This is a genomic window from Paraburkholderia sp. JPY419, assembly GCF_050435705.1.
GTDB lineage: Bacteria > Pseudomonadota > Gammaproteobacteria > Burkholderiales > Burkholderiaceae > Paraburkholderia > Paraburkholderia youngii.
In genome coordinates this window covers 2298156-2412287 of the sequence record NZ_JBNDKV010000004.1, presented here as the reverse complement: position 1 = coordinate 2412287, position 114132 = coordinate 2298156, and the positions used below count along the sequence as shown (strand labels likewise).

Here is a 114132-nt window from a genome sequence, read left to right as displayed (position 1 = left end):
GCGCGCGGACGGCTTGCTCATTTGTGTCGATCACGAATGCGCGTAGATGGAACCGAGGCCGACGACCTTGGAGCCGTCATATACGCGATCCGCCGCCGCATGCTTCATCGGCACCTGCGAGCCCGAAGCCGAACTGCCGTTCGCGACGCCGCCGTAGGCGGAAGCGTCATGGCCCGCACTGATGCGCGCCTCGGCCGCCTCGATATTCTGCGGATATTGCGTGTTGTCGCTGGCGGGGTTGTAGCCGGCCTTTTGCAATTGAACCAGCTCCGCGCGAACTTCAGCACGAGTGAGCGCGTGTTGCGATTGCGATTGCGCAAACGAAACAACGGGAACAGCAAGGAGTGCGGTGACGAGCAGCGATTGGACGAGTTTCATGAGTCTTCTCCGGTATCAGAACATTCAGCGATCAACGAATCAGGAGTGCGCGTAGATCGAGCCAAGGCCGACAACGTTCGAGCCGTCGTTGGCTCCATGCGCAGCCGCATGCTTCATCGGCAGATGCGAGCTGGAAGCCGAGCTTCCATTCTCGACACCGCCGTAAGCGGTAGCGTCCTTGCTGGCGCTGACCCGCGCTTCTGCTGCCTCGATGTTCAGCGGGTATTGCGCGTTGTCACTAGCCGGGCTATAGCCGGCCTTCTGCAACTGGACCACCTGCGCGCGAACTTCAGCGCGAGTGAGCGCGTGTTGCGGTTGCGATTGCGCGAACGAAACAACAGGAGCGGCGACGAGTGCGGCGACGAGCAGCGATTGAACGAGTTTCATGAGTCTTCTCCGGGTATCAAACCATCAGGGATAAGGATTGAGCGGAACACAGAGCCATCAATGCAGATACACTGTCATGCCCCGCCTGATTCACACGCAACGTTGTGAATCAACCTTGCGTGAAGACATTAGAACGCTCCAACGTATCTGCAATGTTTTCGTCACCCCCCATTTCTGCAAGCGTGTTTGTCTGCGTACGCCGTTGATACGTTGCGATACAAAACCCGCTTCCGAACATGCGGTGCAGCGCCGGCGTGGCATGTGTGTCGTGCGGGTTACAGGTGTTGCGCAAATGGGCCCACCCATGAAGAAACCCCAGCAGCCGTGCGTTCGACTGCTGGGGTTCCGTTCAGAAGAGAGAAGCCGGCGAGCGCCGGCTCGATCAAAGGCGCGTGACGTCGAGAATCGCATCCGCAAAAGCTTTCGGCGCTTCCTGCGGCAGGTTGTGGCCGATGCCGCCGCTGACGTTGCGGTGCTGATACTTGCCGGTAAACTTCTTCGCGTATGCAGCGGGCTCGGGATGCGCGGCGCCGTTCGCATCCCCTTCGAGCGTGATGGTCGGCACCGCGATCGTCGGTCCGGTGGCGAGGCGCTTTTCGAGTGCGTCGTATTGCGGCTCGCCCTGCGCGAGTCCAAGACGCCAGCGGTAGTTGTGAATCACCACGGCAACATGGTCCGGGTTATTGAACGATTCGGCGGAGCGCTCGAACGTGGCATCGTCGAAATTCCATTTCGGTGAGGCCGTATGCCAGATCAGCTTGTTAAAGTCATGACGGTTCGCTTCATAACCCGCGCGGCCACGCTCGGTGGCGAAATAGAACTGATACCACCACGCGAGCTCGGCCTTCGGCGGCAACGGCGCGCGGTTAGCCTCCTGGCTGCCGATCAGATATCCACTCACCGACACCATCGCCTTCACGCGTTGCGGCCACAGCGCGGCGACGATGTTCACCGTGCGCGCGCCCCAGTCGAAGCCGCCGAGCACGGCCTTGTCGATTTTCAGCGCGTCCATCAGGTTGATGATGTCGACCGCGACCACTGCCTGTTGGCCGTTGCGCGGCGTATCCGCCGACAGAAAACGCGTGCCGCCGTAGCCGCGCAGGTAAGGCACGATCACGCGGTAACCGGCCGCCGTCAGCAACGGCGTTACTTCGGCGAAGCTGTAGATGTCGTAAGGCCAGCCGTGCAGCAGAATGACCACCGGTCCGTTCTGCGGACCTGCTTCCGCATAGCTGATGCTCAAGGTGCCTGCATTTATCGAGCGAATGTTCTCGAACGACGCCACGCGCGCGCCTGCTTTCGCATTGCCGGCCGTGTCGGCCGATTGCGCATGCGCGAGCCCGCTCAGCCCCAATTCGAGCACGCTGATACCCGCAACCGCCGTTCCGAGAAAGCGGCGGCGACGGCTATTGATCTGATCCGACATGGTTGTTCTCCTTTGAGCCAAGCTTTGATACGGAATTTGGAATAAACGAATCGAATACCGCTTGAAACGAATGGTGACAGCGCAGGCTGTCATCAGGAAGAGCAACTAAGGCACGCATCGTTGCTTTGTAGGCAACGCTTGGCCCTGGTCGACTAACCAAATGCGCGAGGCCAACCAACAGCGCCTTCGCTATTTCAATGAGGTGCTCACGCCGGGACCGCTCGGCAGCCACCGCAGCGCATCGACTCGTCAGCCAGTTTGTGTCGCAATGTATCTACGCCGTGCGCGGACACACAACATTGCAACCGCGCCTGATCGCCGACACAAACCAGATACGCGTGGGCGTTCCAATACGGTCATCCCAGCCAACGGAACGCCCATCATGCACAGTACCCTCGAAACTCCGCTCGCCCTGCTCGCCGGCTTGCTGACGATTGCCTCTCCCTGCGTACTGCCGGTGATGCCGATCCTGCTCGGCACTTCCGTCGAACAACCGAGCCGGACGCGGCCGCTCTTCATCGTTGCCGGCTTCATTCTGACCTTTGCGTCTTTCGCGCTGCTATTGGGCGCTGTGTCGAGCACCGTGCACGTCGCGCAACAGGTACTGCGCAATACCGGCATCGCGTTGCTCGCACTGTCCGGACTTCTGCGTATCTGGCCGCGCCCCTACGACTGGCTCGTCGCGCAACTGCAAGGACCGCTCGACCGGATCGGCGCGGCCATCGCGCCGGGCACGCAACCGGGCAGCGGCAACGCGGGTGGCTTCGTGCTCGGCATGTCGCTCGGCGCGGTATGGACACCCTGCGCCGGACCCGTGCTCGCGTCGATTCTCGTGCTCGTCGTTAAGGCTCAGGACCTCGGCTGGTCGGCACTGCTGCTCCACGCTGTATGCGATCGGCGCAGCGATTCCAATGCTCGCGATCATCTATGGCGGACATTACGTGACGCGTCATGTACGTGTCGTCTCGCGTCACGCAGAGCGTCTGCAACAGGTATTCGGCGTACTGGTGATGCTGACCGCACTCGCCATCTATTTGCAGTACGACGTGCTGCTGTACGCGCGGCTCGCCGGCCTTTTCCCCTCACTCAAAGGACTTTGACATGACTACCCGATTGAAAAGCTTCGCACTGTCCGCCGCGTTTGCCGCCTGCGCGTTGATCGCGGCGAGTACGGCCGCGATCGCCGCGCCGCAGGAAAGCGGGCCGCCGGCACCCGAGCTCACAGGCATCACGCAATGGCTCAATAGCGAGCCGCTCAAATTGCAGCAGTTGCGCGGCAAAGTAGTACTCGTCGACTTCTGGACCTATAGCTGCATCAATTGCGCCAACACGCTGCCTTACGTGAAAAGCTGGAACCAGAAGTACAAGGATCAGGGGCTCACGGTGATCGGTGTGCATACGCCCGAATACCCGTTCGAACGCGACACCGGCAATGTGAAGACCGCGCTCAAGCGGCTCGGCATCACCTATCCGGTTGCGCAGGACAACCAGTACGCGACCTGGAATGCGTATAACAACCAGTACTGGCCCGCGTTCTATCTGATCGACAAGCAAGGTCATATCGTCTACTCGCACTTTGGAGAAGGCGACTATGCGCAGACCGAAGCGAAGATTCAGGCGCTGCTCGCGCAGAAGAACTGACGAAGCGCTCCGTCGCGGTGACCCTGGTCGCGACGATCAGACTACATCGAGCTTTGATCGCACAAGCCCGCCTGAACCGAATCGTCGGGCCAGGCGGGCTTCTCTTCGCCCACCAAACCCTGCTCCAGATTCGCTGCCGGCGACGCTTTCAAGGTGTAAAACGGACCTTTCGCGCCCGGGCTGGACGAGCGTATTCGTCAAGACTTTTCCGATGGTACTATCGGCTGTCATTGCCGTTATTGTCCTTCTGGCCTTCGATCTCCGCATGACCTCTTCTCAGGAGAACCAACCCATGTCAGTACCGTCGCGGCTGTACAAAGCGGTTATTGGTAGCTTGCTCGTGCTGGAAACAATGTGCGCTCACGCGGCCATCAACCTTGGATTCCTGAGCGATACGCCGATCAGTCTGATGCGGCAAGCGGACATCGCGTCGATCCAGTCCGCAGTGAATCAGGCGCTCGATACCAAGCAGGATGGCGAATCACTCGACTGGACGAACGACGCTACGCGCAACAGGCCTCGTGTCCACGCGACCATCACACCCTCACACACGGTCAAGGAAGAGGCGCGAACATGCCGGGTCGCGGCAATCGACCTCAGTGCAAGAGGACAAACGATGCATCTCACTCCGCGATTCTGCCGGTCCGGTTCGGACAATTGGGAATTTCAGCGCCGCCACTGAATACTCGAAGATTCGGCGTTCATCGATCCGGCGGGCTGGCCCTCGCTATGCCCGCTCGTCGCATCGCTATCTTGGTTCGACCGATCATTTCCGCACTCCGCTCACGCATTTGCCATCCTCGTTCGCAGCAGATACTCTGTGCTGGCTTGACTCTCACGTCGTCAATTGTGAACTGTAGTCAGACGGCGGCTTTCGATGCACCGTGGTCCACGTCATGGGGTGAGCTATGCCTTCAGGAAAGTATCTTGGCAATAAAATAGTCAGTCCATCTTCTTCATGTCTTTGCGACAAGTCACAAGTGCAATATGCAAACCGCCGTATTAGTGCCGACCTGTCGCGCCGCGGTTTTGTCACTGGTCTCGCCGCCTCGATGCTGAGTCTCGTAATGCCCGGGCTCAGCAATGCCCAAACCACCGTGCCGCCAGCACCGCCCGCGAAGCCGGTGCTGTTCACGAACTTCCGTTTGTTCGATGGCAAATCGTCGACGTTGCGTGACGGCCTCTATATGGTCGTCGAGGGTGACAGCATCAGCCAGGTGGGTCGAGGGCAACCGGCTTCGAGCGACGGCAAAACGCTGGTCGATTGCGGTGGCAAGGTGATGATGCCCGGCATGATCGACATGCACTGGCATGCGCTGCTCGCGGCGGTGCCGGTTCAGGTCATCCTTCAATCGGACATTTCACTCGTCCATATCGCGGCAAGCGCTGAAGCGGAACGCACGCTACTGCGCGGCTTCACGACGATCCGCGACGCGGGCGGCCCGTCGTTCGCGCTGAAGCAGGCAATCGATAGCGGCATGATTTCCGGACCGCGCATCTATCCGTCTGGCGCGATGATCACGACCACTGGCGGTCACGGCGATTTCCGCGCACTGACCGAGTTGCCGCGCACCAGCAGCCAGGTCACCCAATTGGAGCGGGACGGTGGCTTCGCAATCGCCGACACCGAGGACGAAGTCCGCTTGCGCGTGCGCGAGCAGTTCATCCAGGGCGCGACGCAGATCAAGCTGGTCGGCTCCGGTGGCGTATCGACGCCGCGCAGTCCGCTCGACATGCTCACCTTTACCGAAAAGCAGTTGCGCGCGGCCGTCGAAACAGCGGCCGACTGGGGCACCTATGTCCTCACGCATGCGTACATGCCAGAAGCGGTTCAGCGCTCCGTTGCGGCGGGCGTGCAGTGCGTCGAGCACGGTCATCTGATGGACGACAAGACTGCGGCGTTGATGGCGAAGAACGGCACGTGGTTGAGCACGCAGCCGTTCGTCAACGAAGACGACGTGGGCCCGCTCGCCCCACAGAGCCGCGAGAAATTTTTCGAAGTGATTGCGGGCACCGATCGCGCTTTCAAACTCGCGCGCAAGCATGGCATCAAGGTCGCATTCGGCACGGACCTGATCTTTTCGCAGACCGTGGCCGCAGGGCAAGGCAGGATGCTCACGCATATGAAGCGGTGGTACAACGGAGCCGAGGCATTGACCATGGCAACGGGCACCAATGGACAACTACTCGCGCTGTCCGGGCACCGCAATCCGTATCCGCGCAAGCTCGGCGTACTCGAAGAAGGTGCATACGCCGATCTGCTTCTCGTCGATGGCAACCCGCTCGAGAATCTCGACCTGATGGCTAACCCGGAGCAGAACCTGCGGGTCGTGATGAAGGATGGAAAGTTCTACAAGAACACGCTGAAAGCGTGATCGGCAATACAAGCGGGCGCGCAACTTCGCGCGCCCGCGATCGCTACGACGTCACACTATTTAGCCGTGCCCCTGCAGACGGATGTCGCGCGACGATGCGCCGACGTACACCGTGCTGCCCGGCACATAGCGCCAACGGTTGTTCGTGGTATCCCACACGCTCTGCATGCGCTGCGTCACGACCACGTGCACGCGACGCGATTCGCCCGGGTTCAGACCAACCTTGTCCCAGCCGACGAGACGCCGCGGCGGCTCACCCTGATACGGTACGCCGAGATACACCTGCGGCACTTCGGCACCGGCGACGCGCCCATCGTTACGCACGTTGAACGACACATCGATCAGACCGTCGGGCAGATGCTGAACCGATAGACCCGAGTACGCGAAGTGCGTGTACGACAGGCCGTAGCCGAACTCGAACATCGGCGTGATGTTCTGCGAGTCGTACCAGCGATAGCCCATATCGAGCTTCTCGGAGTACACCGGGTTCGCCGCAAACGCGCCATTCGTGCCCCACGTCGGCGTGTCCTGGTCGCGTACCGGGAACGTGACGGGCAGCTTGCCGGAAGGATTGACCTTGCCGAACAGCACGTTCGCAATCGCGTTGCCGCCGCCTTCGCCCGGATACCATGCTTCGACGATCGCCGACACGCTGTCCTTCCACGGCATCAGCACCGGGTTGCCGCTTTCGACGACGACGATCGTATGCGGATTGGCCGCCGCAACCGCTTCGACGAGTGCATCCTGGTTGGTCGGATTCGCGAGGCCCAGGCTCGGCAGATCGCCGATATCCTCGCCGGCCGGCTGCGCGACCACGACGATCGCGACGTCGGAGTTCGCGGCCAGCGTTGCTGCCTGGGTGATCTGCTGCTGCGTATAGGCGGCAAACGGCGACTGCTGATCGCTGTTGCCGGCGAAGGTCACCGTGGCCTGCGGCGCGAGCGCCTTGATCGCCGACACGATCGGCGTGTTCAGCTTCAGCCACGGGTTGGTCCACCAGCTGCAGCCCGTCTCGGTGCCGAACGTCAAGCCGCCGCAACCGGCGAACGCGCCCGTCACCGGATCGCGGGTGTTGCCCGAACCGCCGCCCGTCAACACCGCCGCGTCAGCGTGCCCGCCGATCACCGCGATACGCGAGAGCGAACCGGCGGACAGCGGCAACTGATTGCCCGCATTCTTCAGCAGTACCATCGACTGCTCTTCGACCGACTGCGTGAAGGCTCTCGCGGCCGAGAAGTCGATGGTCGCGCCACCCTTCGGCGGATCGTCCATCACGCCCGTGCGGATCATCACGTACAGCTTGCGCTCGACCATGTCGTCGAGGCGCGCGGTCGACACCGAGCCGTTCGCGATTGCCTGCTTGACCAGCGTGGGCGTCAGATAGACGGTCGAACCGACGTCTTCTTCTTCATCGAGACCGGCATTGATCGCGGCGGCGGTGCTATGCGTCGCGCCCCAATCCGACTGCACCTGACCTTCGAAGTGCCAGTCGTTCTTCAGTACGTCGTTGAGAATGTGCGAGTTCTCGCAGGCATAGGTGCCGTTGACCTCGTTGTAGCTGCACATCACGCTGCCCGGCTGCGCGCGGCGCGCGGCGATTTCGAACGGCAGCAGATAGAGCTCGCGCATCGTGCGCTCGTCGATCTGGCTGTTGCCGCCGCCGCGGTTGTGTTCCTGCTCGTTGCCCATGTAGTGCTTGATCGTCGCGATGACCTTCTGGCTTTGCGTGCCGTCGGTGCGTTCGGCGAGCATCTCACCGGCGAGCACCGGATCTTCGCCGAGATACTCGAAGAGCCGGCCACCGCGCGGCTCACGCGCGAGGTTGGTGCCACCGCCGAGGCCCATGCCGAAGCCCTGCTGACGCAACTGGATCGCGATCTGCTTGCCGAAGTTCCACGACAGCGCGCGGTCCCAGCTCGCCGCCACCGCGAGCGTCGCCGGGAAGGTCGTCGATGGCTGGTTGGTGCTGCCCGAACCGGTGGCTGAGTCGACCATGTTCAGGTCGGGAATGCCGAGACGCGGCACGCCCTGAATGTAGCCAGCGCCGCCGCCCGGCACGGCGGACATCGCGTACTCCGAATGAATGAACTGCAGTTTTTCGTCGATTGTCATCTTGTTGACGAGCGTTTCCGCGCGCCGATGCGCGGCCGCCGACGCGAACGCGTTCAGCACCGTCGACATGGGTGCGAAGTCGAGACCAGGAGTGGGCATTTCCGCGTGCGCAGCAGCGCTCACGACCGCCGCTATCGCGACGGCCGGCCATAGTTTCTTCTGCATAGGTGTCTCTCCGAAATTGTGCTCTTCTTGGGACAACGGAGCGCGTCGAGTGGGTGGAAAGCGGACGCGAAAACAGGCATGCAGCGATGACTGCAAACGTTTGCCTGTTGGAAGAAGAATCGGCTCAGCTGGATGGGCTGTAGCGGCTCTCCGTGGTGATTAATGTAAGAATGTAGTCTGACTACAGCATCGGTAGTTCTACTAATGCGGGCAATTTTATGCGTAATGGGGCGTAAGGCCTTTTCTTACATAATTCAATTGAAAGTTAATGAATTAAGTTGAATAGCGCGCCAGCAATTTCTTTCCGGTCTTTTATTGAAAATTCGGCCGGAGAAAATATTCCTGATGTTGGCCGGCCAATTTCGCTGAGCGAAATCCGTATCCTTGCAATGCCTCGGCCTCGAATTGCTCGAGCGGACTCGCATCGATTACATAACGACGCACCACGTAATCATTGAAATCCCGTTGAGAAGTCACCCCAAAAAAAAGACGGGCAGGATGTTCGCACATCCCGCCCTGTTCCGCTTCTTTCGTTAGTCTATCCGTGTGCCGTTCTCCAGTTTAGAAGACGAAACCGGCGCCGGCGCCGACGGCGAACGAACCCGCGGTGGTGGTCGAGCCCGAAGCCTTGATGATCCATTTGCCGTTACGCGTGAACGTCGACAAACCGACGGCAACTGCGGATTGGCCTGCATACGTTCCGCCTGCGACGGCTACGATGCTCTTGCCCGCGGCAGGAGCCTGGGGCAGATTGGCCGTGGCGATCGCCGCTGCCGAGCCGGAATATGATTTCTTCGCGATACTGTCGATCGTGCTGTTCAGGTCGTTGAACCGCATGTCGGTGTAGTTGTTGGCCTGCTGCACGCCCTGCGCAACCGAGCTGTTCATCTGACCGACATTGACCGCATCCGTGTCCGCCGTACCTGCTGCAACGTTGGTGATCTGACGCTGCTGCGTGGCCGAACCCACCGACACCGAGTTGTCCCGATCCGTCACCGAACCCTGACCCAATGCCACCGAGTTCGCATTGGCAGCCTGCGAGCCCGTGCCGATCGCCGTCGAGCTGGCGCCGGTTGCAGCCGCGTTGGCACCGACTGCCACCGCGTTGTCCGCTGCTGCGTTGGCGCTCGCGCCAATCACCGTGGCGTAGTTGCCCGACGCTGCCGCGCCTGCTCCGGCCGTCGTGCTGCCCGCACCGGTACCCGGCGTAGCGACATTGACCACCACGTCGTTACCGGCACCCGAAGATGAAGCGTCTTCTGCCTCGGAGACCGAGTTGCCCGGCTGAAGGTTCGACATCTGGCTGCCGAGATTCCACACCTGGCCGTTGAGGTCCGTTACCTGGTTCTGCAACGCGGACAACTGACCGTAGTTCACAGCGTCATACTGGCTGGTGCCGTTGGCCACGTTGGTCAGAATCACCGGACCCGTGCTCTGGCCTCCACCCAGCGTCACGGCACCGAGGTTCACCGAGCCGTCAGCGCGACGGTCGTACTGCACCGCGGCCGACAGTTGCGTGCCGACATCGCCCACCTGAGTCTGCAGCTTCGTGATGTCCTCCGTGTTCTGCGTCGTGCGACCGTCGAGGTTCGTGACGGCATCGCCTACGCTGTGCACCGTCGTGCCGCCTACGCTGTAGCTCGGTGCACTGAGCGTACCGTCTGCGTTCACGGTCGAACCGCCGCCCAGTGCCTCGGCCGTGCTCGATGCCGCGCCGTACAGCTGGCCGCCATTGATCGCATCCACGCTCGATGCGTTCACTGCGCCATTCGCCACGCCCGTCACCGTGCGGTTACCCGCCGCGCCCGCCACGTTCACCACCGTGCCGTCCATGTCCTTCGCCACCGTGATGTCGCGCGTGTTCGCGTCCTGCTGCACCAGACCCACCGTACCTTCGGACAACTGATTCTGCACGCTCGCGATGTTGGTCGCGTTCTGCGCAATGTCGCCCGTGTTCTGCGTCGTGCGACCGTCGAGGTTCGTCACGGCTTCGGCCACGCTGTACACCGTCGTGCCACCCACGCTGAACTTCGGCGCGCTGATCGAGCCATCCGCAAGCACGATCGAACCACCACCCAGCGCCCGGGCCGTGCTCGACGCCGTGCCGTACAACTGGCCACCGTTGACCGCGTCCACGCTCGATACCCGCACTGCGCCCGCAGCCACACCGGTCACCGTACGATTGCCCGCCGTGCCTGCCACGTTGATCACCGAACCGTCAGCGTCTTTTGCCACGGTGATGTCACGACTGGTTGCGTCCTGCTGGACCAGACCCACCGTGCCTTCGGACAACTGGTTCTGCACGTTCGTGATGCTGGACGCGTTCTGCGCGATGTTGCTCGTGTTCTTTGCGATGTCAGTTGCATTCAGCGCAATGTCGCCCGCGTTCTGCGCAATGTCGCCCGTGTTCTGCATCGTGCGACCGTCGAGGTTCGTCACGGCTTCGGCCACGCTGTACACCGTCGTGCCACCCACGCTGAACTTCGGCGCGCTGATCGAGCCATCCGCAAGCACGATCGAACCACCGCCCAGCGCCCGGGCCGTGCTCGACGCCGTGCCGTACAACTGGCCACCGTTGACCGCATCCACGCTCGATGCCCGCACTGCGCCCGCAGCCACACCCGTCACCGTACGGTTGCCCGCCGTGCCCGCCACGTTGATCACCGAACCGTCAGCGTCTTTTGCCACCGTGATGTCACGACTGGTTGCGTCCTGCTGGACCAGACCCACCGTGCCTTCGGACAACTGGTTCTGCACGCTCATGATGCTGGACGCGTTCTGCTCGATGTTGCTCGCGTTCTTTGCGATGTCAGTTGCATTCAGCGCAATGTCGCCCGTGTTCTGCGTCGTGCGACCGTCGAGGTTCGTCACGGCTTCGGCCACGCTGTACACCGTCGTGCCACCCACGCTGAACTTCGGCGCGCTGATCGAGCCATCCGCAAGCACGATCGAACCACCACCCAGCGCCCGGGCCGTGCTCGACGCCGTGCCGTACAACTGGCCACCGTTGACCGCGTCCACGCTCGATACCCGCACTGCGCCCGCAGCCACACCGGTCACCGTACGGTTGCCCGCGGTGCCTGCCACGTTGATCGCCGAACCGTCAGCGTCTTTTGCCACCGTGATGTCACGACTGGTTGCGTCCTGCTGGACCAGACCGATCGTGCCTTCGGACAACTGGTTCTGCACGCTCGTGATGCTGGACGCGTTCTGCGCGATGTTGCTCGTGTTCTTTGCGATGTCAGTTGCATTCAGCGCGATCTCGCCCGCGTTCAGCGCAATGTCGCCCGTGTTCTGCGTCGTGCGACCGTCGAGGTTCGTCACGGCTTCGGCCACGCTGTACACCGTCGTGCCGCCCACGCTGAACTTCGGCGCGCTGATCGAGCCATCCGCAAGCACGATCGAACCACCACCCAGCGCCCGGGCCGTGCTCGACGCCGTGCCGTACAACTGGCCACCGTTGACCGCATCCACGCTCGTTGCCCGCACTGCGCCCGCAGCCACACCCGTCACCGTACGGTTGCCCGCGGTGCCTGCCACGTTGATCACCGAACCGTCAGCATCTTTTGCCACCGAGATGTCACGACTGGTTGCGTCCTGCTGGACCAGACCCACCGTGCCTTCGGACAACTGGTTCTGCACGTTCGTGATGCTGGACGCGTTCTGCGCGATGTTGCTCGTGTTCTTTGCGATGTCAGTTGCATTCAGCGCGATATCGCCCGCATTCAGCGCAATGTCGCCCGCGTTCTGCGTCGTGCGACCGTCGAGGTTCGTCACGGCTTCGGCCACGCTGTACGCCGTCGTGCCACCCACGCTGAACTTCGGCGCGCTGATCGAGCCATCCGCAAGCACAATCGAACCACCGCCCAGCGCCCGGGCCGTGCTCGACGCCGTGCCGTACAACTGGCCACCGTTGACCGCGTCCACGCTCGATGCCCGCACTGCGCCCGCAGCCACACCGGTCACCGTACGGTTGCCCGCGGTGCCTGCCACGTTGATCGCCGAACCGTCAGCGTCTTTTGCCACCGTGATGTCACGACTGGTTGCGTCCTGCTGGACCAGACCGATCGTGCCGTTGTCCAGCCCGTTCGTGATGTTCATAACGTCACCGGCAATGTTCTGAACGTTGGCCGTGTTCTGCGTGGTACGGGCATCGACGTTGGCGAACGCGTCACCCACGTTGTCGACCGTCGTACCGCCCACGCTGTACGCAGGCGCCTTGACGGAACCGTCGGCATCGACCGCAGCACCGCCGCCGAGCGCGCTCGTCACGCCTTTGAGCTGCGACACGACGACCGCGTCCGAGTCTTGCGTGCCGGCCGCAACATTCGTGATCTGGCGCATGGCCATCGCACTGCCAACCGACACCGTATTTTCGCGGTCGGCGATCGAACCCGAGCCCAGCGCCACGGAGTTTGCCGCGGTCGCACTCGTACCGGTACCGAAGGCGATCGAGTCGGAACCCGAAGCGATCGAGTTCGAACCCATCACCACCGCACCAGCAGCGGAGGCAGTATTGTTCAGACCGATCGCAATGCCAGCGGTCGCACCGTACATGACAGTCGACCGGCCCAGCGCCACCGACCAGTCCGCCGCTGCGATTGCACCAGGGGTCGAGCCGTCGTGGCTGCCGCCACCAGCGGCGAACGAACCCGTGCCGATTGCCGTAGTGTCGTTACCAAAGGCCGCGCTGCCCGCACCCGTCGCGGCCGCGTTCGAGCCGACCGCAGTGGAGCTATCGCCTAAAGCGAATGCAGCATTGCCGGAATCCGCACCGATTGCCACGGAGGACGGGCCCTCCGCAAGGCCGCTACCCGCCGCGTACTGCGCATGCGCGAGAGGCGCAATTGCGCTCGTCGCCAGCAACGCTGCACCCATCAGACTGACTGCTTTCGACTTGCCGCGCTTGCCACGAGTCTTCGAGTTTTCACACGCAGCTACCCACGAACCCAGGGCTTCGTTCCAGACGCTGATATACGACTTGTTCATGATCCTATCCCTATCAAGGTAATGAAAATAGATTTGCGGCGAATCGCCACCCGAAAATCACGGAAATTAACCAGATGCAATTAAATCGTTACCATTAAATACAGAACACACAGAATTCCCGTTGCCTTCGAATCTTTGAAACTGATTTCATCTTAGATTTTTGGGATAGGATAAAAATAGGACCGATCCGAATCGTCGATCGAGTTCAGCTATTAGATCTATTTGAAAAATCAATTTAATACCAAGCACCCTAAAATCGCTTGGCGGCTGCGCATAAGAGGTTTTAAGAGAGAACTGCGATTTTTGTGAAAACCGGTAACTGGTGCTTTTTGATAACCTGCGATAGACACACAGGCTTAGACAAGCCTGCGTGTCCGCTGCCCTGAAGAAACGCCGGATCGCCCGACAGCTCGAGCGGGAACGCCATCCGCGAAAGCACTCGGTTCGCCCTGCATGAAAAAATGGCGGGACGACGCTCATGCGGTTGACGGTACTGGCGCCGAGCCTATCTCAAAATTCGGATTCTCCCGATATTGATAGCGTGCCGCGCCCCATAGACTGAAAGCTACTAATACCGGGTTGTGTAGCGAGAAAGAGAATCCCTTGTTCGATTTATTGGGTTCCCGTGGCGTTTCAAGCGACGTCGTTTCATGCCTGCAGCCCTTTTATTCCGACTGCGAGGTTTTGAAATGATGCGCTTACGCCATTTACGTCACGCCTGCTCTCGCGCTCAGGTTATTTCCGAGAATGTGGTTCATTCGGTCTATTGCCGATTTAAATCTCCGGCGGCCGCCGTGTTTCTGTTTGGCATGGTTGCGATGCTGGGAACGCCGAATGAGGTCACGGAAGCGGAGTTCGTCAGTCGCGGGCACGGATCAACTGCACGCCAATTGTCCCGAGCCTTGGAAGTGACGGCGCCGGCTGTCAATGACTCTGGCAGCAAAACCAGCAATGGTCAGCTATCCCACGCTGCACCGCTTGTCATGTCGGATCTCGACAGCGGTTTTTACGCAGGGAAGATCGAAGCAACGTTGCGCGACACGCTGGCGCGGGCCAGCGTGCCGGCGGAGATACAGGAGCAGATCGCGCATATTTTCGCGCTCCTCGACTCGACCTCGCCGCGCCCGCGCACAAGGGCGACACTTATCGTGTTCTCTACGAAAGCGACGATACGAACGCACAGCGCAAGCGTCTAAGGGCGGTCGAGCTCCGCTCGGGCGGTGAGATCTACCAGGCCGTTTGGTTTGTCGCACCGGGGCGCACCGATGGAGACTACTATTCATTCGACGGGCGTGGACTCGCCGCGAAGCCGTTCTCCATGCCCCTCAACTACGTGCGGCTCAGTTCGCCATTCGGTTACCGAACCCATCCGGTCAAGGGCAAACACCAGATGCACACAGGTGTGGACTTTGCCGCACCGAAGGGGACACGCGTCGTCGCGGCCGCCGCAGGAACCGTGCGGTTCATCGGCTTCAAACCCGGATACGGCAACATCGTCGTACTCAGTCATCCGCGAGGTTTCACGACGCACTACGCACACCTGTCCGCCTTTTCCCGCGATTTGCGTGTCGGCAAACCGGTCGCCGAAGGACAACCGCTCGGCGCGGTGGGCAGCACCGGTACGGCTACGGGCAACCATCTGCATTTCGAGGTGCGTGAGTACGATCAACCGATCGATCCGCTCACTTTGACAGGCCGAACTGGCGCTTCGCCGCTCACGACCACTGAGCGGATCGCGTTCGACAGCATGACGGGCGCCCTGCGTGAACAACTCGCTGCATTGCCCGTCGATGCTCCGGCAAACAGGATGGCGTCGAATACCGCAGGCACGCCGAATTCGCCTGCATAGCGGAACAGCCCGCTGACTTGAGACGCGAGCTCAAAAACCATGAGCGTTGCAACGCGTGCGATTGCGAGCGAGCACGCGCCGCCCACTATTGACAATCAAAAAAACCATCTCTAGTTTACTAGACAAATAATCTCTCAAACTGGATAGCATGGACATCAACGCCCTGATCGCTCGTCGAGTCAAAGCGCTACGGGACGCTCAGAACTGGTCGCTCGACGCACTGGCCGAGCGCAGCAAGGTCAGCCGCTCGAATATCTCGCTCATCGAGCGCGGGCAAAGCAGCCCCACCGCGACCGTGCTGGATAAACTTGCCACCGCGTTGAACGTGCCGCTCGCATCGCTGTTCGAGCAGGATGGCGCAGCGGTGGCCGAGCCGTCGCCGGTCAGTCGCGCGTCCGAACAGGCGGTGTGGACCGATCCGGGTTCCGGTTATGTGCGGCGTCATCTGTCGCCTACCGCGCGCTCGGCGATCCAGTTGGTCGAAGTCGACTTTCCTGCCGGTCAGCGCGTCAGCTACGAAACCGGCACGCGCGACGCGGACATTCATCAACAGGTATGGATGCTCGACGGGTCGATGGAAATCACGGTCGGCGACACCAGTTGGCGGCTCAAGTCAGGCGACTGCCTGGCGATGCGGCTCGACAGCCCTATCGTGTTTCGCAACCCCACTCGCAAACGCGCGCGCTATCTGGTCGCGCTGAGCACGTCCCCCATCAATGAACGGAGAAGCGGATGAGCGATAACGTGATCATTCGGCGCGTCGGCGCGAACGAAGCGGCGGCCTGCATCGAAGCGCTCGCCGATGTGCTGATCGACTGCGTGGAAGGCGGAGCATCGGTCAGCTTCATGCTGCCGATTTCGCGCAACACAGCCCTCGCGTTCTGGCGCAACGTCGCCCAAAGCGTCGCACGCAGCGAACGCGCATTGCTGATCGCCGAAGATCGAGACGGCAGCATCGTCGGCACCGTGCAGTTGATCATCGCGCAACCCGAAAATCAGCCGCATCGAGCCGACGTCGCGAAGATGCTCGTACACCGAAGAGCACGCCGGCACGGCATCGCGCACGCTCTGATGAGCGAACTCGATCGCCTTGCGCGGGAAGAGAAAAAATCGGTCCTCGTGCTCGACACCGTAACCGGCGGCTATGCCGAGCGACTCTATCAGCGCGCCGGCTGGCAACGCGTCGGCAGCGTGCCGAACTACGCGCTGATGCCCGACGGCGCGTTGTGCGCCACCACCTTCTATTTCAAACAGCTTTGACGCACACGCAGCCCACGCGGCGCAAGTATTTGAAAGTTTCAACTACTTGCCTATAATGCCTGCACGACGGATAACGGTCGACAGCGGAGCAAATTCTTGTACTCGGACTTCCTGACTTTCAGGCTCGATCTGACCAGCGCGTTGCTGATCAACCGCGCGAACCTGGTCTACCGCGAGCGCTGGGATCTCGACGTGCGCGCGCTGCGCGTGCTGCGCCTCGTATGCGCGGAGCCCGACATCACGCCCAAGGCCGTTTCGCAGCGCGCGTTGATCGAAAAGACGCTGCTTTCCAAAGTTCTCGCCGAGCTTGAATCGCGCGGCCTGATCACGCGCAACGTGCATGCATCGGACCGTCGAAGCATCGCGTTACGCGCCACCCATCACGGCCTCGAAGTTGCGCAAGCGTCCGAAGCGGTAGGCACCAAGCTTGAAGTCGAGCTCGCGAAGGCGCTGAGCGCGAACGAACGTAAAACGCTCGAACGTCTGCTTAGCAAGCTTTCGCGTAGCCTGCTCGAAAGCGAGTCCGCAAGCGCGCCGCCCGCGAGCTACTGACCGACGGTCCGCATTTCGCAGCGCCCTCCCTGCGCTCGCCCAACACGAAACCACTCAGTGAATTCACACGCCGTCTATACCATTCTCGATCTGATCGGCACCTTCGCATTCGCGATCAGCGGCGCGGTCGCCGCACGTCAACGACGGCTCGACCTGTTCGGCATCGTCGTGATCGCCTTCATGGTCGCGTGCGGCGGCGGCATCGTGCGCGACGTGTGCATCGGCGCGATCCCACCGGCGGGGCTGTCGAACTGGCGCTATCTGGCCACCGCGCTCGCCGCGTCCGCGGTGACGATTCTCGCGTATCCGCAGGTGCGCCGGCTGCGTCAGCCGGTGCTGTTCTTCGATGCGATCGGGCTCGGTCTATTCGCGGTGTCGGGCGCGCAGAAAGCGCTCACGTATGGCCACAATGCCGAACTCGCGATTCTGCTCGGCGTCGTCAGCGCGGTGGGCGGCGGCGTGATGCGCGACGTCGTGCTCTCGCGCGTGCCAGCGATTCTCGAGCGCGAGATCTATGCGTCTGCCGCGCTGTTCGGCGCGGCGGTGCAGGTCGGCTTTTCGTATGCGGGCTGGACGGACTGGTGGACGCCGTGGTTCGCGACGTTGGCTTGCATGTTGGTGCGGCTCGCGTCGCTGCGCTACGGCTGGCGGCTCCCGGTCTTCCAGGGCAGACGCGCGGCCGAGACGCGCGACAATTCATAGCGGGCTCTGGTCATGCGCCGCCCACCATGCTCGGCAGCAGATCGCGATAGATATGAATCATCGCGGGCCCCATCAGCACGACCAGCAGCGCCGGAAAAATGCAGAACATCAGCGGAAACAGCAGCTTCAGCGCAATCTTGGCGGCCCGCTCCTCGGCGCGCATCCGGCGGCGCGTGCGCAGCGTATCGGAGAGCACGCGCAACGACGCGCCGATGCTGGTGCCGAAACGCTCGGCCTGAATCAGCATTGCACTGAACGAGTCGATGTCTTCCACACCGGTGCGCAGCGAAAAATTGCGCAGTGCCTTTTCCTTCGAGAAACCCGAGCGCATTTCGAGCAGCATCAGTTCGAGCTCACTCGCGACCACCGCGCTGCGCAGGCGGATTTCCTCGCCGACTTTCATCAGCGACGCATCGAGGCCCAGCCCCGCTTCCACACACACGGTCAGCAGGTCGAGCGCATCGGGAAAGTCCTCGACGATGCTGCGCTGGCGCGCTGCGGTGCGGCGCGACAGCACAACGTTCGGCAGGTAGTAGCCGAGAGCGGCCAGCACGACGAGCACGATCGCGCGTTCGAGCAGCGAGCTCGCGAATGACGAGCCGTACAGCGCGAGCATCGCCAGCAGCGGCAACGTCAGCGCGAGCGCGGTCTTCGCGGCCAGATAGATCGGCACGGCGTTGGCCGAGCGCCAGCCGGCGTTCATCAACTGCACGCGCAGCGCGGATTGCTCCCAGCCGTCCTTCGGCACCGACAGCTTCGAGATCGGCTGCGAGATCTCGACGAGCTTTTCGTACCACGGCGTCTGCGCGGCGGCGTCGAGTTGCTCCGGCGCCGGCACGGCATTCGCACCGCCCGCCTGCTCGATGCGGTGGCTCATGTCGCGCGGCGTGCTCAGATGCATCGCGCCGAACACGGCCGCGAAAACGATCGCGAATACGCCGGCGAGCAACAGAATCTGCGTGATGTTCAGTGTTTGCATGGTCCTTCTCCGATGACCTCGCGCTCAGACCCGGATCTTCACGATATGCCGCATCCACAGCATGCCGAACAGCATGCTGGCGCCCGCCACCGCGAGCATCTTGATGCCCGCCGGGTCCTCCCACAGCACGTTCAGGAACCCGGGGTTGATCGCTATCATCGCGCCGCCGACGCCGAACGGCAGTAGTCCGAGCACCCAACCGGAGACCTTGCCCTCGGCGGAGAGCACGCGAACTTTGTCGAACAGCTTGAAGCGGTCGCGAATCAGGGTGGTGATGCCGTCCAGTACTTCAGCGAGATTGCCGCCCGTCTCGCGCTGGATCACGACGGCGATCACGAAGTAGCGCAGATCGCGAATCGGCACACGTGTCGCGAGATTGGTCAGCGCCTCGCTGATCGATACACCGTAGTTGATCTCGTCGAACACGATGCGAAATTCGCCGCTCATCGGCTCGGCGAACTCGGTGCCGACCATATCGATCGCGCCGGTGAACGCATGGCCCGAGCGCAACGCGCGCGACAGCATGTCGCAAACGTCGGGCAGTTGCCGTTCGAGCTGAAGAATGCGCCGGTTGCGTCGCCGCTGTACGTAGACGAACGGCAGCAACGCGGATAGCGCGGCGGCGCCCGCCGTGAAGCCCCACGGCACCGCGAGGCTCGCGCCCAGGATCAGCACGAACGGCGGCAACACCGCGCAGGTGCCGACGAGTCGCCCGACCGACCAGGACAGCCCCGACTGCTGCAGAAACAGATCGAGCGCATGCACGCGCGGAATGCGCAGCAACAGCCGCGTGAGCACAGCCGACTCGGCCATCGTGCGCGACTTCAGAATCGACAGACGCTGCCTGCTCATTGGACCACCGGCCGATACCGCGCGAATCCGCGAATCGACGCGGCGCGCGACCGGGCCGTGCCGGCTGTTCCAATACTCGTAGACGCCGCCCGTCGCCAGCACCACGGCCGCGAACAGCAGAATGATCGACGCGTAGAAAATCGGGCTCATGCAAGTCTCCTGAAACAACGGGCGAGCGCACAGCGCGCGTGGCCCATCGACGTCATGTCGTTTCGAAGCGCCGCGCCGGATCGTAGACCTGCTCCGACGGCGCCACGCCAAATGCCTGCAAGCGTTCGGCGAATTTGGGCCGCACGCCGGTTGCGCAGAAATGGCCGCGCACATTGCCCTTGGTATCGACCCCGGAGCGGCGGAACACGAAGATCTCCTGCATGTTGATCATGTCGCCCTCCATGCCGGTCAGCTCCGAAATGCTGACGATCTTGCGGCGGCCGTCGGTCAGACGCGTGGCTTGCACGACCACCGAAATCGCCGACGAAATCTGCTGGCGCATCGTGCGTGTCGGCAGCGACAGGCCGCCGAGCGTCATCATGTTTTCGAGGCGCGTCAGCGCATCGCGCGGTGTGTTCGCGTGGATCGTCGACAGCGAACCTTCGTGGCCGGTGTTCATCGCGTTCAGCATGTCGAGCGCTTCGGCGCCGCGCACCTCGCCGAGAATGATGCGGTCGGGGCGCATCCGCAGCGCGTTGCGCACCAGCGTGCGCTGCGTTATCTCGCCGCGTCCCTCGATGTTCGGCGAACGCGTCTCCAGCCGCAGCACGTGCTGCTGGCGCAACTGCAGCTCGGCCGCGTCCTCGATCGTGACGATGCGCTCGTCGCCCGGAATGAATCCCGACAGCACGTTCAGCAGAGTGGTCTTGCCGCTGCCCGTGCCGCCCGACACGAGGATGTTCACCTTCGCGCGCGCCAGCGCGTCGAGCACTTCAGCCATCGGCGGCGTCAGGCTCTGCAATTCGATCAGATCGGCAACCTGCAACGGATTGGTGGCGAAACGGCGAATCGACAGCAACGGACCGTCGATCGCGCAGGGCCGGATGATCGCGTTCACGCGCGAGCCGTCCGGCAGGCGTGCGTCGACCATCGGGCTCGATTCGTCGATATGGCGGCCGACCCCTGAGACGATCTTCTCGATGACTTTCATCAGATGCGCGTCGTCGTAGAAGGTGACGTCGGTCGCCTCCAGCCGGCCGCGGCGCTCGACGTACGTCTGACGATGCGTATTCACCAGTATGTCGGACACGCTCGGGTCACGCAGCAGCACTTCGAGCGGACCGAAGCCGAACATTTCATCGTGCACGTCGCCGACGAGTTGCCGGCGTTCGAGATCGTTGGCGGGCGCCTTCTGGTCTTCGAGAATGCGTCCGATCAACGTCGCGATCTCCTGACGCACCTGCTCGGGCGGCAACCTCGACAGCCGTTCGAGCTCGACGCGTTCGAGCACCGCCTGATGAATCTCCCGTTTCAGTTTCTGGTAGGCGCCGCGCACCATGCCGGCGCTCGCCGGGTCGTGGCGTTCGCCCAGCGGCTGCGCGCGTTGCGCGGAAATCTGCTCACGAAGCGACATGACGTTCCCCTGTTCTGATCGTGTGGCGTTGGCGCGTTAAAGCGTTTCGAGTTTCGGCGACGACTGGCGGCCGAACAGCCGCCCGAGCAGCGACTCGCCCTTCGCGCGCGAACGCTCCGCTTTGGTCTCGCGCGCCGCGATGTTTTCGGCGAGCGCCTGCAGACTGCGCGCAACCCCGCTGCCGCGCCCGGTCTTCGACACCGGCAACCCCTGGTTCATCGCATCGGTCACCGTTTCGGCATCCTCGGGGATCACCTGATACGCGCTCATGCCGAGCACGGATTCGAGCGCCGCGCGCGGCCGCTCGCCGTGCCGCGTATAGCGGTTCAGGACCAGCCGCATCTGCTCCTGCGCGTAGCCGAGCGAGCACAGAATCTCCTGCAACCGACGGCCGGCACGCACGTGCGGCATGCTCGCCTGCAGCACGATATGAATCTGGTCGCTGCGATCTAGCGCGAGCATCGACAGCCGGTTCAGCGTCTGGCCAAGATCGAACAGCACGAAGTCGTAATGCGGCGCGGCGACGCCGAGCAGCCACTCGAGACGGTCTTCCTTGATCTCGGCCGCCTTCACCGGGTCGCCCGCGCCGGCGAGGATATGGAAGCTGTCGCTCACGTGCACGAGGCTCGTGTCGAAGAACGCGGCATCCATGCGTTCGATCTGCGCGCAGATTTGCGGCAACGTCGACGGCGGCGTCTGGTCGGAGACCAGAAACGCGGCATCGGCGAACTGCTGGTTCAGATCGATCAGCAATACGCGCTTTTTCTGCGGCAGCGTCGCGATCGCATGCGCGACGTTAGCGGCGATGAAGCTGGTGCCCGCGCCGCCCTTGCACGACATGAACGACAGAATCCGCGTGTCGCGCGTGCCGCCTTGCAGGCTCTGCGCCTGTGCGCGCTGCAACGCGTCGCCGAACTGGCGCGAATCGAGCGGCCAGTTCAGCACGTCGCGAAAGCCCGCGCGCATCGCGGCGATCAGCGTCTGCGGCGACGCGTCAGGAATCAGCAGGATGCAGGTGAGCCGCCCATGCTCGCGATGCAGGCGCTCCACCACCGCGAGCTCCGCGTCCTTCAGCGACGCGGCGTCGACGATCAGCACATCGAACGCGTCGAGCGCATCGCCGCGTTCGCCGAGCAGCGAGGGCGTGCCCATCGCGCGCGTGATCCGGTAGTCGCCGGCTTCGCCGCTCAGCTGCGCGATCTGAGCGAGCCGTGCGCCGTCTTCAGAGAGAGCCAGGATGTTGATCATGATGTTCTAAACCAAGCTGTCGAATTAGCCGGCGGATGGTGCGTCCGCCAGCCGCGCCACGTCCGCTATCACTGAGCGCCGCCACTGCTGCCGATTCCGACCACGAACGGATTGAACGTCGTGACCGGTGTCTGGAACGACTTGTCGTACTGCTGCTGCGCGGCGACCGCGGCCTTGCCGTCTACGCCTGGCGTGGATGGCGTGTGCTCGCTCGCGTGCGGATCGATGATCTGCATCTGCGTCACCGTGCGCACGGCGTTGCCGACGTGCGCGTCCCAGATCGGCGAGCTCGACATGCAGCCGCTCAACGAGCCGCCCAGCGTAGTGCACACCGTCAGCAGCAACGCCGCGCGGCGCGTGATCAGAAGATGTTCGAGTTTCATGAGAGTCTCCTTCGCGGCGCGTTACGGGTTAGGCTGGGTGGTCTTGATCGTCGGGTTGCCTGGGCTCAGGGCGTCGGCTTTGGCGAGCGCGGGTTCGGCGTTCGTTTGCATTTGCGCCTGCGCCGACGACGCTGCCGTTGTTGTCACCTTGTCCGGTGGCGGCATCGCAGCTGACGGTGCCAGCCGGTCCGCCTGGGTGTCGCGCGGCAGCAGCGCGGCGGGTGCGGCCGGGCCTTCGGTCGGTGCCGGCGTCAGAACTGGTGCGGGCGCCGCCGGTTGCGTTTGCGGTTGCGCGGGCATCTGCGGCGCGTTCGGGTTCGCCGCGCCCGCGGCCTGCGCCGCGGGCCCGCGGCCTTCCATGTTGCCGGTCGCGTAGACGGTGGCATCCGACACGCCCGTGAAGCTATCGGTCGGCAGCGGATAATCGCCCGCCGGCAGCGGCTTCACCAGATGCACCGTGACGATGAAGATCAGCTCCGTGCGATCCTGCTGGAACGACGTACTGCGAAACAGCGCGCCGAGCACCGGCACCTCGCCGAGGGCGGGCAGCGCCTTCAGCGAGCCAGTGATGTTGTTCTGGATCAGCCCGCCGATCGCGAAGCTCTCGCCGTCGTTCATCTGCACCGTCGTCGCCGCGCGGCGCGTCGTGATCAGCGGCAGGATCGCGGTGTTGCTCGTGCCGCTCGCCGTCACGGTCACACCGGTCGGCGACAGTTCCGACACTTCCGGCGCCACCTTCAGATTCACGCGGCTGCCCGCGAGCACGGTCGGCGTAAATTTGAGGCCGACGCCGAACTCTTCTTCCTGCAGCGTAATCGTCGAGCCGCCCGTGCCGTTGCTTTGCGGAACAGGAATGAAGACCCGGCCGCCCGCGAGGAACGACGCCTCCTGGCCGCTCAACGTGACGAGGTTCGGCTCCGCGAGAATCTTGCTGAGGCTGTCGCTCTTCTGTGCGTCGACGGCGATATTGAATGGCTTGTTGTTCGCCTTGCTCACCGCCACACCGCTGCTGACGCCGGCGAGCAGGCTGCTCACCAGCGCGCCGGTCCACGAACCGAAGCCGCCCTGGATGTTGACCGCCGCGCCCAACTGATTGAGCAGCGTCTTCGAGACCTCAGCGACCTTCACTTCGAGCATCACCTGTTGCGGCGAATCGACCGTCATCATGTTGATGACTTCGGAGCCCTTGCTAACACTCGTGCTTTGCTGCGAGATCGAACCACCGTTGCCAAAGCTCGCGGTGCTCGACTGGTCCTGCTGGGTGGGTTGCGCACCCGCGTAAGCGCCGGCGATGCTCATCGCCTGCTGCGCAGCCTGCCCGCTCGACACGCGGCCCGCGAGCACGAGGTTGCCGGCCGCGCTCGACACGCGAATGCCGCGCTCGTTCGGCAGCAGTTGCGCAAGCGTGCGCTGCAGCCCTTCGGCATCGACGCCGACGCTCACGTCGATGATCTGGCATGCGCCGCTGCGGCCCTGCACGATCATGTTCGTGGTACCGACACTCATGCCGACCACGTACAGCGTGCGTTGCGACACGAGCGTCGCCTGCGCGACGACCGGATTGCCGAGAGTGCGGTTGCGCGCGGGTTCGACGAGCGGAACCAGGGTCGACTTGCCGACCGCCACCGACACGCTCGACTCGTCGCGAATCTCGCCGGTGCAGTTCGGCCCGGTCAGTTGCACGGGGGCGACCGTCCGGCCGCTCGTCGCGCCGCTGGGCATCGGCGTGTTGCTGACCAGCATCGGCACGGCGCCCCGGCCGACCGGCAGCGGCGCAGTCTGCGCGCCCCAGCCCGGCGGCATTTGCGCGGCGGCCATCGTTTGTGCCGCGCTGTCTTGCGCGGCCGCAAGTCCGGCGCATAGCGCGGCGGCGACCACCGTGCCGCCGAGCGAGCGGCAACGCTTGCCGCCACCGGATAAGAACCGTTGTTGTGTTTTCATGTTGCTGCCCCCGTCGCTCGATAGTTGTGAACCGAGACGTCTTTTGATTGCCTTCTTGTTCAGATCGCGGCGTCTGTCATGAACGCGCGCGCCACGACCGCGCTAGAAACATTCGACGCTGCCCGTCACCCCCGACAGCACGCCGACGCAGTCGCGCTTGGGCGCCGGACGCGCCGCATAGTGCGTGCGCATCGGATGCACGTCGGGCGCCGCCGGCGCCGAAGCCGGCACGTCGAGCAAGGTCAGCTTGGTCGCGCCGCCGGTGCTTGGGGTCTGCTTGTCGATCTGGTTGCGCAGCACGAGCGACAGCGTGCCGACGCTGCGCGCGAGGTCGAGCTTCTCGGCCTGTTCGGGCGTCACCTCGAGCGTCACCGCGTTGACCACTTTTGGCGCCGTGTCGTCGCGGCTCACTTGCTGCGCGACTGCGAGCACGAGGATCTTCTCGAGCACGATCTTCGAAATGCTTTGCGACGTGTCGGTCTTGTTCGCCTGCTGCGTGTTGACGATCACGTCGACATAGTTGCCCGGCAGCGCGAAGCCCGCGACGCCGACCACGTCATTCACGCGCACCGTGATCGCGCGATGGCCTTCGCCGATCACCGCTGACAGGCCGCCCTTCGTGCCCTGCGGCGCGAGCTTCGATTCGAGCACCGGCTCGCCCGGCGAGAGACTCGTCAGCAGCACGCGCCCTTCGAGCGCCTTGCCGTCGGCGAATGCACCGGGCGGCACGCTCGAAGTCGGCCAGCTGACCATGTGGATCAGGTTCTGGTTCAGCGGCTGTCCGAGGCTGATGTCCGACGAGGCGACCGCAACCGACGTCACCGCGCCCGACGACGTCTGCAGCAGCCAGCGCGACGCGAAAATCACGGCCGCGAAGCCCGCCAGCACGGCGATCGTCAGCATCACTAAAGCCCGACTGTTTTTCATGGCAATACTCCCGCATCGTTCAGTGGAAACGTCCAGCTATAGCGCGGCCGCGAACAGCATGCCGAGGGTCCCGGCCGCGATCGCAACACCGTAGGGAATCGCCCCGACCGATTCGGACTGCGCATCGATTAGGCTCGGTTGTGTGAGCGGCGCGACGACGAGCCCGCCGATCAGTTGCCGCAGATTCGCGCGCAGGCGCGCGAATCTGCCGCGGCATAGCACGATCAGCAGCGACCAGAGTCCGCCGATCAGAAAAGTGGCGAGTGCGATCCGCCAGGTCAGCGAAGGTCCGACCCACGCGCCGATCGTCATCAGCAGCTTCACGTCGCCGGCGGCCATGCCGCGCAGCAGATAGAACGGCAACAGCACCGCGAAGCCGCACGCGGCGCCGATCAGCCATTCAAGCGCGCCGGCGAGCGGGCCGTGAATCGACATCTGCACGATCAGCGCGACGCACAGTCCGAGTGCGATCAGGCGATTCGGAATGCGCCGCGCGGTGAGATCGGTGCTCGCGGCCACGATCGCCAGCACCATCACGCACAGCGGTACAGGATGTGGTGGCAGAGGTGGCAGCGTCATGATGATCTCGTCATGGATGATGGAGCCGCGTCAGATCGACGAGGCGAGGTTGGTAAAGACCGAGCTGATGCTGCCGCTGAGCAGCTGAACGGCTCCGATGATCGCGAGGGCGATCAGCCCCGCGAGCAGTCCATATTCGATCGCGGTTATGCCGCCGTCGTCGGTCACGAAGTGCGTGACGCGGGCAATCAGATTGTTCATGACAGGTTCCTTTCTTCCGAAAGAAAGGCGACGGACGAATGGCAATGTTCGCCCGTCGCGCCGGAACTTAGATCGACGATGCGATGCTGTCGAAAACCGTGTTCAGGTTGGTGGCCAGCCCTTTGACCGCACCGATGATCGCGAGAGCGATCAGGCTCCCGAGCAGGGCATATTCGATGGCGGTCACGCCATCTTCGTCACGAACGAAACGGACTGCGGTAGCGATGATCTTCTTCATGGTTTTACTCCTCTGGATAACTGACTAATTAAACCCTTGACCGGAATTGGCGCGGGTGGTGGCACTACGGGCACTGCGGGATGCTGCAACGAATTGTGTGAAGCTGCTGACTAGCTTCGCCGCCCAGTCAGCATCGTGCGGCTGTCGAGCCACACGATCGCAACGCTGGACGAGACGAACTGGAGGAAACGGGGAAAGTTATGCTGCTCGCGCCGGGCGAGCCGAAATGTGGCCGCGAGCCGCTGGCGCAGCATGGCCGAAAGAGGTGTGCCGCACGTGGGCTTGTTATCGTCGCGCAATCGCTTGAGCTGACTCTTCATACATCCCCCGCATTTCATGATTTTTTCTTGGCGTCGGCTCGAGGCCGGCACTCGCTAGTCAGTCGACGTGGGTTCTCTCTACGTCGCCACGGTGTACTGCCTGTTCTGATCGGCAGCATCGTGTTGTCGACTTCCGCGCACTCCCTATTGCAAAGACGGGGCCAGCTTTGCGAAAACAACGTAACGACGCGGGTTTGGGCCGGGTGGCCTCCGGTGTCGCGCCGTGTTCGCGTCCGAAATGTGCAAATGACGCGACGCCTTATGTGGCCAGACGAACATTTCGCAAATCGCGCAGAGACGCGCCAGGCAAGGCTCCGCAATTTTTTCCCAGGACATTCCCTGGTTCGGTAAAAACGAAATTCACCCCGAAAACCGCCCTTTGCGAAGGGTGCGCCGGTCCAAAGCGTCTCATCGGCGAGACCGCTTGGTGCGTTGGCACACATAACGCCCGTCGATTGGCCCGCTATTTGGCGGGATCGGCAGTGGGCGGCGTGCGGCCTCGAAAACGCGAGCTTGAAAGTCCAATAAATTTCCGCCAACAATGCGCTGACCAGGTCGGCGCAACGGCACAGCTTTTGAATCGATGTCGCGCGGACATTAAGAAAATGGAATCAATAAGCATAGCGAACGGCGGGCCGACAGACCCGATCCGGATCACACGGGGGCGGGGATCATGGACATACCACAATGGCGCATGCGCAGTGACGACAGGGAGATTCACGGCTGGCTCACACCCGAGCGCATCGTCGTCTACGGCGCCGCAATGTGCTTGCTCTACGTGGTGCTGTTGACGGCGTGGGCCTATACGAGTCACGGCTTCACTGTCCCCAAAGCCCCGCGCCCCGGCTACGATTTTTCGATTTTCTGGTCGGCATCGTACGGTTTGCTGCACGGCTCCGCGGCGCAGGTCTATGACCATGTGTCGTTTGACAGAATCCAGCAGACCTTCTTCGTTGACCTGCGCGGAGGCAGCCTGATGCCGTGGCTATATCCGCCCACGTTCCTTGTGCTGATCTCGCCGCTCGCGCTGCTGCCGCCGTTCTTCATGTATCTGGTGTTTGTCGGGATTGGCATCGCTCTGTTCAGCGCGAGCACTGTGCGCGTGTCGGGCCTGGCCAACAGCTTTCGAGGATCGCGCTTCGCATGGTTCGTTGTCGCGGCGTCGCCATGCGCGTTTGTGCCAGCCATGATGGGCCAGAACTCATTGCTGACAGCCGCCATCGCCGCGCTCACGCTGCATTGGCTGCGCCGCTATCCGGTACGCGCTGGTCTGTGCCTCGGCCTGCTCGCAATCAAACCGCAGATGGCCGTGCTGTTTCCGCTCGTTCTGATTGCCGCGCGCGCATGGCGCACGCTCGCGGCCGCCGCGCTCAGCGCGGCACTGTTCGGCGCGTTCAGTGTGCTGGTGTGCGGCGTGCAATCGGTGCGACTCTTCTTCGTCAACACAGGCATCGCGCGCGAGACGCTGCTCGAACACTGGCGCGGATACTGGCTCGCGTCGCCGACCACCTTCGCAGTGCTGCGCGAAGGCGGCGCGCCGATCGTCGCGGCCTTCGCGGCCCAGGCCTGCGTTGGGCTCGTCGCCGCGGCAGCCGTATGGCACGTATGGCGAAACACGCGCGACACACGCCTGCGCGCGGCAAGCTTCGTGATCGGCACGCTGCTCGCGAACCCGTACGTTTGGCACTATGAACTCGCATGGCTCGGCATCGCGATTGCAAGCCTGAGCGCGCTAGGCATCGACAAAGGCTGGCTGCGCGGCGAGCAGAGCGTGATCGCGCTCGCGTGGCTACTGCCGGTCTACGAACTCTTCAATCGCGGGACGCAACTGCCGCAAATCGGCCCGATCGTGCTGCTGCTGATGCTGCTGATCGTCTTGCGCCGCGTGCGCGTGAGCGCCTGGGGACGTGACGAGCACGCCTCCCTCGCCTATTCGTTCCCACTCAAGTAATTCGATAAACGGGAAAGCGTCATGCCAACTAATACACCCACGCCACTCATCTCTCTCGTCGTGCCGTTCTACAACGAGCAGGACGCCGTGGACCGCTTCTTCGCGGCAGTCGTGCCAGTGCTCGAATCAATCGAGCGCACGCGCTTCGAGATCGTCTGCATCAACGACGGCAGCAGCGACGCGACGCTCGATCGGCTGATCGCGCAGAGCAGCCGCGACCGGCGCATTCGCGTGATCGACCTGACGCGCAACTTCGGCAAGGAAGCGGCGCTGACCGCCGGCATCGACGAAGCGTTCGGCGATGCGGTGATTCCGATCGACGCGGACCTGCAGGACCCGCCGACCCTGATCCCGGTGATGGTCGAACATTGGCGCGCGGGCGCCGAAGTGGTCGCGGCCAAACGCACGAACCGCCTGTGCGATACGGTCGCCAAACGCACGGCGGCCGCACTCTACTATCGCGTGCACAATGCGCTGTCCGAAGTGAAGCTGCCGGAGAATGTCGGCGACTTCCGGCTGATCGATCGCCAGGTGGTCAACGCGCTGCGCAGCCTGCCGGAGCGCCGTCGCTTCATGAAGGGCCTATTCGCGTGGGTCGGCTACCGCACCGTGATCGTCGAATACGAACGCGAGCCGCGCAGCGCCGGTCACTCGAAGTTCTCCGGCTGGCGGCTGTGGAACTTCGCGCTCGAAGGCATCACGAGCTTCAGCACGGTGCCGTTGCGCAGCTGGACTTATATCGGACTGTCCATCGCGACGCTCGCGTTCGTCTACGGCGGGTTCGTCATCGGCCGCACGCTGTGGTCGGGCAATCCGGTACCCGGTTACGCGTCGACGATCTCGGTGATGCTGTTCATGGGCGGCATCGAGCTGATCGGCATCGGCGTGATCGGCGAATACGTCGGCCGCATTTACTACGAGTCGAAGGAACGGCCCGTTTATCTGGTGCGGCGTCGCTATCAGGCGAAGAGCAAGGTCAGCACGTTGCCGGGCGTGCGCGAGGATGCGCGCGCGGCGCATGTGGGGCGTGTCGAACCGACACGCAGGCGGGCCGCGCCGCGGTTTCGCGTAGTCGGACACTGAAAGCCGAGGAGTTGACCATGTCTCCCGATGCCTACCTCGAAATGGCCGAGACCGAAGCCGGGCACTGGTGGTTTCGCGCGCGGCGCGACGTGCTGCGCACGCTGCTCGAACGGCTCGCGTTACCGCACTGCGCGCGCGTGCTCGAAGTGGGCTCCGGCACCGGCGGCAACCTCGACCTGCTAGCCGGCTTCGGCACCGTCAGCGGCCTCGAGATGGACCCGACCGCTCGGGCGCTGAGCGCGCGCAAGACCGGCAAGCAGTTCGACATCCGCGCGGGCCACTGTCCCGACGACGTGCCGTTCGACGGCGAACGCTTCGACCTGATCTGCTTCTTCGACTGCCTCGAACATATCGCCGACGACGCCGGCTCGCTCGCAGGCATGCGTGATCTGCTGACAGCGGGAGGCCGCATCGTCGTGACGGTGCCGGCCGGACAACATCTGTGGAGCGCGCACGATGTTTTCCTGCATCACTACCGCCGCTATAGCCGCACTTCGCTGATGCGCTGCGCGGCCGTGGCCGGCTACGAAGTCGAACGCGTCAGCTATTTCAACACGCTCCTCTATCCGGTCGCGGTTGTCGCGCGTTGGGCCGATCGGCTGCTGCATCGCCAGCATTCGAGCGGCGACGCGATTCCGCCGTGGCCGCTCAACGCGGCGCTGTACCGCATTTTCAGCGCCGAGCGCCACTGGCTCGCGCATGCGCCGCTGCCTTATGGCGTATCGCTGTTCGCGGTCCTGCGCAAGCGCGAAGGAGCGCCGCGATGATGCTGGTCGATCGAGTCAAGCTGATGCGCTTTGGCGCGAGCGGCGTCATCGCGACCGGCCTGCATGTGTGCATTGCGCTGACGCTGATCGCGGACGCCGGCATGTCACCGCCGTGGGCCAACGCGATCGCGTTCACGTGGGCGACGGCGGCCTCGTATCTGTTGAACACGTTCTGGAGTTTTTCGGCGCTGCCCGCGTTGATGAACGCTGGGCGGTTCGTGCTCGTATCGCTGGGCGGCCTGACGTTGACCGCGCTCGTATCGCGCCTGACGCAGCTCGCGGGCGGCCCGCCCGCGCTCGGTATCGGGCTCGTCGTGTGCGTGGTGCCGCCGCTCACGTTCATCGCGCATCGGTGCTGGACCTATCGCTGAACACGAGGCACGCGTAACGCGCTCACGCCGCGCGCAACGCCCTCTGACACGCCGCGAGTACCGCGCCGCCCGCCAGCAGCAGCGCCGAATACACGAGCCCGCGCGCGAGCCCGGCGCCATCCGACACCCAGCCGATCACCACCGGCCCGACGATCTGCCCGAATGCGAACACGATCGTGAAGGCGCTGATGCCCTTCGCCCAGTGGCTCGCGGGCAGATTGTGGCGCACGAACGCGGTCGTCGATGCGACCGCCGACAGGAACGTCGCGCCGAACAGCGTGCCCGAAACGAACGCGACCCACGGCTGCGTGAACAGCGCGGGCAGCAGCGTCGCGATCGCCAGCAGCGCGTTGAGCACGGCGAGCGCCTGGCCGCCGCGCATGCGATCGAGCAGCGTCGACCAGATCCGTGCCGACACCACGGTCGCGGCGCCGAGCAGCAGATAGAAGCCGGTGACGACCGCCGCGCTCATGCCGGCGTTGCGCAACAGCGCGACGATGAACGTCATGTAGCCGATATAGCCGACGCCGAACAGTCCGTAGCCCGCGAGCGCGGCTGCGAAGTGCGGCCAACCCGGCGCGGAAGTGGCGCCGGCTGCATGCGCGGCAGCCGCCGCGCTCGTATGCGCGCGCTCGATTCTGCGCGACGCGCCGATCGCGACCGTGGCGAACAGCGCGCAGGCCGCCGCGAGCGCGAACCACGCGAACTGCCAGCCGTGGGCGGCGTCAAGGATCGTCACCGGCACCAGCAACGACGACGCGACGATCCCCCAGCCGGTGCCCCCGTAATACAGACCGAGCACGAGCCCCGCGTCGCGTGGGCGCGCCGACGCGAGCCGCGCCGCGAGCACGCCGCCGCCGATGAAGATCGCCGCGCTGCTCGCGCCGGTGATTACGCGCAGTGTCAGCAGCGCATCCGTGCTGGCGGTGACGCCGCTGCCGGCCATCAACAGCGCGGTAAGCACGCAACCGCCCGCGAACAGCGCGCCCGCCGACCAGCGGCGCGCGAGGCGCGGAAACACCAGCGCGCCGAGCAGATAGCCGAGCGCGTTCGCGGTGTTCATCGCGCCGGCCTGCGCGAAGCTCCAGCCGAGGTCGAGCTTCATCGACGGCAACAGCAGCGCGTAGGCGAAGCGCCCGAGGCCGAGCGCTGTTGCGCTGCCGAGCGATAGCGCGGCGGCCAGCAGCAGTGTCGGCAGACGGCGGGCGGTGATCGTGGTCGGAGCGTGCGATGCGGTATCGGCGGAACGGGAGGACATGGGCGGACGGACCTGAACGAGAACGCTGCGAGCGGGTTCTTATTGGATGATGAGTCGGACGTATGCGGCAGACTGCCATGATAGCCGGGAGAGACGTTTCGGCTTGACGGTTAGTTGCAGAATAATGCGAGTTGCAGTTGTGGCCGAGCGCGAGCGCGCGCGCGGCTGCATCCGAACACGACGCTGCGCAAGCGCCTGCATAGCGCGTTGCGCGTTGCGCAATACGTCGGTCGATATCGATGAGCGGTTGCTGTGGTCGGATGAAGCCGCGAGCTTCTCGCTCGAACTCGCGAGGCATGGCAAGTGGCAGTTGCTCGATCTGCCGATGGGCGGCAAGGTTCGCGCGGCGGCAACGGTCGCGCAGCCGGTGAACAAGGTGTCGATGATCGGCTGGCCGAAGAGGACGGCGCGCCAGCGCTTCGAGCGCTCTACCCGCCAGCCCCTTCCGGCTCATGCGGCACGAGCCGAGCTTTCGCGTGGCGCATCTTTTCCAGCGTCTCGGGCCCGGCCTTCAGCGCGACGCCGATCGCGAGCGCATCCATGATGCACAGATGCACGAGCCGCGATACGCCCGGCGTATTCGGATCGATCGGACTCGCCACGCGCAGCAGCAGCGGAATATCGACGAGCCATGCGAGCCGTGAGCCGACGTTGGTCAGCGCGATCGTCGTCGCGCCGCGCTCCTTCGCGATCTGGATGCTTTCGTTGACTTCGACGCTGCGCCCCGAATGCGAGATCGCAAACGCGACGTCGCCCGGCTCCATCAGGCCCGCGTAAAGACGCTGCAAATGACCATCGGTGAACGCGGCCGCCGCGATGTCGATGCGCAAGAACCGCAGCGCCGCATCCTGCGCGACGAGCCCGGAACCTGAACCCACGCCGAAGAAAAACACCCGCCGGGCGCTCACGAGCGCCGCGATCGCGCTTTCGACCACCGCAGGATCGAGCGCTCCGCGCGCATGCGTGATGCCGTCGATCGCCGCTTCCCCGACCTTGTCCATCAAGGTCTGCACGTCGTCGTCGCGGGCGACCGCGGTCGACGCATACGGCAATCCGCCCGCCACGCTTTGCGCGAGCTGCATCTTGAAGTCGCGCAGACCGTGCGCACCGATCGCGCGGCAAAAACGCGTGACGGAAGGCTCGGACACGTCGGCGCGCTGCGCGAGATCGGTGATGCTCGCGCGCATCGCGAAGTCGACGTCGGCAAGCACCATGTCGGCGACCTTGCGCTCGGCGGGCCGCAGACTCGCGAGTGCGTTGCGGATATGGGGAATCAAGTTCGGTGCGGACACCCGGTGTTCCTCAGGGGCTGTTTCATATGGTTCCGCGTCGCTCGCAGCTTCTTCGGCTTCAATCGGCCTGATCAAACCAGCCTGCGTCCACTCTCCGTATCGAACAGATGAATGTGTTCGGCCGGCAGACGCAGCGCAACACGCTGACCGGGCTCGATCTTCGAGCGTTCGCGCGTTGTCACGCACCACGCGGAGCCGCCTATTTTCCCGTACAAGTGCGTCTCGGCGCCAGTTGGCTCGATCACTTCGACGTCGAGCGCGGCATCCGGTATCTGCGCGGTGATCTCGATGTGCTCGGGCCGCACGCCGAGCGTGGCCTGCGCACCGACCACGGCCGACGCAGGCGTGCTTTCGAGCGCGACCTCGCTGCCGTCCGCGAGCTTCAATGCGAGGCCCGCACCCTGGGTGCGAGTGACGATCACGCCCTCGACGAAATTCATCGACGGCGAGCCGAGGAAGCTCGCGACGAACAGATTCGCCGGCCGGTCATAGAGTTCGAGCGGACGGCCGATCTGCTCGATTCGTCCCGCGTTCATCACGACGATGCGATCGGCCATCGTCATTGCTTCGATCTGATCGTGCGTGACGTAGATCACCGTGTTCTTCAAGCGCTGATGCAGCGCCTTGATTTCGGTGCGCATCTGCACGCGCAGCTTTGCGTCGAGATTCGACAGCGGCTCGTCGAACAGGAACAGCGACGGCTCGCGCACCACCGCGCGGCCCATCGCGACACGTTGCCGCTGACCACCCGACAGCGCGCGCGGCAAACGGTCCAGATAGCCGCTGAGGTTCAGCATCTTCGCGGCCGCATCGATGCGCGGCTTGTATTTCTCCGACGACTCTTTGCGGATTCTCGGACCGAACGCGATGTTTTCATACACCGACAGATGCGGATACAGCGCGTAGCTCTGGAACACCATCGAGATATTGCGCTGCTGAGGCGCGAGCGTATTCGCGCGCGTGCCGCCGATCATCAGATCGCCACCGCTGATTTCCTCGAGCCCGGCCACCATCCGCATCAGCGTGCTCTTGCCGCAGCCCGACGGACCGACCAGCACGACGAACTCGCCGTCGTCGATGTCGAGATCGATGCCGTGCACGACCTGGGTGTCGCCATAGCGTTTGAAGATGCCGCTCAGTTGCACTGCTGCCATGCTGTCCTCATCGTCTTGCTGCGTGTTGTATTGCGGGTGTCGTAATGCGCGCGCCGTGCGCGGCTCAGAACGACTCGAGCGTCAGCTCCTGCGCCAGTAGCCGGTTGCCCGCCATCAAGCCGCCGTCGACCGGCAACGCGACTCCGGTGATCACGCGCGCTTGCGGCGACGCGAGAAACAGCACCGCGTCGGCGATGTCGTCGGGCGTCGCGAAGTCGCGCAACGGGTACCACTTCTTCAGCTCCTCGAACACCTGCGGATTCTTGTCGACGCGGGCCTGCCACGCCTGGGTCTTCACAGTGCCGGGACACACGATGTTCGCGCGAATGCCATAGCGGCCCAGCTCGATCGCGAGCGCCTTCGTATAGCTGATCAGGCCGGCCTTCGCGGCACTATATGCTGGATGACCGAGCGCGGCGAGACCGTTCACCGAGCCGATCAGCACGAGCGCGCCGCGCTGCCGTTCGATCATCGACGCGCGCACCGCCTCGACCGTGTGATACGTGCCGTTCAGATTCAGATGGATGTCGCGCTGCCAGCTTGCGGCGTCGGTAGTCGCGAGCGACGCGCCGAGCGCAGCGCCCGCGTTCGCGACCAGCACGTCGACCGGTCCGCGCTGCGCGACCGCCGCGGCCACCGCTTGCTGCACCGCGGCGGCGTCGCCGAGATCGACCGCGACCGGCACGATCCTGTTTGCGCCGAGTCGCGCGCTCAGCGCTTGCAGCGCGGCCGCGTCGAGGTCGAGCGCGAGCACGGTGTCGCCCGCCGCCACGAAGCGCTCGCATAACACGCTGCCGATACCGCCGCATGCGCCGGTTACCAATACGACACGATCCATGTGTTCCTCGCTCGTTCGCCCGGCCGATTCGGCCGTCTTGCCGTCGCCTTCCGCCACCCGGTCCGCGCCGCGCGCCTCGCTGTAAATTTCCTACAAAAAGCGTTTGCGAGGACTGCCCGGCCATCCCGAAAGTGGGTTTCCGTAACATCGCGCAGTGCAGAATACTCCATGCTTTCCAGCATCTTATGCACAAAATCCCCGAGGAAAAAATATCGCAGACCCTACGTGACAAGCTATTTTGCGTCATGTAGGATTTTTTCAAACAATTTACCCAAGGCGGCCGGCGACGGCAGCAAACCACCCACAGGAGAGAGAAAAATGTCGTTGCATGCCCGTGCTTCCCTCGCGCTAGGCAAAGTCGCCGTGGCGCTCGCGTTTGCAGGTATCGCCGTGTCGGCCCACGCCGAAACGGTCCGCGTGACGGTCGCGCACTACAGCGACGCGACCGCGCCGTACTTCGAGAAAATGGCCCGCAACTTCGAGAAGGCCAACCCGGGCACGACCATCAAGATCGAAGACGTGAACTGGGACACGCTGCAACAGAAGCTGCAAACGGACATCTCCGGCGGCGCCAACGCGGACCTCGCGATCGTCGGCACGCGGTGGCTGCTCGACTTCGTGAAGGACGACGTCGCCGAGCCGCTGGACGGCTATATGGATGCGAACTTCAAGGCCCGCTTCATCGGTCCGTTCCTCGCGCCCGGTCAGATCAACGGCAAGACCTACGGGCTGCCGATCGCCGCTTCCGCACGCGCGCTGTACTACAACAAGGACATGCTCGCGAAGGTCGGCTACCCCGACGGCCCGAAGACCTGGAACGACGTGATCGATGCATCGAAGAAGCTGAAGGCGCAAGGCATCGCCGGCTTCGGTCTGCAAGGCAAGGAAATCGAAACCGACGTCTACTATTACTACGCGCTGTGGACGATGGGCGGCGACGTGGTGGGCAAGGACGGCAAGGCCGCGTTCAATTCGCCGGCGGGCGTGAAGGCCGCGACGATGTACAAGCAGATGATCGACCAGGGTCTCACGCAACCGGGCGTCACCGGCTATAGCCGCGAAGACGTGCAGAACCTGTTCAAGCAGGGCCGCGTCGCGATGGTGATCTCCGCGCCGTTCCTCGCGAAGCAGATCAAGAAGGAAGCGCCGAACCTGAAGTACGGCATCGATCCGGTGCCGATGGGCACGACGCACGCCACCTACGCGGTCACCGACTCGATCGTGATGTTCAAGAACTCGAAGGCGAAGAAGACCGCGTGGAAGTTCCTCGACTATCTGTTCACGAAGGAACCGCGCGTCGAGTTCACGACGACCGAGGGCTTCCTGCCGACCACGAAGGCCGAAGCGGCGGACCCGGCGTTCAACGATCCGGACATCAAGGCGTTCATCGCGTTGCTGCCCACGGCTCACTTCGCGCCGACCGTGACCGGCTGGGAAGACACCGCGAAGGCCGTGACCGACTCGATGCAAGCGATTTACCTGGCCAAGGCGCAGCCGGCTGACGCGTTGAATTCGGCGGCCACGCAGGCAAACAAGTCGCTCGGTCACTGATACACGGCTTCTGGCAGTAACGAGACGAACAGGGGACGCGCGGCGCCGTAGCTGAAGCGCCGCGCGTTGCGCACACCCCCAATATTCGAGCCTATGCAGCACGACGCACCCACCGGCCCATTCCGTCGCGCCCGCCGCCAGAAAGCGGGCGCGTCTTACGATCGAGCACGCATGAGCCGCTCCGTTTCTCCGCGCGCGCAGGCGCCCTGGTTGCTGATTGCGCCTAGCCTCGTGCTGGCGCTGTTCATCATCAGCTATCCGATTTTCAACATCGTGTGGCAATCGCTGCATGAGGTGTCGCGCTTCGGCGCGATTCGCGACTTCACCGGCGCGCAAAATTTCATCAACGTATTCCAGGACCCGGTGTTTCTCGCTTCGGTACGCCGCACGATCATCTGGACCGTGTGCGTGGTGGGTGGCACGGTGCTGATCTCGGTACCTGTCGCACTGATTCTGAATCAGGACTTCCACGGCCGCGGTGTCGCGCGCACTATCGTGATGCTGCCGTGGTCCGTGTCGCTGACGATGACCGCCGTCGTCTGGCGCTGGGCCTTCAACGACGACTATGGCATGGTCAACGTGACGCTGCAGCGGCTCGGCCTGATCAGCGGCCCGATTCACTGGCTCGCGACGCCCGAGTTCGCGTTCCCCGTCGAAATCGCGGTCGGCATTCTGGTGTCGATTCCGTTCACGGTGACGATTTTTCTTGGCGGCCTGTCTTCGGTGCCGAGCGATATCTACGAAGCTGCGCGGATCGACGGCGCGAGCGCGTGGCAGCAGTTCCGTCAATTGACGATGCCGCTGCTGCGCCCGTTCATCAACATGGCGATTCTGCTGAACGTGATCTACGTGTTCAACTCGTTTCCGATCATCTGGGTGATGACGCAAGGCGGGCCCGACAACAGCACGCACATCCTCGTCACCTATCTGTACGAACTCGGCTTCCGGCTCGGACGCCCCGGCGAAGCGGCCGCCGTTTCGCTGATCATGCTCGTCATGCTGTTCGCGTTCTCGATCGCTTATCTGCGTCTGCAACGCACGAAAGAAGGAGTGCCGTCATGAGTCTGAGCGCGAAGACCAAACGCTCGCTGTGGTGCTGGATCGCGCTGACGCCGCTCGTGATCGTCATACTGTTTCCGTTCGCGGTGATGTTCTTCACCTCGGTCAAGCCCGCGTCGGAGATCTTCGTCTATCCGGCGCGCTGGCTGCCGGTGCAGTGGCAGTGGCGCAATTTCGTCGACATGTGGGACGCGGCCAACTTCGGCGTCGCGCTGCGCAACAGCGCGATCATCAGTTGCCTGTCCACCGCGCTCGCACTCGCGGTGAGCCTGCCCGCCGCTTACGCGCTCGCGCGCTTTCCGTTTCGCGGACGCGGTCTGTACAGGCAGTTCCTGCTCGTCACGCAGATGCTGTCGCCGATCCTGCTGGTGGTCGGCCTGTTCCGGCTCGCGGCGATGATTCCGTGGGGCGACGGCAACCTGGTCGATTCGAGGATCGGCGTGATCGTGTCATACGCGGCGTTCAATATCGCGTTCGCGGTGTGGATGCTGTCGTCGTACTTTCAGACCGTGCCGCAGGATCTCGAGGAATCCGCGTGGCTCGAAGGCTGCAGCCGTACGCGCGCGGTGTTCAAGGTGTTTCTGCCGCTCGCGGTGCCGGCGATCGTCGTAACTGCGATCTTCACGTTCATCAATGCGTGGAACGAGTTCGCGGTGGTCTATACGTTGATCCGTTCGCCGGAAAACAAGACGCTGACCGTGCAAGTGACCGATATGGTGGCGGGCAAGTACGTGGTCGAATGGCATCTGGTGATGGCCGCGACCTTGGGCGCGACGCTGCCGGTTTCGATCGTGTTTGCGTGGTTGCAGCGTTATATGGTGAAGGGGCTCGCGCTCGGCGCGGTGAAGTAAGCGGCTGCGCGGCGAGCGCCGCGCAGTGTAGGCATGCCGCTCGCGTTAGTCGGCGCCGCGCACGATGCGCAGATCGCGCTCCACGCCATCGCCCAATGCGGCCAGCGCCTTCTTGTACTCGTCGCTTTCGTAAGCGGCGACGGCCGCCTCGTAGGTCGGGAATTCGATCACGACCGTGCGCTCCTTGAGGCCCTGCTCGCGCGCCTCGTCCGCCACGCCTCGCACGATGAACTTGCCGCCTGCCGCCGCCACCGCGGCCGGGGCGAGTTGCGCGTACGCGGCCAGTTTCTGCGGATCGTTCGTCTTGCGGTACGACGTCACCCAATAACCTTTGCTCATTCGAATCTCCTTGTGTGATGGACCAACGCGGATGAAAGCGGACCATGGCGGTCGCTGTCTTGCATGGTAGCAAAGCGGGCTGGCTCGCGATGCCCTGCCGTCACCGCACATTCCATCTGACTGTCAGCCGGTCGCGAAAGAGCATGTGACGCGCATAACGGGAAATGTCCCTTCCAGCATCGCAAAACGACTTAGCTATCAAGCGTTTTGTGCACTAGGCTTGCCTTTGCACACTTCAAGCGATGGATCAAAGGAGACAACGAATGATCGAGCGATACGAGTCGTTTTGTGCATGCTGCGGCAGTCCCGACCATCGGGCGATGAGCCGCCGGACTTTCATGAGCCTGCTTGCGGGCAGCGCCGCCGGACTCGCGATGCCGTCCGCGTTCGCCGCGGACGCACCCGACGTGCGCACGATTGCTTATGACTCGATTGCCAACCCCGTACGTTTGCCGAACGACACGTACTTCGGCGAATGCTCGGGCGTCGCGCTCAATTCGCGTGGCCATATCTTCGTGCTGTCGCGCGGCAACACCACCGGCCCCGCGTATGGCGCGGCGGCCGCGCAACTGCTCGAGTTCGCGCCCGATGGACGCTTCGTGCGTGAGATTGGCCACAACCTGTATGCGTGGTCGTTCGCGCACACGGTGAAGGTGGACCGGCATGACAACGTCTGGGTCACCGACAAGGGCTCGGACATGGTGATCAAGTTCACGCCGGAAGGACGCGTCGCGATGGTGTTCGGCCGCAAGCAGGAAGCATCGGACGAAGAGACCGCGCCGCTCAAGCATCCGAATCCGCCGCTGCCGTCCGAACCCGGACGCTTTCGCCAGGTGACCGACGTCGCATGGGACAAGGCGGGCAACACCTATATCAGCGACGGATACATCAACTCGCGCGTCGCGAAGGTCGATCGCGACGGCAACTGGCTGAAGTCATGGGGTGATCGCGGCACGGGACCGGGGCAGTTCCACACGCCGCATAGCATCGCAGTCGATGCGCACGACCACGTGTACGTGGCCGATCGGAGCAACCGGCGCATCCAGGTGTTCGATACCGAGGGTACGTTCCTGCGGCAGTTCACGATCGACGTACCGGTGCCGCCGGACGCGCGTCCCGCGATCGGCAACATGCCGAGCGAAGCGGAACTCGCCGCGGGCACGTTCGCGCCGGGCTCACCCTGGGCGATCTGCATTTCGCCGGGACCGAATCAGGTGCTCTATAGCGCCGACGCGTTTCCGGGCCGTATCTACAAGATGACGCTCGATGGCAAAATGCTCGGCGTACTCGGCAAAGCCGGCAAACAGCCGAAACAGTTCGGCTGGATTCACGAGATGGCGTGCCCTTCGGAAAACGTCTTATTCGTTGCCGAGTTGCTGAACTGGCGCATTCAGAAACTGGTCTTGCATGCGTGATGGACGAGGGCCGCCGCGTTCGCCTGTGATGCGCACGCGGACCAGCCCCGTCGATGTCAAGCCATCTCAGTCGTAGTGACGATGCTTGTGATGGCGCTTGCCCGAATGGTAGTCGCGCGAGTAGTCGTCGGCGTACGAGTTCGAGCGCGAGATGTTGCCGCCGAGCGCCGAACCCGCGCCGCCGCCCAGCGCCGCGCCGACGAGGCCGCCAGTGCGGCCGCCCATTGCGTTGCCGGCCGCGGTGCCTGCGCCGCCACCGAGCGCGCCGCCGATGATCGCGCCGGTACGTTCGCGACGATTCGACGTGACCGCGCCGCCCGCACCACCGCCCACCGCGCCACCGATCACTGCGCCGGTGCTGCCACCCACCGCGCCGCCGACTGCCGCGCCGGCCACGCCACCGAGCGCGCCGCCGAGCATGTTGTTCATATCACCGGCGAGGGCCGGCAACGACGCCGCGGCGCTCAATGCAGCCACGGCAACCATCTGGGTGATCTTCTTGGACATATCGGGTCTTTGTTTTAGTGAGACGGCGCCGAGTATAGCGGGGCTTGCGAAAGGCCTTTGTAACTGCGACAGTCCATCCCGGTAAGACGTGTAACAAAATGAATGGGGTATTGTTTTTTGCGGTAACCGCGAAAAACAAGGGCCGCTCGTGGTGAGCGGCCCCTGGCGCGAATGCCGGTTAGCGGTCTGAATCTACTCCTCTACCCGCGCCGCTTCTTCTTCAATTCGATCGTCTCGAACAGCGCATATTCCGGTGTCGGCGTCTGATCCGCGCCAGGCGCATGGTAGTAGTTCATCGTGATCGTCGTGTCGCCGCCGGGCTGTCCCGGATCGTAGTCGAACACCGCGATGCCGTAGCCGGTGCCAGTGTCGCGTTGCGCGGACCAGATCGCGTCTTCGACCGCGTCGGCGCTCGCGCGCACGAACGCGCCCGCGGTCGTCGCCGGCACCGGGCGATTCGGCTTCGTGAAGATGCGCGCCTGCGGCAGGCCCGTGCCGGCATCGACGCCATACACGTCGAGCGGCGCGCTCGTGCCGCCGCCGCCGAGAATCAGGTGGATCGTGCCGTGACTCGTATCGAACGTCGATGCACCCGCCGATACCGCCGACATGAGCGGCTTGGGCTGCAACGTATCGACCGGGCGCCCCGTCGCGATGTCGGTGCCCCGGTTGTGATTGCAACCGCGCACCGGATAGCTGCGCTCGTAGTCGTGATCGTGACCGCACAGCACGAGGTCCACGCCATAGCGATCGAACAGCGGCAGCCACGCTTCGCGAATGCCCTTGTCGGAACCGTTGCCGGTCTTCGACGAACTGAGCGCGTCCTGATGCATCTGCACGATGATCCAGTCCACGTCGTTATCGTGCGATGCATGCTGCAGCACTTTCTCTAGCCAGCGCGTCTGCTCGCCATTGCTATAGCCGCGCACATACAGCGACGTGCCCGCTGGAATCGGCGGATTGCCGGTACTCGCGACCGGCGTCAACGGCGCGGGCCCGGCGACGAACGCGGCGGCATCCTGATAGACGACGTCGTCCGCATCGAGCGAAACGAACAGCACCGAGCCGACCCGGAAGCTGTACCAGCGGCCCGGAAAACGCGTGTGATTGTCCGGCAGCATGTAGCGCGACAGATACGACGCAAGCCCCTGCTCGCCGTTGTTGAATTCGAGCTCGTGATTGCCGGGACACGGCATCCACGGCCGGTTCGCCGCCGAGGTCTGCGCGTTGTTGCCGAAGTCGCGCCACACCTCGGGTTGCTGCATCGGGTTCAGATTCGCATAGCAGAGGTCGCCGTTCAGCAGATGGAACAGCGGCTGGAAGCTCTCGACGGCTGCCACCGCGAAGCGGCTTTGCGGCGACGACAGCACCCAGTTGGTATTGGGCGTCGCGAGATCGCCGTAGCTCGTGAAGCGAAACGGCGCGCGGCCGCGCGGCGCGGTGCGAAAACTCGCGGCGAAGGGTTGCGATGCGTTGCTGTCGTTATCGGCCGTCACTTCGTACTGATAGGTCGTGTCGGCCTTCAGCTCGCGCAGGCGCGCGTGATAGTTGAACACCACCTCGCCGTTGAGGCCGTCGGTGTAAGTGCTTTGCACCGCGTGCACCGTATGTTTCGCGTGGTCGCCGTGACGGGTGCCGCTGATGCGCACCTGCGGATTGACCGCCGGCGCGAGCGACGACCACGACACGGTCACTTCGCTCGTCGGGTCGCTGCCCCAGGTCAGATGGATCTGCTCGGGCGTGCCATCGGGCGTGCCGCTATTGGCGCCGCGCGCGGTCGATGCGAGCGCGCCCGCCGCCGTCGCGAGACTCGATACGCCGGCGAACTTCAGAAAGCCGCGACGCGAGACGATCGATGCGCCGTGCTCATCGGCAGGCGTTGTCTTGACGATTTTTGTGTTCGACATGTCCGGTATGGTTGTTCGGGTGGAAGAACGCCGGCGCAAAACAACGCCCCGCGGGCGAGCGCGGACGGAAAGTGACGGACGATCGTAGCCGGACGGCGATGACAGCCCGATGAAAACATCGGGAGAACAGCGGAAGGTGGGGATTGAGATCGAAACGCTCATAAAAACGAATTGCCGGTGCAGCGCGCAATTCGATCACGCGCATGCATCCGGCAATCCGCGTGAGCGCCGCTTAGGTTTGCGAACTCGTATCGTCCGCGGCTTGAGCGTTGTCGGCGTCGTCCTGCTTCTCTTCTTCTTTCTTTTCCACCAGCTCTTCGAGCTTGCCGGCGCCTTCGAATCCGGCGATAGCGGCGATGCCTTTGGTCAGCAGACCCGCTTGCGGATCGACTTTCTCCGCGGCTTCAACGGCGGCGACCGCGCCGGCGATCTTGCCCACTTCGTCCAGAAGTCCCATGTCGCACTCCCACAAAAATAAGTGAAATTGCATCGTCTCACGAACTTCGTCGCGTGTCGTCAAATGTTAAGCCGCTTGACCGTGAAGCTTTCAGAGTGAAATTTATTTGGCCGCCTCACATGCGGGCGGGCGGCTGTGGATTGTTTGCGGGATTCGTGTCGAACCTCGACACACGAACGATGCCGTTCGCGTCGATCAGCTTCGACAAGCCGACTTCGAGCGCATCGGCGACATCCTTGCCATACACCTCGTCGCCATTCACGTAGAGCGTGAACGACTGAAGGTATTTCGCTTTCTTCTCCGGGTTCTCGATGGTCTGCCGCGTCCATTGATAAAGCGGGTAGTTCTCGGCGCCCATTCTTTCCGCTTCGCTCACGTAGTCGGCGAATGCATCGAACTGGCATTTGAGCGTTGCGTGATGCGTTTGCAAAAGGGCGCGAAGTGCTGGATGCGCGGCGCACGAAGGGTCCGCGCGCAGCGAGTTGGCGAGTTCCGCCGACGCGGTGATCCGCAATTGGAATTGCAGCGGAGATGACATCACGACCTCGATCGCGTCGGTAACGGTTATCAAAAGTCCGCGGGCGCGGCCTTGTCGGCGACACGCGCGTCGAGCGCGGCTTCGCACTGCTCGATTTCTTCGCTGCTCATCGGCTTGCCCAGCAGATAACCCTGCGCATGCGTGCAACCGCAGACGCGCACGAAATTGAGCTGCTCCTGGGTTTCGATGCCCTCTGCCGTGGTCGGCATGCCGATCTCGCGCGCAAGTGCGACGATGCCGCGCACCACGGCCGCAGATTCGCGCCCATGCACGGCCTCGCGCACGAACGAGCTGTCGATCTTCAGCTTGTCGAACGAGAAGCGCACCAGCGTCGACATCGTCGAAAAGCCGGTGCCGAAGTCGTCGAGCGCCAGCCCGATGCCCAAGGCGCGCAACCGGGTGATATTGCGGCGGGTCACTTCATCGTCGTTCAGGAGTGCCGTTTCCGTGACCTCTAGATTGAGCCGCGTCGGCGGCAGCCTGGTTTTCCGAAGTATGGCCGTCACCGTCGATGCGAACGATTCCTCGCGCAACTGCACCGGCGATACGTTGACCGCGACGATCACCTTGTCGCGCCACGTCGACGCCGCCATGCACGATTGCAGCAGCACCCATTCGCCCAACAGGAGAATCAGGCCGGTGCGCTCGGCGGTCGGAATGAACGCCGACGGCGACAACTCGCCGCGCGTCGGATGAGCCCAGCGAATCAGCGCCTCGCGACCCGCTACCGCGCCGGTGTGAAGATCGATGATCGGCTGATACTCCATGCGCAAACCATCGAACGACTTCAGCGCGCCTTCGAGGTCGCTGCGCAGCAGGCTCAGGCTTTCGTCGGATACGTGCTTCTCGGCATCGAAAATCGCAAACGCGCTTTTGCCGCTGCGCTTGACGCCATACAGCGCGCGGTCGGCGCAGATCAGCAATTGCGGACCGGTATTCGCATGTTCGGGGTACAGCGCGATGCCGACGCTCGCGCCGATATGCACGAGCGCTTCGCTCAGCACGAACGGCCGCGCCAGCGTTCTGACGATGCGATCAGCCAGCACGCGCACGTCGCGAAGCTGCCCGGCGCCGTCCGCAATCGCCACGAACTCGTCGCCCGCGAGGCGGCCAACCTGGTCGCCGCTTGGCAGCACGTCGCGCAAACGCGTCGCCGCTTCCTGCAGAATCCGGTCGCCGGCGGCATGGCCGAGACTGTCGTTGATCGCCTTGAAGCCATCGAGGTCGATCAGCAGCACCGCGAACGCCCCGCCCTGCCCGGTCGAACTCTCGCCGGTGCGCTCGAGCAGCAGCTCGCTGATGCGCGCGCGATTCGGCAAACCGGTCAAGCTGTCCTGGCGCGCGAGGCGATGACTGTTTTCGCGCGCGAGCAGCAACGCGACGGTGTCGCGATTGCTGCGCAGCGCAACCGTGAAAAAGCCGGCCGCGCAAAACGGTGCCTGAAATAGCAACACGAGCTTGCCATTGCCTGGCGACATCGCCGCGCCGATACTCAGAAAGCTCAGAATAAATACGATCTGCAATAACGCAAGCCGCGGCGTGCTCGCATTACGTCCGGCCAACCCGCCGATTACACCGACCGCGCAAACGTTTCCAAGCAGAAAAAGCGTGGGACTCCCGCTGATATTGCACAGAAATGTGCCGAAGCCGAATAGCGCGCTCCACAACAGACTCGCGAAAAGAAACGCGGAAGTCGGTGTGGGCAGCCCTTTCGCGGCGCGCGTGCGGCATAGCCAGATCAACAGGAGCCGCACGATCAGCAATGCGACGACCGCAATGCCCCACGCGGCATACAGCGGAATCGGATAAAGATAATACGCAGTCGCGCAAACGCTAATTTCGCAAATCGATGCGAATATGATAGAAGCGGTTCGCGTAAACAGGTTGGCGAGCAGAATCTGCCGGTTGTCCGGACTCAGGTTCTGAGCCGAAGACACGAGCCACTTGAAAAATGGAGACCTCGGTTCGGTAAAAGCCATGACCTGCGCATTCGACGGTTGGTGGGTCCGAATCGGCATGCGAATGGACGGCTCGTGCAACGATTACATAAACATAAAATATCAGATTAATGCGGGCAATGGCGTGAAATGACTATTAGCCGCGCTTTTATAGCACTGGACCGCCGCTACTCCCCAGTGACTCGACCCGGTGCGAGCGTTTCGGAGCGCACGTTGTTGCGGCGCAGCGCCCCGCTCGGTTGGCGTCATTCCGATGTCGCGCAAAGGCAATAAAAAAGAGGAAGAGCGTGGCTCTTCCTCCTTGACGATTTCCGCGTGCCCGGCTTTCCGAGTCGCGACCGCCGGCCTTGCTTAGTCGTACAGCACGGCTACGATCTTCGGATCGTTGATGTTGGTCTTGTCGTACCAGTAGAAACCGGTATCGATCTTCTTCGGCAGCTTCTCGCCATGCAGCGCCTTGACCGCTGAGTCGACCGTGCACTTGCCGATACCGACCGGGTTCTGCGTAATCGCGCCGGCCATCAAGCCCGACATGATGTTGTCCTTCTGCTCCTTGCCGGAGTCGAAGCCGATCAGCACGAGTTTCTTGCCCGACTCCTTGATGCCAATCGCTGCGCCATCCGCGGAACCTTCGTTCGCGCCGAAGATGCCCTTCAGGTTCGGATTCGCCTGGATCATGGCCTTGGCGATTTCCGCCGACTTCAGGTGATCGCCGGCGCCGTATTGCACGGACACGATCTTGATGTTCGGATGCTTCGACTTGATCTGATTGACGAAACCGTCGCGACGATCGACACCGGTGCGGCTGGTCTGGTCGTGCACGATGACGCCGACTTCGCCGGAATTGCCGATGAACTCGGCCATCTTGTCGGCGGCGAGCGCGGCGGCGGCGAGGTTGTCCGTTGCGCAGGTCGTCAACGGAATATCGCTGTCGACGCCAGAGTCGAATGCGATCACCTGAATCTTGTCGTTCTGCGCGCGCTTGAGCAAGGGGATGGCCGCCTTGCTGTCGAGTGCCGCAATACCGATCGCCTGCGGTTTCTTCGCGAGCGCGGCCGACAGCATATCGATCTGCTTGTCGACCATCGCTTCGGTTTCCGGTCCCTCGAACGTGATCCTGACGTTGTTCGCTTTCGCGGACTGCTCGGCACCCGATTTGACGGCTTGCCAGAACTGATGCTGGAAGCCTTTCGAAATAAGCGGAATATACGGTTCATCCGCATATGCGAGACTGCTTCCGCCAACGAGCGCACCGACACCGACCACGATACCGATTAGTCTTCTCTTCAACATGGGGCCTCCTCCAATGGTTGGGCTATCAAGCCGCTATCGAGCTTTCGAGGGAGCCTTCACGTGCCCTCTCTCTGCTGCTCCTGCGTTCCCTGCTTATTTGCTGCTTCCTTGCTCCTACATCAACTTCCCCGGCTGCGCCGCAGAATGTCCGCATACACCGCCAGAATGATGATCAAACCCGTCACGACGATCTGCCACTCCTGCGCGACCGACATGATGCGCAGCCCGTTGGTCAGCACGCTCATGATGAAAGCGCCGATGATGGTGCCGAGTATCGTGCCCGAACCGCCGCTCAACGACGTGCCGCCGATCACGACCGCCGCGATCGCATCGAGCTCATAGCCCTGCCCGAGCGCCGGCTGCGCGGAATTGAGCCGCGACGCGATCAGGAGACCCGCGATGCCGCAGATCGCGCCGCCCACGCCGTAAATCGCGATCTTCCAGCGATCGACATTGACGCCCGAAAGCCGTACCGCTTCTTCATTGCTGCCGAGTGCGAATGTGTAGCGGCCGAGCGCAGTGCGATTGAGCGTAATGGAACTGACGATCGCGAGAAAGAACAAAATAAGTACCGCATTCGGAATCGGCACGCTCGGCAGGAAATAGCCGATCAGCGAGTCCTGGGAAATACGGTAGAAGTTCTCGGTATCGGTGAAATAGATCGGCTTGTCGGCCGACACGACGAGCGAAAGCCCTTTGAGCAGCATCATCATGCCGAGCGTCGCGATGAATGGCGGAATCTTCATTTTCGCGGTCAAGGTGCCCGATATCGTGCCGCATACCGCGCCAGTCGCCAGTGCCGCGAGTACGCCCATCCACATCGGCAGATGCCAGTAAGTGAGAAATACACCGCAAATCACGGCGGTGAACGTCATCAACGTACCAACCGACAGATCGATACCCCCAGTGATGATCACGAACGTGGCCGCGATCGCCAGCACGCCGTTCACAGCGGTCGCCTGCAAAATGCCGAGGATGTTGTCCATCTGCATGAAGGCCGGTGACGCGAAGCTGAAGAACACCAGCAGCAGAATGAGGCTCGCGAACGCGAGCATCTTTTGCACGGCGGTCGGCGCAAAAATTCGCGCTTTCAGCCCGGAAGTGCGCCGTTCGTTGTCCAGCGCCGCGGTATCCGTTTGCATTGTCATGTCATAGACCTCTTCAGGCTTGTGCCGTTTTCAGGGATTCGCGCTGCGTCGCGAGATGCATGATGCGCTCCTGCGTCGCTTCGCCGGCGGACAGCTCGCCGGTAATGCGGCCCTCGCACATCACGACGATGCGGTCGCTCATGCGCAGAACTTCGGGCAGCTCGGAGGAGATCATCACGATCGCCTTGCCTTGCGCCGCCAGCGAGCGCAGCAGCTTGTAGATTTCGCTTTTCGCGCCGACGTCGATACCGCGCGTCGGTTCGTCGAAGAACAGGACATCGCAATCGCGCTCGAGCCATTTCGCAATCACGATCTTTTGCTGATTGCCGCCCGACAGGAGCCGAACCTGCTGCGTCGCCGAAGGCGTGCGAATCGCAAGCAGCTTGATGAAGTGCTGCGCTCTTTTGCGAATCTGCCCGCTGCGCAGGAACATATTGAGCGACAGGAACTTGCCGAGATCGGACATCACGATGTTCGATTCGACATCCATTCCGGTGGCCAGACCGAAGCGCTTGCGATCTTCCGACAGATAGCCGATGCCGCGCTTGACCGCATCACTGGGCCTTTTGATCGACGCCTTCACGCCCTTCACAAAGATCTCGCCCGATTCGACCGGATCGGCACCGAACACCGCACGCGCGAGCTCCGTGCGGCCCGCGCCCATCAAGCCGGCGAAGCCGAGTATTTCGCCCTTGCGCAATTCGAAACTGACGTCGCGCACGAGCGGACCCGCGACGAGATTTTTGACTTCGAGCGCGAGTTCGCCTTTCGCCGGCGCGCTCTCCACCGGCGCGATGTCGCTGAGCGTGCGCCCGACCATCATGCCGATGATCGTCTGGACGCTGGTGCCCTCGGTCGGAACGGTGGCCACATACTCGCCGTCGCGCATCACCGTGACGCGATCGGTGATCTGCTTCAACTCGTCCATCTTGTGCGAGATATAGACGACGCCGACGCCGCGCTCTTTCAATTGACGGATGATCCGGAACAACTCGGCAATCTCGGCATCGTTGAGTGCGGAGGTGGGCTCGTCCATGATTAGCACGCGCGAATCGAAAGACAGGGCTTTCGCGATCTCGACCATCTGCTGACTCGCGACGGTCAGCGTGCCGACTATCTTGCGCGGATCGAGCTTCACGTGCATGCGGGCCAGGATCTCGCGTGCCTGCGCATTCAGCTTGTCTTCGTCGAGGAACAAACCCAGACCCTTGCGCGGCTCTCGGCCGATAAAGATGTTCTGCGCGATGCTCAGATGATTCATCAGTTGCAGTTCCTGATGAATGATGCCGATGCCGACGGCTTGCGCGTCGCGCGGGCCTTGAAAGTCGACGGGTTTGCCGTCGAACAGAATTTCGCCGGAATCGCGCGTATAGACGCCGGCAAGAATCTTCATCAGCGTCGACTTGCCGGCGCCGTTCTCGCCCATCAGCGCATGGACCTCGCCGGCCATGAGTTCGAAGCGGACGTCATGAAGTGCTCTAACGCCCGGAAAGCTCTTGCAAAGCTTGTTGACGGAAATGAGTGGGTTCATGTGCTGATCTGTCGACGGCTGCCTATTTCACCAACGCTTTTACGGTGGAGCTTTTTACGACTCGACAACGGCTTTCATTGCAGCTTTCATTCAAGGCGCGAACAGGTCGGGCCGCTCTTTTGCGGACCGGTGCAATTCGGCGACGACCTGGTCGAGATGATCGTGCATCGCTTTCGCGGCCGCATCGCCGTCGCCGGCGCAAAGAGCCTTGAAGATGCTCTCGTGCTCTTCCAGCGTATGCACGACCCGTTCCGGACTTGCGAGCAATTGCCGCGCGCGGTCCAGCGCATTGCGCGACACCGCGACGATTTCCTTCACGCGCGGCAGGTTGACCGCGTCGAGCAGGATTTCATGGAAAGCCAGATCGAGCGCATGAAACGCCAGACGTTCGCCACTTCCAGCCAGAGCGCGCTGCTGGTCGAGATTGCTGGCCAATGCGTCGAGCGTGGCCCGGTCGTGCATTCGCGCCACGCCGCGCACCGTCTCGACCTCCAGTGCGCTGCGGATGAATAGATGCTGGCGGATGTCGTCGAGCGCGATCGGTTTGACGCGCGTGCCGCGCTGCGGCAATACCTCGACGAGACCCGCATGCGCAAGCCTTGCCAACGCGGACGACACCGGAAAGCGCGACACCCCCATCCGTTCGCACACGGCCGTCTTGTCGATCATCATGCCGGGTTCCAACGCCAACGTAACGATCGCTTCTCGCAACGCCGCCTCGACCGCGTCGGTCAAACTGCCGCGCTCGCCACCGCCAACTTTTTGCAGTGCGACATAAGGATTGCCAGCGGCATTCTCCAGTTCGGCTGACGAGTTCACGGAGGCCTTGATTTCGAGAGAACATGCTAGCATGCTAGAAAGGGAATGCCGTGTTGTCAACGCGTACAAATGCCTGGGGAATACCTAGGGATGCCTGGTATCTGGGAACCAAGGGCTTACCCGTACACGCGGCAGGAACGCGCACATGGAGAACGTGCGCATGTAGCCGATCCCGTCTGCGTCCGCAGACGACAAGCCGATAGCCATAGCCCCGGAGGGTGCGCAGATGACGACGATCACAAGGCTGTCCGTTCGGGACATCCGGTTTCCCACCTCACGTTCACTGGACGGCTCCGACGCGATGAATGCCGCGCCGGACTACTCCGCCACCTACGTCACGCTCGAAACCGACACGCCGAACCTGATCGGCCACGGTCTCACGTTCACGATTGGCCGCGGCAATGAAATCTGCGTGACTGCCGTGAATGCACTCACGCCATTGATCGTCGGCAAGAAGCTCGAAGATATCGCCGCGAATATGGGTGCTTTCTGGCGCGCATTCACTTCGGATAGCCAACTACGCTGGATCGGTCCGGACAAGGGCGCGATTCATCTTGCCACCGCGGCGGTCGTCAACGCTGTGTGGGACCTGTGGGCGAAATCCGTCGGCAAGCCGGTCTGGAAGCTGCTGGTCGACATGAGTCCGGAAGAACTCGTGCGCTGCCTCGACTTTCGTTACGTGACCGATGCGATCACGCCGCACGAAGCACTCGCGATGCTGCATCGTCATGCGAAGACCAAAGGCGAGCGAGAAAAGGAAATGCTCGCGCACGGCTATCCGGCCTATACGACATCCGCAGGATGGCTCGGTTACGACGACGACAAGATTCGCCGACTCGCGCGCGAAGGCGTCGCGCAGGGATGGACGCATTTCAAGCAGAAGGTCGGTGGCAACCTGGAAGAAGACGTGCGGCGTGCGCGCATTCTGCGCGAAGAGATCGGCGAAAACTTGAAGCTGATGATGGACGCCAACCAGGTGTGGGACGTCGATGAGGCGATCGCGAACATGCGTCGTCTCGCCGAGTTCGACCCGTGGTGGATCGAGGAGCCAACCAGTCCCGACGACATCCTCGGTCACGCGGCGATTCGCCGGCGGCTCGGTTCGATTGGCGTCGCAACCGGCGAGCATTGCCACAATCGCGTGATGTTCAAGCAACTGCTGCAGGCGCAAGCCATCGACTTTTGCCAGATCGACAGTTGTCGGCTCGGTGGACTCAACGAAGTGATCGTCGTACTGCTGATGGCCGCGAAGTTCGGTGTGCCGGTGTGCCCGCATGCGGGTGGCGTCGGCTTGTGCGAGTACGTGCAGCATATTTCGCTGTTCGACTATATCTGCGTGTCGGCGTCGCTCGAAAATCGCGTGCTCGAATATGTCGATCATCTGCACGAGCATTTCGTGGACCCCGTGGTGATCCGCAACGGGCACTACATGCCGCCGCAACGGCCGGGCTATAGCATCGAGATGCTGGAAGGAACATTGGACAAGTACTGGTATCCGGAAGGAGCGGCGTGGCAGGAATGAAGCCGGACGGTAAGGGTTTTATTTGCGTCCCTTCAGGCGTATAACGGCAGACTTCGCTCACGCTGTTATCGCCCGATTCGATGCGCACCGCCCGCCCCTTACCGCCTCTGCTTTCGCTGCGCGCCTTCGAAGCCGCCGCGCGCCACCTGAGTTTCAGCCGCGCGGCGCAAGAACTGTTCGTCACGCAAAGCGCGGTCAGCCACCATATCCAGAAGCTCGAAGCCGATCTGGGTATCGCGCTATTCGAGCGCCAAACGCGAGCGATCGAACTCACCGGGACAGGCCGCGCGTACTATGCGAAAGTCCACGCCGCTTTCGAACTGCTGCGGCTCGGCACCAGCGAAGTGCGAGCATTCTCCACCGAACGCAAAACGCTGAACGTGGGCCTGCTGTCTTCATTCGCGAGTCGCTGGCTCGCATCGCGTCTGCATACGTTCCCGCTCGCGCATCCGGATATCGAACTGCAATTGCGGCCCGACATCGCACTCGCCGATGTGCCGGGCGGCGAAGTCGACGTGGCGATTCGCTATGGATGCGGCGGCTGGCCGGGTGTCGCTTCGCAAAGGCTCATGTCCGAGCGTCTTTCGCCGGTGTGCAGTCCGTCGCTGCTTGCCGGCAGAAAGCGTCCGCGCAAAGCACTGGACCTGCTGCGTTTCCCATTGCTGATTTCTTACTCGACGCATTCGTTCGAATGGGAAGCATGGTCGCGTCATGCCCGCCTCGATCTCGGCGACGCGCAACGCGTGCAAATGCACGACTACAACATCGTCGTCGAAGCGGCGCTGGCCGGACAGGGCATCGCAATGGGCCGCCATCGGCTGATCGCGCAGCAGCTCGCGCAAGGCTCGCTGGTGCCTGCGTTGCCCGACACGGTGCTCGACGATCCGCGCATCGGCTGGTGGCTCGTCACCCGCAAGGGCAAGCTCGACGCCGCCGCGACCGCATTCCGCTCCTGGATCATGCAAACGGCGCAGCAGGACCGGCTCGGCTGAACGCATTAGTTTGGCTCATGCGTCAGGCACGAAAAATCGTTGGTCGCGTGCAGCGCGAATCAATAGCATCGAAGCTTTCCCGTCACTAAAACGGTACCCTTCCGATGACCTCCTCGATTACCTCCCGCGCCGCCAGCCTCGGCCTGACGCTTGAATCCGCGTCCGCACCCGCTGCCAATTACGTACCATTCGTGCAAGAAGGCAATCTGCTTCACATTTCTGGTCAGATTTCGCGCAACAACGGACAGCCTGCATATCTCGGGCGTCTCGGCGACAATATCAGCGACGCCGAAGGCGCTCAGGCCGCGCGGCTGTCGGCGCTCGGTGTCGTCGCGCAGATCGTCGCGGCGACAGGCGACCGGCTCGAGCGCGTGGCGCGCGTCGTGCGCCTGAACGTGTTCATCGCGAGCACGCCGGCGTTCAGTGCGCAGAGCACGGTTGCCAATGGCGCGTCGGACGTGATGGTGCAAATCTTCGGCGACGCCGGCCGTCACGCGCGCAGCGCGGTTGGTGTCGCGTCGCTTCCGGCGGGAGTCGCCGCCGAAGTCGAAGCGGTTGTCACATTGAAAAACGCCTGAATTCCACTCATACACTCGGAGCCGCCAATGTCTTCTCCGCTGTCGCCCGCAGTCATCGATGCATTACGTGCCCGCACACCCGGTGTGCTCAGTACCACGCATTTCAATCATGCGGGCGCGTCGCTGCCGTCGGCCGCCACGCTCGAAGCGATTCACGCGCATCTGTTGCGCGAAGCGTCGATGGGACCCATGGAAGCGGGCGCGGCTGCTAGCGATCAAACCGAGCGGGCCCGCACGCTCGCCGCGCGACTGCTGAACGCTCAGCCCGCCGAGATCGCGCTGACGACCGGCAACTCGCCGGGCTGGGGCGCAGCTTTCGCGGCGTTGGGTCCGTGGCGCGAGGGGCAACGCATCCTCGTTGCGCGGCACGAATGGGGCGGCAATCTCGCGACGATGCGTCTTCTGGCGCAGCGCGCGGGTGCATCGATAGAGACGATTCCTTCCGATGCCAGCGGCAGGGTCGATCCTGGCGCACTCGAAGCGATGCTCGACGACAGGGTCCGACTGATTGCACTCACGTGGCTACCGGCCAATGGCGGACTGATCAATCCGGCTGCCGCGGTTGGGCAGATAGCACGCCGTCACGGCATTCCGTATTTCATCGATGCGGCGCAGGCCATCGGACAACTGCCGATCGACGTCGTCGCACTCGGCTGCGACGTGCTGGCGGGCGTGGGCCGCAAGGCACTGCGCGGACCGCGCGGCACCGGGCTGTTATTCGTGCGGCGGGATTTTCTGCCCCGCTTGATGCCAGCCTTCGTCGACACCTATTCCGCGCCGCTCGACGCCAACGGCGAGCCGGTACTGCGCGACGATGCCGCGCGCCTCGAATCATCGGAAGCGTCGATTGCACTGCATTGCGGATTAGCGAATGCATTGGACGAAGCGCTGGAAATCGGCATCGACAATATCCGCGCGCGGATCGATCGGACCGCGCAGCTATTGCGCGAGCGGTTGGCCGCGATGCCGGGCGTGTCCGTACTCGACCAGGGTGTCGAACGATCCGGTCTGGTGTCGTTCAACGTCGCCGGACTCGACGCCATGTCGGTGCGTCGCGCATTGGCGGCACAGGGCATCACGATCGGCTCGAATGGCGTCGGGTACACGCCGTTCGATATGACGATCAGAGGGCTGACGCAGATCGCGCGCGCATCGGTCAGCTATCTAACCACTGACGCCGAAGTTGATAAATTGCTGGCTGGAATACGGACGTTGGCGCATTGAGTACTCAGAGCGAGTTTTGCGTCAATCAAATGAATAGAAGCGTCTCTTTCAACTCTCTCGCCGGCCCACGACCATGAACTCCGCCTTATCGCACCGCCTCGATTTATCAAGGTTTCCGCGGCACGCGCTTCTCGAAGGCCCGACGCCAATTCAGCACCTTGCGCGTCTGAGCGCTCGCCTCGGCGGCGCGGACATCTACGTCAAAAGAGAAGATCTGACGGGATTGGGTGGCGGCGGCAACAAGCTGCGCAAGCTCGAATTCCTGATTGGCGAAGCGCTCGCGCGTGGCGCGGACACCATCATTACCGTCGGCGCACGCCAATCGAACCATGCGCGCCTGACGGCGGCCGCGGCGGCTCGCGTCGGACTTCAATGCGAGCTGGTGCTGACGAGAACCGTGCCCCGTTCCGATCACGACTACATGGAGAACGGCAACGTGCTGCTCGATGCGCTATTCGATGCTCGCGTGCACGATCTTCCCGGCACGGCCAACGCACTGCAATTCGCCGAGGAACGCGCGAACGAGTTGCAGACGCAGGGTCGTAACGTGTATGTGTGTCCGTTGGGCGGTTCGAGCCCGGCCGGTTGCCTCGGCTATGCGGACTGCGCCGCTGAAATCATCGCGCAATCGCAAGCGCAAAACGTGGCTTTCGATCGCATCGTGGTGCCGAACGGAAGCGGCGGCATGCATGCGGGACTGGTTGCGGGTTTGGTTGCGCTGGGCTTGGACCCGTCACGTATTGCGGCATTCACGGTGTATGGGAATGCCGGGCATGCGCGCACGATTACCCTGGATAAAGCGAATCAGACGGTTCGATTGATCGACCCAAGCCTAAGCGTGAATGATGACGCGATCTCGATCGACGAAGCGCAGCTTGGACCCGGCTACGGCATTCCAACCGATAACATGCGCGCTGCCGTTCGGCTGATGGCATCGACGGAAGGTCTGCTGCTCGATCCCGTGTATAGCGGCAAAGCATTTGCGGGTCTCGTCGAAAACGTGAGTGCCGGCAAGTATCCTGCCGGACAGAAAATTCTATTCGTGATGAGCGGCGGACTTCCCGGGCTATTTGCCTATCGGAACGAGTTCTGAGCGATGAAGCGCGACGAAAGTGAGTCGCAGAAGTAGCGGAGACAACGCGATGGTCTGGTATGGGCCGCCGTTGTCTGAAGAAAGCGCGAAGCGCTTGAAGATTCGAACCAACGATTCGAAATGGTGCCCAGGGCGGGATTTGAAAAAAGCCCGGAATCGCCTTTCTGGCAAGGGTTCTCCGAATTTTCAGAACTGACATACCACCCGATATACCACCAGAAGCGGCATATTGACCGAAGTATCCGCTATGAGCTAGCGTTGACAAAATTTGGCAGGATGACCGCGCGCCTCCAATCAACAGGCGACAAACCACGCAGACTTGTCTGCAACTGCGAGGAGGGCCTCGCGAGATTCGACTCCTCCGCTGCCCGGCCACCGTATACCCGACTAGTCAACTCACTTCGCGGCGACGGATAGTGGTCAAGTCTCTGACCCACGTCAGCCGCATCAGCCGACCGTTACCAAGAGATGCCCGACATGGTCTGCCGCAGGCAGCAGACTCCAACAGTTGTGATGGAGGCTTGTGGTGGTGCGCACTACTGGGCTCGCCGCTTCTCTGCAATGGGGCACCACGTGCAGATCATCGCTCCGCGATTCGTCAAACCGTTCGTCAAATCCCAGAAGAAGGACCGCCACAATGCGGAGGCGATCGTCGAAGCTGCGGCCCGCCCGACCATGCGCTACGTTGCGGTCAACAGCGTTCAGCAGCAGGACATCCAGTCCATGCATCGCATCCGCATCTTCGGACGCTTCGTCAATGGATCGAGCGGCTCAGGCGATACCATGCGCAACCGTCGGACCGAAGTTCCATCTCCGCTTCGCCGCGGCGCAACAGGTAGTTCAGGTGTGCGATGCTCTCGCCGGTGGCCATGCCGAGCAAGCCCGGCTCCCCCGAGCTGATCGGACGTGAGAAAAGCTGCGGGAATACATCCACTGCGCGCTTCGGCTGAACCAGAGCCTGCCTTAGCCGGTCGAGCGTCGCATGGTGGCTTCGTCTCAAAGAGTCAAGGCGCTCGTGAAGTCCCCTGAACGGCTCGTTGTGTGCGGGCAGCACGAGGACGTCGTCGGGGATCGTTTGCTGCAGTTTGTCGAGGGATGCTAACCAGTCCTCCATCGGGTTGGCGTCCGGTTCGGTCGGGAAGACCGAGACATTGGATGAGATCCGCGGCAATACCTGGTCGCCGGAGATCAATAGTTTCGATTCGGCGCAGTAGAAGCATGCATGTTCCGGCGAGTGCCCATTGCCAGTTACAACACGCCAGGAATGCTCACCAATGTTCAGGGTCTCGCCGTCGCTAAGCCGACGGAAGCTATCCGGAAACGCGTGCACGAACTTGCCAAATCCGCCGAAGCGCATCCTGTAGAGCTCGACCGCGTCGTCGTCCCAGCCCGCCTCCCGGTAGAAGCGCACGCAGTCGTCCGGTGCGGCTCGTCCGGTATCGGCGGCCAAGACGCGGCACATCAGATATTCCATGCGGGTCATCCAAAGCCGGCAGTCGAACTTCCGCGTGAGCCACCCTGCCATGCCGATATGGTCCGGGTGCATGTGCGTGGCGAAGACGCGCGTCAGTCTGACTTGCGCCAAAGCACCGCCGTCGGCAAACAGTTTGTGCCAAGCCTCTGTCGTGTCGCTGGTTTTCAGGCCGGTATCGACGACTGCCCATCCGTTGCCGTCACGCAATGCCCATAGATTGATGTGGTCGAGCGCGAGCGGCATCGGCATGCGCAACCACAGCACGCCCGGCGCAATTTCGCTGACCGTCCCGGCTGCGGGCGCTTCGCCACAAGGGTAGTGAAGAACAGGCTTATCGTCTCGAGGAGGAATGAGAGTCTCGTCACTCATGGAATGAGACCGATTCGTTTAGCGCGAGCAACGTAGGCAGCCAAGTACAACGAGACGCCCGACAAGCCAAAGCACCACAGCGTTGGTGTCTTGAGGATCCACGGATCGGACGGTCGATCTTGTGCTCGGCGATTTTGGTTGCCTCGGCTGCACCGCGCGCGGGTTCGTGTTCTACATCCCTATTGCTGCCGCTCCTGATCAAAGCAGCGACTTCAGCAGTCGGCCCATTTCGGACGGGTTCTTCGTGACCTTGATACCGCATGCGTCCATGATTTCCAGCTTCGCTTCAGCGGTGTCCGCACCGCCCGAGATCAGCGCGCCGGCGTGGCCCATGCGCTTGCCCGGAGGCGCCGTGACGCCAGCGATGAAGCCAACCACCGGCTTCTTCATGTTGTCCTTGATCCAGTGCGCGGCGTTCGCCTCGTCCGGACCGCCGATTTCACCGATCATGATGACGGCGTCCGTATCCGGATCGTCGTTGAACATCTTCATCACGTCGATGTGCTTCAGACCGTTGATCGGGTCGCCGCCGATACCGACTGCCGACGACTGGCCGAGGCCGATCGCGGTCAGCTGGCCGACTGCTTCATACGTCAGCGTGCCCGAACGCGACACGACGCCGATGCGGCCCTTGCGGTGGATGTGACCCGGCATGATGCCGATCTTCAGCTCGTCCGGCGTGATCGTGCCCGGGCAGTTCGGTCCGAGCAGCAGCGTCTTGCGGTTTTCGCGACGCATACGGTCCTTGATCTCGATCATGTCGCGGACGGGGATGCCTTCCGTGATGCAGATTGCGAGATCCAGGTCGGCTTCGACGGCTTCCCAGATTGCCGCGGCAGCGCCTGCCGGCGGAACGTAAATCACCGACACGGTCGCGCCCGTTTCAGCCTTGGCTTCAGCGACGCTCGCGTAGATGGGGATGCCTTCGAAATCTTCGCCGGCGCGCTTCGGGTTCACGCCCGCGACGTACGCTTCGCGGCCGTTTGCGTATTCACGGCAAGCACGCGTGTGGAACTGACCGGTCTTGCCGGTGATGCCCTGCGTGATGACCTTGGTGTCTTTGTTGATCAGAATCGACATGTATTGACCTCTGTTCGTTTGGCGTCGCGCGGTAGCGCCACGCGGCGCGATGCTTCACGCCTGTGTCGCTCGCGCGCCGCCACTCGTCATTTTGGCAAATGAGCTGGTAAATGCGCCGTAGACAGGTGGCTTACGCCTTGCCCGAAGCAGCCGCGACGACCTTCTGAGCCGCTTCTTCCATGCTGTCCGCCGAGATGATCGGCAGGCCGGATTCAGCGAGCATCTTCTTGCCCAGGTCTTCGTTCGTGCCCTTCATGCGGACCACGAGCGGCACCTTCAGCGACACGGCCTTCGACGCCGCGATCACGCCTTCCGCGATCACGTCGCAGCGCATGATGCCGCCGAAGATGTTGACCAGAATCGCGGTCAGGTTCGGGTTCTTCAGCATGATCTTGAACGCTTCGGTGACCTTCTCGGTCGTCGCGCCACCGCCGACGTCGAGGAAGTTCGCCGGTTCGCCGCCGAACAGCTTGATGGTGTCCATCGTTGCCATGGCGAGGCCAGCGCCGTTCACGAGGCAGCCGATGTTGCCGTCAAGCGAGATGTACGCGAGGTCGAACTTCGACGCTTCGATTTCAGCCGGATCTTCTTCGTCCAGATCGCGGTAAGCGACGATTTCCGGGTGACGGAACAGCGCGTTCGAGTCGAAGTTGAACTTCGCGTCGAGTGCGATGACCTTGCCGTCGCCGGTCAGGATCAGCGGGTTGATTTCGGCGAGCGATGCGTCGGTTTCCCAGAATGCCTTGTACAGGCCTTGCAGGATTGCGCGGGCTTGCGGGATCGAAGCGTCGGGCACGCCGATCTTCTTCGCGAGGTCGTCTGCTTCCGAGTCCTTCAGGCCGGTCGACGGATCGACTGCAACCTTGTGGATCAGCTCAGGCGTCTTTTCCGCGACTTCTTCGACGTCCATGCCGCCTTCGCTCGACGCCATCACGACGATCTTCTGCGAAACGCGATCGATCACGAGACCGACATACAGTTCCTTCTTGATGTCAGCGCCTTCTTCGATCAGCAGACGGTTGACCTTCTGGCCTTCCGGACCGGTCTGGTGCGTGACGAGCTGCATGCCGAGGATCTGGTTCGAGTACTCGCGAACCTGTTCCAGCGACTTGGCGACCTTGACGCCGCCACCCTTGCCACGGCCACCTGCGTGGATCTGAGCCTTGACGACCCACACCGGGCCGCCGAGCTCTTCAGCGGCCTTGACCGCATCGTCCACCGAGAAGACCGGCTTGCCGCGCGGTACCGCGACGCCGAATTTCCGCAGGATTTCCTTACCCTGGTACTCGTGAATCTTCATGCGTGATTCCCTTCAGTCTGAGAGTTGGATTGAGTTGTTTCGATCGAAAATTGCGAGAAGCGTTACCCTGTACAAGCCACAACGGAGGCGAGACAACCGATTAGTGCACCAAGAGCGAACCGCGTAAAGCCGGTGGTCGACAAAGCACCCATCTCGGCGCTAGCCCATTTTCATATGTCTGAGAGCGGTATTGGAAATCCTATCGGGACGCGACGCGGATCATCACCTTGCCTTCATTGGCACCGCTAAAAAACAGCTTTAGAGATTCCGCCGCGTGCTCGAGCCCGTCCACCAGGTGCGCACGATGCTTCAGCTTGCCCTTGGTGAACAAATCGAGGAGCACTTCGTCGAACTCGGCGTAACGATGTTCGAATTGCGAAACGACGAATCCTTCCATCCGCGCTTGTTTGATGAGCATGAGCGGAAGATTCTTGATTCCGTATGCTTCGCTCTCGGTAGCCAGGTCATACTGCGAGATTGCACCACAGACCACAATGCGGCAACCAACAGCCATATTTTCTAAGACAGCGTCAAGCGTCGCCCCTCCGACGTTGTCGAAGTAAAGATCGATGCCGTCGGGACACTCGCGACGAAGCGCTGCATCGAGTGGCTCAGACTTGTAGTCAATCGCACCATCGAGTCCCAACTCGTCGAGCAATCTGCGGCACTTAGCCTCACCGCCGGCAATGCCGATCACGCGGGCGCCAAATGCCTTGGCTATCTGGGCCGCCAGGGATCCCGTCGCCCCCGCTGCACCCGACACCACCACAGTGTCCGACGGACTGAGCGCGCCCACTTCGAGAAGACCAACCGCGGCCGCACGCCCGATGTGCGAAAAGATTGAAAGGTGCGTTTCCAACGGAACGCCTGGTGGCAGCTCGATCTTCTCAAGCGCGTCGGAACGGGCAATCGAGAATTCTTCCCATCCCCATAGTCCCTGCACGAGATCTCCTCGGGAGAAGCACCCCGACCCCGACTGAACGACCTCACCCACGGCCATGCCAACCATCACGCTGCCTACTCCGAGTGCCGAATGGGAAAATGCAGGATCGAGCCTGAGCCAATTGCGACTACTCGGGTCCAGGCTCAGCAATAGCGTGCGCACGAGAACCTCTCCGCCCGCCTGACTCGGCCTCTCTCGCTCCTCAAGCTTCAGACAGCTAGGGTCATAGGCGCCTCGCGCCGGCTTGTGGACAATCCACGACTTTTGCTTCATACGTTCTCCATGCACCGCTCGCTTCCGCGATCGCTATTCCGAAATTCTCAACAAATAGGCGAACAAGGACGCCGCCTTATCGCGGTTTAATGGGTATGTCCGACGGGAGACCGCAGACATTCATCGTCGGACCGGAGGCACCTCGTCACGTCCTCGTTCACCCTCGACCGTCTCACATCGCCCGATGTTTCGTGCAACAGGCCAAGGCCGCGATTTTCGGCCGCCCGTTTAGCCGCGCGTATGGCATCGTGAAAATTACTTTCGGCTGCAACGCGAACTCGATCAACGCTCACGACCCATTGATCGAACGCATAGCGCCACCGCACTCTGCGCTCTTCGAGAAGCACGCAAAACCAGCGCCAAATCGAAGCGTCCTCCGCATTGGCTGCGGCAGCCGCGTCAAGGCGGGCCTGCTGCATCGTATCCATCGTTCTGTTCCGCCTAGATAGTTCCGATGGCGATTTCGACGAACCTCAGTTGATACGCTCACTCAGTTCGGGCACGGCAACAAACAGGTCGCCGACGAGCCCGTAGTCAGCCACGCTGAAGATGGGCGCCTCGGGATCCTTGTTGATCGCCACGATCACCTTCGAATCCTTCATCCCGGCCAAGTGCTGAATCGCACCCGAGATGCCCACCGCCACATACAGTTGCGGTGCGACGATCTTGCCCGTCTGGCCCACTTGGTAGTCGTTCGGCACATAGCCCGCATCCACGGCCGCGCGCGAGGCGCCCAGCGCCGCACCGAGCTTGTCGGCCAACGGCTCGAGCACCTTGTTGTAGTTCTCGCCGCTGCCCAAGCCGCGGCCACCCGACACGATGATGTTCGCGCTCGTGAGCTCCGGGCGATCGAGCTTCGTCATTTCGCGGTTCACGAACTGCGAAATGCCACGGTCACCTGCGGCTTCGATCTTGTCCACCGATGCGCTGCCGCCTTCGGCCGCTACCGCATCGAAGCCCGTCGCACGCACCGTGATGACCTTGATCGCGTCCCCCGATTGCACCGTGGCGATGGCATTGCCCGCGTAGATCGGACGCTCGAACGTATCGGCGGACACCACAGCCGTGATTTCGCTGATCTGCGCCACATCCAGCTTGGCCGCCACGCGTGGTGCAATGTTCTTACCATAGGCCGATGCGGGCGCCACGATGTGCGAGTAATCCTTCGCAATGTTCAGCACCGTGGCTTCGACGTTTTCCGCCAAGCCTTCGGCCAGATGCGGCGCATCGGCCAGCAGCACCTTCGCCACGCCCGCGATCTTGGCCGCTGCCTCGGCTGCGCCATGCGCATTGTGGCCGGCGACCAGCACGTGGACGTCGCCGCCAATCTTCTGTGCGGCAGCAACAGTGTTCAGCGTCGCGCCTTTGATCGACGCGTTGTCATGTTCCGCAATTACCAGAATCGTCATTTCGTCTCGCTCCGCGCGTAATCTCACAGCACCTTGGCTTCAGTCTTAAGCTTCTCGACCAGCGTCTGCACGTCCGGCACCATCACGCCGGCGCTGCGCTTGGGCGGCTCGGCCACCTTCAGCGTCTTCAATCGCGGTGCCACATCCACGCCGAGGTCCTCGGGTTTAATCGTTTCCAACGGCTTCTTCTTCGCCTTCATGATGTTGGGCAGCGTCACGTAGCGCGGCTCGTTCAGGCGCAGATCCGTCGTCACCACGGCAGGCAGCGTCAACGTCAGCGTTTCCGCGCCGCCGTCCACTTCACGCGCAACCGTGGCCTTGCCGCCTTCGACCGTCACCTTCGAGGCAAACGTGGCTTGCGGCAGATTGGCCAGCGCGGCGAGCATCTGGCCCGTTTGGTTCGAATCGTCGTCGATCGCCTGTTTGCCCAGGATCACGAGCTGCGGTTGCTCCTTATCGACGAGCGCTTTGAGCAGCTTGGCCACAGCCAGCGGCTGCAGATGTTCGTTCGACTCGATCAGGATCGCGCGATCGGCACCGATCGCCAGCGCCGTCCGCAGCGTCTCCTGGCATTGCGCCACGCCGGCCGACACCGCCACCACTTCCGTAGCCACGCCCGCTTCCCTCAGACGCACCGCCTCTTCCACGGCGATTTCGTCGAACGGGTTCATCGACATCTTCACATTCGCAATGTCGACGCCCGTTCCGTCCGACTTGACCCGGACCTTGACGTTGTAGTCGACCACGCGTTTCACTGAAACCAATAATTTCATCTCAATCACCGCTCATTGAAAAATGCAAAACCCTCCGAGGGCTCGGAATTTCTTGCTAAACGACGGGAACTTCTAGCTCCGCCTCAACCTGGCGGCGTTCGGATGCCACCGTTACTTCAGTGCTCTGCCTCAACACGAAGACCGAAACCGCGCCGCCTAGAATCTTTGCTTGCTCCTGGAGTGACTGCGCGGCGGCAGCCGCCTGTTCGACAAGCGTCGCATTCTGTTGCGTCACCTCGTCCATCTGCGATATCGCTTGCCCGACCTGCTCGATCCCGCGGCTTTGCTCGTCGGATGCGCGTGCTATTTCGGCAACGATATCCGAGACGCTGCGGATGGCCTGCTTGACGTGTGTCATGGTTGCGCCCACGTCCGTAGCTTGCCGAGCACCCTCCTGGATCATCGCCACCGACGCGCCAATCAGTTCCTTGATTTCCTTAGCCGCCGCCGCAGACCGTTGGGCAAGGCTGCGCACCTCACTGGCAACGACTGCAAATCCGCGTCCCTGCTCGCCGGCGCGCGCCGCTTCAACTGCGGCGTTCAAGGCAAGAATGTTTGTTTGAAACGCGATGCCTTCGATCACGCCCGTGATATCTGAAATCTTCGACGAGCTGCTGGCGATTTTCTCAATAGTTCCAACCATGCCTTGTACGGCTTCGTTACCCGTGTCGGCTAGACTGGCTGCGCCAGTCGCGAGAACATTCGCCTGCATTGCATTGTCTGCATTCTGCTTCACGGTCTCCGTCAGCTGCGTCATGCTCGCTGCCGTTTCCTCCAGCGACGAAGCTTGTTCTTCAGTTCGTGAGGAGAGTTCCATATTGCCGCTTGCGATTTCGTGGGACGAACGCCCAACCGAGGCAGCGGACGCCAGTATGCGGCGAACCGTCGACGATAGCTGCTCATCCATCCTTTTCAGTGCCGCAAGCAACTGGCCGAATTCACCTCCGCAGTCGACGATTAAATTGTTCTCCAGCTTGCCGACAGAGATGTTACCGGCGACACCTATTGATTTTTCGAGGGGGCGCGAGATCGAACGCAGGAGATAGATACTTATAGCGATTGCTGTGAGTAGGCCCATACCCGACATCGTCAACGCGAGAATCAGCGTTGTATGATAGGTCGCATGCCCCTGGTCGGCCCATTTTCCCGCTTCAGAACGTGTAACATCGACGCCATCATCAATGGCAGCCGTCAGTGCTTTCCAGACCGCTTCATCGGCGACGATATACTTTTCCGCAGTATCTCGGTCGCCGGCCGCATAGGCCGAAGCAATCTTCGCGTCACCGTCCATGATCTGAGGAAGTAACGCCACAATGCGGTCGGCCACAGCGCGTCCTTCGCCACTCGCAGCCCCACTGGCGTAGTAGTCATTCCACGCCTTATGCAGGAGGTCTTCATCTTCGCGAATTGCATCCGTGAACGATGAGACAGTGGACGCATCGGTCGTTGCCTGTATGCGGCGCAACTGTAAGCGTATGTCCAACAGCGCCTTGCGCATGTCGCCGAGGTTCGCAACAGGAAGCGCGCCTTTGAGGTAAACCTCCGCGACACGTGTATTTAGCCTGGATAGTCCGATAGCGCTAAAGAAACTCATCGCAGCCAGCATAACAACGCAGACAGTCGCACCCACAATGACCGTGAAGCGCATCGTTCCTATCATGCCTTTCATAAGTTATCCACAGTTTCCTGCAAGGCCAAGGTTATGGCGCGCGCACAGGCATATTCGTGCACGCCTGTGCGGTCGAAAGTCATACCCTTTCGTCGGTCTTCACCGGCTCCGGTCTAGTGACGAACGCATCGCTGAAGAAATTTCCCGCGGGAAGTCCGTTCGCTAGAGTGAAGGTGTGCCGCGCTGCGTCGACCATCAGCGGGTTGCCACAGGCGTAAACTTCGTGCTGCGAAAGATTCGGGAAATCCGCAGACACGGCCTCATGCACGAAGCCTTTGCGTCCGGTCCAACCGGGCTCGTCGCCCGACAGAACCGGAACGAAGCGAAACCCGGGATGGGCCTGCTCCCACGCGCATACCTCGTCGTATGCGTAGAGATCGCCAAGACGCACGCCTCCCCAATAGAGCACCGCGCCACGTTGCTGGATGACCGTCTCATGCGCCTTCAGCATCGCCGCAATCGGCGCGTAACCCGTTCCCGAGGCCAGGAAGATAACGGGCGCAGACGAATCTCGTAGCATGAACGTGCCAAATGGTCCCTCGATTCGCAGCATGTCACGCGGCTTCAGGGAGCGGTAGACGTGGTTCGAGAAGCGCCCGCTTGGCACCGCGCGGACATGCCACTCGATCGTTCCGCTCCCGTCGGGCGCGTTCGCCATTGAGTAGCTGCGCCGCGCCCCATCCCGCAAGACCACTTCCACATACTGCCCCGGCTGAAAAGCAAAACCCGTTTCCGTTGGCACTGCCAGCCGCACGCGGGCCACGTCCTCGCCCACGCGCTGGACTTCCAGCACCCGCGCGCCTGTCTGCAAAACGCGCTGCCCCGGCGTGGACGCGACCTCCTGGGCCTCGATCGTGACATCCGTGGTGCAGCGAGCCTGACAGGTCAAGACGTAACCGTCGCGCACGCCTTCTGGCTCGAATCCGCTCGGATAGCGCGTGTTGCCGGACACGACGCGCGCCTCGCACGCGTTACATTGGCCACGCCGACAGCTATGACGCGGAAAGTAACCGGCAGCCAGCGCGGCATCGAGCAGGCTGCCCTCGGCGGAACACGGAATTTCGACACCCGCCGGCTCGATTCTCAGCTTGAATGCAGTCATGGCACTATCCGGTTACTCGTTCGGCCTCTTTTGCCTTGAGCAGATCAAGCGCAACGTCCACAATCATGTCCTCCTGGCCACCGACCATACGACGGCGGCCCAGTTCAACGAGGATGTCGACGGTCTTAAGTCCGTACTTTTTTGCGGCGACTTCGGTGTGACGCAGGAAGCTCGAATAAACACCGGCGTAACCAAGCGCGAGCGTTTCGCGGTCGACTCGCACCGGCCGATCTTGCAGCGGGCGGACGATATCGTCTGCAGCGTCCATCAGCTTGTAGAGATCGCAGCCATGGTTCCATTCGAGTCGAGCGGCCGCCGCGATAAATACCTCGAGTGGCGCGTTGCCGGCACCCGCCCCCATCCCTGCAAGACTCGCATCAATGCGGTCACATCCTTCCTCTACCGCCGCGATGCTGTTCGCGACCCCAAGGCTCAGGTTGTGGTGTGCATGAATGCCGGTCTGCGTCCGGGGATCAAGTACGTCTTTGAATGCGCGGAAGCGTTCGCGGACGTCGTTCATACCAAGGGCACCGCCCGAATCCACGACGTAGCAGCACGTCGCTCCATAGCTTTCCATGAGCTTTGCCTGCTGAGCCAGATGCTGCGGCGTCGTCATATGGCTCATCATCAAAAATCCCACTGCTTCCATCCCAAGCTTGCGCGCATGCTCGATATGCTGTCGCGAGACATCGGCTTCGGTGCAGTGGGTCGCGACGCGTACGATGCGTGCGCCGGCATCGTAGGCATTGCGCAAGTCGTGAATCGTGCCGATGCCAGGCAAAAGTAGCGTCGCGACCTTGGCATGCTTGACCGTCCCCGCCACTGCCGCTATCCATTCGAGGTCGGTGTGTGCGCCAAAGCCATAGTTGAAACTCGATCCTTGCAAACCATCGCCATGAGCGACCTCGATCGAGTCAACTTTCGCCTCGTCGAGCGCCTTGGCAATGGCAACGGCCTGTTCCACGCTGTATTGGTGACGAATCGCATGCGAACCATCGCGTAGCGTCACGTCGGAAATGTAGAGCTTTTTGTCAGATGTCATGCCGTCTCTCCCTTCAGGCAGTGGTACGGGCGACCATTTCGGCGGCCATGCGTTCAGCGCAGGCCATCGCCGCGGAGGTCATGATGTCGAGGTTGCCGGCATAAGACGGCAGATAATGCGCGGCCCCCTCCACTTCGAGGAATACCGAGGTCTTCAACCCGTTCATCCGCGCGCCAACCCCGGGGATATTCAGCGGTTGAGTGGCGTCAATGCGGTCGAATTGGACCGTCTGCTTGAGGCGATAGCCAGGTACGTAACGGTTGACGGCAGCCACCATTTCCTCGATCGACTGCGCCACGGCATCCTCATCGGCCGGCTCTGACAAGCAGTACACCGTATCGCGCATCATCAGTGGCGGCTCTGCTGGATTCAGGATAATGATCGCCTTTCCCTTCGTCGCTCCACCGATCTGCTCAATCGCCTTTGAGGTCGTTTCAGTAAATTCATCGATGTTCGCGCGCGTACCCGGGCCTGCCGATTTGCTCGAGATCGACGCGACGATTTCGCCGTAGTGCACTTTCGCGACACGAGAGACGGCGGCGACCATCGGAATCGTCGCCTGTCCGCCGCACGTGACCATGTTGACGTTTAGCGCATCGACATGCTCAGCGAGGTTCACAACAGGTACGCAATACGGACCAATCGCTGCCGGCGTCAAGTCGATCATTCGGACGCCAGGCTTGAGCCGACGTAAGAACGCGTCGTTCTTCACATGCGCGGCGGCGCTTGTCGCATCGAATACAATATCGATTTCGTCAAACACCGGCAGACGGGTGAGCCCTTCGACGCCCTCGTATGTCGTGGCGACGCCCAAGCGCGAAGCACGTGCGAGGCCGTCAGACGCAGGGTCGATGCCGACCATCGCCCCCATCTCGAGATGCTCGCCATGTCGCATAATCTTGATCATCAAATCGGTGCCGATATTTCCGGATCCGATGATCGCGGCCTTCAGTTTCTTTGCCATTGCTCGTCCTTCGCTATTGCGTTCAATGAGTGTTGGTGGCGGGAAAGATGACCGAGGCGCCCCCGCCAAATAATCGCTCGACCTCGTGCGCGCGCAACGTCAACACTCTCCGTTGATTGATGTATCCCTTGTCCGTAATCTCGCCTCTCTCCTGGTTCGGCGGACAGTCGATGATGATTGCGCGTGCGACCCGGCTAGCAGAGCCATGACCTTCGTTGAGCGAGGAGAGCGCGGTTGCAATCCTTCTTCGGACCTCTGCATTGGCCGCCAATTGCTCGCCCGTCATCGCACGCGCGTCGTCTCCGCCCAGCGTGTGCAACGCCGGTGACGGAAAAACGAGCAGGCCGACCTCATCGCGATCATGTCCAGCCACAACAACATCCTGCGCGTATGGCATCAGGGCGGCAACGGCACGTAGGCGCAACGTGCCGACCGATACCCGGCTCCCCGTGGTCAGCTTGAAATCTTCCGAGATGCGTCCATCAAACAGAACGCCAGCGTTCGGATCTGTGGGATTGGCCAAGCGCCCTGCATCTCCTATCAAATAAAATCCTTCCTCATCGAATGCCTCGTCTGTTAGCTCCCGCGCATGGAGGTATCCGGGGAAGACGTGTTGGCCGCGCACTCGCATTTCGAGCTTGTCACCGTTCGGTACGAACTTGATTTCCGCGCCCGGAACCGGCACACCGATATTGCCGGGCTCGGGATAATGGAAGTGCAGGCTGGTGATAACCGGTGAAGTTTCCGTCGAGCCCCACGCCGAAGTGAACAGTGGCGGCGCATCACGATGGCGTTCAGCGGCCGATTTCAGGCGATCCCATAGCGGCTTTGGCAACGCAGCGCCAGCGAAAAAGATCGCCCGCATATTCTTGAAAAAATGCCGTGCGAACGTCTCGTTTTGCTCGAGATGGGGCAGCAACACATCGAATCCGCGCGGCACGTTGAAATAGAGTGTCGGCGACAGTTCGATTAAATTACGCACCGATTTTTCGATTGACCCAGGCACGGGCCGCCCATCATCGATATAGAGGGAGCCGCCATTGCGCAGGACCATGTTGAAGTTGTGGTTGCCGCCAAATGTATGGCTCCAGGGCAGCCAATCCACGACGATCGGTGCGGCGGAGTCAACAAACGGCCAAACCTGAGCGATCGCCTCCTGGTTTGCACAAAGCATTCCGTGCGTATTGATTACGGCTTTCGGGATGCCAGTCGAGCCTGACGTCAGCAGGTATTTCGCGTGCGTATCCGGCGTAACGCGTGCGTGAGCCTCCATGATGGCTGCCGTTTCCCGCGTCTTGCGTAGGCAGCCGAGATCGATCCCGCCGTCCGGTACATTCCGCGAATACACGAGCGGGCATTGCCTGCCGCCAGCCTGCATTGCCTTGGCGTAAACTTCTCCGTCGTCGGCATACATCAGACCCGGGTCCAGCACGTTCAGGAGCGCGTTCAATTTGCTGCAATGGTGCGCTGCCCTCGAATAGGCTGACGATATGAACGACACGGGCAAGCCGATATGCATCGCGGCCAGCGCCACAAGCGCAGCATCTATGCTGTTATCCGATAGAACGACAATGGGCCGCCCGGATGCGAGGCCGATATCGAGCATGCCTTGGGCGATCGCGCCCACCTCCGCACGCACTTGCGCATAGGTCAAACGGCGCCAACCCGCACCGTCGTCAGTACGCTCCGCCAGGAAGACCTGTCCAGGCGTGGTGCGGCTCCAGTATTCAAGCCAGGTGCCGATGCGCCGTACGTGCGGCCTTGGCGGCATACGGGAACGCAGAATGAAGCTGCCGTCAGGAGCGTCAATGCGTTCAATATCGGGCGTTGCCAAAGCAAGCCCCGCAGACGCCTGATTCCGGCCAAGCCCGTCGAGTACATCGTGCGCCGAGTTCATCGCGTCACTCCAGCGCGCAGCTCACGCGGCCCAGGCCGCTGATCTCCACGTCGACGCGATCGCCCCTCGTCACCGGCACCATCGGCCCGAGCGCGCCCGACATCACGACGTCACCGGCGCGCAGGGGTTGGCCGAGTTCAGCCATCTTTTTGGCAAGCCAGTACGTCGCGCTCAGCGGATTTCCAAGGCAAGCCACCCCTGACCCGACGGAGGCAGTCATCCCGTTCTTCCTGAAGTCCATCCCGCATCCGGCCAACGAGAGATCGCCTATACGGCGCGGCTCGAGGCCGAGAACGTAAAGCCCGCACGACGCATTGTCAGCGACGGTATCGACCAGCGTAATCTTCCAGTCGTCGATCGCACTGTCGACAACCTCGATCGCCGGCAACGCGTATTCCAAACCGATGAGAAAGTGCCCCCAGTTCAAGTCTGGGGCATCGAGATCGCGACCAACAACGAACGCGATCTCCCCTTCGGCCTTTGGCTGAATCAGCTTTTGCGCCGGCAGTTCAGCACCGCTCAAATACTCCATGTCCGCGAACAGTACGCCGTAGTCGGGCTGATCGACCCCAAGCTGCTGTTGCACAGCTTTCGATGTCAAGCCAATCTTTTTTCCACAGACTCGTGCGCCCGCCGCAAGGGCGCGGTTGACGTTGACCTCGGCGATCGCGTAGGCATCCTGCACCGTCTGAATGTCGAAGGTCTCCGACACGCGAGCGATAGTCTTCCGTTCGGAGCGCGCCTGCCACAATGCTTCGGCTGCTCCCTCAATGCCTGGTTTCATGCCTCTCTCCTCGTAATATTGACGGACCGACGCGTGTCACGCGGATGCCCCTCGCCAGCGGCCCAACAGTGCACCGGTCTGTTCCCGTTCAGTTGTCAGCATTTCGAGGTATTCGCATTCGAGCTGCCTCACCAACTCAGCGACACTGCTCAAGCGCTCGATTGCGCCTAGCCCTTGACCCGCCGACCACACGTCCTTCCACGCCTTTTTCCCGGCACTGATGTCGCCCGAAAAATCGATCCGTTTGCCTTCACTATTCAGAGACGCATCGATGCCGGCCGCATGCAGCGTGGGTTTGAGCCAATTGGCAAGAACCCCCGACACGGCTTTCGACTCGACTAAATCCTCAATCCGGCTACTCACCACCAGATCGCGATATTCGGCGGACGCCATGCTTTCGCGAGTCGCGATGAAGCGTGTGCCGACCACGACGAAGTCGGCGCCGATCAATTGGGCGGCGCGGATATCGCGTCCGCTCGTAATGCATCCTGCGAGCCCAAGTGGTCCGCTCCAGAATTGACGGACCTCGGCGACGAACGCGAAAGGGTTGTAATAACCCGTGTGCCCGCCTGCGCCATGGGTAACAAGAATCAGCGCATCGACGCCTGCATCGACAGCCTTGCGCGCAAGCGTGGGCGTGACAACATCCGCCATCACGATGCCGCCGTAGCTATGCACATGCTCGCGCACGCGCGCAGGGCTGCCGAGCGCGGTAGAAACGATGCGGGGCCGGTATTTCATGATCAGTGCCAGCTCACGCTCGAAGCGATCGTAGGTGCTATGCACGATCATATTGAGCGCCCAAGGGGAAGCGCCCGGCATATCGCGCAAAGCGGATGTCACCTGCGCGAGCCATACCTCCAGGAGATCGACATTGCGAGCATTCGGGGCGGGGAAGCTACCGACAATGCCGGCTGTTGCACAGGCGATCGCAAGCTCCGGTCCGGATACCAGAAACATCGGCGCCGCCATTAACGGCAACCGACCGGCAGGGAACAGCTCGTCGAGGCAGCCGCGGTTTGTCGCACCGTCCATCTTCGTCACGCCTCCCATATCCGTCATGCTTTGCGCGAGGGACGCCCGCGCACCTCCCACCCGCCATCGCTTTGAATGATGTTCGCCGTCGTCGCGCATGAATTGGCGCGCGAGGCGAGCAGCACGTAATGTCCCGTGTGGTCTTCCGGTTGGGCCATAAAGCCGAGCGGTACGGCGTCCGCCACCGCATCCGAGAATCCAGGGATCTCGGATAGCCGCGCGTCATGCTTGCCTAGTGACTCCGGGCCTTTGAGAGGGGTCGCAGTGCCGCCCGGGGCCACGCCGTTCACGCGAACGTCCGGCGCGAGTTCATAAGCGAGCTGCCGAATCATCCCGACGCAAGCGTGCTTCGAAGCCACATAGACGGGTCCGCCACCACCCGCATAAAAACTCGAGTTGGAGAGCGTAAAGATCATGCTGCCCCTCGTCTCACGCAATGCTGGCGCCGCTGCGTGCGCGGCAAGCAAATACCCCATTACGTTGACCTCGAACACTTCTCGGAAAGTGCCAGCGAGCTGCTGTCCATCGGCAAACTTCCGCAGCGATGCGAAGTAGTCCCAAACGCCCGCATTGCCAATCAACGTATCGAGTTTGCCGAATGCGCTCAGCGTCGCAGCGACAGCCTCTTCGTTGGCCGTGGCGGAGCGAACGTCACCAACAGTCACTGCAACGCGGTTGCCAAACTCCTGACGCAAGGCATCCGCGCCTTGAGCACTACGCACCAACGCCCCGATGCCTTTCGCGCCCTCCTGGAGGAAACGCCGCAGCACGGCGAGCCCGATCCCGGAATTGGCGCCCGTAATCAGCGCTACATCGTTGTCTAGCCAGCCCATGGTCAAAGGAACGTATTAAGGTTCTTGGACATCAGCAGCGATTGCGTGATGACGATTTTGCGGCTCGCGATCTTGAAGCTGCCGTCGAGTTCGCGGAGTAGATCCTCGCGCCTGCCAAGTAGCAGGTCGTTGTCCGCCTCGCCGCGGCTGCGGTAATTGACAAAGACGGAATGGACGACATACTCGCCAGGCCGGAAACCGGGCAACGCCTCCACATTGCTGATCGCATGCACATGCCGGGTTGGCGGATCCTCGGCCCATGCCGACGGTTGCTTGAACCTTGCAATGCGGCGCTCCAGATCGAAGTGGTTGTCGTCGAAGTAAGCGGCGCGACCCGGGGCATACGCGCCGAGTTTGTCTGCGCGCCTGCGGTTCTCGATGGCGGGCATCCAATAATGGATATCCTCTGTCATGAGCGAGAGCCAGTCGTCCCATGCCTCCGTATCGAGCAGCCGTGCCTCACGGAAGAGGAACTGCTCGATGCGATGGGCAACCTCCCGATCGACCGTGCCATCCGCCGGGCCGGCGGATACGAGCGTAGGTACCGCACTCATGCGACCTCCTTTGCTGCCCGCCCGTGGACAAATGCATTCTCATCAAGCCTCGCCGAGTCGCGCTTCGGCACGTCACTCCACGAGCGGGCCTGCATCAGATCGAGCCAGCGCCGATAGAACGCACGGTGGTTGGCCTCGTTGACCTGATTCCGGTAAACGTTGCCAGGCAAGTCGCTGTCCTCGAGACGGCTGCCGCGACCAAGCCCCATGTACAAGTCCTGTTGCCGCGTGACGAATCCCGCATTGGTACGCGTCGAAAACTCAAAATTTTCGCCGTCGTCCATCTCGAACACACCCGTCGGCGAGAACGTCATCATCGTCCCCTTAAGCCACTTGTCCTTGATCTCCTGCGGCGCGCTCTTGTTGACGATGGTCCACGTGTGCAGTTCGATCTTGCCCGGTCCCCGCGGATGCCAAACGCGGAAAGTGTTCTGCCCCGGCAGGAACGACAGGTTCGGAAAGACGCTGACAGACGAAATCGAACCGATCATCTTGGAGCGAAACTCACCAAGTCGCTCTGCAACTTTCGGTTGAATGCCATACAGATACTTGCGAATGTCCTTTTCGCCCAACGTAGCCGCGTTGCCGATGATGTCGAGATTGAACTCCCAGCCGTGGCCGTTGAAGTTCACATGGTACGAGTCGGGATCCTTGTAAACTTCCGCAACCGGTCCGCCCAGCATTGCGCGTGCCGCCGAGTCGTGCGTCCAGAGCGCGTGGTAGATATCGCCGATGAAGTTTTCCGTCGGAATCTTCCAATTGCAGTTGATCACCGACTTGACGCAGCCACCGACAAACTCGGTGCCCTCCCCGTCCATATCGAGGATCACATCGAGGTAATACCGGAAATCGCCAAGGTATTCGTTCAACGAGGGCGCATCCGGATCCATATTGCCGAATACCAAGCCCTTGTAGGTTGCGACCTGAGCAACGGGGTGCAGGCCGTGCTCGGCGCGATTCATTCCACTTTCGTCGAACAATTCCTGGCCGGCCATACCGCGCAGCGCACCGTCGATGCCAAAAGCCCAGCCGTGATAGTTGCAGACAAAACTGCGTGCGTTACCAGCGTCCGTGAAGTTCAGCTTGTTGCCACGATGTGGACAGGTATTGAGGAACGCTTTGATGGATCCGTCCTTCTGGCGAACGACGATGACGTTGTCTTCGGCCATATAGGTCGTTAGATAATCGCCGGCCTTGGGAATCTGTGACTCATGCGCGAGAAACAGCCAACTCCGGGCAAAGATCTTCTCGAGTTCCTGCTCGTAGATGCGCTGATCCCAATAGACCCTGCGCGACAGACGTCCGGCGTCGAGATCGATCAGCCGGTCGAGGCCGGCAAGCGGCTCGCTAGCCGGATCCTTGCGCAGCCGCTCGCAGCTTCCGGTGCACTCGTGTGTCATTTCTTCGCTCCTCAGATTGCCGACGCCGCCGCGTCCGCTTCCTGTTCAAGGTCGGCGTAAATATCGTCGCCTTCCTCGATCACCTTGTAAGTCCGCAGATCCACCGTGCATGGGAACGCCATCGCTTGCCCGGTCGGAATATGAAATTGCCCATCGTGGAGCGGGCAGGCGATCAAATCGCCGTCTACAATTTCACCTTCCGAAAGCGAAGCGGTCGCATGCGTGCACATATCGGACGTCGCATAGAAAACACCGTCGACGTTGTAGACCGCAAGCGGGCAGCTCGACTGCTCAATCTTGCACACCTGTCCTGGTTGCAGCTGGTCTCGTTTGATCAAGAAAATCTTGTTGCTCATCTCAGGAGTCCTTCTCGCTTCACTGCGGATGCAGCTGTACGAAACCCAGCCCGGTCACCCACTCCGGCACTGCCTCGTAAGCAATCGTTTCTCCGCGAGAGCCTTCGAGCGCTCCCATGGCGCAGGCCCAATTGCGGATTTCCATTCCACCCTCACCGCCGTGCTCGAGGATGTACTCGTCCGACAACGCGCATAACGCATTGAGATCGCCTGCTTCGGCGTACCCGATGATTTCGCGATCGAACACAGCGTTCACTCGCCCCATTTGGGCAGAGCCTACCCAATGACTTATTCCACCGCTGCCGATCACGACGACGCGCTCATCGATGGGGAAAGCCTCGACGGCCCGCCTGATCTGTTCGCCCAGTTCCGCGGATCGCCGTAGCGTGATGTACGGATCGACGCCGCACGCCAGATAGACCGGAATGGTTTTGACATCTACGCTCATCGTGCGCAACGGATCGACGATAAGCTGCTGAGGAATCGCCACCGAATGGTCGGCTGTGAACGCGCGCGCCACCGCCCAATCGAATCCGTTTTCACGTCCGTACGTAGCGATATGTGTCGCCAACGCTTCGTTATTGCTGAACGCAGCACGTTTGAGTCCGGGTAGCTGATCGATGGGGCCGTCGACGTCTCCGGTTGCTATCAGGTAGCTCGGCAGACACTGCGGACCGAACAAGATGTAGTGATCGCAGCCGATGATGATTACGGTGGTCGGCTCTAGCTCTTGCAGGCGCTGCGCGCACTCCGCATAGGCCTGCCAGACCGCATCGCGCTGCTGCTTCGCCGGCGCCTCCGGCGCCACATACATGACGGGATCATGCGGGACCAGAAACGCTCCTACGATTTTTCCCATAGTTGATCTACCCCTTCAGTGCCGCTGCAAAAACCGCTTCCCCGTCCTTCACATCACGCAGGCGCGACAGATAGGCCCTCATGTCGCGATTCGGCGAGAGCTCCTGCCAAAAACCCATGGTCAACATGCTGTTCACCCCGTATCGCTGAAGGCCTTTCACGTCGAACGACAAGATCATCGCGCGCTCGGCATCAGTCAGCGGCAAGCGCTCGAGGAACTGCTCCGCGCCCTCTTTAAACCGCTGTTTAGCGCCGCGATCGATACACAGCTGATGCAGCACACGCTCCACGCTGTTGCGGCTCATGTTTGCTGTCCAACGAAATCCGTGACGAGCCGGAGGAAATCGTCTCTGCGCTCCGTTTGCACCCAGTGGCCGCACTTGGCGAACTGGTACAGATCGGCGTTGGGAATGTGCTGAGCGAGTAGGGCACCGCAAGCAGGCGGCACGACTCTGTCCTCGCGCCCGTGCAGCACAAGCGTCGGCGCTTCGATGCCGGCGACGGCGGACGCGGGGAATCCCTTGACGATCGTCGGCCCGTCGTCATTCGGCCTCGGAATCAGCTTACGCAAGGCGTCTTGCGCACCAGGACGAGCGCTGGCCTCAAAACGCGTCCGGACCATCTCATCGGTGATGATCGCCTGGTCATAAGGGAACAAACGCATCGTCTGCTCCATGTTCTCGAGCGACGGTTCATACGTCCATGCCGACTTCAGGCCGGGGGTCTGTTCGAATTCGCCTGCAGGGGTGCCTAGCAACACTAGCCGGTCAACGCGTTGCTTGTCGAAAAGCGCAAGACCGATGGCGAGCGCGCCGCCGAACGAGTTTCCGACGAAGGACGCCTTCTCGATACCAAGTGCGTCCATGATGCCCGTGAGATGGCGCACCCAGAGCTTGATGTCGTACTTGCTGCCTTCCTTGAACTCGGTGAAACCAAAGCCGGCGATGTCTGGCACGATCACGCGAAACTGCTCACCAAGATCGCTCATCACGCCCTTCCAGTTGGTCCAGCCCGACACACCGGGACCGGATCCATGCAGCAGGAAAAGCGGCTTGCCCTGCCCCACCTCGTGATAGTTCGTTCGATGGTCCGCCGCCTGCAGCGTCTTTCCAACGCCTGCCAAATCGCCCATTCTCGCTCTCCTCGCGTTCTTGCCATACACATACGTATGTGTATGGAACGAATCGTATGTCGTGGCGGAGATGGAGTCAATAACCCGCGTCAGTCAAATTTCTAGGTGTTAACGTGAGTACACGTGACCATACGGCTCTGCATGTGTCGATGAAGTAAAATATTTCTTTTGCCCTTACGGACACGCAATGTCACGATCTTCGGTAGCGCGTACTTCGGACGCGTCAAGCAAACCTCAACTCACGCCGGATGACTGGATTCGTGCAGCCGCAGAAGTTCTGGTCGACAAGAGTGTCGAAGCCGTGCGTGTAGAGGTTCTGTCGAAAAATCTTGGGGTCACACGGGGCAGCTTTTACTGGCACTTCAAAGACCGCGACGATCTCTTGAGTCATTTGCTGACGTGGTGGCGCGATACCGCCACAGAGCAAATCATTGAGCGTTTTGAGAAACGCAACGTCAAGGCGCGGGAACTGCTGCGCGAACTGCTGGCATTGCCGTTTCACGGCGAAGCAGCGCAGGTTGCCGCCGCGACGGAGTTAGCGATACGGGGATGGGCAAGGCGGGACGAGATGGCCCGTCAATTTGTGGATGAGGTGGATGCGAAGCGCCTTGCTTATATTGCCCAGTGCTTTAGTGCACTCGGCTTCGATATTTCGGAAGCACGGAAGCGCGCATTCGCCCTTTACAGTTATGAGTTGGCCGAATCCCTACTTTCAAACCAGGGTACCGATAAGCAGAGGGACGAGCGGCGCGTTTTCATGGAGCGCATGCTGCTGCGCGACGAACACTAACTCTGGCCTACGAAAGCAGGACCTCGCAGCAGCGCCCGTCCTGCCTTTCAGCTTCAGCAAGCCGTACCAGTAGGTCATGCTGCGACCGGCTGCTTGCGCATCCTGATGCCGTCAGGCGGGGCACAGGGCACAGCGACGAGCTTTTGTACGCAATCTTCGGCACAGTAAAACAACCTAGGTCTGGAACACTGGACTTAGTAATCGTCCAGGGCCGGTACCGCGCTGCCAATCCGCAAACTTCTTGGGGTTACGCCGAACGCCTGCTTGAACGTCCGACTGAAGTGGGCTGCGTCGTTGAATCCCCATTTGTAAGCCACGTCCGTCACCGTTTTCGTACTGGCAGCCGCACATAGTTCGCGATAGCAGACTTTCAGCCGACGATCACGGATCCAACGACTGACCGTTGTCCCCGTACCTGCGAAGGTAACGTGTAATTTCCGCACCGAAATATGATGAGCGTTTGCGATTGACGGCAGCGCACAATTCGGGGTCGTCCAGATTTTTGTCAATGTACTGCCGGATCGCATTTAGCAGTATGGCCTTTGAGGATGGACGATCGGTGTCGATGGTAAGCGCCGCGTCGAGCAAGTCGAAAAAGGACTGACAGGCAATCGCCAATGCGCCATCGGACAGTTGGTCGAGCTCCTGCGAGATCGTCCGGAGATGCTCGCCGGCAATGGCCGACAAGCCGGAACCTTGCACCGCCGGTAACGCGCCGCACAAATGAGTGGCAGCGCTCGCAACCGTCAAGGGAACTCGCTCGCGGGGCAAAAGCAGATAGAACTCGCGATGAGATCCCTCAACGTCAAAGTCAAAACCGAGCTCACTATCCCAGATCAGCAGATGATTGGGGGGCAGTACGACCTCGCGCCCATCTTCGTAGCGGCACGCTAGCCGTCCACTGAGGTTCATCAGAACACCCAGTAGCGGTGCATCTCCCGACGCCGCTCGTTGGCCGGTAATCCGGCCACTCCGCAACTCCCCGATTGTCAGCCGATCCACTTTCCGGTACCGCACAGATGCGTCAAATCCGTCCGGCTCTGGGATCGATAACGTCCAATTTACATGCAGATCAGAGAGCTTGCTGCTAAATGCGTCCTGCAAGAGCTTGTGGGGCAACCCGTGGGTCGACCAGGTAACAGCTGCCATTGGGTTCCTTTCCATTGGCGAATTGACAAATAACAACTACCAGCGATCGTGTGGATCAGGAAGGCCGCCGTCAAGTGCGCAGAAACCCCAATCCGGGCCCACGATGCACAAACCGACAAGTCGCATGCACGCATGTGCAAGCGCCGGATGCCAGTCACCCAGTACAGTCGGCCATCACTAACAGCAACCAAACTATTAAATAGGAGGAGATGATGAGCGATCTGCGTCCTGTCGTCATCTATGGCGCCAGCGGTTATACCGGACGGTTGGTGGCCGAGTACCTGCGCGAATACAACATCCCGTTCGTCGCCGCAGGTCGAAACAAGTCGAAGCTACAGGAAGTCATGGCTTCAGTGCCAGGAATCGAAACTGCCGATTACGAAATCGCCGAAGTCGACGGTTCTGTCGAGTCGCTGGTAGCGCTTTTCAAAGGCAGAAAGGTCGTCTGCAATATGGTCGGCCCTTTTTTGCGATATGCGCCCCCAGTCCTCGAAGCCGCGCTGCGCGCCGGATGCCACTATCTCGACACTGCCGGAGAGCAGCAACACCATCTTCAGTTGCTTGACGAATGGGGCCCCAAATTCGCAGCCGCCGGACTGGTCGTATCGACTGCTGTGTCCATGCAGTATGCGGTTCACGACATTGCTGCCCGCATAGTTCTGGAAACACCGGGAATCGACACTCTCGAGCTTGGGGAGTACGTCAGCGCAATTCCGACAGTGGGCTCGAGCCAGTCGATGTTCGATGTGATTCGCACAGATTCTTACTACCTCCAGGACAACGTCCTTAAAAAGTACGATGGCATCGTCCAGCAGGACATGGTTGTGCCTGGTACCGCCTATGTTGTCCCGGGCCTGCAGTGGGGTGGCACGGCACTCCCCGTGTTCTTCCGGGATGACCGCAGGGTGCGCAACTGTCGCATGTTCGTCGCGATGCGTAATGACAAGGGCGATATTCCCCAGCGGGTTCGTGCAGCGGAGCGCATGTTCAAGGTGATGTTCCAATGGTTGCCTGAAGAGAAGCTGCACCCGGTGCTAGACCGGATCGCAGCCAGCATGACGCCCAACACGCCGCCTCGTGAAAACCGGCAGGTGCACCGATCCGTTGACTGGTGTATTGGCCGCGGGAACAACATCACCGCACGCGCAGTTATTCACGGCACTTCCGGCTATCAAATCACGGGTGTTTTGCAGGCTTATGCGGCCATGCGATTGCTCGGAAACACCTACAGCGGTGTGGGCTTCCGATCGCCGGCGCAGTTCCTGGGACATCGCGAACTCATGGGGGCTCTGGAGGCGTTTGGCCTTGCACGCGTGACCGAGGAGACAGTGGCATGACCGCAGTGCCTGTTTGGATAGCCGGCGTAGGCATGACCTCGTTTGGGGTTAGGCAAGACGCGTCGGTCAAGGATCTCACGAGGACGGCGGTGCTTGAGGCCATCTGTGACGCCGGAGGCGATCTGAGGACCATCGACGCAGCGTACTTTGGCAATACGTGTCAGGACGTCCTCGAAGGCCAGGTGGTAGTGGCCGGCCAGATGGCGCTGCGATCCATGGGCTTCGAACGCATCCCGATCGTGAACGTCGAGAATGCGTGCGCGACGGGGGCGACAGCCTTGCATCAGGCGATCATGCATGTGCGCTCTGGGGCAGCAGACGTCGTGCTGGCAGTCGGAGCCGAAAAACTGAGTATTGGCGACAAGAGCAAAGCACTTGGAGTCTTCGACGGCGGCGTCGACGTCAATGACAGGCAAGGAGTGCGAGCCGCTCTCGAGGAGTTGGGAGGCGTGATTCCAGACGATGGGCAACCTCACAGCCTGTTTATGGATATCTACGCTGCGCTCACCAGAGCACACATGAATGCGTTCGGAACCACGCAGCGACAGCTTGCCGTCATCTCCTCGAAGAATCACGCGCATGCTGTCCATAACCCTCTCGCACACTTTCGCAAGGAAATGTCCGTGGAGGACATCCTGGCGGCACGGCCGGTGTCGGGGCCGCTCACAGTCCCGATGTGCGCCCCACTAACAGATGGAGCGTCCGCAGTTGTCGTTTGCAATGCAGCCGGCCTGCGACGTCTCGGCAGCGCCCAGCCGATAAAGGTACTTGCAAACGTTCTGCAGAGTGGGACCGTGCGTCCGCTCTCGGCCTGGGATCGATCTGTCACCCGCCTCGCTGCTCGGGGCGCCTATGAACAGGCGGGAGTCGGACCCGAGGACATTTCCGTGGCGGAGGTCCATGACGCATCTTCATTTGGTGAGCTTCTGCAATCCGAGTTGCTTGGATTCTGTGAGATCGGCGCCGGCGGGCCGTTCGCGGAATCGGGTGCAACGAAGCTCGGCGGCAGCTTGCCGATCAATCCGTCCGGTGGCCTCGAGTCCAAAGGTCACCCAATGGGGGCCTCTGGCCTCGCCCAGATCTATGAGCTTGTGCACCAGCTTCGCGGTAACTGCGGAGCACGCCAGGTTCACGGCGCCCGTATAGCCCTCGCGGAGAACGGCGGCGGGCTCTACGCAGGTGAGGAGGCGGCCGCCGCAATCACCATTCTCGGCACCTGAATCGTCCGCATATCTTCTCGGAGGAGACAATGACCTACCAGACACTTAACATCCGGCGCGATGGCCGGACTCTTTTCGTTGATTTCAACAATCCCCCGCTGAACCTGATCAATGCTCAGATGATCGGCGAGTTGTTCGACCTTGCGGGATCGCTCGCGTTTGACCGTGAGACCGCGGTCGTAGTCTTCGGCAGCGCGAACCCGGAGTTCTTCGTTGCGCATTTTGACCTCAACGACCTCCTCCGGCTCTCTAGCGACCCGACCGCGCCCCGGAGCCGTTACGACGACATCAACGTGGTGCAAGCCCTCTCGACGGCATGGCAGACCCTGCCGCAGGTCACCATTGGCGTGGTCGATGGAATCTGCCGCGGCGCGGGGCTCGAATTCATACTCGCCCTCGATATGCGCTTCGCGACGCCAGGAAGCAGGTTCTGTCTGCCAGAGGCCAGTGGCGGCATCTTGCCTGCAGGCGGCGGTACCACACGTCTTGCGATGTTGATCGGGCCTGCCCGTGCTCGTGAAGTGATCTTGTCGGCACGCGATTTCAGCGGCAACGAAGCGGCAACCTACGGTTTTGTGAACCGGACGCTGCCGCGCGAGGATCTCCATACATACGTAATCACGCTTGCCCACGGTGTCGCGACGCGACCGCCAAGCTCGATTGCCGCTGTGGACGAGGTCATCAAAAGCGTTTTTAGCTGGGCCGTCGACGCACAATTCGCCGGCTTCGCCAGTGAGAACGCGGCGTTCATGAAGCTTGTAGACGAGCCCCCTGTCCGGGAGGGCCTGGAAAAGATGGCGCAACTGCAGGACGTCGAGCATGAGCGTGACCTCCCAGCGCTTCTCGCCGCCGCCGAGTAGCCGAAACGATCGTCACAAACAGGAGACGCCGAAATGACACAACAGGTCGAACACGCTGCGCTGACTTCAGTGCGGCCGGATCTGCCGTACGTCGAGCTCACGGGATTCGAAGTCCTCAGCGAGGAAGAACGCAACATCCAGCAAGCGATGCACAAGTTTGCACGAGATGTAATGCGGCCTACGGCGATTGCCATCGACAAGCTGAGCGCCGAGGATGCGATTGCACCAGGCTCTCCGTACTGGGACTTTATCAAGACCGCAGCTTCAGCCGGGATCAGTTTCGACACCGACGCTGATGATGTGCCGCCCCAAGCACTGGCCCGGCTACAGGCTATCGTAATCGAAGAATTCGGGTGGGGTGACGTGGGACTAACGGTCTCGCTCGCCGCAGCCGCGTTCCCGAACATGATCGCCAAGCGGGCCGCCAACCAGGAACTCATCGATCTGACTGCAAACAAGCTCGGGTGCTGGATCGCGACCCAGCCAGATCGCGGTTCCGACGGCACAATGCTCTACCCAGGCGAACGGCACGCTACAGCACCGCAGGGCAACAAAGGCAATCTCACAGCGAAGGTCAGCGGTGGCGACATTGTGATCAATGGACAGAGTTCTGCCTGGGTTTCAAACGGTTCTGTAGCGCAGGTTGCAATCTTGACGATCGTCGCCGACTACGGCAACGGGTTCTTCGACGAAGAAGGGCATCCGCACGGTATCGAGGTAATTGTTCCTTTGGACCTTCCAGGCGTGAGCCGCGGCAAGCCGCTTGAAAAGCTCGGCCAGCGGGCGTTACCGCAAGGCGAGATCTACTTCGACAACGTCAAGGTGCCCCTGCGCTACGGAGTGTCCTCAGGGGAGCAATATTGGCGCGGTCATGCAAATACGTGGTCGACAGCGGGCGTTGGCATGGGCCAGATGGCAACCGGCATGGCGAGGGCTGCATTCGAAGTGGCGCTCGCCTATGTGCACGAGCGGCGCCAGGGTGGCGCACTTCTCAGCGACCATCAAATGGTCCAGTACCGGCTCGGTGCCATGGCGCGGAAAGTCGAAACCATTCGCGCGGTGGCCAGGCGTGCCACTGAGTACACCCTACTCTCGCCGGCTAAACATCCGTACTTTACCGGCGCGTCGAAGGTTACCTGTACTGACCTTGCGTTCGAAGTCGTAGACGAGGCCCTGCAGCTGTTCGGCGGTTATGGATTGACCCGTGAATACCCGCTAGAGAAGCTCTTCCGGGACGCGAGGGCTGCTCGGATCGAGGACGGCGAGAATCATCTTCTAAACATGAAGTTTGGCTACCTGAATTCCCTGCTCTACCGCAGCGATCGAATCGGGTTGTGAAATAGGAACTTGTATGGCTATCACAGATTTCTTCGACCGCGGGTGGCGGGCCAACCCCGAGAAGATCGCCTTCATCGCTGGCGATCGCACCTTCACGTATAGGCACATCGGCGAGCTGTCCTGCCGCGTCGGCAATGCCCTACTCGGCCGCGGTATCGAGCGCGATGCCAAGGGCGCAGTGCTGGCAAGTAACGACCCTGAGGCGTGGGGTTGTGTGCTCGGACTGTGGCGCGCGGGGCTCGCCTGGGTCCCGGTCAATCCGGCGAATCCGCCAGAGGAGACCCAGCGGCTGCTGGACGGCTTTGACTGCGAAGTACTGTTCTGTCACGAGCAGTTCCTGCCGCTTGTGCATGAAATTCGTGCTGACCTGAAAAAACTGCACACCGTGATCTCTCTGGGCGACAACGTCGAAGCTGCATCTGCAGCGGGTGCCGTTACGCTCGAATCGCTCATTGCAAACGCGCCAGCCTCCCTTCCGGACTTTGTCCCGGAACAGGGCTCCCTCGCCGGCGTGATGCCGACCGGGGGAACGACGGGGGCACCGAAAGGTGCGATGAACACTCACCGAAGTTTGTCCGTCAGCGCACTGCACCAGATGTTTGCGGCGCCATACTCTTCGGACGAGCCGATCGTAAATCTTGTCGCCGCTCCGATGACACACGCCGCCGGCACGCTTACCCTGCCATGTACCGCGCGCGCAGGGACGATCGTGGTGATGAATCGAATGGACCTGCATCACCTGCTCGATCTGATCGAAAAACACCGTGTTACGGAACTCTATCTGCCGCCCACGGTAATTTATCGACTTCTCGAAATTCCCGGGATCGAAAAACGCGACTTCTCGTCGCTAAAATACTTCATCTACGGCGCAGCACCGATGTCAACGGAGAAGTTGCGTCGCGCGATCGAAGTGTTCGGACCGGTGATGTTTCAGGGATACGGTCAAGCTGAAGCCCCCTCCGCCATTGCATTCATGCGTCCCGAAGACCACTTCCGCAACGGTGAAATTGCCGACGACGCGCGGCTGTCGGCCGCCGGGCGGCCTGCTCCGCTCGTGCGTGTCGAAATCCTCGACGACAATGGGAAAATTCTTCCCATCGGCGCGGCAGGCGAGATCTGCGTTCGTGGCGATCTGCTGATGGCAGGTTACTACAAGGCCCCGGACAAGACCGCTGAAACAATCATTGATGGCTGGCTCCACACCGGCGACATCGGTTACCTCGACTCAGAAGGCTTCCTTCATATTACCGACCGCAAGAAGGACATGATCATAAGCGGCGGATTCAACGTCTACCCGAGCGAGGTTGAGCAGGTCATCTGGACCCACCCGGCGGTGCAGGATTGCGCCGTGATCGGCATTCCGCATGCAGACTGGGGCGAAGCAGTCACGGCTGTGATCGAACTGAACCAGGGCGAACAAGCGACCGAGGACGAGATCATTGCCTATTGTCGCCCTAAGCTCGGTGGAATCAAAACCCCCAAGCGCGTCGTGTTCGTCGATGCCCTTCCCCGAAGCCCCAACGGCAAGGTCCTAAAAAAGGATGTGCGCGCGCCTTTCTGGCGGGACGAGCAGCGCAAAATCTGACAAGCACACGGGGACGTAGAAGTTCGGCCGGTCGGCATACTGCGACCGGTCTTTTCAAACTCAATAGCGTTTCATTTGTTCGCATAACGAAATAAAGAGTGGAGGCCTAGCCTACCTTTCGTTAGCGATGGCAGAGAGGAGACATTGAATGAACAAGAACCGTCCTTCGGTTACACCGACAGACGTCAGGTGGATGCCAAACTGCGTCAAAGTGTTGTGTCGTGCTGCAGCAATGCGTGGCAATGCGGAGGTGCACGGCCATGTTCAGTAATCTCGTCGTGGCCATCACTGGTGCGGGGTCGGGCATTGGCCGCGCGCTGGCTATCGAACTCGCTCGCAGGGGCGCTCGTCTCGCACTGTCAGATGTGAGCGAGCAGAGTCTAGCGAAAACCGTCGAGCTATTACCGGTCGCCACCTCGTCACGCTCCTACTTACTCGACGTATCAAGTCGCGATGCAATGTTTCGGCATGCTGACGAAGTAGCCAGTGACTTCGGGCAGGTCGACTTTGTGATCAACAACGCCGGAACCTCGGTGCTGGCCTCAGTCGAACACGCCACGATAGAGGAGTTCGAGAAGGTAATCGGAATCAACCTGTGGGGTGTGATCTACGGCACCAAAGCCTTCTTGCCAAAAATGCTGGCCCGGCGCCAAGGCTGCATCGTAAATATATCGAGTGTTTTCGGGCTAGTGGCGACACCCTGCTCGGCTGCATACACAATCTCCAAGTTCGGCGTTCGAGGACTAACAGAAACACTGTGGCAGGAATTGGAGGGCACCGGCGTGCGAGCCGTACTAGTGCACCCGGGTGGCATCAACACCAACATCAGCAACGTTCCGAAAGCCGAACACGAGACGGATTTTGAGCGTCGTCTACTGGATGCCAACAAACGCCAGATGACGACAACACCCGAGCAGTGTGCACGCGAGATTGTGGCGGGACTGCTACGCGGCGACAAACGGCTGCTGGTTGGCAATGGCGCGCGCTCCCTGCAATGGATTGCTCGTCTGTTTCCCGACAGCTATGGCGCACTCGTGCGCAGAAAGTTGGGGGTTTAACCCGGCCCGACCCGGCGTTACGTCGCGGCAACGTCTTAGCGGTCAACGGCCCGCAAGTCGCCATGCCAATCCGTTCTAGCACGAGCGCGTCGCAGAGCACTGCGGCGGCCTTACTGTCCCACGGTTCCGCGAAGGCCACCCCTCCCAATATGGCCTCGCTGAACTGTCGGAAGCTGTAGTTCGACCACAACGTATAGAAAAAAACGACAACGGAGACAATTATGTGGAAGTGGAAGTACGCAACAACGGCGTGCCTGTCAGGCTTGACGCTGATTGCTGGATCTGTCGACAGCGCTCACGCACAGGCGGCTGGCGACAACGTCGTCAGTCTTGGCTGGGCGCATGTGGCGCCACAAACCGGTAGCGGTCCGCTGACGGTAACAAGCGTCGGCGGAACGCCTGTCAACATGCCGATTCCGGGTTCAGGGGCTGGTGCCCGAAGCGCAGACTTACCCGCCTTCATCTTCGAACACTACATTACCAATCAAATTGGCGTTGCATTTTTGGGTGGCTGGCCCGGTCGAATGCAGCTAGAGGGGCGGGGCGTGATGGATAGCTATGGCGTTCTGGGCGATACGCGGACGTGGGCTCCCGAGGTGGTATTGCGTTACCACTTTGGTCAGCCCGACAGTCGATTCAGGCCCTTTGTCGGCGTCGGCGTCAATTACACGTGGTTCACGGACACGCGCGTCACGAACTCCGATTTTGTCGAGCAAACCTTCGGTCCCGGTGGAACTGCGACTGCACATGCCTCCAGTTCATGGAATCCGGTGGTACAGGCTGGCCTTGACTATCAGATATCCAAGCGCTGGTCTGTGGACATGCTGGTTGCGTATATCCCTACCGACACCAATGTGACGCTGACAGGGAAAACGGCAGGCGGAACAGAGATTGTCAGTCATGCGAAAGTCAGGCTTCATCCAATCGTGACTTTCCTCGGTATCTCGTACAAGTTTTAATGGTCGAAGGGTCCTGCCTAAGCTCCGAAGGTATTCGGACGGAGCTTGGCTGCATTATCTTTAGCTCCGGGTTCGATAGAACTGAATCGACGGCGAACGATTCCAAAGGGCAGAAGCAACGGTTCGGTAATAAAAGCGGTATAAATTTCGTCCCCATTACGCCATCAACTACATGGCGTTCCTTTTGAGCTAATTCATTCATATGAAGGGAAGATACCATGCGAATGGCGGGCAAAACAGTGCTGGTCACAGGTGGAAATAGTGGAATTGGATTCGCTGCGGCCAAACGGCTATCGGAAGAAGGCGCTACTGTGGTTATCACCGGACGCAACGAAGCTACACTTTCTGAAAGCAAGGCGGCACTTGGCGAGTCGGCTTTTGCCTTTCGCTTGGATGCTACCGACTTCGTCGGCCTGGAATCCGGGCTCGCATCCATCGTGAGAGACGTAGGCAATTTCGACGCTGTGTTTCTGAATGCTGGCGACGCAAGCTTGACGCCAGTGGGCGGCACGACTGTAGAACAGTTCGATCACTTGATCGCGACGAACCTGAAAAGTCCCTTCTTCTACGTTCAAGCGCTCCTACCCCACCTACGAAACAATGCTTCTATAGTACTGAATAGTTCGATCGGCAATGCGATCGGAATGCCGGGGATGGCAGCCTATGCTGCCAGCAAGGCGGGACTGGTCGGGATGGCCCGATGCATCGCCTCAGAGCTGTCTGGAAGAGCGATCCGAGTAAATGTCGTCTCTCCCGGTAATATTCGAACTCCGTTCTGGCGAACTGTAGCAGACGCCGCGCTCATTCCAGCCGTACATGAGTTCGCGACGCGATCCGTCCCACTGGGCCGTCTGGGTGAGGCGGAAGAGGTCGCAGAGGTTGTGCTCTTTCTCTGCTCTAGTGAGTCATCGTATGTGCAAGCTACCGAACTCTATGTTGACGGTGGGGTCACTGGCGCGATGATGGGGGCTCCCGCCTATCGCCAGGGTTAGCGTATCTGCATGCGGCAAGGTGCGACATCGCTTTGGTCGACACCACTCCGATGTGCTTAGTCGATAACCTGCAGTTCTGTCGAATCCCTGAAGACGGTTCACAGCAGGCATTCCCCCGTCCGCTCGTCGCGAAACACATCGGTAACCTGTCGGGATGCCAGCACCCTTAGCTGAGTGAAGCAGGCGATGTCAGCTGGGTCGACAGGTGTAGATCGTCTCTCGAATCAGGCGCAGTTCTATGGAAAGTCTGGCAATCAGCGTCAGGAGCGTTTCACCCTACTGCGGGGCGGCGCTGAGCGCTCTCCATACGACCTTTGTCGCTGCACGAAGTGCTTCAACGTCGGCCGAGCCCCCGCGTACAGGGCGAACGAGGACGATTAGTCCCGCCATATGCGAATAAAGCAGACGACCGCGGAGCGCGCATTCTTGAGGCGTAAGCGACGGGTTGATCTTCCCTACCAGGCTCGCAAATGTTTCCTGAAATTGGCGGTTAAATCTGGCCACCAAGCTCCGGGCAAACTCTTCACGCTCTCCCATGCTCCATCCTTCGAGACAAAACGGCGCAATCTGGGTACCGGGTTTGGTCAACTCATCAAAGGCGACGTCCACGATAGCGTCGAGCCGGACCTCTGGTGACCGTTCATCGTCCTTGACCAAACTTTGATACAGCGTCAGGTATCGCGTCGCGACCTCTTCCATCGCCGCACGCAACAAGTCTTCCCTGCTCGGAAAGTAGTGCTGCAAAGTGGCCAGGTGAATACCTACCTGACTGGCAACGCGCCGGAGCGCAAAACCGACGTTACCGTACTTTGCGAGCACATCGATCGCCGCCTCGAGGATTTCCGGAGTTCGCGTTGTCTTGTTACCGCGACGCTTCGGCTCGTCGGGTTCCTCTTTCCTGCCAGCCAGGTTGATCGCGACCTGTTTCACTTATGAACCCTCCTAGCTGATTGCCAATTGTCCGGGTATGGCGGTCGACGTAGCTGCACCGCCGAGCGACGACTGCCTTGATGGGGCACGACCACGGCGTACCACGGTTGACTACCGCCCTCAACAGGATATCCGTCACTGCTCCGCGCCCAGATAGTACGTCAAACGACCAATAATTACCAGACAACCGACCGGTTCTCGATCTACACGTCCGAAATTCCACCGCTATACAGACAAATTCGTACTTTCCCGGTTGCTGAGAATCTTGATTTATTGGTCGCATGACTGTATAAATAGGTCATGCGACCAATATTAGAGATTGCCTGACGCCGACCTTCCATCGGCCACGCATTTCTCCGTCGCGCACGTTGGCGACGCAGCCAACCCCGTTCCACGTTGGATAAGACACAGTCGAGGACGGGCGACGTTGGTAGCCGCGCCTGTGAATGCTTGACGTATCCATGGAGGTCGCGATGAGCCTCAGCGAGAAATCCTTGCGCAACCTGATCGACAAGTGGCTTGCGCCAACTCCGGCATCACCGGTACATCTAACGCGGTCGCGTTTGAGCAATGCGGCTTCGGGAGAAGCGCGTTGCGTCTTCGCGAGGTCTTCCAGACTGACTGGGACTGTGCCGCTCGAAATTATGTTCTTCAGGCACGATGACGGCCGTTGGTATGTATATCCTCCTGCGACGAAACGGCCGTCAATGCGCCCCGGCTGATTTTGCTCCGGAGGCAATTGCGACCGCCCGGTGCGTCTCACGTTCGCTAACATTCCTAGGTATGCGCTTCACTTCTGCATCGCCGGATCTTCGCGTTGCATTGGCGTAGACCGCATTAAAATGTCACCGTTGCGACATCAAATGTGTAACTTCGCGCGGTACAACCGATCCGGTGACAACTGGAGGGCGCAGAGGCGCGGCTGCGGCAAGCACATGCCGCGCGAACTTCCGGTGTCGACCCTCAAGAGATGGTGGCAGCTTTCCGAAACGGCCATTCGAGACTGAACGAACAGGCAAGCAGCGGGCAACCGTGACGGCGGCATCAACACCCAGGTCCAGAAAATATGTTGACGAGATTCCCATCCGGGTCACGCAGCAGGAGCGAGCGGTTGCCCCAAGGCATCAATGTCGTTGGCATCACAATGTTTGTTCCGGACGCATTCATCCGTTCGAACACCGCGTCAACGTCTTCGACCTCGAACTCCAGGATTGCCGATTGATCGGCAGCGGCAGTGGCAGCACCGGCATTGAAAAGCTTGGTCAGGTGCTCTGATGAAATTGCAAGCGTCGAGCCCTCAAATCGCATTTCGGCAAATCCATCGGCCAGGCGTATAGCCTCGATGCCGGAAAGCCTCTGATAAAACTCGACCAGCCGTTCGAGATCCGGGGTACCAACGCGAACCGATGCGAACTTCATTTTGCGCTCCTCGCCAAGAAAAGAGCTTCAGTCTAGCGATCGATACTGTCAGATTCTGGCAGTGTCGAACCCGGTATAGCGTGCGAATGCTCACGCCGAGCTCGTCAGCGAGGGCCTGGCCGCTCACGGGACGTCGATAACGACGTAACACTTGCAGGAGCTGAAGGAGACGTTCGGCGCGAGACATACGTGAATCCTGATATCGGCGCTGAAGCAAAACAACGACGCGATCCGTTGCTTCAGGCCGAATGAAACAGCTGCATTCGAGCAGGCACCGGGCCACGTGCCTCGTTCAATCCCGTCCCGGTCACCAAGCCGCGGCACAGCCATACCCCACTGTCTATTTCGGTATTGCGATCAACCACATCGCCGCGCGTCCCTGCGCCAAACCCTGCCCGGTCAACCCGAGGCACGGCATGCACCCGGCTCACAGCTCCCCGCCCTTGACCCGCGACCGTAGCCGATAGCGGCCACGCATCAAGGGGCGAGGGACCGTGTTGCCCGCACCCCTCCCTCGCCTTTTTCCTTGACGCCTGCCCGCTATCGGCTCCTCGAGTCGCACGGGCGGGAATCCGGGAGCCAGGCGGCAGCAAAGCCAACCCCGAGTTCCACCGGAAAGTGTCCAGCCGCAAGGGCAAACCACATTCCATCGCCCGGTTCAGGTCCTCAACCTTGACTGTGGAGACTGCCATGCAACTCGCTTCCTCTTTCCATTACGGCTCCCCGATGCTGCGCGCTGACTCGCCGCTTTCAGACGATCAGATTCGGCGCGTCGCCCCGTCCATCTTCGCTGTTGGCAAGCACGAAAGCCGTTCGGAACGTTATACCTATATTCCGACCATCGACGTCCTGCGCGGTCTTCGGAACGAAGGCTTCCAGCCGTTCATGATCTGCCAGACCCGTGTTCGCGATCAGGGCAAGCGCGAGTTCACAAAACACATGCTGCGGCTTCGCCACGCCGACCAGATCACCGGCGAGGAAGCCGACGAAATCGTGCTGCTGAACTCGCACGACGGCACCAGCAGTTACCAGATGCTGGCAGGCACATTCCGGTTTGTCTGCCAGAACGGCATGGTCGCGGGCGAGAACATCGCCGATATCCGCGTGCCACACAAAGGCAACGTCATCCAGAACGTAATCAATGGCGCTTTCGACGTGCTCGACGGCTTCGACCTGATCCGCGAGCAGAAGAACGGCATGCGCAACGTCGAACTGAACCGCGATGAGCAGCATGCATTCGCCCGTTCCGCCCTTGCGCTGCGCTACGACCCCACCGACGCCGAGGCACCGACCCCCGTCACTGAAAGCCAGCTACTGGTGCCCCGCCGTTTCGAGGATCGCCGCGACGACCTCTGGACCGTATTCAACCGCGTGCAGGAAAACCTCACGAAGGGCGGGCTGCATGGACGCTCGCGCAGCGGAGGCGCCATGTCGACTCGCCCCATCACCGGCATCGACCAGAACGTCAAGCTCAATCGCGCGCTGTGGATGCTTGCTGTCGCCATGCGCCAGATGAAAGCATAAGCGCCGCAGGGACGGTAACGCCCCCACCCTACCTCATTCCATCAGGACTCCTATCTTGGTCACGTCTTGATGGAATCCGGGAGGACCCGTCCCGGAACCTTCTTTTTAATTTTTCTGGAGTCAGTCATGCAATCCCAAGTCGAAACCCCTGCGGCAACCACTGACGAAACCGTTTCGCCGCTCGAAACCAACTTCGGCAACGAACAGCCGGTCGCCATCGTGCCGTATTCCAGCCTGCGGCCCTCACCGCTCAACGCCCGCACGAAACCGCTCTCGAACATTCCGGCGCTTGCCGCGAGCATCCGGGCAAAGGGTCTGCTGCAAAACCTCGTCGTCCATGAGATGAAGGGATCGCGTGGCAAACAGCGCCGGTATGGTGTCTGTGCGGGCCAGCGTCGCAAAGCCGCGCTCGACCTGCTTTACGAGCAGAACCATATCGCGGCGAACTATCCGGTGCCGGTGCGGATCGTCAGCGAAGGCGAAGCCCTCGCCATTTCGCTGATCGAGAACAGCGAACGCGAAGGACTCGACCCGTTCGACGTGCTGCGCGCGTACCGGATGCTCGCTGAGGAAGGCCGCAGTGTCGATTACATCGCGGCGCTGTTCTCTGCCTCGCCACTCACGGTCAAGCGTCGCATGAGGCTTGCTAACGTGTCGCCCAAACTGCTCACGCTGCTGCGCGACGACGCAATCACGCTTGATCAGCTTGCTGCGCTCGCCCTCGCAGACGATCACGAAACGCAGGAAAAAATATGGTTCGACGCAAACGAGTGGCAACGTCAGCCGAACTACCTGCGGCAGTCGATCATGCGCGCCGAGATCGACGCGAGCCGTAGCCGTCTCGTACGCTTTGTTGGCCTCGCCGCCTATGAAGCAGCGGGCGGCTACGTGCGTCGCGACCTGTTCAGCGACGACGAGAACGCCGGTTATATCGCCGATGCGGAACTGCTGCAGAAGCTCGTCGCGCAAAAGCTCGACGCTGCTGCAGCCGAAGTCCAGGCCGAGGGATGGGGCTGGACAGAAACGCGAGTCGAACGCGATTTTGCCGAACTGAACCGCCACGGCAGGCTGCGCCCGGTGCAGCGCCAATACACCGACGACGAACAGCGCGAAATGGACGCCTTCACCGCGCAGCAGGACGAACTGGCTGAAAAGATCGAAGCACTGTCGGAGGGCGACGAAGATGCCTACGAGGAAGCCGACCGGCTCAACGACGAAATGGAGCAGGTCAATGCCGCGATCATCGCACTCGAAAGCCGCACGCTCGTATGGGACGCGCAGCAGATGGCCGAAGCGGGTGCATTAGTGATCGTCGGGCCGCAGGGCGAACTCGTCATCGAACGCGGCCTCGTGCGACGCGAGAATAGCGCCGCGCTCGACGCGGCAGGCGCGACCGTCACTGGCACCGCCACAGCCGAAGGCCCGGATACCGTATGCGCGAAGGCTCCGAAGGTAAAACCCGTCCACAGCGCGAAACTCTGCCAGCGGCTCACGGCACACCGCACCGCTGCCGTCCACGCGGAACTGGTCGCGCAGCCCACTGTAGCGCTCGCCGCCCTGCTGCACCACCTGGTTCCAAAAGCACTGCCCGAGCACTACGGGCACGCGTCCTCACGCAGCTATTTCGCACTGTCCGGCGAGACCAACCACGACAGCCTGCTGCGCGCCGCCGACGACCTGTCCGCCAGCCCCGCATGGAATGCCATCGAAACGCAGCGGGCCCGCTGGATTGCGGAACTGCCCGCAAAGCGGGGTGACCTCCTGCCGTGGCTAATCGACCAGGATCCCGGCACGACGCTGCTCGACCTGCTCGCGTTCTGCACCGGCACGCTGCTCGACGGAATCGTGGCCGAAAAAAAGCCGCTTGCGATCAACACGCTCGCAAGTGCGCTGAACCTCGACATGACCCGGTACTGGACGGCGACGCGTGCGACGTACTTCGATCATGTCAGCAAGGCGCGTATCGCGGAAGTCGTGTCCGCTGCCGTGTCACCCAAGGCAGCAATCGACCTCGAAAAAATGAAGAAAGCAGACGCGGCAGCAGCAGCGGAGCTTCGGCTTGCAAAGGCAGCATGGTGAGTAGCCCCGGGGAGTTGCACCCCGAGGCTCTCCCAGAACCGTACGTGAAGCTCTCGCCTCATACGGCTCTCTATGAACGCGTCCCGCTTTGCAACAGCTTTCGCGTGGTCTGACTGGCAGGGTGGGCTGCAGCTCTCTATCCGGCCTTGTTGCAGCCGGTAATTTTGCTGCGGGCCTCTATGAAATCCGCTGACTCGCACCTCATTCCTGTCGCGAGCTCGAAGCTCGGAGCCGTATACAGGTTCAGCGAGTCCGGGTCCTACCTGGTTTGTCATCACACTCGTTGCTGCGCAACCTTTCGACGTTCACCCTGTCCTTGTCTTAAACGTTGATCTCCTGGGACGACTCCTGCAGCGTGCGAGCCGTTCAGGCCGGCTTTACGCTCACATACTCCTTCTGGTACGGTCGATCATGAGCCAGCATTGCCCAGATCGTGCGCGCCATCTTGTTGGCAAGCGCAACGATCACGACGTTCTTCGGCCGTCGCTTCATCATCTGCTCGACCCACTCGCCGGGGTTCTTTGAATTCGACAAGACACTGCGTGCACCGTGAATCAGCAGCCCGCGCAAGTATGTGTCGCCACGCTTCGATATGCCGAGCAGGTTCACCTTGCCACCCGTGCCGCTCTGCTTTGGCACAATCCCGATACACGCGGCAAACTCGCGACCGGACCTGAATGCCTTTGCATCACCCATCGTTGCGACGGCCGCGGTAGACGTCAGCAGCCCGACACCAGGAATCTGGCCAATGGCCTGCACTTGCGGATCCTCTTTTTTCCACTCGCGCATCCGGCGTTCAATACTGGCTACTTGTTCATCGAGCTTCGTGAGCCCACTCCACTGTTCGCGAAGCGTGTCAATTACGACCGCAGGCAGGCGCTCTGCAACGCGACCGAGTACTTGCGGTATTGCTTTATCGAGAGCAGCACGCCCTTTGCCCATCACTTCACCATACTCTGTCAATAGACCGCGCAGGCCGTTGATCTGCATGGTCCGGAACTTCACGAGCTGCTCACGCATCCGGTGCAATGCGAGCATCGCCTGCTGCATCTCTGTCTTCACTGCGACCGGCTTACTCGGCTGCTGCACGGCCAGCCATATTGCACGCGCATCGGCTGCATCCTTCTTGTTTCCGATATTGAATGCCTTCGCGAACTTGCCCGGCATGAGTTTCACCTCGTGCCCCAATTTCGTGAGCTGTCTCGCCCAATGGTGCGCACCGCCACACGCTTCCATCCCGATCAAGCAGGGCTCGCGGTTTGCAAAGAACTCAAGAAACTTCGCCCGTTTGATCGGCTTGTTTACGATCTCGCCGGTAGCTGGATCGATGTAATGCAGCTGGAACACGTTCTTGGCGATATCCACGCCCACCGCTGTGTGATTCATGCTGGATCTCCGGTATGCCTATGCGGACCTCAATCATGTTCCATTTTGGCCCTTTGATACGGTCAGTTCGCGAGGGGCGATCTTGGTTTGCTGACGTTTCACGGGCGGGACGCGTTCATATCAATTCCCGTTACCCAACCGCACGACGAACAATTCGCCAGTGGTAGAACAATAGCGGAGAAATTCTTTTCATCTTGCTGAGCCAGAGCACGCTGCGCCGCTTGCGCTGCGACAGCTTCTTGTATTTGCGTCTGGCCCATTGCTCCAGCCTCAAATCCAGATAGACCGAGAGCTTGTGCATGGCCGTCCGATAGAATGCCCCATAGTAATTCCACCACCCGCGTATCGTCGCGTTACATTGCTCTGCGAGATCGTTCAGCGTCACCGACGTCCGTCGATGTAGCCGCCAGCTTCGCACCTTCTGTCTCATCCGTGTCAGCGCGTCATTACTCACCGCCGGCAAGAAATTCGTGAACCGCCGACCGTGTTTATTCACCGCCGCCCGCGGACGAAACGTAAATCCCAGAAACGTAAACTGCACGTTCGGATACTGTCCGGTGCGATTGCTATCCCTGCAATACACTACCTTCGATTTCTCCGGATGCATCGTCAGTCCACATGCCTGAAGCCGTGATGCGATAGCCTGCATCACGACTTCCGCCTGCGCCCGAGTTCGGCAGTGAACCAACGCGTCATCGGCGTAGCGTGCAAACGGCGAGCGTGGATATTCACGCTTCATCCAGCTGTCAAATGCGTAATGCATGAACAGGTTCATCAGGATCGGACTGATTACCCCGCCCTGCGGCGTTCCGCATGTGCGAGGCACAACCTCCTCTGCTGTTTCAAACGGCGCAGTCAGCCACCGCTCGATGTACAGCAGCATCCAGTCCTCCCGAATGTGCTGCCTCACCGCCTTCATCAGCAACGTATGATCGATCTGATCGAACGCTGCCTTGATATCAAACTCGACAACCCAGTCATATCGCCAGCAACGCTCACGCGTTACCGCGATCGCCTGTTTCGCCGATTTACCCGGCCGGTATCCATATGAATCTTCATGGAATAGCGGATCCAGAATCGGTTCAATCATCAGCTTGACGGCAGTTTGAGCAACTCGATCCGACACGGTAGGCACCCCCAGTTTCCTGGTTCCGCCCTTTGCCTTGGGTATCTCAACCTGCTTCACGGGCGGCGGGAAATAAGACCCCGACGACATCCGGTTCCACAGCTTGTACAGATTCCTCGACAGGTTCTGCTCAAACATGGCGATCGTTTCATCGTCCACACCAGCAGCTCCGCGGTTGGCCCTTACCAGTTGATAGGCCTCCCACACCGTGCGCTTCGCAATCTCATGCGGTTTTGTTGATTTGATGCCGCTCATCCCCGCAGATGCAGGTTGGCAACCTTCGTCAACTGGGTAACGTTGCCCCTTCGCTCCGCTCTCATTACAAGAGCTTCAACGCTACTACGGGCAACTCCGCCCCTTGCCCTGACATCGGTATTCTTCCTCATGGTGTCTGCCATTTGTCATTTCCCTTCACATTCAGGACAAGGTTCTCACGTTCCGTACCGAAGCCTGTGCTGAGCTCATGCCGCCTATACACCGACTGCCATCGGGTCCGTAATCAGGTGACGTCCCGACTGATCCTGGAGCGGGAGCCCTGCTCCAGTTTTGGCAGTACCTTAGATTTCTAACGATGCGTCATCGGACGGTTTGCTTTCGCTCATCTTCTCAACACGTACCTGCCACCCTCTCCGGATGACTTTTCCACGGTCGCTCACCACCACGCCTTTTGGGCGCAGCAGCACCGGGCGGTTTGAAGCCTGCTCCTGAAAGCCGACTTCGGGAGGCCTTCTCCCATCTTCAGTACAGCACCGCAGGCTTATCGTCTGCGTTCGTGACACACGGCTCCCGGAAATCCTCACCGATCGTGAATTCTCGGCCATACCCTCATGGGAAAACCGTGACGACGAGGATGAGGCCGACAGCGACGACGCGGACACTGGAGACGGTGCGGACGAAACGCCGGAAGGCGACGCCCCCGGTGCGGAACCGGATGCAAGTAACGGCACAGAACACGTCAACGACACACCTCCCGACGCAGGAGTTGCGCCTGCCGCCGGTAGCCCGCTGACGCCGTGGCCCTTCCCGACTTCCGACAGCAAGAATGGCACGCAATCCCGCCCGCTCGCGACGTAATGCAACCCCTCGCCCCGACACGAGGCGAAGCAGGCGGCAAGCCCATATCCGCCGCGTGCCCGACTGAACGAGAAAAACCCACCATGACCAACCGCATCCGCATGACCTTGCTCGCCACCAATGCCGAAGGCTCGCCCGACCTCTACCTGACTTTCGTTGAAGCCACCGATCTGCAATACCACGAAGGCCAGCACTGCGACATGACCCTTGCCCGCGCCGAAGAAGGCTACCGGGCACCGATGATTGCCTTCGACCAGAACGACATGGCTGCAAACGTGCTTCGTCACGCCGCTGACTTCATGGAAGGTGACACAAACGACCTGTAATCCGTGCGGGCAGACGGCGAGCCCTCTGCCCGCCCCCAATGCACGCCTGCCCACCATCCGGCCAGCGCGCCCGCACCCGCCGCCGCCAGCATCACAATGAGCCCACCGACGACCAGCCCATAGCATGCCCGCACGAGTCGCCGCGTGGCGACGTGCCCGAATGACGTGAGCGCGACATCGATCCGTTTCTGCTGCTCACGTACGGCGACAGTCGTCGCCCCCACGAGCCGGTTACCAGCAACGCGGGCAATGTGGTTCGCTGCCCGCTGCGTGAGTGTAGCCAGCGCCTCGTCGTTCAGCGCGGCAACCGCAGCCCGGTAGCGCGCTTCGTGCTCGGCGGTCATTTGCTCCGCCAGTTCGATCGTGGCCTTGCAGCGGGCAAGCGCATCGCGATGCTGCTCCATCAGCGCATCCGTCGCCGCGCGTGCTTCGGCCCGCACGGCATCGAAACTGCCCGTGCCCGCCTGCCGGATCCGTTCCGGCATGGCCTCATAGAGCCGCCCGTAATGTTCAAGCATGACCAGCACGGACCACAGTGCATCGTTGTCGCGCAGGTTGAGTGCGCCGGACACCCGTCGCATTCTCAGGACACTGGTGTCATCGGGCAATTCACCCGTGACGTCGAGAAACAGACAGGCAAGCGTATCGACCGGCCTGCCCTCCCTGTTATCCATCGACCGTTACCTTCGCGAACATGGCATCGCACAACGAACGCCAGCGCAATAGCTCGACCCGTTCACCGATATGCATCGTCGCCGCCGCCTTGCGGATTGACATGCGCTGACTGCGAAGCTCGTCCGCAACCCGATCTGCAAGATCGGGAAAGTCCAGTGAGTGACCGCGCGATTCGACGGAACGGCGAAGCTGCGATCCCTGATACAGCGTGAACTTGTCCGCCGGACCGAAGTAGCCATTACGCACAACATTCGTTACCGCGTCCGGGAACGTCTCGCTGAAAGCGCTCAGCAGTTCGAGGCTGTCGCGTTGCCGGTTAATCACCCACAGGACAACAAGCCGGCGCCGAAGCTCGCCAAGCGCACCGGCAAGTGTCGCGCCGAACTGCTCAACTCCGGTCTGGCTCCGCGCCGCAGTGTTCACAACGATCGCCGCGTCCCGTTGCTCATCGCAGAAATTGACGAGGCCGATCCAGCCGTCTGCATCGTCCAGGTTATAGGCGATGCAACGCATCTCATCCTGCACTGCTTTCATCACGTCCGGGTTGGCGGTATCCGTTTCCACCAGCGCCGCATGAATATCCCGCCGGAGCAGATAATCGGCCAGCGCGAGCGCAACAAAGCTCTTGCCCACGCCGCCCTTGCTACCACCGACGAGATAGATGGGGTAAGTCGTCATGTCCATTTGAATCCTCTAAAGGTTCTCGGTGTCAGGCCTGATCTCGAATGAGAACGCGTCACGCATCACCATGCTTCCCGGCCTACTGACAATCTCTCCCCCATCCTGCTTCTGATTTTCTCTGACAGCCTCCGCGCGCGGTACATCGTCCTTGCTTGCCTTCTTCGTACGAGGCGATGGCGCGGCATTGTCTGGTGCCGATTCCTTTGCAGAATGTCGAGCTGGTTTGTCTTTCTTCGATGGGTATAAGGCGTACTTGACAGAGCCAACGCTAAAATCAACGCCCTTCTTCCGTGCATGTTCAACGATCTCTTCCAGCGTATATCCCTTCTTCCTCACCGCACCGATTACCAGACGCATCTCTTTCATCGCATCGGTAATAGAGACGCGCTGCTCGGCCTCTGGCTTGACCGGCAGTGATTCCAAAGTGCGGACAAGCTCATTCCATTGCGCCCGGGTATAGCTTTTCGCAACTGGCATGGCTCGCTCCGTCTTGCTCTCTTTATCCCATCTTGTTCACTCAGGAAGATCTCGTCAACACCTGCTTTTGGCCGGATTTTCGCTATCGGAACGTCAAGGAATCAGACGGATCGCGTTGGAATAAAAGAAATATTTTGGACACGTCTGGCACGAGCAACGGACCGGACCGATGTCCGGAAAGACGTAGCGAAGGGATTCCGGGCAAACTTCACGACGGCGCAGGCGCAGAACGATCCCAGGAAACGGGCTGAATCATTCTGGCCGTCAGGATTCACACAATGGAACTGCGAGCCGACAGAGACACGATAGTCTCGCAGACCATATCCCTTACTCTACGAACTCCCGATAGCCCTGCCTGCATACCTTTGGGAAAGACCCGGGAGATTTTAGGAGATCAACAGCGGCCCGAAGCTGAATCGACGTTGCCGATTCAGCGCGTGCGATTACCGACTCAAGCTGCAGCCCTCGCAGACATCTGACCGTCAGGTAGCGGCAGTGGACCGGATCACTATGCAGAAATCGTCCTGCCCGGTTGCGGACTCGTTCAATCGACATCCCGCACCAAGAGATACGGTGTGCGGTCGAGCAAAGGACGACCAGCGGATTCGTGAGGTGCATCCCGCGGACGCATCTGGCCACCTTACGGAAATTCCCGGCCGACCTCACTGAAAGCGCTTAGCCGGGCGATAAAAAACGAGATTGAAACAAGGGATGGCAGGATAGGCTATCGCCGGTTTTGGGCGCCATTAGAGATGTGGTGTTGCGGGAAACTCAGATTAGTCAGACCACCAAGCGGCCCGCCCAATGCTCCAGTCAGCGCGCAGGTTGGCCAGAACACAGTTCCGTCCCTAGCCGAGTAATCCAAATCGTCGTCAGTCCGCCAGCGGATATCCAGCTAACTCTATAGCCCGTCTGAATAGCACTTCACGGGAACTGCGAACGCCATGCAAAGCGGCTAGTAGCAGAACGCATGGAGCGCGCAGCCGACACCATGCACCACGCCGATCGCATCGGGATTGAATCCGGACTCGGTACGTACGATCGGCTGAAGAAGCGTCAGCCGATGTTCCGCTGTACGCGCACAATGGCCGAATCGATCAAAACATGCTTGATTTCGGTTTCATCGGCCCCGGCGCGAATCACGCGGTTCCCGCACACCCTTAGCAACGTTACTTGGAACAACGCATATACACGGTATGCCGTCGTCCGAACGCCTTCGGAATATCGCGCCACCGGCACATGATACGGATGACTCGCTATATGCGCGTACCCGCCGCAATTGCGCCCGTCTTCAGCCGTTCAAGATAATCGGCCCACTCCTGCATCATCGTCCGACGTTCTCTAATGAATTTCGTGCGATTGTAGGCAGAGCCCAAGTTATCAGGCACCGCATGCGCGAGCTGATGCTCGATCACCTCTGGTTTATGTTCAAGCTCTTCATGCAGGATCGTTCGTGCCATGGCGCGAAAGCCGTGGCCCGTGATTTCCGTGCGTGTGTCGTACCCCAAGCGGCGCAGCGCCGCGTTGATTGTGACTTCACTCATTGGACGCTTGCGATCGCGCGCGCCCGGGAACACGTATAAACCATTGCCGGTCAACGCCTTGAGTTCCCGCAAGATAGCGACGGCCTGTGCAGCGAGCGGTACAAGATGAGCCGTATCAGTTTTCGTCACCGCATAGCGCCATTCGGCGCGGTCCAGATTTATGTGGCTCCATTCTGCCTTACGAAGCTCGCCAGGCCGGACGAACAGCATCGGAGCAAGTCTGAGCGCGCAGAAAACCGGAAATGTGCCGCTAAAGCCATCGAACGCGCGCAGCATTTCACCTACTTTGTCCGGTTCAATGATCGACGCGAAGTGGGTTGTTTGCGCGGGTGGAATAGCCCCAACAAGATCGCGGGCTGGGTCCGACTTGCAGAAGTTCTCTTTGATCGCATATCGAAAGACTCGGCTAATTTCTCCGCGCAAGCGATGGGCGGTATAGCGCGCGCCGCGGCTATCGACGCGTTTCAGAGTCTCAAGAATCTCTGGGGCATCAATCTCGGAAATGGGACGTTTGCCGAGCCACGGGAACGCATCGTTCTTAAAACGCGCGAGCGTGTTCTCATGCTGGCGAGGTTCTACGTAGGATTTACGTTCTTGCATCCATGCCAATGCAATCGCTTCAAACGTATTGCCTGCTGCGAGTCGGGCTGCACGCTTATTAGCCCTTTTTACCGCACTTGGGTCCATGCCCGCAGCTAGTCTCGTACGGACCTCGTCGCGCTTCTTCCGTGCCGCAGCCAATGACACATCCGGATAAACGCCGAGAGCGAGTGTTTTGTCCTTGCCCGCGAACCGGTAATTCATACGCCAGTATTTGGCGCCAGACTTGTCCAGCTGGAGGTACATGCGACCACCATCGGACAACCGATTGCCGGCGCCCTCTGGGTTGTAACGTGCGGTCCGCACCTGTGTGTCGGTGAGCGGCATGGTGGTATCTCCTGCAGTACCACAGCAGAAATTCAGCCGATACCACCAAAAATACCACCAATTGCGCTGGCTGTCCCAGCACTTCACCGCACAATGCAGGAAACAAAAAAACCCGCGAAGCCTTGTGCTGTCGCGGGTTTCCGTATTTCTCCGGAACTTGCCGGAATATACTTTGGTGCCCAGGGCGGGATTTGAACCCACACGCCTTTCGGCGCTACCCCCTCAAGATAGTGCGTCTACCAATTTCGCCACCTGGGCAGAGGGGCGCCATTGTATCAGCTAAAAATTTTTTTTGAAGCCCCTCGCGTGATTTTGTTCGGCGGCTGAGATACCGGAGGAAGAAACGATGTGGTCCCACGCAGTAACGCTGCCCGGCGACCGATTCAAGCGTTGCCCGTCGTCTCGCAACAGCTAGTAAGGTTTGACGTTTGTGGGCCGCTACTCCGGCGAATGCGGCAAATGGTGGGCCGCTATGCTCGCACGCTGATGCGCTGAAAGAGCGCCCTCCACTGCCAACACGCCATGTCACCACGACGCACACATTCTTCGCGACTTCGGTATCGTCTTCTTCTCGCGTCGCTGCTGACGTCGCTATCCATGCTGCAGGGTTGCGCAACGACGGCGGAAAATCTTGCTGTAGGCTTTGGTCTCGGCGCAGTCGGCACCGTTTCGGCGTTAGGCTGCCTGCTGGCCTGCGAGATGGCCAATCCGCACTGGTGAAAGGCCGCACGGCATGCAACGGGCGGTTAGTATTCCAATCTCGACATCGTTGACTAACAAAACGGAGCCCGTATGCCACAAGACCGCCTCCACCTCTACACCGACACCCAATTCGCGAGCCCCTACGCGATGTCCGTCTTCGTGACGCTGCGCGAGAAGCGCTTGCCGTTCGACCTTTCGACCATCGATCTGGCGAGCAAAGCAAATCTCGCCGCCGACTACGCGGCCCTTTCAATGACGCGGCGCGTGCCGACTCTGATACACGAAGACTTCGCGCTTTCCGAGTCCTCGGCGATCACCGAGTACCTCGACGAGACTTTCCCGGACACTCCGGTCTATCCGCAAGATCGGCGTCTGCTCGCACGAGCGCGCCAGGTGCAAGCCTGGCTGCGCAGTGATCTGCTGCCGATTCGCGAAGAGCGTTCCACCGAAGTCATCTTCTACGGATCGCGCGGCGGCCCGCTTTCGTCGCGCGCACAGGAAGCGGCTCAAAAACTCTTCGCCGCCGCCGATGCATTGCTTCCCGCCGATTCGCCAAATCTGTTCGGCGAGTGGTGCATCGCCGATATGGACCTCGCATTGATGCTCAATCGCCTCGTGCTGAATGGGGATCCCGTTCCGCACAAGCTCAAGGACTACGCCACACAACAATGGCAGCGCGCTAGCGTGCAGCAGTGGGTCCAACTGGAGCGTCCAGCGCTATAACTCGATCGGCGTGGCTGCATGCCATGCCGAAAAACCGTCAATAGAAGTGGCAAAGACCAGCAACATATCTGAATAGAGAAGCATTAAAAGATGCGGTAAAAGCGAATATTACATTCGCGTTTTATCAGACCGTCGCTGCTCCGCCATTGCCCGATTTCGCGCCCGCTCCCTTTGCTGCCTGACGCGCAGGATGCTGACAACAATCAGCACGATCGCAAGCAATGACAATTCGATGATTGCGGGAATTCGAATGGGATCATGAAACATGGCGGGCCTCCGTCACATGATTTCATCATAGTATGCTGGGCAGGCCGCGTTTGAAGTATTGCGCCGCACCATTGGAATCTTATCGCCGCCAATATCAGCGCTTATCCCGCTGGCAAAAAAGAGTGCGAGCGACAAATTGAAAACATTCTGTCACGCAAAACTTACACGAGTCAGATAGCCGTCCCTAAACAGATTATTTGCGCTAGAGTACACAAGCGATCAGTTGGATCGTGAGCCGTCCCGACATTTCAAAGGTGTTATTTGTCACGCTTTTGCTTGCGTGTACTAAAGAAGCACCTGGACTCGTTGAAGACATCGCGCCATGCCATATTTTCCTGTCGCCTACTGTGGTCCCGCGGCTGTCCCCGAGAGCTTGTGGTTGCGCTGGAATACCGATCCGCCATTGCTGGTCGCGCTCGCGGCGCTCGCATGGGTCGTGGCGAGCGGCCGCTCGGCGAATGCACGGGCGGGATGGGGCGCCGTCGCGCTGATGGCCCTCGTGTTCGTGTCGCCGCTTTGCGCGTTGTCGTCGGCATTGTTCTCCGCGCGCGTCACTCATCACGTCATGTTGATCGCTGCAGTAGCTCCACTGCTCGCCCTTGCGTTTCCGTTGCCGCGCCTCGCGTATCCGCCGCTTGTACCCGTGGTCGCAGCGCATGCCGTGATCATCTGGCTGTGGCATGCACCGGGGCCCTATGCGTGGGGACTGTCGAGCGTACCCGGCTACTGGCTGATGCAGATCACTTTGCTTGGCAGTGCATGGCTCATGTGGCGCAGCATCTTCTCGCCGTCGCTGCCGACCGGCCCCGCGCTGATGGCGCTGGTCGCGACGATCGGCCATATGGGTTTGCTCGGCGCGTTGATCGTGTTCGCGCCGGTACCGCTCTACGTCGCGCACTTCGCGACCACCGCCGCGTGGGGACTCACGCCGCTCGCCGACCAGCAACTCGCCGGACTGTTGATGTGGGTACTGGCGATGATCCCTTATCTCGCGGCAGGACTTTCGCTCGTCTGGTCAAGCCTGCGCGTCAGAGAGCCCGCGCTGTGACGACCCTTCTGAAGTTCGTTCATCTGGCCGCGATCGCGATCTGGTCGGGTGGTTTGCTCGTGCTGCCGTATCTGTTCTGGCAGCGTCGCGGGCTCGCGGCCGGCAGCGAGCTCGACCGGCTGCACCGCATCTCGCGTCTCGTGTTCGTGGAACTGACCTCGCCCGCCGCTTTCGTCGCGATTGCGAGCGGCACCGTGCTGATTTTTCTGCAGGCCACCTTCGTCGAATGGTTCACCGCGAAGATGGTGTTCGTCGGCATCATGGCGATGCTGCACGTGCTGGCCGGCCTCGTACTGCACGATCTGTATCTGCCCGACGGCCGCTTCAGCCGTGCCTCGGCGATCGCGCTGACCATCGCTTATCTGATCGTGATCGTCGCGATCATCTGGATCGTGCTGGCCAAGCCCCACATCGACTCGAACCTGCTGGCCCCGCATCTGTTCGAGCCCGGCGGACTTGGCCGATGGCTGCATCACTCCTTTGGCGAAACGAGAATCCCCACGCCATGATCGAACACGAGCTTGCCCCCATGCCAGCCGGCGAAGCCCGTCATCACCGAGCTGAGCACCGACAGCACGAGCCCATGCGGCAGGATCTCATCGGGGTAGTAAAGACGCACACCCCAGTTCGCTCCTGCGAGCGCGACGAGCGTCATCGCGGCGACCGCATGCGACCAGCTCGCTTCCTTCAGGCGGATGCCGCGCACCAGCAGCAACTCGGCGGTACCGACCACGCTCGCGGCCACGCCGCTCCAGAACGCGAAGCCGGCGGCCCACAAGCCGGCGCGAACCCAGAACGGGTCGCCCGTCCACCAGTAGATCACGTCGACGCCCAACGTCGCGACGACGAACGCTATCGGGAAATGCACCATCATCACGTGAATCGGATGACCGACGAGCGCCACCGCCGAGCCCTTGTCGAGCCGCAACAGCTCGAGCATCACTTCGCTTCGCGTCTCGTTTCCAGCATTACGTTTGTTTGCCATCGTGGTGTGCCCTCGCATCGAATGCCTGGTGCTGCAAACCATCATAGCTGCTTGCGTCTGACGGTCCAAGCCGGATCGCTCGCCGCGTTGTCCGGCTGCAGCGGGCCGCTGTCGACGCTCGAGCCGTCGGGCCCGGCCGCCGCATCGATCGCCGGGCTATGGTGGGTGATGCTGGCCGGCGCCGCGATCCTGTTCGCGATGGTGCTCGTACTGTTTCTGCTGACGGTGTTTCGGCCCGGCTGGGGCTCGCATGTGTCACCCGCGCGCTGGATTGCGCTCGGCGGTCTCGTGCTGCCCGCGGTGATCCTGATCCCGTTGATCTGCTATGCGCTATACGCGGGCGAGTTGCTGTTGCCGTTGCGCGCGCACGCGCCCGCGCGCATCGAGGCGATCGCGCAGCAATGGCGATGGACCTTCCGCTATCCGGAACTGGGCAACGTCGAAACCGACAGCGTGCTGCATCTGCCCGCGCGCACGCCGGTCGACATCGTCGTGACCAGCATGGACGTCGTGCACGCGTTCTGGATTCCGCGCTTCGCGGGCAAGATCGACGCCGTGCCGGGCCACTACAACCTGCTGCGCATCGAGGCCGACGAGCCCGGCCGGTACGCCGGACAATGCAACGAGTTTTGCGGCATCGGTCACGCGGGGATGCACTTCACCGTGATCGTCGATCGTCCGGAAGATTTTCCGACTGCTGTCAAAAACGCCGCCGCCAACGGGGAGGTGAAGAAATGAGTGTGCCCGTCGAGCCGCCATCACAGGGCATCACCGCGCTGCGGCTGCATCGCGAGCTTGCCGCAATCTGGGACACCGGGCCGGGCGTGCAGAAGCTCGCCGCGGTCAACCATACGGTTCTCGGCATGCGCATGATGATCACGTCGTTCGTGTTCTTCGCGATCGCCGGGATTCTCGGCATGCTTACGCGCGTGCAACTCGCGACACCGCATGCGGCCTTCATGGATGTCGAGACCTATAACCAGGTCTTCACGATGCATGGATCGATGATGCTGTTCCTGTTCGCGATCCCGATGGTCGAAAGCTTCGCGGTCTATCTGACGCCGAAGATTCTCGGCACGCGCGACTTCGCGTTTCCGCGCCTGACGGCTTACGGCTACTGGTGCTATCTGTTCGGCGGCACGATCCTGACCGTGGCGCTGATTCTGCGCAGCGCGCCCGACGGCGGCTGGTTCATGTACACGCCGCTCAGCTCCAACGTGTACACGCCCGGACTGAACGCCGACGTCTGGCTGCTCGGCATCACGTTCGTCGAGATTTCGGCGCTGTCGCTCGCGATGGAAATCGTCGTGTCGATCCTGAAGATGCGCGCGCCGGGCATGTCGCTCGATCGCATGCCGATCTTCGCGTGGTACATCCTCGTCACCGCGATGATGATGATCGTCGCGTTTCCGCCGCTGATTCTCGGCTCGATCCTGCTCGAGGTGGAGCGCGCGTTCAACCTGCCGTTCTTCGATCCGACGCGCGGCGGCGATCCGCTGCTATGGCAGCACCTGTTCTGGCTATTCGGCCACCCGGACGTCTACATCATCTTCCTGCCGATGGCCGGCGTGCTGTCGACGATGATTCCCGTGTTCGCGCGACGCCGCCTGATCGGGTATCGCGCGATCGTCGTCGCGATCATCGCGCTCGCGTTCCTGAGCTTCGGCATCTGGGTGCACCATATGTTCACGGTGGGCATTCCGCATCTGGCGCTCGCGTTCTTCTCGGCGGGCTCGGCGATCGTCGCGGTGCCCACCGCGATCCAGTTCTTCGCGTGGCTCGCCACGCTGTCGCACGGCCGCCCGCGCTGGGATGTGCCGATGCTGTACATCTTCGGCTTCTTCTTCGTGTTCACATGCGGCGGGCTCACAGGCGTGATGCTCGCGATCGTGCCGTTCGACTGGCAAGCGCACGACACCTACTTCGTCGTCGCGCACATGCACTACGTGGTGGCCGGCGCGCTGGCGTTTCCGATGCTCGCCGCGTTCTATTACTGGCTGCCGCTGCTGACCGGGCGCACCGCCGTGCATAAGCTTTCCGTGCCGGCATTCTGGCTCGTGTTCATCGGCTTCAACATGACGTTCTTCATGATGCACCTGACCGGCCTGCTCGGCATGCCGCGACGCGTCTTCACGTATACCGGCGACGAAGGCTGGAACGGGCTCAATCTGCTGTCGTCGGTGGGCAGCTTCGTGATGACGATCGGCTTCGCGCTCGTCGTAATCGACATCATCGTGCAATTGCGTTTCGGCCAACGCGTGCGGCGCAACCCGTGGCAATCGACCACCCTCGAATGGGCAATGCCGATTCCGCCCGCGCCGTACGCATTCGCGTCGATCCCGCACATCGACGCCGAAACCGAAAAGGTGTCCCCGGGCCAGCTGGCGACCTCGCTCGCACGCGGCGACGGCTACCTCGGCTTCACGCGCAACGGCTGGCAGGAGGCGCTAGGCGTGCATATGACTTCGGGCGAGGCCGAACAGCTGATCGTGCTGCCGAACTCGACGTATCTGCCGCTCGTCACTGCACTCGTGACGGCCGCGGCGGTGCTCGCGATGCTGTTCAAGTTCTATCTGCTGTCGGTCGCATTCGCGTTCGTGACGTTTGGTCTTTTCATCTACGCGGGCCAGAGCGCGGGTCACGCGCGCGATTACGGCGCGCTGCCGGTCGGCCGCGGCGTCAGCGTGCCGCCGCATACCGAGGTGGCCGGTGCACCGTCATGGCTTTCGATGATCTGCGCGCTGGTCGCGGACGGCACGCTGTTCACGTCGCTGGTCTTCGGCACGTTCTATCTGTGGATCGCCGCGCCGAACTGGCCGGCTGCGGTCGCGCCGCATCCGAACCGTCTGCTCGCGCTCGTCGCGGTCGTCGCGCTCGCGGTGGCCGCAGCCGCCACGCGTGGCTCGTTGCGCGCGGCCGCCGCCGAGCGCAAACCGCACGGCACGATCGGGCTCTGCGCGATCGCGCTGATCGTCGCGCTGGTCGCCTGCGTGATGCTGATCGACGGCGTGACACCGAATCCGCGCGAGCATGCGCTCGGCGCGACGGCGGCGGCGCTGCTCACGTATATCGCGGTTCACGCGGGCGTCGGGCTGCTGTTCCTGATCAGCAACGTGCTGCGTGTCGGCGCGGGCTTCGTTTCCGCGCGACGCCTGACCGATCTGCGCCTTACGCGCTTGTGGATCGATTACACGCTGGCGACGGGCGTCATCGCGCTCGGACTCGTGCTCGCGTTGCCGAGCCTCGTCGCCATGCTGGGAGCCAGACCATGAGCGCGCGTCCGCTTTCGCCGCGTCGGTTGTGGTGGCTCGCCGTCGGCTTCACGATCTGGTGTCTTGCGTTCGTGATCCTGTATGCGCTGCATGCAATTGGCTGCGCGTTCGCGTGGCCGGCCGGCCCGCTGCGCGCGAGTCTCGCGATCATTCTGCTGCTGCATTTGGTCGCAATCGGCTGGCTATGGCGCTATCGCGCCGCGACCCGCGACCCTGGGCCCGAACGTATCAGCTCGTTCGTGCATACCGTCGTCGTCTGGACCCTGATCGCGGCGCTGGTCGCGACCGTGATCACGTTCGGGCCCGCGCTGCTGCTCACCACCTGCGTCTGAACGTGCACTGAGCGCGAGGGCGGCCGCCGCACCCCGGCATGGACAAACACCGACGCAGCCCCCTCGTGCTACTGTTTGGCGGCAAGACCTGGGACTCGTTGACGCTCGGCGAACTGAAGGTGCCGCGCATCCGCTACCATTCCGAGCGCTACGGTTTCGTCGCTTTTCCTCATGCTCGAAGGTTGAATCGATATGCCCTACTTCTTTGGAATTGGTCTTCACGTTTTCATTGCGATCTTCTTCGCCATCCACGCGATGCGCAATAACCAGGGCATCTACTGGCTATTCATTCTGTTTGCCTTTCCACTCCTCGGCAGCGTCGTGTACTTCTTCGCGATCTATCTGCCGGGTCTGCGCCATACGCGCGGCGCGCGAGTGGCCACGCAGGCGATCACGCAATTCGTCGATCCGAATCGCGCGCTGCGTGAAGCGCGCGCCGCTTTCGAGCGCGCGCCGACTGTACAGCATCGGATGCGGCTCGGCGAGGCCTTGCTCGCGGCCGGCAATCCGCGCGAAGCACTCGAACATTTCCAGGCCGCGGCGAATGGTCCCTTTGCGAACGATCCCGCGCTACTGCTAGGTCTTGCGCGCTCGCAGTTCGGCCTCGGCAACTACACGGCCGCCGATACGACGTTGGCAAATCTGTTCTCGGTCAATCCGCACGCGCGCAATCAGGGCGAACCGGCGCTGCTGTATGCGCGCACGCTGGCCGCGCTGAACGCGCCCGGCGCACGCGCCGCGTTCGAACACTCGCTGACCTGCGCAACCGACGTCGCGGCGCGCTGCCTGTTCGCCGACTGGCTCGCCGCGCAACCGGAAGACGCGGACCGCCGCCGCGCCGGTGCCCTCTACGCGGAAATCGTGCAGGACGCCAAACATTGGCCGCGTCACGCGCGCGAACACAATCGCGAGTGGCTGCAGCGGGCGCAGGCCGCGTTGGCGTCCGGTGCGGCTCGAACCTGAGCATGCCGAGGAGAACATCGATGCGACGCGCAACCCGGTCTTTCGCTTTGGCGCTGTATGCCGCGATGGCGGCGATGGCTTTTGGGAGCGGCGGCGCCTCGACTTCCGCGCAGGCCGCTGGCACGGAGAAGCCGTTCAAATGGCCCGCCTCGTTCGTCGTGCTCGGCAATGGCTATCCGCACCCGGGCGATGTCTGCCGGCGGCTCGGTGAGTCGGCCGCGACCGCGAACTATCTGGACCATATGGCGATTCTGGTCGGTTGCCCAGGTCCGCGCGACAGCGCCGCCGTGCGCGCGATCGTCGAGCACCAGCGGCGCGCGCGCGTGGTCGGCGAAGCGGATGGCGTGACGCTGATTTCCATTTCGACGGAAGGCGCTCAGACCAGTTCGCAGAATGGTCACGCGCCCGTGAAGGAATCGCCGATCAGCGCGAGCGGCACACTGCCATGCGAGCGCGGCAACGGACAGATCAGAACGATGTGCAAGTTCGGCGTCGTGCATCAAAGCGATCGATCGACAACGGTCGTGGTGTATTGGCCGGACGGCACGACGCGAGCCATTTTCTTCGCCGTCAACGGCCGTGTGATGGGCACGGCTGCGTCCGCGAACGATCAGCCGACGCCCGGCGACACGCTTACGCGCAAACATGCCGGCATCAATCTGATTTCGGTCGGCAACGAACGCTATGAAATCGAGGACACGATTCTGTCCGGTGATTGAATTGCGTTGAAGTACATCGGCGCAAGCCATGCGCGGTTGAAGCTCTGATTCGCCGCGCGTCACTTTCATTTCTATTCCCCTCGCTTCACGGCGTCGCGCTGATTCGCCACGGCGCTCGCAATCACGTCATCGCGGCAGCATGCCGCGGGTGTCGCACCGGCCAAAATATTAGTAATAATTCCGTAAAGCCCCGCATGTATGCGGAATGCGTACTCCGCATCCAGCTTTGACTCTTTCATTCACCTAAGGCCCGCATGCGGGATTACCCCATGCCGGCAAATCGATACTGTTGACTAATATTATTACCTGCCGGCGTTAGCCGCCAGCACCAGCGGCCGTCTTGCGGAGCAACCAACAATAGGTATTTCCAATCGATCAGCGGTTCAACAGGAGGTCATGATGTCCAGAAGAATAAGATTAGTGGCGGTCTGGCTGGCGATGGTCGTCGGACTCGCCGCGTGTAATGGCGACAATAGCGGCGTATCGACATCGCCGGTGGCGAACGCGGCCACCTCGAACGCCGCGGTATCCAGCAACGCATCGCAATCGAATTCGAACGCATCGGCGAACAACAACTCGACGACTCCGCCGCTGCCCTGCGACGCCGCTGCAACCGCCAACACGCCCTGCTCCGCCGCGCACAGCGTGACCCGGCTGCTGACGAAGAACTACACGGGCCCACTGTTCCAGATTCAACGCGCGTCCGACAACACGACGCTCGACGTCTATCCGTACACCAACAGCACGCTGAAGGGCGGCGACCGCTCGCTGGTCGGCTCGGCTAATGTGCAGAGCGCGCAATCCTTCTGCGACAACACGACCTGTTCGGTTACCTACATCTACGACCAGATCGATCCGGTCGCGCCGCTGAAGAACGGCGCGTTCGGTAATGTCCCCGCGACGCTGACGCTGAACCAGGACGGCACCGAATCGCTAAGCGTCAAGAACGGCAGCAAAACGACCACGGTACCGGTGCTCAACGGCTTCGCGACGATCACGCTGCCCGGCACCTCCGGCACCCTGACCGTGCAACTGCTTCAGCCGCCGACCGCGTTGACCGCACAGACACCGACGCAGCAACTGACGATCGGCAACGACTTGCCAGCGCTGCCCGGCACACCGGCCAAGCTCGGGTTCGTCACGACGAACGGTGTCCAGATTGCGGCTCTCGGCACGCTCGCCGGGCAGGCCTATCGCAAACGCTTCGGCACGGTGAACCAGTCGATCGGCGATAGCGAAATCGCCGAGTACATGGTCGCTGGCGCGCACTACAGCCAATCGTCGACCTGCTGCGGCACCTACGGCAACATGGAAAGCAGCGCGAATCCGAGCACCTATGCGCACGGCGAAATCGAAGGCGAAATGTTCGCGCTCGCGTTCTCGAACGGCAACGCGGCCGTATTCGGCTATTGCGACGGCGACTCGATTCAGCCGTCGAACGTGAAGGACCCCGTGTGCGATGCACTCGATACGAACTGGCCGGGTGTGGATGCCGAAGCCGGCGTCTATCTGTACGGCCCGCAGCAGCCGGCGGAAGAGAAGTTCGTCACGGTGCTGTCGAAGTACTCGCCGGTCAACGCGTTGAATCTATTCGCGGTCAAAGGCGGTTCCGCTTCGCAAAGCGTGTTGACAGCGCTGTACGATCAGGCGCCGCCTGAAGCGCTGATCTTCGGCAACGATGCCGGTCACGCATTCAACGGCCAATGGCAAGGCGGTCTGTCGCTCGGCGAAGGCGGCGACGGCAGCGCCGCGCCGATCCAGTTCTTCGAAGGCGCGATCATCACCAAGGCGACGTCCGATACGACCGACAACGCGATCCAGTCGAGCATCGCAAGCTTCTACGGACCGCCGGCC

107 protein-coding genes, 1 tRNA gene and 3 pseudogenes (1 of these 111 cut by a window edge) are annotated in these 114132 nt (G+C 61.4%); 45 read left to right on the top strand and 66 right to left on the bottom strand.

The annotated features are described in order from the left end of the window. Nucleotides 1-30: 30 nt before the first annotated feature. The 3 genes from QFZ91_RS39525 to QFZ91_RS39515 form a co-directional block, all read right to left on the bottom strand. The gene (locus QFZ91_RS39525) at nucleotides 31-378 is read right to left on the bottom strand and encodes a DUF4148 domain-containing protein (RefSeq protein ID WP_429570617.1); all 348 of its coding nucleotides are present in this window, start codon (nucleotides 376-378) and stop codon (nucleotides 31-33) included. A gap of 39 nt (nucleotides 379-417) precedes the next feature. After that, the gene (locus tag QFZ91_RS39520) at nucleotides 418-765 is read right to left on the bottom strand and encodes a DUF4148 domain-containing protein (protein ID WP_429570616.1); all 348 of its coding nucleotides are present in this window, start codon (nucleotides 763-765) and stop codon (nucleotides 418-420) included. A 382-nt stretch (nucleotides 766-1147) separates the two neighbouring features. Beyond that, on the bottom strand, nucleotides 1148-2191 hold the full coding sequence (locus QFZ91_RS39515) for an alpha/beta fold hydrolase (protein ID WP_429570615.1): 1044 nt from the start codon (nucleotides 2189-2191) through the stop codon (nucleotides 1148-1150). Nucleotides 2192-2573: 382 nt separating this feature from the next. Here QFZ91_RS39515 and QFZ91_RS39510 point away from each other — a divergent pair. The 4 genes and pseudogenes from QFZ91_RS39510 (at nucleotide 2574) to QFZ91_RS39495 (ending at nucleotide 6207) form a co-directional block, all read left to right on the top strand. Further along, nucleotides 2574-3291, top strand: a pseudogene (locus QFZ91_RS39510) (cytochrome c biogenesis CcdA family protein). 1 nt (nucleotide 3292) lies between these two features. Continuing rightward, nucleotides 3293-3832, top strand: coding sequence for a thioredoxin family protein (locus tag QFZ91_RS39505; protein ID WP_176382915.1), 540 nt, complete (start codon nucleotides 3293-3295; stop codon nucleotides 3830-3832). A 292-nt stretch (nucleotides 3833-4124) separates the two neighbouring features. Beyond that, the gene (locus QFZ91_RS39500; protein WP_429570614.1) at nucleotides 4125-4514 is read left to right on the top strand and encodes a hypothetical protein; all 390 of its coding nucleotides are present in this window, start codon (nucleotides 4125-4127) and stop codon (nucleotides 4512-4514) included. Between the two features lie 370 nt (nucleotides 4515-4884). Beyond that, a complete protein-coding gene (locus tag QFZ91_RS39495; protein WP_429570613.1) occupies nucleotides 4885-6207 on the top strand; it encodes an amidohydrolase family protein in 1323 nt (440 codons plus the stop codon). 60 nt (nucleotides 6208-6267) lie between these two features. Here QFZ91_RS39495 and QFZ91_RS39490 read toward each other — a convergent pair whose 3' ends face one another. Beyond that, on the bottom strand, nucleotides 6268-8418 hold the full coding sequence (locus QFZ91_RS39490) for a beta-glucosidase (RefSeq protein ID WP_429570963.1): 2151 nt from the start codon (nucleotides 8416-8418) through the stop codon (nucleotides 6268-6270). 627 nt (nucleotides 8419-9045) lie between these two features. Then, nucleotides 9046-13473: a YadA-like family protein gene (locus QFZ91_RS39485; RefSeq protein ID WP_429570612.1), complete on the bottom strand. Its 4428-nt coding sequence runs from the start codon at nucleotides 13471-13473 to the stop codon at nucleotides 9046-9048. Nucleotides 13474-14123: 650 nt separating this feature from the next. Here QFZ91_RS39485 and QFZ91_RS39480 point away from each other — a divergent pair. The 6 genes from QFZ91_RS39480 to QFZ91_RS39455 all read left to right on the top strand — a co-directional run bounded on the left by QFZ91_RS39480 (nucleotide 14124) and on the right by QFZ91_RS39455 (nucleotide 17836). Then, nucleotides 14124-14669: a hypothetical protein gene (locus QFZ91_RS39480; protein WP_429570611.1), complete on the top strand. Its 546-nt coding sequence runs from the start codon at nucleotides 14124-14126 to the stop codon at nucleotides 14667-14669. A gap of 122 nt (nucleotides 14670-14791) precedes the next feature. Further along, on the top strand, nucleotides 14792-15322 hold the full coding sequence (locus QFZ91_RS39475; RefSeq protein WP_429570610.1) for a M23 family metallopeptidase: 531 nt from the start codon (nucleotides 14792-14794) through the stop codon (nucleotides 15320-15322). Between the two features lie 148 nt (nucleotides 15323-15470). Next, nucleotides 15471-16058 carry a helix-turn-helix domain-containing protein gene (locus QFZ91_RS39470; protein ID WP_368593509.1) on the top strand — a complete coding sequence of 196 codons (588 nt, stop codon included), beginning with the start codon at nucleotides 15471-15473 and terminating at the stop codon, nucleotides 16056-16058. Then, on the top strand, nucleotides 16055-16582 hold the full coding sequence (locus QFZ91_RS39465) for an N-acetyltransferase family protein (protein ID WP_429570609.1): 528 nt from the start codon (nucleotides 16055-16057) through the stop codon (nucleotides 16580-16582). The genes QFZ91_RS39470 and QFZ91_RS39465 overlap by 4 nt, the downstream gene beginning before the upstream one ends. A gap of 96 nt (nucleotides 16583-16678) precedes the next feature. Next, on the top strand, nucleotides 16679-17134 hold the full coding sequence (locus tag QFZ91_RS39460; protein WP_429570608.1) for a MarR family winged helix-turn-helix transcriptional regulator: 456 nt from the start codon (nucleotides 16679-16681) through the stop codon (nucleotides 17132-17134). Nucleotides 17135-17191: 57 nt separating this feature from the next. After that, on the top strand, nucleotides 17192-17836 hold the full coding sequence (locus tag QFZ91_RS39455) for a trimeric intracellular cation channel family protein (protein ID WP_176382930.1): 645 nt from the start codon (nucleotides 17192-17194) through the stop codon (nucleotides 17834-17836). 10 nt (nucleotides 17837-17846) lie between these two features. Here QFZ91_RS39455 and QFZ91_RS39450 read toward each other — a convergent pair whose 3' ends face one another. The 11 genes from QFZ91_RS39450 to QFZ91_RS39400 form a co-directional block, all read right to left on the bottom strand. Beyond that, nucleotides 17847-18815 (bottom strand): type II secretion system F family protein, encoded by a 969-nt coding sequence (locus QFZ91_RS39450; RefSeq protein WP_429570607.1) that lies wholly within the window; start codon nucleotides 18813-18815, stop codon nucleotides 17847-17849. 24 nt (nucleotides 18816-18839) lie between these two features. After that, nucleotides 18840-19817: a type II secretion system F family protein gene (locus tag QFZ91_RS39445; protein WP_429570606.1), complete on the bottom strand. Its 978-nt coding sequence runs from the start codon at nucleotides 19815-19817 to the stop codon at nucleotides 18840-18842. Nucleotides 19818-19869: 52 nt separating this feature from the next. Next, nucleotides 19870-21231, bottom strand: coding sequence for a CpaF family protein (locus QFZ91_RS39440; RefSeq protein ID WP_429570605.1), 1362 nt, complete (start codon nucleotides 21229-21231; stop codon nucleotides 19870-19872). Between the two features lie 36 nt (nucleotides 21232-21267). Beyond that, nucleotides 21268-22479 (bottom strand): AAA family ATPase, encoded by a 1212-nt coding sequence (locus tag QFZ91_RS39435; RefSeq protein ID WP_429570604.1) that lies wholly within the window; start codon nucleotides 22477-22479, stop codon nucleotides 21268-21270. 68 nt (nucleotides 22480-22547) lie between these two features. Beyond that, nucleotides 22548-22862, bottom strand: a complete 315-nt coding sequence (locus QFZ91_RS39430; protein ID WP_429570603.1) for a hypothetical protein — start codon at nucleotides 22860-22862, stop codon at nucleotides 22548-22550. Nucleotides 22863-22883: 21 nt separating this feature from the next. Beyond that, nucleotides 22884-24803, bottom strand: a complete 1920-nt coding sequence (locus QFZ91_RS39425; protein WP_429570602.1) for a pilus assembly protein N-terminal domain-containing protein — start codon at nucleotides 24801-24803, stop codon at nucleotides 22884-22886. Nucleotides 24804-24905: 102 nt separating this feature from the next. Continuing rightward, the gene (gene cpaB, locus QFZ91_RS39420; RefSeq protein ID WP_368595792.1) at nucleotides 24906-25730 is read right to left on the bottom strand and encodes a Flp pilus assembly protein CpaB; all 825 of its coding nucleotides are present in this window, start codon (nucleotides 25728-25730) and stop codon (nucleotides 24906-24908) included. 36 nt (nucleotides 25731-25766) lie between these two features. Continuing rightward, the gene (locus QFZ91_RS39415; RefSeq protein ID WP_429570601.1) at nucleotides 25767-26309 is read right to left on the bottom strand and encodes an A24 family peptidase; all 543 of its coding nucleotides are present in this window, start codon (nucleotides 26307-26309) and stop codon (nucleotides 25767-25769) included. A 30-nt stretch (nucleotides 26310-26339) separates the two neighbouring features. Beyond that, the gene (locus tag QFZ91_RS39410) at nucleotides 26340-26510 is read right to left on the bottom strand and encodes a Flp family type IVb pilin (RefSeq protein WP_429570600.1); all 171 of its coding nucleotides are present in this window, start codon (nucleotides 26508-26510) and stop codon (nucleotides 26340-26342) included. Between the two features lie 67 nt (nucleotides 26511-26577). Beyond that, complete coding sequence (locus tag QFZ91_RS39405; RefSeq protein WP_429570599.1) at nucleotides 26578-26748, bottom strand: Flp family type IVb pilin; 171 nt, start codon at nucleotides 26746-26748, stop codon at nucleotides 26578-26580. A 110-nt stretch (nucleotides 26749-26858) separates the two neighbouring features. Continuing rightward, entirely contained in the window at nucleotides 26859-27068 is a 210-nt protein-coding gene (locus QFZ91_RS39400; protein ID WP_429570598.1) for a hypothetical protein, read from the bottom strand. Nucleotides 27069-27741: 673 nt separating this feature from the next. Between QFZ91_RS39400 and QFZ91_RS39395 the strand changes: the two genes are divergently transcribed. From QFZ91_RS39395 to QFZ91_RS39380, 4 genes are read left to right on the top strand one after another with little or no spacing between them, the layout of a single operon-like run. Beyond that, complete coding sequence (locus tag QFZ91_RS39395) at nucleotides 27742-29019, top strand: glycosyltransferase family 87 protein (protein ID WP_429570597.1); 1278 nt, start codon at nucleotides 27742-27744, stop codon at nucleotides 29017-29019. A 21-nt stretch (nucleotides 29020-29040) separates the two neighbouring features. After that, nucleotides 29041-30102: a glycosyltransferase family 2 protein gene (locus QFZ91_RS39390; RefSeq protein ID WP_429570596.1), complete on the top strand. Its 1062-nt coding sequence runs from the start codon at nucleotides 29041-29043 to the stop codon at nucleotides 30100-30102. A 17-nt stretch (nucleotides 30103-30119) separates the two neighbouring features. Further along, entirely contained in the window at nucleotides 30120-30869 is a 750-nt protein-coding gene (locus QFZ91_RS39385) for a class I SAM-dependent methyltransferase (RefSeq protein WP_429570595.1), read from the top strand. Next, nucleotides 30866-31240 (top strand): GtrA family protein, encoded by a 375-nt coding sequence (locus tag QFZ91_RS39380; RefSeq protein WP_176121064.1) that lies wholly within the window; start codon nucleotides 30866-30868, stop codon nucleotides 31238-31240. Before QFZ91_RS39385 ends, QFZ91_RS39380 begins: the two co-directional genes overlap by 4 nt. 22 nt (nucleotides 31241-31262) lie before the next feature. Here QFZ91_RS39380 and QFZ91_RS39375 read toward each other — a convergent pair whose 3' ends face one another. From QFZ91_RS39375 to QFZ91_RS39360, 4 genes are all read right to left on the bottom strand, one after another. Continuing rightward, complete coding sequence (locus QFZ91_RS39375; RefSeq protein ID WP_429570594.1) at nucleotides 31263-32498, bottom strand: YbfB/YjiJ family MFS transporter; 1236 nt, start codon at nucleotides 32496-32498, stop codon at nucleotides 31263-31265. Between the two features lie 428 nt (nucleotides 32499-32926). Further along, the gene (locus QFZ91_RS39370; RefSeq protein ID WP_176106831.1) at nucleotides 32927-33790 is read right to left on the bottom strand and encodes a MurR/RpiR family transcriptional regulator; all 864 of its coding nucleotides are present in this window, start codon (nucleotides 33788-33790) and stop codon (nucleotides 32927-32929) included. A gap of 71 nt (nucleotides 33791-33861) precedes the next feature. Beyond that, complete coding sequence (locus QFZ91_RS39365) at nucleotides 33862-34944, bottom strand: ABC transporter ATP-binding protein (RefSeq protein WP_176106832.1); 1083 nt, start codon at nucleotides 34942-34944, stop codon at nucleotides 33862-33864. A 64-nt stretch (nucleotides 34945-35008) separates the two neighbouring features. Continuing rightward, nucleotides 35009-35782 carry an SDR family oxidoreductase gene (locus tag QFZ91_RS39360; protein ID WP_429570593.1) on the bottom strand — a complete coding sequence of 258 codons (774 nt, stop codon included), beginning with the start codon at nucleotides 35780-35782 and terminating at the stop codon, nucleotides 35009-35011. A gap of 318 nt (nucleotides 35783-36100) precedes the next feature. Between QFZ91_RS39360 and QFZ91_RS39355 the strand changes: the two genes are divergently transcribed. From QFZ91_RS39355 to QFZ91_RS39345, 3 genes are all read left to right on the top strand, one after another. Further along, nucleotides 36101-37333 (top strand): ABC transporter substrate-binding protein, encoded by a 1233-nt coding sequence (locus tag QFZ91_RS39355; RefSeq protein ID WP_176382961.1) that lies wholly within the window; start codon nucleotides 36101-36103, stop codon nucleotides 37331-37333. Between the two features lie 171 nt (nucleotides 37334-37504). Continuing rightward, on the top strand, nucleotides 37505-38395 hold the full coding sequence (locus QFZ91_RS39350; RefSeq protein ID WP_429570592.1) for a carbohydrate ABC transporter permease: 891 nt from the start codon (nucleotides 37505-37507) through the stop codon (nucleotides 38393-38395). Beyond that, on the top strand, nucleotides 38392-39243 hold the full coding sequence (locus QFZ91_RS39345; RefSeq protein ID WP_176106836.1) for a carbohydrate ABC transporter permease: 852 nt from the start codon (nucleotides 38392-38394) through the stop codon (nucleotides 39241-39243). The genes QFZ91_RS39350 and QFZ91_RS39345 overlap by 4 nt, the downstream gene beginning before the upstream one ends. A 45-nt stretch (nucleotides 39244-39288) precedes the next feature. On the opposite strand, the gene QFZ91_RS39340 is transcribed toward QFZ91_RS39345, so the two are convergent. After that, nucleotides 39289-39582 (bottom strand): DUF1330 domain-containing protein, encoded by a 294-nt coding sequence (locus tag QFZ91_RS39340; protein ID WP_176106837.1) that lies wholly within the window; start codon nucleotides 39580-39582, stop codon nucleotides 39289-39291. 263 nt (nucleotides 39583-39845) lie between these two features. Here QFZ91_RS39340 and QFZ91_RS39335 point away from each other — a divergent pair, with 263 nt between their 5' ends. Further along, nucleotides 39846-40997 (top strand): peptidyl-alpha-hydroxyglycine alpha-amidating lyase family protein, encoded by a 1152-nt coding sequence (locus QFZ91_RS39335; RefSeq protein WP_429570591.1) that lies wholly within the window; start codon nucleotides 39846-39848, stop codon nucleotides 40995-40997. Between the two features lie 66 nt (nucleotides 40998-41063). Here the strand turns inward: QFZ91_RS39335 and QFZ91_RS39330 are convergent, their stop codons facing one another. From QFZ91_RS39330 to QFZ91_RS39285, 10 genes are all read right to left on the bottom strand, one after another. Beyond that, nucleotides 41064-41504, bottom strand: a complete 441-nt coding sequence (locus QFZ91_RS39330; protein WP_176382965.1) for a hypothetical protein — start codon at nucleotides 41502-41504, stop codon at nucleotides 41064-41066. Nucleotides 41505-41704: 200 nt separating this feature from the next. Continuing rightward, entirely contained in the window at nucleotides 41705-43411 is a 1707-nt protein-coding gene (locus QFZ91_RS39325) for a purple acid phosphatase family protein (protein ID WP_429570590.1), read from the bottom strand. Next, nucleotides 43371-43616: a hypothetical protein gene (locus QFZ91_RS39320; RefSeq protein ID WP_176382969.1), complete on the bottom strand. Its 246-nt coding sequence runs from the start codon at nucleotides 43614-43616 to the stop codon at nucleotides 43371-43373. The genes QFZ91_RS39325 and QFZ91_RS39320 overlap by 41 nt, the downstream gene beginning before the upstream one ends. Nucleotides 43617-43643: 27 nt before the next feature. Further along, nucleotides 43644-43868: a hypothetical protein gene (locus QFZ91_RS39315; RefSeq protein WP_176121057.1), complete on the bottom strand. Its 225-nt coding sequence runs from the start codon at nucleotides 43866-43868 to the stop codon at nucleotides 43644-43646. A gap of 115 nt (nucleotides 43869-43983) precedes the next feature. Further along, complete coding sequence (locus tag QFZ91_RS39310) at nucleotides 43984-44406, bottom strand: hypothetical protein (protein ID WP_176382971.1); 423 nt, start codon at nucleotides 44404-44406, stop codon at nucleotides 43984-43986. A gap of 29 nt (nucleotides 44407-44435) precedes the next feature. Beyond that, the gene (locus tag QFZ91_RS39305) at nucleotides 44436-46385 is read right to left on the bottom strand and encodes a putative bifunctional diguanylate cyclase/phosphodiesterase (RefSeq protein WP_368715635.1); all 1950 of its coding nucleotides are present in this window, start codon (nucleotides 46383-46385) and stop codon (nucleotides 44436-44438) included. 330 nt (nucleotides 46386-46715) lie between these two features. After that, nucleotides 46716-47657, bottom strand: coding sequence for an ABC transporter substrate-binding protein (locus tag QFZ91_RS39300; RefSeq protein WP_176382976.1), 942 nt, complete (start codon nucleotides 47655-47657; stop codon nucleotides 46716-46718). Between the two features lie 119 nt (nucleotides 47658-47776). After that, on the bottom strand, nucleotides 47777-48805 hold the full coding sequence (locus QFZ91_RS39295; protein ID WP_013092574.1) for an ABC transporter permease: 1029 nt from the start codon (nucleotides 48803-48805) through the stop codon (nucleotides 47777-47779). A gap of 13 nt (nucleotides 48806-48818) precedes the next feature. Then, on the bottom strand, nucleotides 48819-50336 hold the full coding sequence (locus QFZ91_RS39290) for a sugar ABC transporter ATP-binding protein (protein WP_368715634.1): 1518 nt from the start codon (nucleotides 50334-50336) through the stop codon (nucleotides 48819-48821). 90 nt (nucleotides 50337-50426) lie between these two features. Further along, nucleotides 50427-51188 (bottom strand): GntR family transcriptional regulator, encoded by a 762-nt coding sequence (locus QFZ91_RS39285; protein WP_429570589.1) that lies wholly within the window; start codon nucleotides 51186-51188, stop codon nucleotides 50427-50429. A gap of 193 nt (nucleotides 51189-51381) precedes the next feature. On the opposite strand from QFZ91_RS39285, the gene QFZ91_RS39280 reads away from it, so the two are divergent. From QFZ91_RS39280 to QFZ91_RS39255, 6 genes and pseudogenes are all read left to right on the top strand, one after another. Continuing rightward, a complete protein-coding gene (locus tag QFZ91_RS39280; RefSeq protein ID WP_429570588.1) occupies nucleotides 51382-52677 on the top strand; it encodes an L-fuconate dehydratase in 1296 nt (431 codons plus the stop codon). Between the two features lie 80 nt (nucleotides 52678-52757). After that, complete coding sequence (gene gcvA / locus QFZ91_RS39275; RefSeq protein ID WP_429570587.1) at nucleotides 52758-53669, top strand: transcriptional regulator GcvA; 912 nt, start codon at nucleotides 52758-52760, stop codon at nucleotides 53667-53669. A gap of 104 nt (nucleotides 53670-53773) precedes the next feature. Next, nucleotides 53774-54247: a RidA family protein gene (locus tag QFZ91_RS39270; protein WP_429570586.1), complete on the top strand. Its 474-nt coding sequence runs from the start codon at nucleotides 53774-53776 to the stop codon at nucleotides 54245-54247. 27 nt (nucleotides 54248-54274) lie between these two features. Beyond that, nucleotides 54275-55471, top strand: a complete 1197-nt coding sequence (locus QFZ91_RS39265) for an aminotransferase class V-fold PLP-dependent enzyme (RefSeq protein WP_429570585.1) — start codon at nucleotides 54275-54277, stop codon at nucleotides 55469-55471. A gap of 73 nt (nucleotides 55472-55544) precedes the next feature. Beyond that, complete coding sequence (locus tag QFZ91_RS39260) at nucleotides 55545-56564, top strand: D-cysteine desulfhydrase family protein (protein ID WP_368715631.1); 1020 nt, start codon at nucleotides 55545-55547, stop codon at nucleotides 56562-56564. 507 nt (nucleotides 56565-57071) lie between these two features. Continuing rightward, nucleotides 57072-57302 (top strand): annotated as a pseudogene (locus tag QFZ91_RS39255) (IS110 family transposase); the annotation flags it as partial. Nucleotides 57303-57318: 16 nt separating this feature from the next. On the opposite strand, the gene QFZ91_RS39250 reads toward QFZ91_RS39255, so the two are convergent. From QFZ91_RS39250 to QFZ91_RS39155, 20 genes are all read right to left on the bottom strand, one after another. After that, nucleotides 57319-58407: an MBL fold metallo-hydrolase gene (locus QFZ91_RS39250; RefSeq protein ID WP_429570584.1), complete on the bottom strand. Its 1089-nt coding sequence runs from the start codon at nucleotides 58405-58407 to the stop codon at nucleotides 57319-57321. A gap of 198 nt (nucleotides 58408-58605) precedes the next feature. After that, nucleotides 58606-59487, bottom strand: a complete 882-nt coding sequence (sucD, locus tag QFZ91_RS39245; RefSeq protein ID WP_429570583.1) for a succinate--CoA ligase subunit alpha — start codon at nucleotides 59485-59487, stop codon at nucleotides 58606-58608. A gap of 130 nt (nucleotides 59488-59617) precedes the next feature. Next, a complete protein-coding gene (sucC, locus tag QFZ91_RS39240; RefSeq protein WP_013090442.1) occupies nucleotides 59618-60787 on the bottom strand; it encodes an ADP-forming succinate--CoA ligase subunit beta in 1170 nt (389 codons plus the stop codon). 199 nt (nucleotides 60788-60986) lie between these two features. Beyond that, entirely contained in the window at nucleotides 60987-62003 is a 1017-nt protein-coding gene (locus QFZ91_RS39235) for an NADP-dependent oxidoreductase (RefSeq protein ID WP_429570582.1), read from the bottom strand. Between the two features lie 473 nt (nucleotides 62004-62476). Beyond that, nucleotides 62477-63412, bottom strand: coding sequence for an electron transfer flavoprotein subunit alpha/FixB family protein (locus tag QFZ91_RS39230; RefSeq protein WP_429570581.1), 936 nt, complete (start codon nucleotides 63410-63412; stop codon nucleotides 62477-62479). 23 nt (nucleotides 63413-63435) lie between these two features. Continuing rightward, nucleotides 63436-64185: an electron transfer flavoprotein subunit beta/FixA family protein gene (locus QFZ91_RS39225; RefSeq protein ID WP_429570580.1), complete on the bottom strand. Its 750-nt coding sequence runs from the start codon at nucleotides 64183-64185 to the stop codon at nucleotides 63436-63438. A gap of 55 nt (nucleotides 64186-64240) precedes the next feature. Further along, complete coding sequence (locus tag QFZ91_RS39220; protein ID WP_429570579.1) at nucleotides 64241-65854, bottom strand: methyl-accepting chemotaxis protein; 1614 nt, start codon at nucleotides 65852-65854, stop codon at nucleotides 64241-64243. Between the two features lie 79 nt (nucleotides 65855-65933). Next, nucleotides 65934-66956, bottom strand: coding sequence for an FAD-binding oxidoreductase (locus QFZ91_RS39215; RefSeq protein ID WP_429570578.1), 1023 nt, complete (start codon nucleotides 66954-66956; stop codon nucleotides 65934-65936). A gap of 4 nt (nucleotides 66957-66960) precedes the next feature. Next, a complete protein-coding gene (gene dmpG / locus QFZ91_RS39210; protein ID WP_429570577.1) occupies nucleotides 66961-67998 on the bottom strand; it encodes a 4-hydroxy-2-oxovalerate aldolase in 1038 nt (345 codons plus the stop codon). A 13-nt stretch (nucleotides 67999-68011) separates the two neighbouring features. Next, nucleotides 68012-68962, bottom strand: coding sequence for an acetaldehyde dehydrogenase (acetylating) (locus QFZ91_RS39205; RefSeq protein ID WP_429570576.1), 951 nt, complete (start codon nucleotides 68960-68962; stop codon nucleotides 68012-68014). A gap of 22 nt (nucleotides 68963-68984) precedes the next feature. Next, nucleotides 68985-70859 carry a feruloyl-CoA synthase gene (locus tag QFZ91_RS39200; protein WP_429570575.1) on the bottom strand — a complete coding sequence of 625 codons (1875 nt, stop codon included), beginning with the start codon at nucleotides 70857-70859 and terminating at the stop codon, nucleotides 68985-68987. 4 nt (nucleotides 70860-70863) lie between these two features. Then, nucleotides 70864-71643 carry a 2-keto-4-pentenoate hydratase gene (locus tag QFZ91_RS39195; protein WP_429570574.1) on the bottom strand — a complete coding sequence of 260 codons (780 nt, stop codon included), beginning with the start codon at nucleotides 71641-71643 and terminating at the stop codon, nucleotides 70864-70866. Nucleotides 71644-71679: 36 nt separating this feature from the next. Next, the gene (locus tag QFZ91_RS39190; protein ID WP_429570962.1) at nucleotides 71680-72678 is read right to left on the bottom strand and encodes an NAD(P)H-dependent flavin oxidoreductase; all 999 of its coding nucleotides are present in this window, start codon (nucleotides 72676-72678) and stop codon (nucleotides 71680-71682) included. A 23-nt stretch (nucleotides 72679-72701) separates the two neighbouring features. Then, a complete protein-coding gene (gene hcaB / locus QFZ91_RS39185) occupies nucleotides 72702-73511 on the bottom strand; it encodes a 3-(cis-5,6-dihydroxycyclohexa-1,3-dien-1-yl)propanoate dehydrogenase (RefSeq protein ID WP_429570573.1) in 810 nt (269 codons plus the stop codon). A 2-nt stretch (nucleotides 73512-73513) separates the two neighbouring features. Then, nucleotides 73514-74065, bottom strand: a complete 552-nt coding sequence (locus tag QFZ91_RS39180; protein ID WP_429570572.1) for a 3-phenylpropionate/cinnamic acid dioxygenase subunit beta — start codon at nucleotides 74063-74065, stop codon at nucleotides 73514-73516. After that, nucleotides 74062-75465 carry an aromatic ring-hydroxylating dioxygenase subunit alpha gene (locus tag QFZ91_RS39175; RefSeq protein WP_429570571.1) on the bottom strand — a complete coding sequence of 468 codons (1404 nt, stop codon included), beginning with the start codon at nucleotides 75463-75465 and terminating at the stop codon, nucleotides 74062-74064. The genes QFZ91_RS39180 and QFZ91_RS39175 overlap by 4 nt, the downstream gene beginning before the upstream one ends. Before the next feature lie 11 nt (nucleotides 75466-75476). After that, a complete protein-coding gene (locus QFZ91_RS39170) occupies nucleotides 75477-75821 on the bottom strand; it encodes a non-heme iron oxygenase ferredoxin subunit (RefSeq protein ID WP_429570570.1) in 345 nt (114 codons plus the stop codon). Between the two features lie 19 nt (nucleotides 75822-75840). Further along, a complete protein-coding gene (locus QFZ91_RS39165) occupies nucleotides 75841-76680 on the bottom strand; it encodes a protocatechuate 3,4-dioxygenase (protein WP_176378637.1) in 840 nt (279 codons plus the stop codon). A gap of 7 nt (nucleotides 76681-76687) precedes the next feature. Continuing rightward, a complete protein-coding gene (locus tag QFZ91_RS39160) occupies nucleotides 76688-76984 on the bottom strand; it encodes a hypothetical protein (RefSeq protein ID WP_354123140.1) in 297 nt (98 codons plus the stop codon). Further along, nucleotides 76981-77811 (bottom strand): alpha/beta fold hydrolase, encoded by an 831-nt coding sequence (locus tag QFZ91_RS39155; protein WP_429570569.1) that lies wholly within the window; start codon nucleotides 77809-77811, stop codon nucleotides 76981-76983. Before QFZ91_RS39155 ends, QFZ91_RS39160 begins: the two co-directional genes overlap by 4 nt. Before the next feature lie 187 nt (nucleotides 77812-77998). Here QFZ91_RS39155 and QFZ91_RS39150 point away from each other — a divergent pair, with 187 nt between their 5' ends. Beyond that, the gene (locus QFZ91_RS39150; protein WP_368594004.1) at nucleotides 77999-78601 is read left to right on the top strand and encodes a TetR/AcrR family transcriptional regulator; all 603 of its coding nucleotides are present in this window, start codon (nucleotides 77999-78001) and stop codon (nucleotides 78599-78601) included. 194 nt (nucleotides 78602-78795) lie between these two features. Here QFZ91_RS39150 and QFZ91_RS39145 read toward each other — a convergent pair whose 3' ends face one another. Continuing rightward, nucleotides 78796-79044 (bottom strand): helix-turn-helix domain-containing protein, encoded by a 249-nt coding sequence (locus QFZ91_RS39145; protein WP_429570568.1) that lies wholly within the window; start codon nucleotides 79042-79044, stop codon nucleotides 78796-78798. Continuing rightward, the gene (locus QFZ91_RS39140; protein ID WP_429570567.1) at nucleotides 78983-79750 is read right to left on the bottom strand and encodes a hypothetical protein; all 768 of its coding nucleotides are present in this window, start codon (nucleotides 79748-79750) and stop codon (nucleotides 78983-78985) included. The genes QFZ91_RS39145 and QFZ91_RS39140 overlap by 62 nt, the downstream gene beginning before the upstream one ends. A 212-nt stretch (nucleotides 79751-79962) precedes the next feature. On the opposite strand from QFZ91_RS39140, the gene QFZ91_RS39135 reads away from it, so the two are divergent. The 8 genes from QFZ91_RS39135 (at nucleotide 79963) to QFZ91_RS39100 (ending at nucleotide 89099) form a co-directional block, all read left to right on the top strand. Further along, complete coding sequence (locus tag QFZ91_RS39135) at nucleotides 79963-81087, top strand: saccharopine dehydrogenase family protein (protein ID WP_176106442.1); 1125 nt, start codon at nucleotides 79963-79965, stop codon at nucleotides 81085-81087. Next, entirely contained in the window at nucleotides 81084-82307 is a 1224-nt protein-coding gene (locus QFZ91_RS39130; RefSeq protein ID WP_429570566.1) for a thiolase family protein, read from the top strand. Before QFZ91_RS39135 ends, QFZ91_RS39130 begins: the two co-directional genes overlap by 4 nt. A 29-nt stretch (nucleotides 82308-82336) precedes the next feature. Next, entirely contained in the window at nucleotides 82337-83167 is an 831-nt protein-coding gene (locus tag QFZ91_RS39125) for an enoyl-CoA hydratase/isomerase family protein (protein ID WP_429570565.1), read from the top strand. 33 nt (nucleotides 83168-83200) lie between these two features. Next, nucleotides 83201-84505 (top strand): acyl-CoA dehydrogenase family protein, encoded by a 1305-nt coding sequence (locus QFZ91_RS39120; RefSeq protein WP_429570564.1) that lies wholly within the window; start codon nucleotides 83201-83203, stop codon nucleotides 84503-84505. A gap of 13 nt (nucleotides 84506-84518) precedes the next feature. After that, nucleotides 84519-86090 carry an AMP-binding protein gene (locus QFZ91_RS39115; protein WP_176378644.1) on the top strand — a complete coding sequence of 524 codons (1572 nt, stop codon included), beginning with the start codon at nucleotides 84519-84521 and terminating at the stop codon, nucleotides 86088-86090. Nucleotides 86091-86350: 260 nt separating this feature from the next. Beyond that, complete coding sequence (locus QFZ91_RS39110) at nucleotides 86351-87148, top strand: SDR family NAD(P)-dependent oxidoreductase (RefSeq protein WP_429570563.1); 798 nt, start codon at nucleotides 86351-86353, stop codon at nucleotides 87146-87148. Between the two features lie 221 nt (nucleotides 87149-87369). Next, entirely contained in the window at nucleotides 87370-88107 is a 738-nt protein-coding gene (locus tag QFZ91_RS39105) for an OmpW/AlkL family protein (protein ID WP_429570562.1), read from the top strand. A 218-nt stretch (nucleotides 88108-88325) separates the two neighbouring features. Beyond that, a complete protein-coding gene (locus QFZ91_RS39100) occupies nucleotides 88326-89099 on the top strand; it encodes an SDR family oxidoreductase (protein WP_429570561.1) in 774 nt (257 codons plus the stop codon). 276 nt (nucleotides 89100-89375) lie between these two features. Here the strand turns inward: QFZ91_RS39100 and QFZ91_RS39095 are convergent, their stop codons facing one another. The 3 genes and pseudogenes from QFZ91_RS39095 to QFZ91_RS39085 all read right to left on the bottom strand — a co-directional run. After that, the gene (locus QFZ91_RS39095) at nucleotides 89376-90029 is read right to left on the bottom strand and encodes a TetR/AcrR family transcriptional regulator (protein ID WP_429570560.1); all 654 of its coding nucleotides are present in this window, start codon (nucleotides 90027-90029) and stop codon (nucleotides 89376-89378) included. A gap of 1044 nt (nucleotides 90030-91073) precedes the next feature. Continuing rightward, nucleotides 91074-91448 carry a VOC family protein gene (locus tag QFZ91_RS39090; protein WP_429570559.1) on the bottom strand — a complete coding sequence of 125 codons (375 nt, stop codon included), beginning with the start codon at nucleotides 91446-91448 and terminating at the stop codon, nucleotides 91074-91076. A 70-nt stretch (nucleotides 91449-91518) separates the two neighbouring features. After that, nucleotides 91519-91635 (bottom strand): annotated as a pseudogene (locus QFZ91_RS39085) (HTH domain-containing protein); the annotation flags it as partial. A gap of 503 nt (nucleotides 91636-92138) precedes the next feature. Here QFZ91_RS39085 and QFZ91_RS39080 point away from each other — a divergent pair. Together QFZ91_RS39080 and QFZ91_RS39075 are read left to right on the top strand one after the other, a co-directional pair. Continuing rightward, entirely contained in the window at nucleotides 92139-92972 is an 834-nt protein-coding gene (locus tag QFZ91_RS39080) for a DUF932 domain-containing protein (RefSeq protein ID WP_429570558.1), read from the top strand. A 126-nt stretch (nucleotides 92973-93098) separates the two neighbouring features. Next, nucleotides 93099-95051 (top strand): ParB/RepB/Spo0J family partition protein, encoded by a 1953-nt coding sequence (locus QFZ91_RS39075; RefSeq protein WP_429570557.1) that lies wholly within the window; start codon nucleotides 93099-93101, stop codon nucleotides 95049-95051. Between the two features lie 366 nt (nucleotides 95052-95417). Here QFZ91_RS39075 and QFZ91_RS39070 read toward each other — a convergent pair whose 3' ends face one another. Together QFZ91_RS39070 and ltrA are read right to left on the bottom strand one after the other, a co-directional pair. Further along, entirely contained in the window at nucleotides 95418-96437 is a 1020-nt protein-coding gene (locus tag QFZ91_RS39070) for an IS110 family transposase (RefSeq protein WP_429566889.1), read from the bottom strand. A 130-nt stretch (nucleotides 96438-96567) separates the two neighbouring features. Further along, nucleotides 96568-97818, bottom strand: a complete 1251-nt coding sequence (ltrA, locus tag QFZ91_RS39065) for a group II intron reverse transcriptase/maturase (RefSeq protein WP_429570556.1) — start codon at nucleotides 97816-97818, stop codon at nucleotides 96568-96570. A gap of 902 nt (nucleotides 97819-98720) precedes the next feature. Here ltrA and QFZ91_RS39060 point away from each other — a divergent pair. Beyond that, complete coding sequence (locus QFZ91_RS39060; protein WP_429570555.1) at nucleotides 98721-98963, top strand: hypothetical protein; 243 nt, start codon at nucleotides 98721-98723, stop codon at nucleotides 98961-98963. Here QFZ91_RS39060 and QFZ91_RS39055 read toward each other — a convergent pair. The 5 genes from QFZ91_RS39055 to QFZ91_RS39035 all read right to left on the bottom strand — a co-directional run bounded on the left by QFZ91_RS39055 (nucleotide 98921) and on the right by QFZ91_RS39035 (nucleotide 103525). Beyond that, nucleotides 98921-99637 carry a hypothetical protein gene (locus QFZ91_RS39055; protein WP_429570554.1) on the bottom strand — a complete coding sequence of 239 codons (717 nt, stop codon included), beginning with the start codon at nucleotides 99635-99637 and terminating at the stop codon, nucleotides 98921-98923. The genes QFZ91_RS39060 and QFZ91_RS39055 overlap by 43 nt on opposite strands. Further along, nucleotides 99630-100322 carry a protein mobD gene (locus tag QFZ91_RS39050; RefSeq protein ID WP_368593990.1) on the bottom strand — a complete coding sequence of 231 codons (693 nt, stop codon included), beginning with the start codon at nucleotides 100320-100322 and terminating at the stop codon, nucleotides 99630-99632. The genes QFZ91_RS39055 and QFZ91_RS39050 overlap by 8 nt, the downstream gene beginning before the upstream one ends. 9 nt (nucleotides 100323-100331) lie before the next feature. Continuing rightward, a complete protein-coding gene (locus QFZ91_RS39045) occupies nucleotides 100332-100796 on the bottom strand; it encodes a hypothetical protein (RefSeq protein ID WP_429570553.1) in 465 nt (154 codons plus the stop codon). A 1256-nt stretch (nucleotides 100797-102052) separates the two neighbouring features. Next, on the bottom strand, nucleotides 102053-103267 hold the full coding sequence (locus tag QFZ91_RS39040; RefSeq protein WP_429570961.1) for a tyrosine-type recombinase/integrase: 1215 nt from the start codon (nucleotides 103265-103267) through the stop codon (nucleotides 102053-102055). Between the two features lie 173 nt (nucleotides 103268-103440). Continuing rightward, nucleotides 103441-103525: transfer RNA gene (locus tag QFZ91_RS39035), tRNA-Leu, on the bottom strand. Between the two features lie 534 nt (nucleotides 103526-104059). Here QFZ91_RS39035 and yfcF point away from each other — a divergent pair. Continuing rightward, on the top strand, nucleotides 104060-104692 hold the full coding sequence (gene yfcF / locus QFZ91_RS39030) for a glutathione transferase (protein ID WP_429570552.1): 633 nt from the start codon (nucleotides 104060-104062) through the stop codon (nucleotides 104690-104692). 108 nt (nucleotides 104693-104800) lie between these two features. On the opposite strand, the gene QFZ91_RS39025 is transcribed toward yfcF, so the two are convergent. Further along, on the bottom strand, nucleotides 104801-104959 hold the full coding sequence (locus QFZ91_RS39025; protein ID WP_176106876.1) for a hypothetical protein: 159 nt from the start codon (nucleotides 104957-104959) through the stop codon (nucleotides 104801-104803). A gap of 322 nt (nucleotides 104960-105281) precedes the next feature. Between QFZ91_RS39025 and QFZ91_RS39020 the strand changes: the two genes are divergently transcribed. Next, nucleotides 105282-106007, top strand: a complete 726-nt coding sequence (locus tag QFZ91_RS39020) for a cytochrome c oxidase assembly protein (RefSeq protein WP_429570551.1) — start codon at nucleotides 105282-105284, stop codon at nucleotides 106005-106007. Continuing rightward, the gene (locus QFZ91_RS39015; RefSeq protein ID WP_429570550.1) at nucleotides 106004-106516 is read left to right on the top strand and encodes a CopD family protein; all 513 of its coding nucleotides are present in this window, start codon (nucleotides 106004-106006) and stop codon (nucleotides 106514-106516) included. Before QFZ91_RS39020 ends, QFZ91_RS39015 begins: the two co-directional genes overlap by 4 nt. Here the strand turns inward: QFZ91_RS39015 and QFZ91_RS39010 are convergent. Continuing rightward, entirely contained in the window at nucleotides 106480-106992 is a 513-nt protein-coding gene (locus QFZ91_RS39010; RefSeq protein WP_176366318.1) for a DUF2231 domain-containing protein, read from the bottom strand. The genes QFZ91_RS39015 and QFZ91_RS39010 overlap by 37 nt on opposite strands. Nucleotides 106993-107043: 51 nt before the next feature. On the opposite strand from QFZ91_RS39010, the gene coxB reads away from it, so the two are divergent. The 5 genes from coxB (at nucleotide 107044) to QFZ91_RS38985 (ending at nucleotide 112278) form a co-directional block, all read left to right on the top strand. Beyond that, nucleotides 107044-107730, top strand: a complete 687-nt coding sequence (coxB, locus tag QFZ91_RS39005) for a cytochrome c oxidase subunit II (protein WP_429570549.1) — start codon at nucleotides 107044-107046, stop codon at nucleotides 107728-107730. Beyond that, a complete protein-coding gene (gene ctaD, locus QFZ91_RS39000; RefSeq protein ID WP_429570548.1) occupies nucleotides 107727-110264 on the top strand; it encodes a cytochrome c oxidase subunit I in 2538 nt (845 codons plus the stop codon). The genes coxB and ctaD overlap by 4 nt, the downstream gene beginning before the upstream one ends. After that, nucleotides 110261-110596, top strand: coding sequence for a hypothetical protein (locus tag QFZ91_RS38995; protein WP_176106881.1), 336 nt, complete (start codon nucleotides 110261-110263; stop codon nucleotides 110594-110596). Before ctaD ends, QFZ91_RS38995 begins: the two co-directional genes overlap by 4 nt. Before the next feature lie 192 nt (nucleotides 110597-110788). Further along, complete coding sequence (locus QFZ91_RS38990) at nucleotides 110789-111559, top strand: tetratricopeptide repeat protein (RefSeq protein ID WP_368589800.1); 771 nt, start codon at nucleotides 110789-110791, stop codon at nucleotides 111557-111559. 20 nt (nucleotides 111560-111579) lie between these two features. Further along, nucleotides 111580-112278: a hypothetical protein gene (locus QFZ91_RS38985; RefSeq protein WP_429570547.1), complete on the top strand. Its 699-nt coding sequence runs from the start codon at nucleotides 111580-111582 to the stop codon at nucleotides 112276-112278. A 383-nt stretch (nucleotides 112279-112661) separates the two neighbouring features. Here QFZ91_RS38985 and QFZ91_RS38980 read toward each other — a convergent pair whose 3' ends face one another. After that, a complete protein-coding gene (locus QFZ91_RS38980; protein ID WP_429570546.1) occupies nucleotides 112662-112898 on the bottom strand; it encodes a hypothetical protein in 237 nt (78 codons plus the stop codon). Nucleotides 112899-112923: 25 nt separating this feature from the next. Here QFZ91_RS38980 and QFZ91_RS38975 point away from each other — a divergent pair, with 25 nt between their 5' ends. Further along, nucleotides 112924-114132 carry the 5' portion of an arabinofuranosidase catalytic domain-containing protein gene (locus QFZ91_RS38975; RefSeq protein ID WP_429570545.1) on the top strand. The gene runs 570 nt beyond the window's last position, so only the first 1209 of its 1779 coding nucleotides appear in the window; its start codon is at nucleotides 112924-112926; its stop codon lies off the right edge, out of view.

Bases quoted from the DNA above. Each gene is read 5' to 3' on its own strand.
- QFZ91_RS39525 (WP_429570617.1), bottom strand. From the start codon at position 378: ATGAAACTCGTCCAATCGCTGCTCGTCACCGCACTCCTTGCTGTTCCC.
- QFZ91_RS39520 (WP_429570616.1), bottom strand. From the start codon at position 765: ATGAAACTCGTTCAATCGCTGCTCGTCGCCGCACTCGTCGCCGCTCCT.
- QFZ91_RS39515 (WP_429570615.1), bottom strand. From the start codon at position 2,191: ATGTCGGATCAGATCAATAGCCGTCGCCGCCGCTTTCTCGGAACGGCG.
- QFZ91_RS39505 (WP_176382915.1), top strand. From the start codon at position 3,293: ATGACTACCCGATTGAAAAGCTTCGCACTGTCCGCCGCGTTTGCCGCC.
- QFZ91_RS39500 (WP_429570614.1), top strand. From the start codon at position 4,125: ATGTCAGTACCGTCGCGGCTGTACAAAGCGGTTATTGGTAGCTTGCTC.
- QFZ91_RS39495 (WP_429570613.1), top strand. From the start codon at position 4,885: ATGCTGAGTCTCGTAATGCCCGGGCTCAGCAATGCCCAAACCACCGTG.
- QFZ91_RS39490 (WP_429570963.1), bottom strand. From the start codon at position 8,418: ATGCCCACTCCTGGTCTCGACTTCGCACCCATGTCGACGGTGCTGAAC.
- QFZ91_RS39485 (WP_429570612.1), bottom strand. From the start codon at position 13,473: ATGAACAAGTCGTATATCAGCGTCTGGAACGAAGCCCTGGGTTCGTGG.
- QFZ91_RS39480 (WP_429570611.1), top strand. From the start codon at position 14,124: ATGCCTGCAGCCCTTTTATTCCGACTGCGAGGTTTTGAAATGATGCGC.
- QFZ91_RS39475 (WP_429570610.1), top strand. From the start codon at position 14,792: ATGCCCCTCAACTACGTGCGGCTCAGTTCGCCATTCGGTTACCGAACC.
- QFZ91_RS39470 (WP_368593509.1), top strand. From the start codon at position 15,471: ATGGACATCAACGCCCTGATCGCTCGTCGAGTCAAAGCGCTACGGGAC.
- QFZ91_RS39465 (WP_429570609.1), top strand. From the start codon at position 16,055: ATGAGCGATAACGTGATCATTCGGCGCGTCGGCGCGAACGAAGCGGCG.
- QFZ91_RS39450 (WP_429570607.1), bottom strand. From the start codon at position 18,815: ATGCAAACACTGAACATCACGCAGATTCTGTTGCTCGCCGGCGTATTC.
- QFZ91_RS39445 (WP_429570606.1), bottom strand. From the start codon at position 19,817: ATGAGCCCGATTTTCTACGCGTCGATCATTCTGCTGTTCGCGGCCGTG.
- QFZ91_RS39440 (WP_429570605.1), bottom strand. From the start codon at position 21,231: ATGTCGCTTCGTGAGCAGATTTCCGCGCAACGCGCGCAGCCGCTGGGC.
- QFZ91_RS39435 (WP_429570604.1), bottom strand. From the start codon at position 22,479: ATGATCAACATCCTGGCTCTCTCTGAAGACGGCGCACGGCTCGCTCAG.
- QFZ91_RS39430 (WP_429570603.1), bottom strand. From the start codon at position 22,862: ATGAAACTCGAACATCTTCTGATCACGCGCCGCGCGGCGTTGCTGCTG.
- QFZ91_RS39425 (WP_429570602.1), bottom strand. From the start codon at position 24,803: ATGAAAACACAACAACGGTTCTTATCCGGTGGCGGCAAGCGTTGCCGC.
- cpaB (WP_368595792.1), bottom strand. From the start codon at position 25,730: ATGAAAAACAGTCGGGCTTTAGTGATGCTGACGATCGCCGTGCTGGCG.
- QFZ91_RS39415 (WP_429570601.1), bottom strand. From the start codon at position 26,309: ATGACGCTGCCACCTCTGCCACCACATCCTGTACCGCTGTGCGTGATG.
- QFZ91_RS39410 (WP_429570600.1), bottom strand. From the start codon at position 26,510: ATGAACAATCTGATTGCCCGCGTCACGCACTTCGTGACCGACGACGGC.
- QFZ91_RS39405 (WP_429570599.1), bottom strand. From the start codon at position 26,748: ATGAAGAAGATCATCGCTACCGCAGTCCGTTTCGTTCGTGACGAAGAT.
- QFZ91_RS39400 (WP_429570598.1), bottom strand. From the start codon at position 27,068: ATGAAGAGTCAGCTCAAGCGATTGCGCGACGATAACAAGCCCACGTGC.
- QFZ91_RS39395 (WP_429570597.1), top strand. From the start codon at position 27,742: ATGGACATACCACAATGGCGCATGCGCAGTGACGACAGGGAGATTCAC.
- QFZ91_RS39390 (WP_429570596.1), top strand. From the start codon at position 29,041: ATGCCAACTAATACACCCACGCCACTCATCTCTCTCGTCGTGCCGTTC.
- QFZ91_RS39385 (WP_429570595.1), top strand. From the start codon at position 30,120: ATGTCTCCCGATGCCTACCTCGAAATGGCCGAGACCGAAGCCGGGCAC.
- QFZ91_RS39380 (WP_176121064.1), top strand. From the start codon at position 30,866: ATGATGCTGGTCGATCGAGTCAAGCTGATGCGCTTTGGCGCGAGCGGC.
- QFZ91_RS39375 (WP_429570594.1), bottom strand. From the start codon at position 32,498: ATGTCCTCCCGTTCCGCCGATACCGCATCGCACGCTCCGACCACGATC.
- QFZ91_RS39365 (WP_176106832.1), bottom strand. From the start codon at position 34,944: ATGGCAGCAGTGCAACTGAGCGGCATCTTCAAACGCTATGGCGACACC.
- QFZ91_RS39360 (WP_429570593.1), bottom strand. From the start codon at position 35,782: ATGGATCGTGTCGTATTGGTAACCGGCGCATGCGGCGGTATCGGCAGC.
- QFZ91_RS39355 (WP_176382961.1), top strand. From the start codon at position 36,101: ATGTCGTTGCATGCCCGTGCTTCCCTCGCGCTAGGCAAAGTCGCCGTG.
- QFZ91_RS39350 (WP_429570592.1), top strand. From the start codon at position 37,505: ATGAGCCGCTCCGTTTCTCCGCGCGCGCAGGCGCCCTGGTTGCTGATT.
- QFZ91_RS39345 (WP_176106836.1), top strand. From the start codon at position 38,392: ATGAGTCTGAGCGCGAAGACCAAACGCTCGCTGTGGTGCTGGATCGCG.
- QFZ91_RS39340 (WP_176106837.1), bottom strand. From the start codon at position 39,582: ATGAGCAAAGGTTATTGGGTGACGTCGTACCGCAAGACGAACGATCCG.
- QFZ91_RS39335 (WP_429570591.1), top strand. From the start codon at position 39,846: ATGATCGAGCGATACGAGTCGTTTTGTGCATGCTGCGGCAGTCCCGAC.
- QFZ91_RS39330 (WP_176382965.1), bottom strand. From the start codon at position 41,504: ATGTCCAAGAAGATCACCCAGATGGTTGCCGTGGCTGCATTGAGCGCC.
- QFZ91_RS39325 (WP_429570590.1), bottom strand. From the start codon at position 43,411: ATGTCGAACACAAAAATCGTCAAGACAACGCCTGCCGATGAGCACGGC.
- QFZ91_RS39320 (WP_176382969.1), bottom strand. From the start codon at position 43,616: ATGCGCGTGATCGAATTGCGCGCTGCACCGGCAATTCGTTTTTATGAG.
- QFZ91_RS39315 (WP_176121057.1), bottom strand. From the start codon at position 43,868: ATGGGACTTCTGGACGAAGTGGGCAAGATCGCCGGCGCGGTCGCCGCC.
- QFZ91_RS39310 (WP_176382971.1), bottom strand. From the start codon at position 44,406: ATGTCATCTCCGCTGCAATTCCAATTGCGGATCACCGCGTCGGCGGAA.
- QFZ91_RS39305 (WP_368715635.1), bottom strand. From the start codon at position 46,385: ATGGCTTTTACCGAACCGAGGTCTCCATTTTTCAAGTGGCTCGTGTCT.
- QFZ91_RS39300 (WP_176382976.1), bottom strand. From the start codon at position 47,657: ATGTTGAAGAGAAGACTAATCGGTATCGTGGTCGGTGTCGGTGCGCTC.
- QFZ91_RS39295 (WP_013092574.1), bottom strand. From the start codon at position 48,805: ATGACAATGCAAACGGATACCGCGGCGCTGGACAACGAACGGCGCACT.
- QFZ91_RS39290 (WP_368715634.1), bottom strand. From the start codon at position 50,336: ATGAACCCACTCATTTCCGTCAACAAGCTTTGCAAGAGCTTTCCGGGC.
- QFZ91_RS39285 (WP_429570589.1), bottom strand. From the start codon at position 51,188: ATGCTAGCATGTTCTCTCGAAATCAAGGCCTCCGTGAACTCGTCAGCC.
- QFZ91_RS39280 (WP_429570588.1), top strand. From the start codon at position 51,382: ATGACGACGATCACAAGGCTGTCCGTTCGGGACATCCGGTTTCCCACC.
- gcvA (WP_429570587.1), top strand. From the start codon at position 52,758: ATGCGCACCGCCCGCCCCTTACCGCCTCTGCTTTCGCTGCGCGCCTTC.
- QFZ91_RS39270 (WP_429570586.1), top strand. From the start codon at position 53,774: ATGACCTCCTCGATTACCTCCCGCGCCGCCAGCCTCGGCCTGACGCTT.
- QFZ91_RS39265 (WP_429570585.1), top strand. From the start codon at position 54,275: ATGTCTTCTCCGCTGTCGCCCGCAGTCATCGATGCATTACGTGCCCGC.
- QFZ91_RS39260 (WP_368715631.1), top strand. From the start codon at position 55,545: ATGAACTCCGCCTTATCGCACCGCCTCGATTTATCAAGGTTTCCGCGG.
- QFZ91_RS39250 (WP_429570584.1), bottom strand. From the start codon at position 58,407: ATGAGTGACGAGACTCTCATTCCTCCTCGAGACGATAAGCCTGTTCTT.
- sucD (WP_429570583.1), bottom strand. From the start codon at position 59,487: ATGTCGATTCTGATCAACAAAGACACCAAGGTCATCACGCAGGGCATC.
- sucC (WP_013090442.1), bottom strand. From the start codon at position 60,787: ATGAAGATTCACGAGTACCAGGGTAAGGAAATCCTGCGGAAATTCGGC.
- QFZ91_RS39235 (WP_429570582.1), bottom strand. From the start codon at position 62,003: ATGAAGCAAAAGTCGTGGATTGTCCACAAGCCGGCGCGAGGCGCCTAT.
- QFZ91_RS39230 (WP_429570581.1), bottom strand. From the start codon at position 63,412: ATGACGATTCTGGTAATTGCGGAACATGACAACGCGTCGATCAAAGGC.
- QFZ91_RS39225 (WP_429570580.1), bottom strand. From the start codon at position 64,185: ATGAAATTATTGGTTTCAGTGAAACGCGTGGTCGACTACAACGTCAAG.
- QFZ91_RS39220 (WP_429570579.1), bottom strand. From the start codon at position 65,854: ATGAAAGGCATGATAGGAACGATGCGCTTCACGGTCATTGTGGGTGCG.
- QFZ91_RS39215 (WP_429570578.1), bottom strand. From the start codon at position 66,956: ATGACTGCATTCAAGCTGAGAATCGAGCCGGCGGGTGTCGAAATTCCG.
- dmpG (WP_429570577.1), bottom strand. From the start codon at position 67,998: ATGACATCTGACAAAAAGCTCTACATTTCCGACGTGACGCTACGCGAT.
- QFZ91_RS39205 (WP_429570576.1), bottom strand. From the start codon at position 68,962: ATGGCAAAGAAACTGAAGGCCGCGATCATCGGATCCGGAAATATCGGC.
- QFZ91_RS39200 (WP_429570575.1), bottom strand. From the start codon at position 70,859: ATGAACTCGGCGCACGATGTACTCGACGGGCTTGGCCGGAATCAGGCG.
- QFZ91_RS39195 (WP_429570574.1), bottom strand. From the start codon at position 71,643: ATGAAACCAGGCATTGAGGGAGCAGCCGAAGCATTGTGGCAGGCGCGC.
- QFZ91_RS39190 (WP_429570962.1), bottom strand. From the start codon at position 72,678: ATGGACGGTGCGACAAACCGCGGCTGCCTCGACGAGCTGTTCCCTGCC.
- hcaB (WP_429570573.1), bottom strand. From the start codon at position 73,511: ATGGGCTGGCTAGACAACGATGTAGCGCTGATTACGGGCGCCAATTCC.
- QFZ91_RS39180 (WP_429570572.1), bottom strand. From the start codon at position 74,065: ATGAGTGCGGTACCTACGCTCGTATCCGCCGGCCCGGCGGATGGCACG.
- QFZ91_RS39175 (WP_429570571.1), bottom strand. From the start codon at position 75,465: ATGACACACGAGTGCACCGGAAGCTGCGAGCGGCTGCGCAAGGATCCG.
- QFZ91_RS39170 (WP_429570570.1), bottom strand. From the start codon at position 75,821: ATGAGCAACAAGATTTTCTTGATCAAACGAGACCAGCTGCAACCAGGA.
- QFZ91_RS39165 (WP_176378637.1), bottom strand. From the start codon at position 76,680: ATGGGAAAAATCGTAGGAGCGTTTCTGGTCCCGCATGATCCCGTCATG.
- QFZ91_RS39160 (WP_354123140.1), bottom strand. From the start codon at position 76,984: ATGAGCCGCAACAGCGTGGAGCGTGTGCTGCATCAGCTGTGTATCGAT.
- QFZ91_RS39155 (WP_429570569.1), bottom strand. From the start codon at position 77,811: ATGGGCGATTTGGCAGGCGTTGGAAAGACGCTGCAGGCGGCGGACCAT.
- QFZ91_RS39150 (WP_368594004.1), top strand. From the start codon at position 77,999: ATGTCACGATCTTCGGTAGCGCGTACTTCGGACGCGTCAAGCAAACCT.
- QFZ91_RS39140 (WP_429570567.1), bottom strand. From the start codon at position 79,750: ATGGCAGCTGTTACCTGGTCGACCCACGGGTTGCCCCACAAGCTCTTG.
- QFZ91_RS39135 (WP_176106442.1), top strand. From the start codon at position 79,963: ATGAGCGATCTGCGTCCTGTCGTCATCTATGGCGCCAGCGGTTATACC.
- QFZ91_RS39130 (WP_429570566.1), top strand. From the start codon at position 81,084: ATGACCGCAGTGCCTGTTTGGATAGCCGGCGTAGGCATGACCTCGTTT.
- QFZ91_RS39125 (WP_429570565.1), top strand. From the start codon at position 82,337: ATGACCTACCAGACACTTAACATCCGGCGCGATGGCCGGACTCTTTTC.
- QFZ91_RS39120 (WP_429570564.1), top strand. From the start codon at position 83,201: ATGACACAACAGGTCGAACACGCTGCGCTGACTTCAGTGCGGCCGGAT.
- QFZ91_RS39115 (WP_176378644.1), top strand. From the start codon at position 84,519: ATGGCTATCACAGATTTCTTCGACCGCGGGTGGCGGGCCAACCCCGAG.
- QFZ91_RS39110 (WP_429570563.1), top strand. From the start codon at position 86,351: ATGTTCAGTAATCTCGTCGTGGCCATCACTGGTGCGGGGTCGGGCATT.
- QFZ91_RS39105 (WP_429570562.1), top strand. From the start codon at position 87,370: ATGTGGAAGTGGAAGTACGCAACAACGGCGTGCCTGTCAGGCTTGACG.
- QFZ91_RS39100 (WP_429570561.1), top strand. From the start codon at position 88,326: ATGCGAATGGCGGGCAAAACAGTGCTGGTCACAGGTGGAAATAGTGGA.
- QFZ91_RS39090 (WP_429570559.1), bottom strand. From the start codon at position 91,448: ATGAAGTTCGCATCGGTTCGCGTTGGTACCCCGGATCTCGAACGGCTG.
- QFZ91_RS39080 (WP_429570558.1), top strand. From the start codon at position 92,139: ATGCAACTCGCTTCCTCTTTCCATTACGGCTCCCCGATGCTGCGCGCT.
- QFZ91_RS39075 (WP_429570557.1), top strand. From the start codon at position 93,099: ATGCAATCCCAAGTCGAAACCCCTGCGGCAACCACTGACGAAACCGTT.
- QFZ91_RS39070 (WP_429566889.1), bottom strand. From the start codon at position 96,437: ATGAATCACACAGCGGTGGGCGTGGATATCGCCAAGAACGTGTTCCAG.
- ltrA (WP_429570556.1), bottom strand. From the start codon at position 97,818: ATGAGCGGCATCAAATCAACAAAACCGCATGAGATTGCGAAGCGCACG.
- QFZ91_RS39060 (WP_429570555.1), top strand. From the start codon at position 98,721: ATGACCAACCGCATCCGCATGACCTTGCTCGCCACCAATGCCGAAGGC.
- QFZ91_RS39055 (WP_429570554.1), bottom strand. From the start codon at position 99,637: ATGGATAACAGGGAGGGCAGGCCGGTCGATACGCTTGCCTGTCTGTTT.
- QFZ91_RS39050 (WP_368593990.1), bottom strand. From the start codon at position 100,322: ATGGACATGACGACTTACCCCATCTATCTCGTCGGTGGTAGCAAGGGC.
- QFZ91_RS39045 (WP_429570553.1), bottom strand. From the start codon at position 100,796: ATGCCAGTTGCGAAAAGCTATACCCGGGCGCAATGGAATGAGCTTGTC.
- QFZ91_RS39040 (WP_429570961.1), bottom strand. From the start codon at position 103,267: ATGCCGCTCACCGACACACAGGTGCGGACCGCACGTTACAACCCAGAG.
- yfcF (WP_429570552.1), top strand. From the start codon at position 104,060: ATGCCACAAGACCGCCTCCACCTCTACACCGACACCCAATTCGCGAGC.
- QFZ91_RS39025 (WP_176106876.1), bottom strand. From the start codon at position 104,959: ATGTTTCATGATCCCATTCGAATTCCCGCAATCATCGAATTGTCATTG.
- QFZ91_RS39020 (WP_429570551.1), top strand. From the start codon at position 105,282: ATGCCATATTTTCCTGTCGCCTACTGTGGTCCCGCGGCTGTCCCCGAG.
- QFZ91_RS39010 (WP_176366318.1), bottom strand. From the start codon at position 106,992: ATGGCAAACAAACGTAATGCTGGAAACGAGACGCGAAGCGAAGTGATG.
- ctaD (WP_429570548.1), top strand. From the start codon at position 107,727: ATGAGTGTGCCCGTCGAGCCGCCATCACAGGGCATCACCGCGCTGCGG.
- QFZ91_RS38995 (WP_176106881.1), top strand. From the start codon at position 110,261: ATGAGCGCGCGTCCGCTTTCGCCGCGTCGGTTGTGGTGGCTCGCCGTC.
- QFZ91_RS38990 (WP_368589800.1), top strand. From the start codon at position 110,789: ATGCCCTACTTCTTTGGAATTGGTCTTCACGTTTTCATTGCGATCTTC.
- QFZ91_RS38985 (WP_429570547.1), top strand. From the start codon at position 111,580: ATGCGACGCGCAACCCGGTCTTTCGCTTTGGCGCTGTATGCCGCGATG.